The organism is Micromonospora sp. IBSANI012 (assembly GCF_052814045.1).
On sequence record NZ_CP199933.1, the window covers coordinates 4,594,519 to 4,707,332 of the forward strand.

Here is a 112,814-nt window from a genome sequence, read left to right on the forward strand (position 1 = left end):
TTGCAGACCTCGGCGATGCTCTTTCCGGCCAGGGTGACCGCGAGCACCTCGGGCTTGAGCCGGGCGCCGCCGCAGGCCGCGCAGGGCACGTCCCGCATGTAGCCCTCGTACTTGTCCCGCGACCACTCCGACTCGGTGTCGGTGTGCCGGCGCTCGATCCACTGCACCACGCCCTCGAAGCCGGTGTAGTAGGAGCGCTCGCGGCCGTACTTGTTGCGGTAGCGCACGTGCACCTGGTCGTCGGAGCCGTGCAGGATCGTCTTCTGCGCCCGCGACGGCAGCGCCCGCCAGGGCGTGTCGATGTCGAAGTGCTGGCTCTCGCCGAGCGCCTCCAGCAGGCGGAGGAAGTATTCGAGGTTGTGCCCGGTGGCCCAGGGCTGGATCGCGCCCTCGCGCAGGGTGCGCTCCGGGTCGGGGACGACCAGCTCGGGGTCGACCTCCTTCTTGGTGCCCAGGCCGGTGCACTCCGGGCAGGCGCCGTACGGCGCGTTGAAGGAGAAGACCCGGGGCTCCAGGTCCTCGATCGCCAGCGGGTGGTCGTTGGGGCAGGCCAGGTGCTCGGAGTAGCGGCGCTCCCGGTCGGGGTCGTCCTCGGCCAGGTCGACGAAGTCGAGCAGCACCAGGCCGCCGGAGAGGCCCAGGGCGGCCTCGATCGAGTCGGTGAGCCGCTGCTTGGCGCCGGCCTTGACGCTGAGCCGGTCGATCACCACCTCGATGGTGTGCTTCTCCTGCTTCTTGAGCTTGGGCGGCTCGGTCAGCGGGTGCACCACGCCGTCGACCCGGGCCCGGGCGTAGCCCTTGGCCTGGAGCTCGGCGAAGAGGTCGACGTACTCGCCCTTGCGGCCGCGCACCACCGGCGCGAGCACCATGAAGCGGGTGCCCTCGGCCATGCCGAGGACCCGGTCGACGATCTGCTGCGGGGTCTGCCGGGAGATCCGCTCCCCACAGACCGGGCAGTGCGGCTCGCCGATGCGGGCGAAGAGCAGCCGGAGGTAGTCGTAGACCTCGGTGATGGTGCCGACGGTGGAGCGCGGGTTGCGCGAGGTCGACTTCTGGTCGATGGAGACCGCGGGGCTGAGGCCCTCGATGAAGTCGACGTCGGGCTTGTCCATCTGGCCGAGGAACTGCCGGGCGTACGACGACAGCGACTCGACGTACCGGCGCTGGCCCTCGGCGAAGATGGTGTCGAAGGCCAGGCTCGACTTGCCCGAGCCGGAGAGCCCGGTGAAGACGATCAGGGCGTCCCGGGGCAGGTCGAGACTGACGTCACGCAGATTGTGCTCGCGCGCGCCACGGATGATCAGTCGGTCGGCCACTGTCCGTGTACTCCCGGGTGAAGAAAGTGAGGCGAATCTGTCCGCTCGGAGCGTGATCTGAGCGGTTTACGGGCGCAGAAATGACGCCTCGGCAACTCTAGCCCCGAGGTACGACAACTTTCCGCGCCCGCACATTCCGCCAGCTCACCCCGGTCGGGCCGGGGTGGCCCACGCCGGTGCGGGGTTCAGAATCCGCCCGGTGACGCCGGCGGTGCCGGACGCGCCGTCCGCCGGCGGCCACCCCGCCACCCGCCGCGCCGCTCGGCCGCCAGCCGGGTCTCCCGGCGGCGGCTCTCGTACGCCACCTCCCGCTGCAACCGGCTCCAGCTCTCCCAGCGCCGCACGGGCAGCTCCCCGGTCTCCAGCGCCTCCCGCACCGCGCAGGCCGGCTCGGCCTCATGCCCGCAGTCGGCGTACCGGCAGCCGGTGGCCAGCTCGGCGATGTCGGAGAAGGCACGGTCCAGCCCGGCGGAGCCGTCCAGCAGGCCCACCGCCCGTACCCCCGGGGTGTCCAGCACCGCGCCCCCGCCCGGAACCGGCACCAGCGCCCGCCAGGTGGTGGTGTGCCGGCCCTTCCCGTCCACCCGGCGGATCGCCTGGGTCGGCATGACCGCGGCCCCGGCCAACGCGTTGACCAGGCTCGACTTGCCGGCCCCGGACGGACCGAGCAGGCCGAGCGTCAGCCCACGGGCGACGAGCGGACGCAGCGGCTCCAGCCCGGTGCCCCGCTCGGCGCTGACCGGCAGCACCGGAACCCCCGGCGCCACCGCGGCGAGCTGCCGGGCCACGGCCGCCGGATCGGCGGCCAGGTCGACCTTGGTGAGCACGACCACGGGCCGCGCCCCGGACTCGTGGGCCAGGGAGAGCAGCCGCTCGATGCGGGCGACGTCCGGTTCGGGGTGCACCGGCTCGACGACCGCGGCGGCGTCGAGGTTGGCGGCGAGCACCTGCCCGCTGGCGTCCTTGCCGGCGGTCCGGCGCACCAGCGCGGTGCGGCGCGGCAGCACCGTCTCGACGGTGACCGGGCCGTCCGGCCAGGTGGCCAGGAGCACCCAGTCGCCGGCGCAGGGCAGAGCGGTCAGGTCACGGGCCGCGGCGGCGAGCACCGCCGGGCCGAGGCTGGCGCGGACGGGTCCGTCCGCGCAGAGCACGGTGCAGACCCCGCGGTCGACCCGGGCCACCCGGCCCGGTCGGCGGTCGGTGCGCCGTCGTGCGTACGCCGCCCGGTCGGCGTCGAAGCCGAGGGCGGTGAGATCGATGGTCATGGCATCCTCATCGGAGTCGGAACTGGTCGTGGTGGTGCACGCGTGCTGCTACCGGCATGGCCACCACCTCCATCCGATGTCCGGGTGCCGCGTTCGATGCCGACGGTAGGTGCCGCGGCGACGCGCCGAAAGCGATTTCCCCGGCGACGGGCCGGCCCGGTACCGCTAGGGTCGGTGCGTGACCACTGATCCGCTTCTGCTGACCGGTGAGGTGGACGACGCCACGGCCCGGCTCCTGCGCGCCGCGGCCGCTCTCGACGACGCGGACGTCGCGGCGCCCTCGCTGCTGCCCGGCTGGACCCGCGGGCACGTCCTGGCGCACCTCGCCCGCAACGCCGACGGCTTCGTCAACCTGCTGACCGCCGCCCGTACCGGCGAGCCCATCCCGATGTACGCCAGCCCGGAGGCCCGCGCCGCCGACATCGAGGCCGGCGCGTCCCGGCCGCCGGCGGCCCACCTGGACGACCTGCGCCACTCCGCCGAGCGGTTCGCCGAGGCGGTCGCGGCCATGCCCGTCGAGGCGTGGTCGGCCACGGTGCAGACCCGGCGTGGCCCGTGGAAGGCCGCGATGCTGGTCTGGGGGCGGCTGCGCGAGATCGAGGTGCACCACGTGGACCTCGACGTGAGCTACCGGGCGGCCGACTGGCCGGCGGCCTTCGCCCACCACCTGCTGCACGAGGTGGGCGGAGGTCTGGCCGCCCGCACCGACGTCCCGGCGATGGTGCTGCGCTTCGACGGCAGCCGACACGAGCTGGTCGTCGGTGAACGTGAGGGCGCGCCGCTGGTCAGCGGCCCGGTCGCCGAGCTGGCCGCCTGGTTGATCGGGCGCAGCCGCGGCGAGGCGCTGACCGTCACCCCCGACGGACCCCTGCCGACTCCACCGGAATGGATATAGACACGTCATGAGCTACACCGGAGACGTCACCGCCGGCGGCCCGCCCGCCGTCCGGGAGCTGGACCGGCTCACCGTCACGAAGCTGTCGGTGGGCCCGATGGACAACAACGCGTACCTGCTGCGCTGCAAGGGCACGGGCGAGCAGGTGCTCGTCGACGCGGCGAACGAGGCCCCGCGGCTGCTCGACCTGGTCGGCGACGGCGGGTTGGCCGCGGTGGTCACCACGCACCGGCACATGGACCACTGGGTCGCGCTGGAGGAGGTCGTCGCGAAGACCGGCGCCCGCGCCCTGGTGCACGCCGACGACGCCGAGGGTCTGCCGATCGAGGCGGAGCGACTCGCCGACGGCGACACCGTGCCGGTCGGCGACTGCGCCCTGGAGGTGATTCACGTCCGGGGGCACACGCCGGGCTCCATCGCCCTGCTCTACCGCGACCCGGCCGGCACCCCGCACCTGTTCACCGGGGACAGCCTCTTCCCGGGCGGGGTCGGCAACACCGACCAGGACCCGGAGCGCTTCGGCCAGCTCATCGACGACGTGGGACAGAAGCTTTTCGACCGGCTGCCGGACGAGACCTGGTTCTACCCGGGGCACGGCAAGGACAGCACGCTCGGGGCGGAGCGCCCGTCGCTTCCGCAGTGGCGGGCCCGCGGCTGGTGAGGCGTCCGGCGTCGGTCAGGTCGGCTGGCCGGCGCCGGTCAGGGCGCGCAGCCGGCGCCGGGTGCCCAGCAGCACCACGCCGGCCAGCGCCAGGCCGACCGCCATGGTGACCAGCATCGGGCTGCTCTCCCCCGGCAGCAGCCCCGCCAGCGACCGGGACGCGGTGCCCAGCGCCAGGTAGAGGCCGGCCCAGAGCGCGGCGCCCGCCGTCGCGCAGGACACGAACCTCCGGTACGACATCCGCAGCCCGCCCGCGGCCAGCGGCAGCAGCGCGTTGAACACCGGCAGGAAGGGCGCGATGAGCACCATCCGCCCGCCGCCGGAGCGCAGGATCCCCTCGGCCGCGGCCCAGCGGGCCTCGCCGATCCAGCCGCCGACCCGGCTGTGCCGCAGCCGCTCGCCGTACACCCGGCCGGCGAGGAAGCTCAGCGACCAGCCGGCGACGCAGCCCGCCACCACCGCGGCGACGGTGGCCACGCCGGTCGCCGGCCGGCCCACCCCCACCGCCGCGAGAACCGCGACGTCGCCGGGGACCAGCACCCCGAGCAGCGGTACGGCGTCGGCGAGCATGACCAGCCCCAGCGCCCCCATCAGCAGGGTGGTGGGCAGCTCCCCGACCTGGGCCAACGTATCCAGCATGGCCATGACGCTATGGGCCGCGGGCGGCCGGCACATCGGGTTCGGTCCCCCACCCCGCCCTGAACCCCGGCTCGGGGTGACCCCTGAGCCGGCCGTCGGGTCAGCGCGGCCGGAGCACCTGCACCCGGCGTACCGACGAGTCAACGAACGGCTCGGTGGTGGGCACCGGATAACTGGCCACGACCTCCAGGGCCTCGGTCGGCAGGTGCCCCCGGTCGGGGTCGCCGACCAGCACCACCGCCCCGGCGGCGGCGGCCCGGCGCAGGAACGGCAGCACCCGCCCGGCCAGACCCGCGTCGTAGAGCACGTCGCCGGCGAGCAGCAGGTCCACCCCGGTACCGTCGCCGTCGAGCAGGTCGCCCTCGGTGGCCGTGACCGCCACCCCGTTGGCCCGGGCGTTGACCGTCACCGCCGCCACCGCCCACGGGTCGACGTCGTTGGCGACGACCTCGGACGCGCCGGCCAGCGCGGCGGCGATGGCCACCAGACCGGAGCCGGCGGCCAGGTCGAGCACCCGACGTCCGGCGGCCAGTTCGGGGTGGTCGAGCAGGTACCGGGCGAGGCCCTGCCCGCCGGGCCAGGCCGATGCCCAGTACGGCGGCGGGAGGGTACGGCCGGCCGCCGCCTCCATCCGGGCCCACCAGACGATGGCGTCCTCGGCGAGGTACAGCCACACCTCCGGCACGAACGGCGTGGGCACCAGCCGCAGCCGGTCCAGCCCGTCGCCCGGCGCGCCGATTTCGCGCGTCAGGACGCTCAACGCCGCCGTGCTGGGTCCGCCCACCGGTCGAGCATGCCGGAGCCGACCGGGCATCGCGCGGCTTTCGCGCCCGACTCGCGATTTTTCCGTTTGCCGCCTTGCGGCACTTCAGCCAGCGAACGACCGTTCCGCCGGTTACCCTCGGGGGGATACAGGGCGATCATCCGTCGACACGCGGGTGCTCACCCGTCTTGAACAGGGAGAGATGCATGGCAACCGGCACGGTCAAGTGGTTCAACTCGGAAAAGGGCTTCGGCTTCATCGAGCAGGACGGCGGAGGTCCGGACGTCTTCGTCCACTACTCGGCCATCGCCTCCAGCGGCTACCGCGAACTGAACGAGGGCCAGAAGGTCGAGTTCGAGGTGACCCAGGGGCAGAAGGGTCCGCAGGCGGACAACGTCCGTCCGCTCTAGTTCCGTGCCGGTGGCGGCGGTCGGGGTCGGCCGCCGCCACTGCGCGTGCCCGGACCGGTCCGACCGCGGCCGGCCGGTGTCCGGCCTGCTCAAGCGACCAGGCGGCGGGCGAGTTCGTCGGCGACCTGCTTGGCGATGGTCGGCGGGATCGCCGCGGCGATCTTCTCCGGCGTGAGGCCGGCCAGGACACCCTGGACGATCGCCGCCTCGTCGGTGAAGTCCTTGTTCGCGAGCGCGGTCAGCGCCGTCTGCAGCGCGGTCAGTTGCGCGCCGAGCGACTTCAGGGTCGGGTGCTGGACGACGAACGCGGGGTCCGTGTGGTCCTCGCCCAGCGCCATCCGGGTGTAGATCTGGCCGACCGGGTTACGTCCGTCCAGGACGGTCAGGTTGCGGTGGACGGTCTGCAGCCAGTTGTGCTCTTCGGGGGTCATGTCCTCGTCCTTCAGGAGTCCGATGGTCGTGAGATAGCGCCGGAACAGCGGTCGCTGGTCCCGGTTCGCCTTCGTGGAGTCGCGGAAGTAGCTGAAGTGGGTGTGGTACAGGTGCGAGTCGTCGCCGCTGCTGCGCCTGCCCAGCCGGTCCCACCGGCGGACGACGTTCCCGTCCGGTGAGTAGATGATCTCGCGCAGGTCGCGGCTGTCCGGCGTGTTCGCCACGCACTGGGCGACGCACCAGGTGGAGAACGTGTGCAGGTTGTGCGTCCGGCCGCCGGAGCGGACCTCGAAGATGCCGACGTCCAGCGCGGAGGCGTACAGGGTGAGCCCGGTCGAGTCCCGGGTGGACTCCACCACCGAGTAGTCGTTGGTCACCACCCGGTCGGAGCCGCAGTGGTAGCCGCCGCGATGGGCGGGATCGCCGACGATGCCGACCTCACCGGGTTCGAGGTCGTCGTCGCGAACCGTGTCGGGGTCGATGTTGAGGTTGTCGAGCAACAGGCGGCGGGCGGCCAGCAGATTGGCCGGAGCCGTTGTCATGGGATCCCCCTTCCGTAGGGTCAGGGGCCGGGCAACGACAGTGACACCGCGTGGCGGTATACGGATGCGGGAGCGAGCCCGACCAGGAGCGGCACTTCGTCGGGCGTTGGCTGAACGATAACCGGACGAACGGACAAACGCCCAGCTCAAACGGCCTCTCTTCAGATGGGACGAAGCTGTGAGCCGGCTGAGACGGCCAGCCGTAGCACGCCGTGCCACCCGCGCCGCCACCCAGCATGGACTGACGTCCACAACGGAGAGTGACCGGCACGCCGGACCGCGGGTGCGCGGAAGCCTTGGCCGGAAAGGCCTCGCCCGGGCGCCGGGGTCAGCTCGTCGGGCGGCGCGCCGACTCGGCCCGGACGGCGTCCCGGTGCGCCCGCATCGAAGCGACCATCGTCGCCATGAAACGGTGCACGACCTCCAGCTCCTCGTCACTGAAGCGGGCCATCACCTCGTCGGTGCGCCGGCCGAGCGGGCCGAAGAAACTCATCGCCAGCGCGGCGCCCTGGTCGGCGTAGTGCAGGAAGACCTTGCGCCGATCGGCCGTGTCCCGGTCGCGGCGGATGTGCCCGGCCCGCTCCAACCGGTCGATCAGTGCGGTCACCGAGCCCGAGGAGAGGTTGAGCTGCTCCCCCAGCCGCCCGGGGGTGATCGGGTCGCCGGTCAGTTCCGCGTCCATGACGGCGATCAGCGCGTGCAGGTCGGTGGGGTTGAGCCCGTGCAGGCCGGCGAACGCGTGCCCGATGTGCTGCGCGTCCACCGAGTACCGCCGCAGGTCGTTGGTGATGTCGGCGACCAGCTGACTGCGTCGGTCGTCCCGCCGTCGATACATGTCGTGCGCTGCCACGTCTGGTCGTTCCCCCTGTCGGACCGCCGCCCGGGTGCAGCATAGAGCAGCCCTCGACAATCTCGTTTGCCAAGATACTCGACGACTTGCACTAATGCTCTCGCTCGACAAGACTCTTGACAGTCGAGATTTCAAGTCGAGGGACCGTGAGGGCATCCGATGTCTGTGTTCACCCGCGTCGCCCGCGGCCGGCTGGCCGCCTGGCTCACCGTGGTAGCCGCGCTCGTCGTCGGCGCGGCGGTCTTCGGGCTGCCGAAGCCCGCCAATCCCGACCCGGTCTCCACCACCGGCCTGTCGGTCGGGTGGCAGTCGACCCAGGTCGAGCGCCTCCAGGACCAACTGCCCTCCAGCGACACCCAGCCGGCGATCGTGGTGCTCAGCCGCGCCGACGGCGGGGCACTCACCGAGGCCGACCGCGCCGCGCTGACCGCACGCTCGGGCGAACTGGCCCGGTTGGCCGTCGGCGGTCGGATCAGCCCGCCGCAGGTCGCCCCGGACGGCACGGTGGCGCTGGTCGCCGTACCGCTGTCCACCGCCGGTGGTCAGGAGCAGGTCGGGCTGACGGTGGACCAGCTCCGCGCCGCCCTGGACGGCCTGCCCGACGGGCTCGCCGTGCAGGTGACCGGCGGGCCGGCCTTCACCGCCGACCTCACCAAGGTCTTCGAGGGCGCCGACACCACGCTGCTCCTGGTCACCGCCGCCGTGGTCGCGCTGCTGCTGCTGATCACCTACCGCAGCCCGTTCCTGTGGATCGTGCCGCTGGTCGTCGTCGCGGCGACCGAGCAGCTCACCCTGCGCGCCCTCGACACGATCGTCCCGGCGGTCGGCATCAACCTGCCCGGCGGCGCCGTCACCGGCATCGCCAGCGTGCTGGTCTTCGGCGCCGCCACCGACTACGCGCTGCTGATCATCGCGCGCTACCGGGAGGAGCTGCGCCGCGAGGAGGACCGCTTCGTCGCCATGCGGGCCGCCCTGCGCCGCACCGCCGAGCCGATCCTGGCCAGCGGCATCACCGTGGTCCTGGGCGTGCTCACCCTGCTGCTGTCCGAGCAGGAGCTCAACCGGGCCCTCGCGGTGGCCTGCGCCACCGGTGTGGTCTTCGCCATGCTCTCCGCGCTCTTCGTCCTCCCCGCCGCGCTGGTGATCTTCGGCCGGGGGCTGTTCTGGCCGTTCGTCCCCCGGGCCGGCAGCGCGGTGCGGGAGGGCCGGCTGTGGAGCCGGCTCGGCGCCGCCGTCGTCCGTCGGCCGGCACCGGTCGCCGTCCTCGCCACGCTGCTGCTCGCCGGCCTGGCGCTCGGCGGGCTCGGCATCCGCACCGGCCTGTCCGAGACCGAGCAGTTCCGGGTGAAGCCCGAGGCCGTCGCCGGCGCCGAGACGCTGGCGAAGGCGTTCCCGGCCGGAACCACCCAGCCGGTTGCCGTACTCACCACCCCCGCGGCCGCACCGGCCGTCACGGCCGCCGCGGCGGCCGTCCCCGGCGTCGCCTCCGCGCGGCCCGGCGAGGCGGGCGCCGGCATCGCCCAGGTCGACGTCGTACTGGCGGCCGAGCCCGGCACCACCGCCTCCGACCGGGCGATCGAGGCGCTGCGGGACGCGGTCGCCGCGGTCCCCGGCTCCGCCCCGCCCGCGGTCGACGGCGCGGACGGGTTCTCCGGGGCGGTGGTCGGCGGCCCGGTGGCGGCCACCTACGACTCGACCGAGGCCGACGGGAAGGACCTGCGGCTGATCCTGCCGATCATCCTGCTGCTCGTCGGCGCCGTGCTGGTGCTGCTGCTGCGGGGCCTGGTCGCCCCGGTGCTGCTGGTGCTCACCGTCATCGCGTCGTTCTTCGCCAGCCTCGGCGCGGCGTGGCTGCTCTTCGACCACGTCCTCGGGTTCCCGGCGCTGGACAGCGGCGTCCTGCTGATCGCGTTCGTGTTCCTGGTGGCGCTCGGCGTGGACTACAACATCTTCCTGGTCACCAGGGCCCGGGAGGACGCCCGCAGCGCGGGCACCCGGGACGGCATGCTCTCCGCGCTCCGGGTCACCGGCGGGGTCATCACCAGCGCCGGCATCCTGCTCGCCGCGGTCTTCGCCGTCCTCGGCGTCCTGCCGCTGATCACCCTGACCCAGGTCGGGATCATCGTCTGCATCGGTGTGCTGCTCGACACCCTGCTGGTGCGCACGGTCCTCGTCCCGGCGCTGGCCTTCCTGCTGGGCGACCGGTTCTGGGCGCCGGGCCGCATCCACCGCGATCCCGCGCCCGACGCGCCGGTGGAGCCGGAGCCCGTCGCCGCACGGCACTGACCGTTTCCGGGGCCGGGGCGCGCGTCGCGTCCCGGCCCCGCGCGGCACTGACGTGACGCGGTGTCGAGCCGGCGGGAGCGGGGGCGGGGCTATCGGGGCGGTGGGGTGCCGGTGGCGCGTACCGCCCGGTCCCGGGTGGCCCAGGCGACCACGAACACCGCCGTCCAGGCCACCCCGAGCAGCACCGAGGTGACGGTCCCGCTGGCCGTGCTCCAGCCCAGGTAGAGACGGGCCCCGCCGAGCACGGCGATGCCGGCCGCCGCCGCCGTCCAGGCGGCCACCGCCACCGGCCAGCGGGCGTCGCGGGAGACCAGCCAGGCGAGCGTGCAGAGGCTCGCGGCGACCACCGCGTTCTGCGTCGGGAACATGACAGCCGCCCGGGCCGACGGAGTGGCGTCGGCGACCACCGCCAGCACCACCAGCGGCAGGAAGGCTCCCACCGTGCCGAAGACGCTGAGCAGGTCCGCCCGCCAGGGCCGGTGCCGCCAGGCGAGCACCCCGGCCACCACCGCCACCAGCACGATCAGGATCGACCCCCGCAGCACCGAGACCGTGGTCAGGGCGGCCTGCACCGCGCCCGGGGTACGGCGGTGCGCGAACCAGTCCGCGATCGCGCCGTCGACCACGGCCAGCCCGCTGAAGCGCACCACCGCCTCCAGCAGCCAGGCGACGCCAAACCCGGCCGCCGACAGCAGCAGCAGGCCGCCGCCGAGGTTGAGCAGCAGCGCCCAGCCCGGCCCGAGGTGCATGGCGACCAGGAAGAAGAGGATGCCGTAGCGGCCGGTGACCCAGCGCACAGGCGGCAGGGCGGCGGCCCGGGTCAGCAGCGCCCGCGCCGGGTCGGGATGGCGTCCCAGCCACCGCCCGGCCAGCACGATCGCGGCCAGCACGGCCAGCAGCACCAGCACCACCCCGGTGGCCCGGCCCAGCAGCCGGGAGACCGTCTCGTACGACTCACCGGCCAGGTAGCCGAGCAGCACGGAGCCGCCCACCCAGGTCGTCACCCCGGCCAGGTTCCACGGCGCGAACCGCCGGTACGGCAGGCCGGCCGCGCCGGCCAGCCGGGGCACCAGGGTCCGGGCGAAGGCGATCCACCGGGCCGCGAACACCCCCCGCCCGCCCAGCCGGCCCAGCAGCGCGTCGGCCCGGGCCCACCGCTCGGGTCCCACCCGGGTGCCCAGCCCGCTGGCGCGCAGCCGGGGGCCGTACCGGCGGCCGGACCGGAACGCGAGTGTGTCTCCCATCACCGCCGCACCTGTCATGACGAGCAGCGCGGGAACAAGCTGAAGCGTCCCCGCGTAGGCTAAGAAGCCGACCAGCAACAGGGTCGCCTCGCCCGGCACCAGCAGACCGAAGATCACCGCGGTCTCCCCCGCGACGATTGTCGCGGCGATCACATAGATCAGCAGGGACGGCAGGCCCTGCAGCGAGGTCAGCAGGTCATGCATCCGGTCCCCATGAACACGGGGGCCAGCATGCCAGCCGCGCGAACGGTCGGAACAGCAGTTCCGGCACAGATCCGGGCTATCTGGGGGTGACCCCGACACGTGCCCCGGCAACCGTAGACAGGAGTATGGAGGGTATGCAGCTTCGCACCGACCTCCGCAACGTCGCCATCATCGCCCACGTCGACCACGGCAAGACGACCTTGGTCGACGCCATGTTGCGGCAGGCCGGCGCCTACGGCGCCCGCGGCGAGGTAACCGAGCGGGTCATGGACTCGATGGACCTCGAACGGGAAAAGGGCATCACCATCCTCGCCAAGAACACCGGCGTGCGGTACATGCCGGCGGACGGCTCCGACGCGGTCACCATCAACATCATCGACACCCCCGGCCACGCCGACTTCGGCGGCGAGGTGGAGCGCGGCCTCACCATGGTCGACGGGGTCGTCCTGCTGGTCGACGCCAGCGAGGGCCCGCTGCCGCAGACCCGGTTCGTGCTCCGCAAGGCGCTCAAGGCCCGCATGCCGATCATCCTGGTGATCAACAAGGTGGACCGCCCGGACGCCCGGATCAAGGAGGTCGTGGACGACACCTACGAGCTCTTCCTGGACCTGGACGCCGACGAGGAGCAGATCGACTTCCCGATCGTCTACGCCTGCGCCCGCGACGGCATCGCCTCGCTGACCCAGCCGGCCGACGGCTCGGTGCCGGACGACAGCAGCTCCCTGGAGCCGCTGTTCCGCACCCTGCTGGACACCATCCCGGCGCCCGCGTACGAGGAGGGTGCGCCGCTGCAGGCGCACGTCACCAACCTCGACGCCTCTCCGTTCCTCGGCCGGCTGGCGCTGTGCCGCGTCCGGCAGGGCACCATCCGCAAGGGCGAGTCGGTCTCCTGGTGCCGCACCGACGGCAGCACCCAGCGGGTGCGCATCTCGGAGCTCCTGATGACCGAGGGCCTGGAGCGCAAGCCGGCCGACTCGGCCGGCCCGGGCGACATCATCGCGGTCGCCGGCATCCCGGAGATCATGATCGGTGAGACCCTGGCCGACGCGGAGAACCCGACCCCGCTGCCGCTGATCACCGTCGACGAGCCGGCCATCTCGATGACCATCGGCACCAACACCTCGCCGCTGGTCGGCCGGGTCAAGGGCGCCAAGGTCACCGCCCGGATGGTCAAGGACCGGCTCGACAAGGAGCTGGTCGGCAACGTCTCGCTGCGGGTGCTGCCGACCGAGCGGCCGGACGCCTGGGAGGTGCAGGGCCGTGGTGAGCTGGCGCTGGCCATCCTGGTGGAGCAGATGCGCCGGGAGAACTACGAGCTGACCGTCGGCAAGCCGCAGGTCGTCACCAAGGAGATCGACGGCAAAATCTGCGAGCCGGTCGAGCGGCTGACCATCGACGCCCCGGAGGAGTACCTGGGTGCGATCACCCAGCTGCTGGCCACCCGTAAGGGTCGGATGGAGCAGCTGGTCAACCACGGCACCGGCTGGATCCGGATGGAGTGGCTGGTCCCGGCGCGCGGCCTGATCGGCTTCCGCACCGAGTTCCTCACCGACACCCGGGGCACCGGCATCCTGCACCACGTGTTCGAGTCGTACGAGCCGTGGTTCGGCGAGCTGCGGACCCGGCAGAACGGTTCGCTGGTCGCGGACCGGGCCGGCGCCGTCACCTCGTTCGCCATGATCAACCTTCAGGAGCGCGGACAGCTCTTCGTCGAGCCGACCACCGAGGTGTACGAGGGCATGATCGTCGGGGAGAACTCCCGCTCCGACGACATGGACGTCAACATCACCAAGGAGAAGAAGCTCACCAACATGCGGGCGTCGACCTCCGACGAGACCGAGAAGCTGATCCCGCCGCGCAAGCTCTCCCTGGAGCAGGCGCTGGAGTTCTGCCGCGAGGACGAGTGCGTCGAGGTCACTCCGAGCGCGGTCCGGATCCGCAAGGTGGTGCTGGACCAGACGGCGCGCGGCCGGGCCGCCGCCCGTCGCAAGCACGCCGGCTGACCCACCGCCCGGCACACCACCGGAGCCCGGACCGCCTCTGCGGTCCGGGCTCCGCCCGTTCCCGCTCCTCACCGGCCGTCGGTCACGACCGGACCGGTTTGACGGCGAGCAGGGCGAAGAGGTCCGGCACCGGGCCGGACCCGGACTCGGTGGTCCGGGTCAGCGTGAGGCCGGCGGCGGTGACCGCGTTGAGCAGGTCGGCCAGGGGTACGTGCCAGGCGCCGACCCGGGCCCGCACCCCGTGCGTCGACCAGACCCGGAAGCTGCGTTCCCGCTCGGCGTAGCCGCCGTCGACGACGATCCGCCCGGGGTCGGACCGGTCGGCGAACGGGCCGATGAAGCACGGGTGCACGCCGACGTGGACGAAGCGCCCGCCGGGCGCCAGCACCCGGGCCGCCTCGGCGATCACCGCCGGGTAGTCGGGCACGTCGGTGTGGGCGAGCACGCAGGCCACCGCCGGCAGCGCCGAGTCGGCGACCGGCAGCGCGGCGGCGTCGCCCCGGGCCACCGGCAGCCGGGCGAGGGCGTGCCGGAGCTGCCCGCCGGAGAGGTCGACGCCGACCGGCTCCCAGCCCAGCCGGCGCAGCTCGGCGGCCTGCGCGCCGGTGCCGCAGCACAGGTCGAGGCAGCGGCCCGGGCCGGGACCGAGCAGCTCGGCGAGCTGCCGGCGGACCCGGGTCATGTAGTCGGCGGCGGTGTCGGAGGCGAACTGTTCGTACCAGTCGGCGTGGGCGTCGTACGCGGCAACCGTCATGTCGGCACGGTAGGCGCCCGGACCGGGGTCGCGCTGTCCCGCGCCGGGGATGATCGGCTACGGTCACCGGCATGGTCTGGGATGATCTCGACGCGCGGCTGGAGCGGGTGCCCGGCAGCGTCTCGGCGTACGTGGGGCGGCTGGGCGCGGCACCGACCTGGACCCGCCGGCCCGACGCCACCCACTACGCGGCCAGCACGATGAAGGTGGCGGTGCTGCTCGCGCTGCACCGGGCCGCCGAGGCGGGCGAGCTGGACCTGGACGCGCCGATCCCGGTGGTCAACGGGTTCGACTCGGCGCAGCCGGGCACGCCGCGTTTCGCCTGCGCCCAGCACTACGACAACGACGACGCGGTGTGGGCGCGGGTGGGCGGGAGCGCCCCGCTGCGCTGGCTCGCCGACCGGATGATCACCCGGTCCAGCAACCTGGCCACGAACATCGTGCTCGGCCGGGTGGGCCTGCCGGCGGTGGCACGCGCCTGGGCGCTGGCCGGGGCCCGGCACAGCGTCACCGGCCGGGGCATCGAGGACTTCGCCGCCCGGGACGCGGGCATCACCAACCTGGTCACCGCCGCCGACCTCGCGGCGCTGCTCGGCGGGCTGGTCACCGGGGCCGCCCGCCCGGGGCCGCTGGCCTCCCCGGCCGCCTGCACGGCGATGACGGACGTGCTGCTGGCCCAGGAACACCGCGAGGACCTGGCCGCCGGGCTGCCCGAGGGCACCCGGATCGCGCACAAGAACGGCTGGGTACGGGGAGTCCGGCACGGCGCCGGCGTGGTCCTGCCGGACGACGCCCCGCCGTACGTGATCGTGGTCTGCACCACCACCGACCTCGCCGACGGCGGCGCGACCGGCGAGGAGGTCGAGGACGACGCCTGCCGGCTGATCGCGGAGATCTCGGCAACGGTCTGGGCGGCCCGGCACGACCTGGCCGGCTGACCCCGGGCGCGTCACTCCAGCAGGTTGTCCCGCAGCGCGTCGCGCACCTCGTCGGTGACGCCCAGCCCGTCGCGCAGGTACGCGTCGAACGAGCCGTGCACCCGGCGCACCTCGTCGTAGGCGGCGTCCAGGTACTCCGGGCGCACCTCCAGCACCGGGCGCACCGTCTCCGGGTCCAGCGCCGGTTGCCGGCCCACCATCGCCTCCAGCAGCACCTCGCGCAGGCTCACGGTCAGCTCGTTGTGGCACAGGTAGTCGGCGCGGATCGCCGCGGGGTCCACGTCCAACGCGGTGAGCAGCAGCACCGCCAGCCAGCCGGTGCGGTCCTTGCCGGCCGAGCAGTGGAAGAGCAGCGGCAGGTTGTCCGCCTCCGCCGCCAGCCGCAGCGCCGTGCCGAACCCCGCCCGGGCCGCCTCCCCGGTGACGAACCAGCGGTAGATCGCCGCCATCGCCGCCGGGGTGCCCTCCCGGGCCAGCTCGTCGTACGCCTCCAGGTCGTGGCCGAGCAGCAGTGCCGAGACGTACGTGAAGACCGGGTGCGCCGGGTCGAGGACCGGCAGGTGCACCACCCGGGGCTCCCCCACCAGCCGGTCCGCCGGGGCGACCACCATCTCGGAGGCGTCCCGCAGGTCCACCACGCAGGCCGGGGCGAGCTTGCCCAGCACCGGCAGGTCGGCGTCGGTGAGCCGGCCCAGCGCCGGGGTGCGGATCAGCCGTCCGGCGCGTACCCGGCGCCCGTCGGCGGTGGGCAGCCCGCCCAGATCACGCGCGTTCGGCGCGCCCACCAGCTCCCAGTCCCGCCTGCCCATTCGGCCTCCCCCTGCGCTGCCCGTCTCCGTATAGGGTGCCGCACATGACGATCGCCGCGGTACGCACCCACCGGCTATCCGCACCCCTGCACACCCCGTTCGTCACCGCGCTGCGCCGCACCACCACCGTGGACACCCTGGTGGTCGAGGTGATCGACTCCGACGGGCGGTCCGGCTTCGGCGAGGCGCCCCAGGTCTGGAAGGTGACGGGCGCCTCGGTCGCCGGCGCCGAGGCGTGCGTACGCGACATGCTGGCCCCCGCGGTCGCCGGCCGGGACGCCGACGACCTGGTGGCCCGCTGCGCCGAGGTGCGCACGGCGGTGACCGGGAACGAGTCGGCCAAGGCGGCGCTCGACGTCGCGCTGCACGACCTGGCGGCCCGGCGGCTCGGCGTACCCCTGGCGCGGCTGCTCGGCGGCACGACGCTGCGCGTCCCGACGGACGTCACGCTGGCCGCCGGCGACGCGGTGGAGCTGGCGGCGGCGGCCAAGCAGCGCCGCGGCGAGGGCTTCGACGTGCTCAAGCTCAAGGTCGGCACGGACGCGGCGACCGACCTGGACCGGGTCCGCGCGGTGCGGGCGGCGGTCGGCCCCGGGATGCGGATCCGGCTGGACGCCAACCAGGGCTGGACCCCGCGCGAGGCGGTGCGGGTGATCCGGGGCATCGTCGACGCCGGGCTCGACGTCGAGCTGGTCGAGCAGCCCGTGTCCCGGTGGGACCTGGACGGCCTGGCCTGGGTCAGCGACCGGGTGGAGGTGCCGATCCTGGCCGACGAGTCGGTCTTCGGCGTCCGCGACCTGGTCGAGGTGATCCGCCGCCGGGCGGCCGACATGGTCAACGTCAAGCTGGCCAAGTGCGGCGGCCTGCACACCGCCCGCACCCTGCTCGACCTGGCCCGCGCCCACGACATGGGCACCATCGTCGGTTCCATGATGGAGAGCGCGGTCGGCATCGGGGCGGCCGCCAGCCTGGTTGCCGCCTACCGCACCACGGCCGTGTCGGACCTGGACGCCGCCTGGTGGCTGGCCTGGTCGCCGGTGCGCGGCGGGATCCGGTACGACGGCGCCACCGTCGTGCTGCCGGACGCGCCCGGGCTGGGCATCTCCTCCGTCACTGAAGCAAAAGTGCAGCCCCGCAGTTGATGATCGTTGGTTTTTTTCATAAGGTCCGGATAGGCGCCCGCCCGAACCGGAGGTCGACGTGAAGCTGCAACCGGGCCGCGAGGCCGTCGTCCGGGTCGCCGTCGCGACGCTCTGGGCCACCCCCGAGGCGGTACGCCCCGTCGACCGCCCCGCCCTCGCCCCGCGCACCGACATTCCGGCCTGGGTCGCCGGGATGGACACCGACCAGCGGGTCGGCGAGTGCGTGCTGAGCCAGCTGCTGCTCGGCGAGCGGGTGCTGGTCACCGAGCTGCGCCCGGACGGCTGGGCCCGCGTGGTCGCCGTCGAGCAGCCCGCGGCGGAACTCGACCCGCGCGGCTACCCCGGCTGGCTGCCCACCGCCCACCTGGCCCCCGACGAGCCGGTCACCCCCGGCGGTGAGCCGCTGGTGGTCGACGCCGGCGTCACCGGCCTGCACGCCGCGCCGGACGGCCCGGTGGTGGTGCCCGGCGTCGTCCTCGGCACCCGACTGACCCCGGCCGGCGGCCCGGTCGACGGGTGGCGTCCGGTGCACGCCCCCGGCCACCCGGGGCCGCTGTGGATCCCCGAGGCGGACGTGGTGCCGCTGCCCACCGGCCGGCCGGAGCCCGGCGAGGTGCTGGCCGTCGCGGAGCGCCTGCGCGACGTGGTCTACATCTGGGGCGGCGTCTCCAGCCACGGCATCGACTGCTCCGGCCTGGTGCACCTGGCCTGGCGCCGGTTCGGGGTGACCCTGCCCCGCGACGCCGACGACCAGGCCGAGGCCACCGCGCCGGTGCCGCTGGGCGAGGAGCACCCCGGCGACCTGTACTTCTTCGCCCGCCCCGGGCGCCCGATCCACCACGTCGGCATCGTCACCGCCGAGCCCGGCGGCGACCGTCGGATGCTGCACGCCTGCTACCGGCAACGGCGGGTGCTGGAGGAGCAGCTCCCCGCCGACCGGACCGCCACCCTGGTCGCCGTCCGCCGGGTCTGACTCGTACGCGAAAGGGGCACCCCGGCGAACGGGGTGCCCCTCTTCCGCGTACGCGGGTGAGGCTCAGCGCCGGGCGTCGGCCAGCTCGCGGCGCCGGTCCCGGGACGACTTGACCAGGCTGGCGGCGGTGGCCACGGCGAGGGTGCCGAGGATGACCGTCAGGGAGAGCCAGATCGGGATGTGCGGGGCCCACCCGACGTGCTCCCCGCCGTTGATGAACGGCAGGGTGTTGTCGGCCAGGGCCTCCAGCACCAGCTTGACGCCGATGAAGCCGAGCACCACCGCCAGGCCGTAGCTGAGGTAGATCAGCCGGTCCAGCAGGCCGCCGAGGAGGAAGTAGAGCTGCCGCAGCCCCATCAGCGCGAAGACGTTCGCGGTGAAGACCAGGTACGGCTCCTGGGTGATGCCGAAGATCGCCGGGATCGAGTCCAGCGCGAAGATCAGGTCGGTGGTGCCGATGGCGATCATCACGATCAGCATCGGGGTGAACAGTCGCCGACCGGCCTGGTGCGTGGTCAGCTTCGCGCCGTCGTAGTCCTTGGAGATCGGCAACGCCTTGCGGCTCCACCGGATCAGCAGGTTCTCGCTGAACTCGCCCTCGTCGGGCTCGCCCTGCCGGGCGAGGTTCACCGCGGTGTAGATCAGGAACGCGCCGAAGATGTAGAAGACCCAGGAGAACTGGGAGATCAGCGCCGCGCCGGCGGCGATGAACCCGCCCCGCATGACCAGAGCCAGCACGATGCCGATGAGCAGCACCTTCTGCTGGTACGGCCGGGGCACCCCGAACCGGGCCATGATGATCACGAAGACGAAGAGGTTGTCCACCGAGAGGCTGTACTCGGTGAGCCAGCCGGTGTAGAACTGGCCGGCCGCGCTCGCGCCGGAGGTGAGCCAGAGCCCGCCGCCGAAGATCAGGGCCAGGGCCACGTAGAAGCCGACCCACAGGCTCGACTCGCGGACGCTGGGTTCGTGCGGCCGTCGACCGACGATGAAGAGGTCGACGAGCAGGACCGCCGTCATCACGACGAGGGTTCCGGCCCACACCAATCCGGACACGTTCAAATCATTCCTCCGGCAGACACGCGGCGTCGGGCACACCGTACGCCGAGTGACGGCGGGGGTGGGCGGCGACGCCGACTCTGGTGACTGTCGGAGGTCTCTTCCGTCAGCGACCCGCGGGCGGGGCGATGACCGACGGCGCCGGGTCGGGCCGCCGGGTTCGGCGGTCGACCGTGCTGACGACTCCGTCGCGGGGGAATACTCCCCTCCTTGTCGGCCATTGTTCACCATCCCGGCCGGGCACCGCATCTCCAGGTACCTGGATTGCCGGCAGTATCACCTTCCGACACGATCCGTGGCACATCCCCTACGCCGTCCTAGGAGGCTAGGTGTCATCCGGGGTTCGGCGCGGCCGGGTGGTGGACGCGCTGCTCAGCCGGGTGGCAGCAGCGGATCGGCGAGCGACCAGCCGGCGGCCAGCAGGGCGTCGCAGGCCGCCACCGCCCGGGCCAGCCGCTCCGGGTGCGGCCCGGTGAGCTCGATCACCGGCACCCCGCAGCCGGCCAGCTCGGCCCGGAACCGCTCGGTCATCCAGGCCCGCAGGTGCGCGCCGTCGCGCAGCCCGTCGTCCTCGAACGGCACCCCGACGTGGTCGGTCAGCAGGTAGAGCGCGGGCCGGCGGGCCGCCGCCCGGACCGGCTCCGACGCCGAGCCCAGGTACCGCTCCTCCCACACCGCGGTCGCCCGGGCGTCGGTGTCGCAGACCAGCAGCGGGCCGCTGGACCGGGCGGCGGCGTCCTCCGCCGCCTGCTGGGCGCGGACCACCTCGACGAAGTCGTCCCGGTCCCAGGTGACGTCGAAGACCGTCGCCGCCGGCCGCCCGGCGCGCAGCCGGGCCAACTTGCGGGCGGTCAGCTCCCGGCCGTACTCCGGCACCCAGGCCGTGCCGTAGTGCGCGGCGAGGGCGGCGGCCATCGTGGTGGTGCCGGTGGACTCCGCCCCGACCACCACCACCCGCCGGACGAACCAGGCCCGCACCGCCGGGCTCAGCCGGTCCCAGTGCCCCGCCGGGTCCGCCCGCACCGCCGTGCCGGAGACCGGCACGACCCGCCGGTCCGGGTCCACGCAGACCGCCGTGGCGTCGAACCGCCGGGCCAGCTCCCCGCCGTACGCCTCGGAGGAGAACACCGCGTCCACCGGGCGCCCGCCGAGCGCGGCGGAGAAGACCGCACAGTGCGCGTCCCAGACCGCCGGGTCGGCGTAGTCCACCGGGTGGTCGTCGTAACGGCCGACGAACCGGACCCAGGGGGTGTGCGCGTGCGCCTCGCGCAGCCAGTCCAGCCGCAGCTCGAGCGGGATGGACTCCCGGCGCGACGGCGCCACCACCACGGTCACCGCCGCGCAGCGGGCGGCGGCGGCCTCGATCAGGGCGTGGTGCCCGGCGTGCGGCGGGTAGAACTTGCCGACCACCATGCCGTGCCGGAACTCCGGCCGGGCTGGTCCGGCGGGCGACCCGCTCACGCGGTCGCCCTCCAGCCGGGCCGGTCCGGCGGGCGACCCGCTCACGCCGCCGCTCTCCGTTCGCGACTGCGGGGCTCGCAAACCCGGCTCACTCCTCGCGCTCACAATGTCGCCGGAGCCGGACCGGGCGGCACCACGGTCGGGGCGCCGGCCGCGCGCAGGTCGGCCCGCCAGGCCCGCAACCCGAGTACGCAGAGCGCCAGGAAGACCAGGTAGAGCGCGCCGGTGAGCCAGAGACCCTTGTACGCGTAGAGCGGGATGTAGACCAGGTCGGCCACGATCCAGAGCCACCAGCTCTCCACCAGCTTGCGGGTCTGCCCATAGGTGGCCAGCAGCGACAGCGCGGTGGTGAACGCGTCGGCCAGCGGCACGGTGGAGTCGGTGGCCCGGTCCAGCAGCGCCCACAGCCCGCCGGTGAGCAGCACCCCGGCGACCGCCAGCCCGGCCCACTCCCGGCCGCTCGTCCGGCTGACCGTGAGCCGGCTGCGCAGCTCGCCGCCGAAGAGCCAGTGGTACCAGCCGTAGAGACCGAGCAGCACGTAGACGACCTGGAGGCCGGCGTCGGCGTACAGGCCGGCGGTCCAGAACAGCACCATCAGCAGCAGCACGTTGGCGATGCCCACCGGCCAGTTCACGATGTGCTGCCGGGCGACCAGCCAGACGTTGAGCACGCCGGTGGCGAAGCCGAGCAGCTCCGCCCAGGTCGTCCCGACGCCCCCGGCGGTGAACGCCACCGTGGTCAACCAGTCCAGCATGATCCGCCCCTCCCCTGGCCCGAGCGATCACCCTAGGGCCGGGGCGGCCGACGGAGAAGACCCCTCCCCGCCGGTCCCACCGGCGGGCATGCGAGGCTTCGGTCATGGTGCTTGAGGTCGCGCTCATCGACGTACTGCCCGGACACGAGGACGAGTTCGCCGCCGCCTACGCGCAGGCGCAGGCGCAGGGGATCCTCGCGGGCGTCGAGGGCTGCCGGTCGGTCCGGATGACCCGGGGCATCGAGACCCCGACCCGGTTCGTGCTGCTGGTCGAGTGGGACTCGGTCGAGGCGCACGAGCAGAACTTCCGGGGCACCGAGGCGTTCGACAAGTGGCGGGCGCTGATCGGCCCGCACTTCGCCGGCCCGCCCCGGGTCGAGCACTTCGTCGACGTCCCGGCCTGATCCGGCGGATCCACGCCCGTCGTTGTCGTACCCCCCGGTTACCGTGCGACGCACGCGCGGCACACCGGCCCCGACGCGTTCGGGGGCGCCGGGTCCGGTGGCCGCGCGGCGGCAATCCGCTGGCGCCGACCGGGGCGCGGCGGGTTGACTGTCGATCATGAGTGATCGGGTCTTCCTGGTGACCGGCGTGAGCCGCCGGATCGGCATCGGCGCGGCGGTGGCCCGGCTGCTCGCCGCCGACGGGCACCGGTTGCTGCTCAGCGGGCTGCCGGCCTACGACGACGCCCAGCCCTACGGCGGCGACCCCGACGGCGTGCCCGCGCTGCTCGCCGAGCTCGGCGCCGCCGCCGGGTACGTCCCGGCCGACCTGCTCGACCCGACCGCGCCCGGTGCACTGGTCGCCGAGGCGGTTCGCCGGCACGGCCGGCTCGACGCGGTGGTGGCCGTGCACGCGTACTCCACCCACACCCCGCTCGGCGCGCTCGACGCCACCGAGATCGACCGGCACCTGCTGGTCAACGTCCGGGCGACGCTGCTGCTCGCCGAGGCGTTCGCCGCCGCGTTCACCGCCGGCTCGGGCGGCCGGCTGGTGCTCTTCTCCAGCGGGCAGCGGCTCGGCCCGATGCCCGGTGAGCTGGCGTACGCCGCCAGCAAGGCCGGCGTGGAGAACCTGACCGCCCAGCTCGCCCCGCTGCTGATGCCGCGCGGCATCACGGTCAACTGCGTCAACCCCGGGCCCACCGACACCGGCTACGCCCCGCCGGACGTGCACGCCGCGGTGGCCGGGCTCTTCCCCGGCGGGCGGTGGGGCACCCCGGCCGACGCCGCCCGGCTGGTCCGCTTCCTCTGCTCGCCCGAGGCCGACTGGATCACCGGACAGGTGATCGACTCGGAGGGCGGCTTCCAGCGGCACCGCTGAGCGGCGCTCACCCGCCGGCCGAGCGACCCGCCTCCCCCTCGGCACCGCCGGGGCGCGCGCCGTTGGCGACCTCGCCGGCCCGGTCGCGCAGCAGCGCGGCGGTCTCCTCCGCGCTCAACGCCACCGCCGACAGCCACCCGGTCATCCGCTCGTAGCGGGCGACGTCCGCGTCGGTCACCAGCCGCACGTCGTTGGTGAGCGCCTCCAGCATCACGGTGCGCGGGTCGGCCGGGTCGGGGAAGGAGTAGCAGGAGTAGGCGGTCAGCGCGTGCACCGCCCCGGGCGGGGCGGCCGTGCGGGGCACCACCCGGATCGTCACGTTCGGCAGGTCGGCCAGGGCGAGCAGGTGCGCCAACTGCTCCTGCCAGATCTCGACCGGGACGCCGGCCGGGTCGCAGACCCGTTCGTCCAGCAGGCCGGTGTAGTGCGGCGGGTCGGGGCGGCGCAGCACCTCCTGGCGGGCCAGTCGCGCCCGCACGTCGGCCTCCACGTCGACGTCCGGGTGCAGCAGCCGGCCGGCGAGGACCCGCAGGCGGGCGTACCCGGGGGCCTGGAGCAGACCGGGTACGACGGCCGGCTGGTACTCCACGATGGCCGCCGCCCCCGCCTCCAGCTCGGCGTACGTGCGCTGCCGCTCGTGCATCTCGCCGAGCGCCTTCCACCAGCCACGGCTGGTCGCGGCGTCCCGGGCGATGACGATCAGCGCCTCCCGCTGCGGCGACGGCACCTGGTAGACGTCCAGCAGGTCCAGCACGTCGGCGAGGTCGGGCCGGCTCTGCCCCAGCTCGATGCGGGACAGCTTCGACGTGGAGGCCCAGCCCAGCAGCCCACACACCTGTTCCAGGGTGAGCGCCTCCCGCCTGCGCAGCTGGCGCAACTCGGCGCCGAGGCGCGCACGGCGAATGACAGGACTCGATGACAACGGCATCCCGGCCTCCCCACGACGGAGGGTACGCAGGACCGTCACCCAGGGCAATACCTTGCTTGCGCACCGCAACCGCCCGGTGACGCCCCCGTCGGGTGCGACCCCCGCGCCGCCGGGCGGAGCGCACCGGTCAGGGCCGGTACGTGCCGAACGACCAGACGTTGCCGGCGAGGTCGCGGGCGGTGTAGTCGCGGGAGCCGTAGTCGGTGTCGAAGGGCTCCCGGACGATCTCCGCGCCGGCCGCCCTCGCCCGGCCGTGATGGGCGTCGACGTCGTCGACCGCCACGTAGACGACGTAGTCGTCGTCGGCCGGCCGGACCCGGGGACCGCTCCCGGTGGCCAGCATGATCAGATCGCCGCCGTAGCCGAGTTGGGCGTGCGCGACGGACCCGTCGGGCCCGTCGTGCACCTCGTGGACCTGGAAGTCGAACGCCGCGCAGAGCCAGTCGATCGCGGCACGGGCGTCGGGATACCGGAAGACCGGGTAGATGCTTCGCATGGCCCGAGTCTGCCGCCGGCCCGGTCAGCCGGGATTGGACGAAAGCGATCCGGGGCGCGCCAGCGCGGCCGGCGTCGTACCGGCGAACTCGCGGAAGTCCCGGATCAGGTGAGACTGGTCGTAGTAGCCGCAGCGGGCGGCCAGCTCCGCCCAGCCGCCCGGACCGTCGGGGGTATCGGCGCCCGGCCGGGGGATGAGGTCGCGGGCCAGCGTCGCGTACGCCCGCTGGAAGCGCAGCAGCCGGCCGGTCGACTTGGGCGTCAGCCCCAGCTCCGCGCGGAACCGGACGGCGAGGTGCCGGCTGCTCCAGCCCAGCTCGTCGGCGAGCGCACCGACGCCGATCCGGCCGCCGGTGCCGGCGAGCCGGCGCCACGCCCGGCCCAGCGTCGGATCGAGCGGGGCGGAGCCGGCCAGCCGCGCGCCGAGCGCCGCGTCGAGCAGGGCGAACCGGCGCGTCCAGTCCGGCGCGTCGGCCAGCCGGCAGCGCAGCCTGTCCAGCCACCGGTCCGGCAGGTCGCCGACCGGCACGGCCCGGTTGGCCAGCTCGCTCAGCGGCAGGCCGAGGACCCGGCGGGCCGCCGGTGGGGTGAGCACCAACTGCACGCCGAGCCCCACGCCCAGGGTCGAGGTGGTGCAGTGGCCGTCGAAGGGCCCGGCGACGAACGAGTCCACCCCGTACGCCCCGCGCCCGGCCGCCCGCGGGTCGACCACGTCGAGCGGGGCGCCCCAGCCGAGCACCAGCACCACGAAGGCGCCGGCCACCTCGCGGCGGACCAGCGGCAGCGGGGCGGGCTCGCGGTAGCCGAGGTACCGGTCGACGAACGGGCGCAGGCGGGGATCGGGCAGACCGACGACGGCCTCGATCCCGCCCATCCCCCGCTCCCCCTACTTCACGCCCGCGGCGTCCATCCCGCGCAGTTCCTTCTTGAGGTCGGCGACCTCGTCCCGGATCCGGGCGGCCAGCTCGAACTGCAGCTCCCGGGCGGCGGCCAGCATCTGGTCGTTGAGCTCCTGGATGAGCTGCGCCAGATCGGCGCGGGCCATCCCCTCCCGGGACGGACCGGCCGCGCCAGCCCGACTGCGGCTGCGGGTCTCCTTGACCGGGGCCTTGCCCCGGGAGAGCTGGCGCACCGCCCCGCCGACCCGGCTGTTCTCGGTGTCCTCCGCCTCGCGGTAGATGTCGTCGAGGATGTCGTGGATCTTCTTGCGCAGCGGCTCCGGGCTGATGCCGTGTGCCTCGTTGTGCGCGATCTGCTTGGCCCGGCGCCGGTCGGTCTCGTCGATCGCGTCCGCCATCGACGGAGTGATCTTGTCGGCGTACATGTGCACCTGGCCGGAGACGTTACGGGCGGCGCGGCCGATGGTCTGGATCAGCGACCGGCCGCTGCGCAGGAAGCCCTCCTTGTCGGCGTCGAGGATCGCGACCAGGGACACCTCGGGCAGGTCGAGGCCCTCCCGGAGCAGGTTGATGCCGACCAGCACGTCGTACTCGCCCTTGCGCAGCTCGCGCAGCAGCTCGACCCGGCGCAGCGTGTCGACCTCGGAGTGCAGGTAGCGCACCCGGATGCCGTTCTCCAGCAGGTAGTCGGAGAGATCCTCGGCCATCTTCTTGGTCAGCGTGGTGACCAGCACCCGCTCGTCGCGCTCGGTGCGCAGCTTGATCTCGTGCATCAGGTCGTCGATCTGGCCCTTGGTCGGCTTGATCACGACCTCCGGGTCGACCAGCCCGGTCGGGCGGATCACCTGCTCGACGAACTCACCCTGCGCCTGCTCCAGCTCCCACGGACCGGGGGTGGCGGAGAGGTAGACCATCTGGCCGACCCGCTCCAGGAACTCGTCGAAGCGCAGCGGCCGGTTGTCGGCGGCGCTCGGCAGCCGGAAGCCGTGGTCGATCAGCATCCGCTTGCGGGACGCGTCGCCCTCGTACATGCCGCCGATCTGCGGGATGGTCACGTGCGACTCGTCGACGACCGTGAGGAAGTCGTCGGGGAAGTAGTCGAGCAGGCAGTGCGGCGGGCTGCCGGGCAGCCGCCCGTCCATGTGCATGGAGTAGTTCTCGATGCCGGAGCAGAAGCCGACCTGGCGCATCATCTCGATGTCGTAGGTGGTGCGCATCCGCAGCCGCTGCGCCTCCAGCAGCTTGCCCTGCCGCTCCAGCTCGGCCAGCCGCTCGCCCAGCTCGGTCTCGATGTCGCGGATCGCCCGCTCCATCCGCTCCGGGCCGGCCGCGTAGTGGGTGGCCGGGAAGATGACCAGCTGGTCGACCTCGCGGACCACGTCGCCGGTGAGCGGGTTGAGGTAGTAGAGCTTCTCCACCTCGTCACCGAACAGCTCGATCCGGACCGCCAGCTCCTCGTACGCCGGGATGATCTCCAGGGTGTCGCCGCGGACGCGGAAGGTGCCCCGCTGGAAGGCCATGTCGTTGCGGGTGTACTGGATGTCGACCAGGCGACGCAGCAGCTTGTCCCGGTCGAGCTCCTGCCCCACGGCGACCCGGACCGCGCGGTCCAGGTATTCCTCCGGGGTGCCCAGGCCGTAGATGGCGGAGACCGTGGCGACCACGATCACGTCCCGGCGGGTGAGCAGCGACATGGTGGCCGAGTGGCGCAACCGCTCGACCTCCTCGTTGATCGAGGAGTCCTTCTCGATGTAGGTGTCGGTCTGCGGGATGTACGCCTCGGGCTGGTAGTAGTCGTAGTAGGAGACGAAGTACTCCACCGCGTTGTGCGGGAGCAGCTCGCTGAACTCCTTGGCCAGCTGGGCGCAGAGCGTCTTGTTGGGCGCGAGCACCAGGGTGGGGCGTTGCAGCCGCTCGACGAGCCACGCCGTGGTGGCGCTCTTGCCGGTGCCGGTCGCGCCGAGCAGCACGGTGTTGCGGTCGCCGCGCCGGACCCGACGCTCAAGCTCGTCGATGGCAGCCGGCTGGTCGCCGGCCGGCTGGAACTCGCTGACGACCTGGAAGCGGCCGTCGAGCCGGGGAATGTCGAGCGCCATGACACCAACCGTACGCCGAGGGTCCGACACTCCGTCGCGACTACGGGCGGTCCGTGATCGGCTTCGATATTCCCATTGTGGGCCACATCCCACCGCGCTAGCCTGAACACCGTAGGCCGCTCGCGGCGGCCGACCGGGCAGGTGGCCGGGCCCTCACCGGGCTCCCGCCCCCGGCACAGGAGGGTCGCAGCACCCGGACATCGCCGGCGTGCGCGCCCGACGTGGTCGCGCCCATGGCGCAGACCGGCCGCCGCGAGCGCCCCTGCCTCGGCACCGTCTCCCTCGTCACCCACGCCGCCGCCGGGCGTTCAACCACTCGTGGAGACCTCCCCCGACCGGCCGCCGCCCCCGTCCACCCCGACGGGTCCGCCCCCCGACATCCCCGTCGCCGCGCGGCCGCCCACCCGTACCCCCGTCGGCAACGGCGGACGCGGCTCGACCGGCCACGGTGCCGGACGTCGCCAGGGCCGGCGCCGGCGCGACACCGCCCGGCACGCGCGACGCACCCCGCCGGTCCTGGCCGCCGTCGCCGGCTCCCCGGAGGAGCCCGCCCGCCGGCGCACCACCCTGGCCGCCCTCGGCGTGGTCGCCGCCGCCTCGGCCGCGGCGCTGGTCGCCGGCCTGCTGAGCTGGGCGCCCGCCCCCGGGGAGCCGGCCCGGGCGCTCACCGCGGCCGAGGCCGAGCGGCTGGCCGCGACCCGGGTCACCAACTTCCGCGACGTGCGTGCCGGGGTCCGGGTGACGATCGGGACCGGCGCCGCCCGCACCGACCTGGTCGGCTGGATCGACTGGGCGCGGCCGCTGGCCTACCTCGACGTGGGCGGCCCGGGCGCGGGCGCCGACCGGGGGCTGGTGCAGGCGACGCCCTCGGTCGTCGTGCTCCGCCCCGACCCCGCCGCGGTCCCCACGCCGGCGTCCCCTCCGCTGGTACCGCCGACGGACCGCTGGCGACTGCGCGACCTGCCCGCCGGCCGGCCACTCGCCGGGGCGCTCGACGTGCTGTTCGGGCTGAGCACGGACCGGGCGGAGCCGGCCGACCCGCTGCGCCACGGCGCGGGGCGCTGGGTGGGACGAGAAACCCTCGCCGGCGAGCCGGTGGACGTCCTCCAGGCCCCGCTGCCCAGGCCCACCGCCCCCGCCGACCCGACCGCCCGTCCGCCCGCCCCGCCGGCGGCCGGCGACGGCGACCCCCGCTGGTGGGTCGACGGGGACTCCCGACTGCACCGGTGGGAGGGACGGCTGCCCGGCGGACAGCCGGCCGCCGTCGAGCTGGAACGCAAGGACCGGCCCACCATCTGGCCGGTCGACGCGCTGGGTGGCCGACCCGGGCTGCCCCGCGCGCTCACCGACACCGAGGCCGAGCGGCTGGCCCGGATGCCCGCCCGGCTGCGGGCCCAGCCCGGTGCCGAGGTCAGCGTCGCCGTCCCGCTCGGCACCGCCGCCAACCTGCGCGGCTCGGGGTGGCTGAGCTGGTCCGGCGGGGTGGCGTACCTGTCGGTGGCCGAGCTGGACACCCTCGGCCGGCGCACCCTGCTGCGGCGCGACCGGGGTGGCTTCGCCCGCGCCGAGGTGCCGGTCGAACCGGGCGCCGGCGCCACCGGGGCCGCCAACGGCCCGCCGCTGCCACCACCGGCCGGGGCCGGCTGGCGGACCGGCTCCCGCCCGTTGGACGACCTCGACCTGCTCATCGACGCTGCGCTGCGGGCGGACACCGCGCCCGCCCGGCCCGCGGCCGCCGTGCGGCTGCGCACCGACCGGGTCGCCGGCCGGGTGGTGGACGTGGTCGAGCTGCGCGTCCAGGGCCTGCGGCTGCGCTACTGGCTGGACCGCACCGGCCTGCCACGCCGGCTGGAGCTGCGCACCCGGGCGGGCGCCTGGGCCCAACTCGACCTCACCCCGGCGCCGGTGCCGGCCGGGATCGTGCCGCCCCGGCCCGGACCGCCCACCGCGAAGGCGCCGGCGACGCGGGCCGGCACGGCGGGCCGCCGCTGACCGGTCAGGGCCGCCAGCCGGTCTGCGCGGACCACTCCTCGGCCCGCAGGTGCTCCTCGTCGAACCACGGGTCCTTGGCCGTCGCGTACGCGCCGCTGTCCGGCGCCGAGGCCGCCAACTCCCGCTTCAGCAGCAGGTAGGCGGCCCGCTGGTCCGGGTCGGCGCGCAGGTGGTCCCGCATCAGCAGGGCGTACCGCCAGCCGGGCGAGTCGGCCACCCGCAGGTGCAGATAGGCCGGGCGCCCGGGGTCGGCGCTGCCGTGGAACCGCTTGGCCCACCGCCCGCTGCCGGCCGGGCGGGGGCTGTCCCACCAGTCGCCGGGCAGCCGCGGGAAGCCGGCCCGGGCGAGCCGCTCGGCGAGCGGCCCGTCCGCCTCGACGAGCGACGACACGGTCACCTGGACGTCGATCACGTCCTTGGCGGCCAGGCCGGGCACGGCGGTCGAGCCGATGTGGTCCACCCGCAGGTCCGCCGGGGCGACGGCGTGCCGGATCCGGGCGGCCAGCCGGGCGTACTGCTGGGGCCAGGTCGGGTCCGGCTCGGTCAGCACGACCCGCTCCGGGCGGGCCACCCGGCCCTCTCGGACGTTGCGCTCGTAGGGCAGCAACCGGTCCCGCCAGAGGGCGTCCACGGCGGCGTGCAGCTCATCGAGGGTGCCGTCGTTGCTGAGCACCACGTCCGCCGCCGCGCGTCGGCGGGCGTCGTCGGCCTGCGCGGCGATCCGCCGCTCCGCCTCCGCGCGGGGCATCCCCCGGTCGCGGTCCAGTCGCTCCAGCCGGGTGGCGACGGCCGCCTGCACCACGACCACCAGGTGGTACGTCGGCGCGAGCCCCACCTCGACCAGCAGCGGCACGTCGTTGACCACCACCGCGTCCGAGGGCGCGGCAGCGGCCAGTTCGGCGGTACGCGCCCGCACTCGGGGATGGGTGATCGCCTCCAGCCGGCGGCGGGCCACCTCGTCGCCGAAGACCACCGCGCCCAGCGCCGCCCGGTCCAGCGCGCCGTCGGCGTCGAGCACCCGGTCGCCGAAGGCGGCGACGATCTCCGCCAGCCCTTCGGAGCCGGGGGCGACCACCTCACGGGCGATCCGGTCCGCGTCGATGACCACCGCACCCCGCTCGGCCAGCCGGGCCGACACGGCGCTCTTGCCGGAGCCGATCCCTCCGGTCAGTCCCACCATCAGCACCGGGTCAGTCAACCGGATCACCGCCCCCACCACAAAACCGCGGGGGCGGGGGCGGCGATGTCCGCCGTTTGCGGCGTGTGGCGGTGTCCGGGACCCGGGACACCACAACACGCCGCAAACGGAGTGGATCAATTCGCTCCTGGGCGGCAGCAGCCGGCCACGGCGTGGCCGGGAGCGGCCGAGCTTCGCCGCGGACGGCCAGCGCGGCCAGGCGCGTGGCCAGGCGTGGCTCCGCGTGAGCGGCGAGGAGGAACAGTCCAGAGACGCGCGAGGGCCCCGCCCCCGACGATCCGGTGGTTACCGGATCGCGGGAACGGGGCCCGTCGTCGTCAGCGGGTCACTTGCCGCCGGCGAGCTTCTCCCGCAGAGCGGCGAGCGCCTCGTCGGTGGCCAGGGTGCCGGCCGGCTCCTCGGCCTGACGGCTCGGGGCCGTGGTGGTCGTGGTGGTGGTGCCACCGGTGACGGCCGGAGCCGGGTTGGCAGCGGCCTCGGCGTCGGCCGCCCGAGAGGTCTGCACCTGCTTGGTGTGGGCCTCCCAACGCTGACGCGCCTCGGCGTACTGGTTCTCCCAGGTCTCGCGCTGCTTGTCGTACCCCTCGAGCCACTCGCCCGTCTCCGGGTCGAAGCCCTCCGGGTAGATGTAGTTGCCCTCGGCGTCGTACGTCGCGGCCATGCCGTAGAGGGTCGGGTCGAAGTGCTCCTCGCCCTCGACGAAGCCCTCGTTGGCCTGCTTGAGCGACAGCGAGATGCGGCGGCGCTCCAGGTCGATGTCGATGACCTTGACCATGACCTCGGAGCCGACCTGCACGACCTGCTCCGGGATCTCCACGTGGCGCTCGGCCAGCTCGGAGATGTGGACCAGGCCCTCGATGCCGTCGTCCACCCGGACGAAGGCGCCGAACGGCACCAGCTTGGTGACCTTACCCGGCACGATCTGCTGGATCGCGTGGGTGCGGGCGAACTGCCGCCACGGGTCCTCCTGGGTCGCCTTCAGCGACAGCGAGACCCGCTCGCGGTCCAGGTCGACGTCCAGGACCTCGACCTCGACCTCCTGGCCCACCTCGACGACCTCGGACGGGTGGTCGATGTGCTTCCAGGACAGCTCGGAGACGTGCACCAGGCCGTCCACGCCGCCCAGGTCGACGAACGCGCCGAAGTTGACGATCGAAGAGACGACGCCCTTGCGGACCTGGCCCTTCTGCAGCTTGTTGAGGAACTCGGTGCGCACCTCGGACTGCGTCTGCTCCAGCCAGGCACGGCGGGACAGGACCACGTTGTTGCGGTTCTTGTCCAGCTCGATGATCTTGGCCTCGAGCTCGCGGCCGACGTACGGCTGCAGGTCGCGCACCCGCCGCATCTCGACCAGGGAGGCGGGCAGGAAGCCGCGCAGCCCGATGTCGAGGATGAGGCCACCCTTGACCACCTCGATGACAGAGCCGCGGACGACGCCGTCCTCGTCCTTGATCTTCTCGATCGTGCCCCAGGCCCGCTCGTACTGCGCCCGCTTCTTGGAGAGGATCAGACGACCCTCCTTGTCCTCCTTCTGGAGGACCAGGGCCTCGATGTGGTCACCGACCGAGACGACCTCGGCGGGGTCCACGTCGTGCTTGATCGACAACTCCCGAGAGGGAATGACGCCCTCGGTCTTGTAGCCGATGTCGAGCAGGACCTCGTCCCGATCGACCTTGACGACGGTGCCTTCGACAATGTCGCCGTCGTTGAAGTACTTGATGGTCTCGTCGATCGCGGCGAGGAAAGCCTCCTCGGAACCGAGATCGTCGTGGGTGACCCGGGTGGCGCTCGAGGGGGCCTCGATGCTGCTCGTCATGTGGGCGGTTGCTCCGGTCGGATGGGTTGTCACAGCAGGCGTGGTGTCGCAGTGACCATTTCGCGCCAGCGGATCCGCCTCCGGGGCACACCGAACGATCGCCAAGTGAAGATCATTAGTGGCTCCGGTGACCGCGCACCTGCTCCCTGCCGAGGCACACGATCCGCGAGCGCATCGTCTAGCCTACCCGCTGCATTACCACAGCGTGCAAGGCCTCCCATGTCCTCGCGACCTCGTCAGCTGCGAAAGCGGTGATTTCGGTGGAAAAGCGTCTCGACTGTCTCCTGCGTCACAGGCGTCCCACCGCAGAGAAGGTAGCGCACCGCCGCGGCGCCCGCAGACCGCCCTCACCCGCCACCGCCTGCCGTACCGATCGGGGGTCGAATCCGCCGGCCGGTCGCCGTCGGCGTCGACCGGGCCAGGGCCTAGCGTGAGCGGGTGGACGACGACAGGGTGACCCGACGGCGGGTCGGCGACGCGGAGACCCGCCGGGCCAACCGGGGCTGGTGGGACACCGACGCCGACGACTACCAGGCCGAGCACGGCGCCTTCCTCGGCGACACGGACTTCGTCTGGTGCCCGGAGGGCCTGCGCGAGGCCGACGCCCGGCTCCTCGGTGACGTCGCCGGACGCCGGGTGCTGGAGGTGGGCTGCGGCGCCGCGGCCTGCGCCCGCTGGCTGGCCACCCAGGGCGCCCGGCCGGTCGCCTTCGACCTCTCCGCCGGCATGTTGCGGCACGCCGCGCAGGCGGCCGACCGCACCGGGGTACGCGTGCCGCTGGTGCAGGCCGACGCGTTGGGGCTGCCGTTCGCCGACGGGGCGTTCGACATCGCCTGCACCGCCTTCGGCGCGATCCCCTTCGTCGACGACTCGGCCGCGCTGATGGCCGAGGTGCACCGGGTGCTGCGTCCGGGCGGCCGGTGGGTGTTCTCGGTGACCCACCCGATGCGCTGGATCTTCCTGGACGACCCGGGCGAGGGCGGGCTCACCGCCGTGCACTCGTACTTCGACCGCTCCCCCTACGTCGAGCAGGATGACTCGGGCGTGGCCACCTACGTCGAGCAGCACCGCACCCTCGGCGATCGGATCCGCGAGCTGGTCGGCGCGGGGTTCCGGCTGCTGGATCTGGTGGAGCCGGAGTGGCCGGCGGGGCACGAGGGGATCTGGGGGCAGTGGAGCCCCCTGCGCGGGCGGCTCTTCCCCGGCACCGCCATCTTCGTCACCGACAAGCCCGCCGGCTGACCACGCCGCACGCCAGGGGGCGTCGTTTCGGGGCATCGACGGCGGGTACCCGCCCGGCATGGCCGAGCAGAGGGAATTCCGCGAGGGTGACCACGTCTCCTGGGCCAGTCACAGCGGCCGGGCGTACGGCGTGGTCAAGGAGAAGCTGATCGATCGGACGCACGTACGCGGGCACGCTGTCAACGCGACGGAGGACGAGCCGCAGTACCGGATCCGCAACGACGACTCGGGCCGCGACGTGGCCCACCGACCGGAGGCGTTGCGTCATGAGCAGAGGTGACGACGGCCGGGAGACGTACCAGGAGTTCGCCGAGGCGGTGAACATGAAGCCCGGCGAGATCTCCTCCTGGCTGGAGACCGACGAGTCGAAGCGGGTCGGCTGGCACAAGGGCGGCCGCTCCGGGGGCGGCGAGTCGGTGGGGCACGAATCCGGCCGGAAGATCATCGACCTGTTGCGGCGCAAGCGCGGCGACCTGTCCGAGGGCGACTACAAGCACATGCGCAAGGTGGTCGGCTACGTCCGCCGGCACATGGCCCAGCGCCCCTCCGGCGAGGTGCGCGACACCAAGTGGCGCTGGTCCCTGATGAACTGGGGCCACGACCCCCTCAAGGGTCCGCTGCCGCCCCCGGGCGGCCCGTCCCGGCGGGCCCTCGAGCGGCACGGCACCCCGCCGAAGGAGCGCCGGGGACCCGGACGCTGACCCGCGCCCTTCCGCCGGACCCGGTGCCCGGAGCGGGGTTCCCGAGGCCGCGAGGCGCCGCCTCGCGGCCCGACGGACCCGGCCCGGCCGAGGCCCGGTCAGTGGTCGGCGCTGTTCCAGTCCCGTCCCTCGCCGACCGACACCTCCAGCGGCACCGACAGCGGGTACGCCGCACCCATCTCCCGGCGCACCAGCGCCTCCAGCTCCTCCCGCTCGCCCGGGGCCACCTCGAAGACCAGCTCGTCGTGCACCTGGAGCAGCATCCGCGAGCGCAGCCCGGCGTCGCGCAGTGCGGTGTCGACGTGCAGCATGGCGACCTTGATGATGTCGGCCGCGGAGCCCTGGATCGGGGCGTTGAGCGCCATCCGCTCGGCCATGTCCCGGCGCTGCCGGTTGTCGCTGACCAGGTCGGGGAGGTAACGCCGGCGACCGAGGATGGTGGAGGTGTAGCCGTCCTGCCGGGCCCGGGCCACCACCTCGTGCAGGTAGTCCCGGACCCCGCCGAACCCGGCGAAGTAGTTCTCCATCAGCCCGCGCGCCTCCTCGGCGCTGATGCCGAGCTGCTGGGAGAGACCGAACGCGCTCAACCCGTACGCCAGGCCGTAGTTCATGGCCTTGATCTTGCGGCGCTGGTCGGGGCTGACCTCGCCGACCGGCACGTCGAAGACCGACGAGGCGGTGGCGGCGTGGAAGTCGTGGCCGGAGTTGAACGCCTCGATCAACGCGTCGTCCGACGACAGGTGCGCCATGATCCGCATCTCGATCTGGCTGTAGTCGGCGGTGAGCAGGCACTCGTAGCCCTCCCCCACCACGAAGGCCCGGCGGATCCGCCGTCCCTCCTCGGTGCGGATGGGGATGTTCTGCAGGTTGGGCTCGGTGGACGAGAGCCGACCGGTCGCCGCCACCGTCTGGTTGAAGGTGGTGTGGATGCGCCCGTCGTCGGAGACGGACTTGAGCAGGCCGTCCACGGTCGACTTGAGCTTGGCGACGTCCCGGTGGCGCAGCAGGTGCTCCAGCACCGGGTGCGGGTTCTGCGCGTAGAGCCACTGGAGGGCGTCGGCGTCCGTGGTGTAGCCGGTCTTGATCTTCTTGGTCTTGGGCAGGCCCAGCTCGCCGAAGAGGATCTCCTGCAACTGCTTGGGCGAGCCGAGGTTGAACTCCCGGCCCACCGCCTCGTACGCGCCCTGCGCCGCGGCCTTCACCTCGGCGGCGAAGTGCGCCTCCAGTTCCGACAGGTACTGCGTGTCGGCGGCGATGCCGATCCGCTCCATGCCGGCGAGCACCCGCATCAGCGGCAGCTCCACCCCGGACATCAGCCGGTTGGGCTGCTCCCCGTCGCGGGACAGCTCCGCGTCGATCGCGTCGGCCAGGTCGAGGGTGGCCCGGGCCTGGAGCATGAGGTTCTGCTCGACGACGCCTTCGTCGCCCAGCCCGTCGAGGGTGAGCTGGCCGGTCTCCGGGACGTCGACCCGCAGCTCGCGGTGCAGATAGCGCAGGGCCAGGTCGGTCAGGTCGTAGGAACGCTGGTCGGGGCGGGCCAGGTAGGCGGCGATCTGGGTGTCTCGCGCGATGCCCTCCAGCGACCAGCCGTGCGCGGCCAGCGCCAGCACCGCCGGCTTGCTGTCGTGCAGCACCTTGGGGCGCTGCGGGTCGGCCAGCCAGCCGGCCAGCGCCGACTCGTCGCCCGGCGCCAGCCCGGCCGGGTCGAACCAGGCCGCCGCGCCGCCGGCGGTGGCGAGCGCCATGCCGGTGACCGGGGCGGTGTGCCGGCGGTTCGGGCCGGTGTCGAGCTTCACCGCCAGCCCCACCGGGGTGCCGGCCGAGGCGTGCGTCTCCAGCCAGCCGGTCAGCGCGCCCGGCTCGGTCAGCACCTCGCCGGCCAGGTCGAACCCGGCCTCGGCCTCCGGCTCGACGGCCTCCAGGTACTGGTAGAGGCGGTCGCGCAGGATGCGGAACTGGAGGGTGTCGAAGACCTGGTGCACGGCCTCCCGGTCCCAGCCGGTCCAGCGGGCGTCCTCGGGGCGCAGCGGCAGGTCGAGATCGGAGACCAGGCAGTTGATCTCGTAGTTGCGGATCACCCGGGACAGCTGGGCCCGCAGGTTGTCGCCGGCCTTGCCCTTGATCGCGTCGGCGCTGGCGACCACCCCGTCGACGCCGCCGTACAGGTTGATCCACTTGGCGGCGGTCTTCGGGCCGACGCCGTCGACGCCGGTGAGGTTGTCGCTGTCCTCGCCGACCAACGCGGCCAGGTCGCGGTAGCGCTCGGGGCCGACGCCGTACTTCTCCTCGACGGCGGCCGGGTCCATCCGGGCCAGGTCGGAGACGCCCTTGCGCGGGTAGAGCAGGGTGACCCGCTCACCGACGAGCTGGAGGGCGTCCCGGTCGCCGCTGCTGATCAGCACCTCCATGCCCTGGTCGCGGGCCTGGCAGGCGAGGGTGGCGATGACGTCGTCGGCCTCGTAGCCCTCCTTCTCCACCACCGGGACGCGCAGCGCGTCGAGGACCTCCTTGATCAGGCTGACCTGGCCCTTGAAGTCGGTCGGGGTCTCCTTGCGGCCGGCCTTGTACTCGGCGTACTTCTCGGTGCGGAAGGAGCGGCGGGAGACGTCGAAGGCGACGACGATGTGCGTCGGCTGCTCATCGCGGAGCACGTTGATCAGCATCGAGGTGAAGCCGTAGACCGCGTTGGTCGGCTGCCCGGTCGTGGTGGAGAAGTTCTCCACCGGCAGGGCGTGGAAAGCCCGGTATGCCATCGAGTGTCCGTCGACGAGGAGCAGGCGCGGGGTCGTAGCTGTCACGGCAGCGACTCTAGTCGCAACGCCCGACATCTCCGGCCGGCGGCACCGCGCCCGCAGGAGGGAAACCGACATCCGGGCAGACGCCGGACGGCCGCCCGCCCCCTGGGGGACGGACGGCCGCCGACGCTACGACGCGGCTCAGGCCACGCCGAGGTACGCCTCCTTGACCGCCGGGTCGGTGAGCAGGTCCTGACCGGACCCCTCCTTCACGATCCGACCGGTCTCCAGCACGTAGCCCCGGTGCGCCCGGGAGAGCGCCTGCTGGGCGTTCTGCTCCACCAGCAGGATCGTGGTGCCCTGCTGGTTGATCTCCGTGATGATGTCGAAGATCTGCCGGATGACCATCGGGGCCAGACCCATCGACGGCTCGTCGAGCAGCAGCAGCTTCGGGCGGCTCATCAGCGCCCGGCCGACGGCGAGCATCTGCTGCTCACCGCCGGAGAGCGTGCCGCCGGCCTGCTTGCGGCGCTCGGCCAGCCGCGGGAAGAGGGTCAGCACCCGGTCCAGGTCGGCGGCGATGCCGGCGGAGTCCCGCCGGGTGTACGCCCCCATGTCCAGGTTCTCCATCACCGTCATGCCGGGGAAGATCTGCCGACCCTCGGGCGACTGGCACAGCCCCCGGACGACCCGCAGGTCGGCCCGGAGCTTACTGATGTCCTCGCCGTTGAAGGTGATCCGGCCACCGGACAGCGCCCGGGTCCCGGAGATGGCCCGCATGGTGGTGGTCTTGCCGGCGCCGTTCGCGCCGATCAGGGCCACCACCTCGCCCTCGTTGACGGTCAGGCTGATGCCGTGCAGGGCCTCGATGCGGCCGTACGCGACGCTAATGTTCTCCAGCTCAAGCAGCGTCATCGGCGGACTCCCCCAGGTATGCGGCGATCACCTTCGGGTCCCGACTGACCTCGGCGGGCGCCCCTTCGGCGATCTTGCGGCCGAACTCCAGCACCACGATCCGGTCGGTGACCCCCATGACCAGGCGCATGTCGTGCTCGATGAGCAGCACGGTCAGCCCCATGTCGCGGATCTTCCGAATCAGGGTGAGTAGTTCCTCCTTCTCCGCCGGGTTGAAGCCGGCGGCCGGCTCGTCCAGGCAGATCAGCTTCGGCTCGGTGGCCAGCGCCCGGGCGATCTCCAGCCGACGCTGGTAGCCGTAGGGCAGGTTGCGGGCCTCGTCGTTGGCCCGGTCGGCGATCCCGACGAAGCGCAGCAGCTCCAGCGCCTTGGCCTCGGCGGCCCGCTCCTCCAGGATGTGCCGCGACAACCCGAAGGTCTGCGCGCACGACCGGCGCACCTGCTGCCAGGTCCGCTTGATGCCGTCCGGAGCGGTGACCTGCGGGACCTCGTGCGGCTTCGGCTTGAACCGGGGCAGCCGGAACAGCGCCCCGGGCACGCTGGTCTTGTGCCGGGAGTCGGTCCCGACCATGACGTTCTCCAGCGCGGTCATCTCCGGGAACAGGCGGATGTTCTGGAACGTCCGCGAGATGCCCATCCGGCTGATCTGGTGCGGCTTGCGCCCGGTGACCCGCTCGCCGCGGAACCGGACCGCGCCCGAGGTGGGCTTGTAGACGCCGGTCATCACGTTGAAGCTGGTGGTCTTGCCGGCGCCGTTCGGCCCGATCAGGCCGAGGATCTCGCCCTCGTAGATCTGAAAATCGATCTTGTCGAGGGCGACCACGCCGCCGAAGCGGAGCGTGACGTCGTCGACTTCGAGCAGCACCGTCCGGGGACCCGGCTGGGCCGGGATCTTCGGCGTGGCGGTGCTGGTGGTCTCGTCAGACATGAGCGGGCGCCTCCTCTGCCTCCGCCGCGCGGTCCTTCAGCTCACGGGCCCGCCGCCGGCTGGGCACGAGGCCCTGCGGACGCAGGATCATCACCAGCACCATGGCCAGGCCGAAGGCCAGCCACCGGTAGTCGGCGATCTCCCGGAACCGCTCCGGGAGGTAGGCCAGCAGCACCGCACCGAGCGAGACCCCGACCATGTTCCCCGAGCCGCCGACCACGACCATGGCGACGAAGAGGATGGAGAGGTTCGCGTTGAACTGGGTCGGGTCGATGAACGCGTTCCGGCTGGCGAAGAGGAACCCGGACAGGCCGCCGAGCGCCGCGCCGATGGCGAACGCCCACAGCTTGAACTTGAACGGGTAGACCCCCATCACCGCCGCGGCGTCCTCGTCCTCGCGGACGGCCAGCCAGGCGCGGCCGACCCGGCTGCGCTCCAGCCGGCGCACCGCGAAGACCATCAGCAGCACCACGGTGATCGCCAGCCAGTACCACGGCTTCGCGTCGATCAGGCCGAACCACTCGTTCTCCGCCGCCGGCGGACCCTCCGGGCCCGGGATCGCGGAGATGCCCTGCGGGCCGTTGGTCACCCCGTTGGCGTTGCGGGCCACGATGCGGATGATCTCGCCGAAGCCCAGCGTGACGATCGCCAGGTAGTCACCGCGCAGCCGCAGCGTCGGCCAGCCCAGCAGCACCCCGAAGACCATGGTCAGCACGATCGCGATGAGCAGACAGATCGCCCACGTCACCGCCCAGGTCGGCGGCAGGTCGAACTTGTTCTGGATCGCCTTCACCACCGGCGAGTTCACCGAGCCGAACAGCGCCACGCTGTACGCGCCGACGGCGAAGAAGCCGATGTAGCCGAGGTCGAGCAGGCCGGCCAGGCCGACCACCACGTTCAGACCGATCGCGACCAGCACGTAGATGGCGCAGACGAAGAGCACGCCGGCCCAGTTGTTGCCACCGGCGATCGAGTCGGTGCGCAGCCAGGTCAGGCCGGGGATGCCGAGCAACGGCAGGTAGTAGAGGAACGCCACCATGGCGACCAGCGCCGCGACCTGCTGCCACTTCGGCAGCGCCCTGAATCGGTCACCGACGGAGGTCAGCATGGTGACCCGACGGCGGTCTGCGTTCCGGATCTTGTCGATCATGCGCGGGCCCTCCCGAGCGACTCACCCAACAGGCCGGTCGGGCGGAACATCAGCACCACGATGAGGACGATGAATGCGATGACGTCCTCCCAGTTGGAGGCGAAGAGCGTGGCGCCGTAGACCTCGACGATGCCGAGGAACAGGCCACCCACCAGCGCGCCCCGCAGGTTGCCGATACCGCCCAGCACCGCGGCCGTGAACGCCTTGAGGCCGAGCACGAAACCGATGCTGTTCTGGGTGAAGCCGAAGCGCATGCTCCACAGCAGCGCGGCCGCGCCGGCCATGATCCCGCCCAGCACGAAGATCAGCATGATCACGCGCTCCTGGTTGACGCCCATCAGCGCGGCCGTCTCCGGGTTCTGCGCCACCGCCCGCACGCCCCGGCCGTAGCGGGTGCGGTTGATGAACCAGTCGAGCAGGGCCATCATCACCACGGCGGAGACGAAGACGATCACCTGGATGTTGGTGATGGCGGTGTTGCCGATCTCGAACAGGGTCTCCTGCTTGATGATCGTCGGCATGCCGACGATCTGCCGGGCCCGGCCGAACAGCGACGGCAGCGCGCCGCCCGCCACGTCGGGCAGGAGCAGACCGAAGACCTCGACCAGCACCAGGGAGAGGCCGATCGCGGTGATCAGGAAGATCAGCGGCGGCGCGTTCTTGCGCCGCAGCGGGCGGTACGCGATCCGCTCGATCGCCAGGGCCGTGCCGCCTGAGGCGACCGCCGCGGCGATCAGACCGAGCACCAGGAAGAGGATGGCCTGGCCGGCCGGCGGGTTATTTTCCACCCCGAAGGCGGTCCACACGCCCAGCACCGCGAAGGTGCCGACCATGAAGACCTCGGAGTGGGCGAAGTTGATCAGTCGCAGTACGCCGTAGACGAGGGTGTAGCCCAGGGCGATCAGGGCGTAGATCGCCCCCTTGGACAACCCGTCGACGGTGTGCTGGCCGAGGTGGCCGAAGAGTTCGTCGAAATTCACCGGGGTCTCCTTGCATCGAGTGCGGCCGGGGACGACACCCCGGCCGCACTCCAGTGCCATGACGTCAGCTGAGCTTGAGCTCCTGCAGAGCAGTGATCTCCGTGCCCTTGATCTGGTACGCCCAGATGACGACCTTCGACGGGTCGACATCGCCCTTGTCGTCGAACTTGATGTACTTCGAGACGCCCTGCTTGTCGTAGGACTTCACGTAGGCGAGGATGTCGGCCCGGCTCTTCTTGCCGTCCTTGAACGCGTCCAGGTAGATCTGGGCCGCGTCGAAGCCCTCAGCGCCGTAGGAACCCGGCGCCTGGCCGAACTCCTTCTGGTAGTCGGCGGAGAAGGTGCCGCCAGCCTTGTCGGCCGGGAGGCAGGGGCAGGTGATGATGGCGCCCTCGGCGCCACCCGACGCGCCCTGCGGGAACGCCGGGTCGTACAGACCGTCCGGGCCGACGAACTTGGCCTGGACACCGGCCGCGCGCATCTGCTTGACCAGCGGGGCCGCCTCACGGGTGTAACCGCCGTAGAAGACGAAGTCCGCCTGGGCCGCCTTGATCTTGGAGATCGTCGCGTCGAACTGCGACTGCTTCTCCTGGATCTTGTCGGTGCCGGCGAGCTGCAGGTTCTTGCCCAGCTCGGCGGTGATGCCCGCGCCGTAGGCGCTGCCGTCGTCGATGGCGAAGACCTTCGCCGCGTTCTGCGACTTGAGGTAGGTCGCCACGGCGCCCGCCTGGGTGCCGTCGTTGCCGACCACCCGGTAGAAGGACTTGTTGCCCTTCTGGGTCAGGTCGGTCCGGGTCGCCGACGGGCTCACCATGGCCAGGCCGGCGGCCTGGTAGATCGGCATGGTGGCGTCGGACTCGCCGGAGAAGTGCCCACCGATGACGCCGAGGAACGAGTTGTCACCGGCGATCTGGTTCGCGAACGGGGTCGCCACCGCAGGGTCACCCTGGGTGTCGAACTCCTGCATGGTGACCTTGCAGTCCTTGTTCTTCTCGTTGAACTGCTTGACGGCGAGCTTCGCGCCGTTCAGCGACGGGATCACCAGGCCCGCGTTGTCACCGGTGAACGCACCGAAGATAGCGATCTTGCCACCGCAGTCGCCGGACGCGGTGCCGCTGCCACCGCCAGAGTCCTGGCAACCCGCGGCGCCGACCATCGCCGCGGCGATTGCGGCGGCCCCCAGCACCCGTACATAGCTACGCCTCACGGCTTCCTGACCTCCTCCAGAAGCAAGAGGCGACTATCCCGAGAAGGCGGCGACAGCACAGCCCGCACCACCACCCACCCGGCAGGGACGCCCCCTGCGTTACGGCTCGTGATGGCGGAGCGTACCCACACTCATACGGCACGGGAAGGGCTTGGGCCGTGGTCTGCAAAACCGTTACGAAGACGTGCGCCATCGCCCCGGAGCCCGTAACAGGCCGATCCCTGACCGGTCCTTAAGCAGGCCGGCTGTCGTCAGCGGGCCACGACGGGCACCACCGCGGACCACGCCGCCGCCCGGGTGCCGTCATCGGTGAAGATCCACAGCCGCTTCCCCACCGCCGCCAGCGCCACGTCCCGATCCGCCCCGGCCGGCACCGGACCGGGCAGCTCCACCCGCCGCCACGACCCACCCCGGTCGACGGACGTCCAGACCGAACGGGACTTCCCGTCGGAAACCGCCGCCACCAGCCGCCCACCCGCCGCGACCAGGCCGTCCACCGACGGCACCTGCGACGGCGCCGCCCCGCCGAAGCCGCCGACCGCCGCCCACCGGTCACCGTCGCGCCGCCAGGCGCCGAACGCCCCGCCCCGCAGCCCGACCGCCACCGCCGCGCCGTCGACCAGGACGACCCGCTGCAACTCCTCGTAACGGTCGGTACCGGGCAGCGCCGTCCGCCGCCAGGTGCGGCCGTCCGCCGACGACCAGGCGACCGGGTCGCGGTCGATCCGGCCCGCCGGCAGCACGCCGCCCACCGCCAGCCACCCCCCGGGTACGCCCACCGCGTCGAACGCCCAGCTGACCCCGCGCCCGTCGCTGGCCAGCTCCGGCACCCCCTCCACCAGGGCGAAGTCCGCCGCGTCCGGCGACACCCAGGCCGCCGCGCCGCTGGACCGGTTGCCGACGATCAGCCAGCCGGCCGGGCCGCCCGTCAGGCGGGACACGTTCACCGCCTTCGGCCCGCCGTACGTCTCGAACGAGGCGGACACCTCGACCAGCCCACCGTCGGGACGCTGCCGCCAGGTGCTCACCCGGGGATAGCCGTGCGCGCCGCCGACCTTCGCGCCGATCACCGCCAGCACACCGTCGCGGCAACCGGCCGAATAGAGCACGTTCTGCTTGCCGTAGAAGGAATCCGCGGCGATCGGCACGACCGTCCAGTTCGTACCGTCCCGGCTCGACCAGGCGGCCGGCCGGGTGCCGCCGGCGGCGTCCGCGACGCCGCCCACCGCGTACCAGCGGCCCGCGCAGGCGGTCGCGTCGCGCAGCAGCGCGCGGCCCGGCGGCCCCGGCGGCGCCGGCAGGGTCAGCGCCTGCCACGCCGGGCGGACCGGCTCCTCGGCACGGCGTGGCGCGGGCGCCGGGTCACAGGCGCCCAGCAGCACGGCGAGGACGCCGAGCACCGCGAGTACGCGCCGAGTGGACACGCGTCGATGCTAACCACCAACGGTGGTTTCCGGGACCCGGTGGGCCGACCGGTGTCAGGCGGTCGGCTGGGCGACCTCGCCGCCGGCGGTCTCCGCGAGGATCCGCTCGGCGACCTCCTTCATGGTCATCCGGTGGTCCATCGCGGTGCGCTGGATCCACTTGAACGCCTGCGGCTCGGTCATCCCGTACGTGGTCATCAGCGCGCCCTTGGCCCGCTCGACGGTCTTGCGGATCTCCAGCCGGTCGGTGAGGCCGGCGACCTCCGACTCCAGGGCGGCGATCTCCGAGTAGCGCGACAGCGCGATCTCCACCGCCGGCACCAGGTCGCTCTTCTGGAAGGGCTTCACCAGGTACGCCATCGCGCCCGCCGCCCGGGCCCGCTCCACCAGGTCGCGCTGGCTGAACGCGGTCAGGATGATCACCGGGGCGATGCGGGCGCCGGCGATCCGCTCGGCGGCGGCCAGCCCGTCCATGATCGGCATCTTGATGTCGAGGATGACCAGGTCCGGCTTGAGCTCCTCGGCCAGCCGGACGGCGGTCTCGCCGTCGCCGGCCTCGCCGACGACCTCGTAGCCCTCCTCGACCAGCATCTCGGCCAGGTCCAGCCGGATGAGCGCCTCGTCCTCGGCGATCAGTACGCGCCTGCGCTCGGCGTCCGTCTGCGTCTCGGCCACGAGCCACTCCCACCAGTCTGTGCTCGACACCCGCCGTGCCGGGTGTCGCCGCCCTTAGCGTAATGGGTAACCTGTGCAGGCCGAGAAACCGAAGGCCCCTGTAGTCCAACGGCAGAGACGATGGATTCAAAATCCATAAAGTGTGGGTTCGAATCCCACCGGGGGCACCGATAGTGTCGTACGGGCGTTCGAAAATGCCCGTATGCACCCACCCGAGTTGCGCGCACGCGCGCGAGAGCTCTACCTCTCCGGCGCAACCATCGCTGATACCGCCCGGGGTGTCGGGCTCTCGTATCCGACCGTGTGGCACTGGTGCCGAGACCGGCCCCAGCCTGTCGTCCACGGGACGGCTCTGCGCTGCTTCCGCTGCCAGCCCGGCGTCGACAATCCGACAGATCCTGCCGCCTACAGCTACCTCCTGGGCCTGTACCTCGGTGACGGTCACCTGGTCACCTCGGCTCGAGTACCGGTGCTGAGGATCTCGTGCAGCAACGCCTGGCCCGACCTGATCAGTGCCTGCGACGCGGCCATGCGATCGGTGCTGGCAACCAAGGTTCAGCGCGTCCGGCAGCAGGGTTGTGTCAACGTGCAGAGCTACGGCAAGCACTGGCCGTGCCTGCTGCCCCAGCACGGGCCGGGCAAGAAGCACGAGCGGCCGATCGTCCTGGCCGACTGGCAACGCGGGATCATCGAGGGGCAGGCCGGCGCCTTTCTCCGCGGCCTCTTCCACTCCGACGGCTCACGCTTCTCGAACCGGCTCACCGTCCGCGGCAAGGCCTACGTCTACCCGCGCTACATGTTCACCAACGAGTCCGCCGACATCATGGGCCTCTGCCAGTGGTCCCTCGACCTGCTCGGCATCGCCTGGAGGATGAACCGCCGCAACTCCCTGTCCGTCGCCCGACGAGAGGCGGTCGCGGCCCTCGACCGGCACGTCGGCCCGAAGTCATGAGCCCGACATAACGAACCCCAGGCGAAGTAGGGGTCGAACAGGGCAGGCGCGACGAGCGCGACAGGCACGGCGAGCGCCGGTCAGATCACCCCGAGCGCCCGCTCCAGGTCGGCCCGCAGGTCCTCCGGGTCCTCCAGCCCGACGGAGATCCGCAGCAGCCCGCCGCCCGGCTTGGCCTCCCCCGCCACCGGCCGGTGGGTGAGCGAGGCCGGGTGCTGGATCAGGGTGTCCACCCCGCCGAGCGACACCGCGTGGGTGATCAGTTCGCAGGCGCCGGCGACGGCCGCGGCGGCGGGCGCGCCACCGCGTACCTCGAAGGCGAGCAGGCTGCCGGTGCCGGACATCTGGCGGCCGACCAGGCCGGCCGGGTCGTGGACCGAGGGGTGGTGCACCCGGACGACGGCCGGGTGGCCGGTGAGCCAGCTGGCGAGCTTCTCCGCGCCGGCCTGCTGGGCGCGGACCCGCAGCGGCAGCGTCTGCAGGCCCCGGTGCAGCAGGTACGCGCCGAGCGGGTGCAGCACGGCCCCGGTGACGGCGCGTACCTGGCGCAGTCGGGCGGCCCAGTCGGCGTCGCAGGCGACGACGCCGGCGAGCACGTCGCCGTGGCCGCCGATGCTCTTGGTGGCGCTGTGCAGGACGAGCGCGGCGCCGTGCCGGGCGGGCTGCTGGAGCACGGGCGTGGCGACGGTGTTGTCGACGAGCAGCGGGACGTCGCCGGCGGCGGTGGCGAGCGCGGCGATGTCGACCAGGTCGAGGGTGGGGTTGGCGGGCGTCTCGACGATCACCAGGGCGGTGTCGGGGCGGATGGCGGCGGCGATCTCGTCGGGGCGGGCCCAGGTGACCTCGGTGCCGAGCAGTCCGGTGGCGAGCACGTGGTCGGTGCCGCCGTAGAGGGGGCGGACGGCGACGATGTGCCGCTTGCCGTCCCGGGTGGCGGCGAGCAGCGCGGCGGTGAGGGCGGCCATGCCGCTGGCGAAGGCGACGGCCGCGGCGGTGCCTTCCAGCTCGGCCAGGGCGGTCTCGAAGCGGGCCACGGTGGGGTTCCAGAGCCGCTGGTAGACGGCGCTGGCGCCGGCCGGGAGGGTGCCGCCGGTGGCGAGCAGCTCGTACGCGTCGCCGCCGCCCTCTACCGAGGGCAGCGGGTTGGTGGTGGAGAGGTCGATCGGCGGCACGTGGACGCCGAGGCCTGCGAGATCGTCGCGGCCGGCGTGCACGGCCCGGGTGTCCACCGTCGTCATGCCGGAAGCGTCGAACAATAGGCCGTCTCTGGGCAATAGGATCGAAGATGATTCTGTAGAAGTCGCTTTCGTTGTCGCAGCGTTCGCGGAAGGATGTTCACATGCCCCCTGCGCCGAATGATGTGCGGCCGTTCGCCGCGCTGGACGACGTCGACCGAGCGATCCTGACCGAGCTGGCGGCCGACGGTCGGCTGCCGAACAACGCCCTCGCCGAGCGGGTGGGGGTGGCGCCCTCGACCTGCCTCACCCGGACCCGCGCGCTGCGCGACTGCGGGGCGATCCGCGGTTTCCACGCGGAGGTGGACCCGGCCGCGGTGGGGTTGCCGTTGCAGGCGCTGGTGTCGGTCCGGCTGACCGCGCACGAGCGGGCCGCGGTGGACGCCTTCCGGGCCCGGTCGGTCCGACTCCCGGGGGTGGTGTCGGTGTTCCACGTGGCCGGCGCGGAGGACTACGTGCTGCACGTGCGGGCGGCGTCCGGGGACGCGCTGCGCGACTTCGTGCTCGACCACCTGGCGGTGGACCCGGCGGTGCAGCACACCCAGACCAGTCTGATCTTCGAGCAGGCACGCGGCATGGGCTGACCGGCGGGTGCCCACGGAATGGACCGGGTCACCCGTATCCGACGAGGGGAACAAATCCGGCGCGCGGCGAGTTGGCCACAGCCGTGATCAACGTACCGATGTCTGTTCTTGATCTTGCGCCCGTCGCCCGTGGGGCGTCCGCCGGGGAGGCCCTGCGGGCCACCACCGAGCTGGCCCGCCGCACCGAGGAGCTGGGCTACCAGCGGTTCTGGGTGGCCGAGCACCACAACATGCCGGCGATCGCCAGCTCCGCGCCGGCGGTGCTGCTGGCGCACCTGGCGGCGCACACCTCGACGATCCGGCTGGGCTCCGGCGGGGTGATGCTGCCCAACCACGCGCCGCTGGTGGTCGCCGAACAGTTCGGCACCCTGGAGGCCCTGCACCCGGGCCGGATCGACCTGGGCATCGGCCGCGCGCCGGGCACCGACCAGGTGACCGCGCTGGCGCTGCGCCGGACGATGGAAGGGCTGTCGGCGGAGGGCTTCCCCCGCGAGCTGGCGGACCTGATGAACTACTTCAGCGGCGACGAGCCGGGGCAGATCACCGCCACCCCGGGGCTCGGCCAGTCCCCCGCGGTCTGGCTGCTCGGGTCCAGCGGCTTCAGCGCCCAGCTGGCCGGGCTGCTCGGGTTGCCGTTCTCGTTCGCGCACCACTTCAGCGCGCAGAACACCCTGCCCGCGTTGCAGCTCTACCGGCAGAACTTCCGCCCGTCGCGCTGGCTGGAGCAGCCGTACGCGATGGTGGCGGTCAACGTGGTGTGCGCCGAGACCGACGAGCGAGCCGAGTGGCTGGCCGGGCCGAGCGCGCTGTCGTTTCTGAAGCTGCGCTCGGGGCGGCCGGAGCCCCTCGCCACGCCCGAGGAGGCGGCGGCGTACCCGTACAACGAGTTCGAGCGGGATTTCGTGCGGCAGCGCCGGGACGGGCAGGCGATGGGTTCGCCGGAGACGGTCCGCCGGCAGCTCGGCGACCTGCTGGCGCGCACCGGCGCGGACGAGCTGATGATCACCACGATGGTGTACGACGTGGCCGACCGGGTGCGTTCCTTCGAGCTGGTCGCCGGCGAGGTGGCCGGCGGACTCACGCGGAATGCCTGAAACACGCTCTTCATACCCACGTCACCCCACCGTCGCGTGCCGCGCCTAACTTGGTGATCGGTGGTGGTACGGCACTCCCGGTCGGGACGGGTCGGGGGTGCTGCGGTGTGGAGCACCGGGTCGCCAGTTGTGCGGATTCCGCGGCTGGCGACCCGGTGCCTACCAGATCAAGGCGACGGCCTCAGCGCAGGTAGATGTCCGGCGTGGGCGGGGTGCCCATGCCGTCGCCGATGGCTTTCCCGCCTGCAACGGCCGCCGCTCGCCCCTTGCCCGCGCCGGATCGGTTTGGTCGACTCGTCGGATGGCTGAGCACATGGACCCGGACGAGTTCCGCCGCGCCGGGTACGCGGTGGTGGACTGGATCGCCGACTACTGGACGACGCTCGGGAAGCGTCCGGTCACCTCGCAGGACCCGCCCGGCGCGGTGGCGGCGGCGCTGCCCGCGAGCCCGCCCGAGCACGGCGAGCCGGTCGAGGCCCTGCTCGCCGACCTGGACACCCTGATCACTCCCCGGCTGACCCACTGGCAGCACCCCGGGTTCTTCGGCTACTTCCCGGCCAACACCTCCGGCCCCAGCGTGCTCGGCGACCTGGTCAGCTCCGGGCTCGGCGTGCAGGGCATGCTCTGGGCCACCGGCCCGGCCTGCACCGAGCTGGAGACGGTGATGCTGGACTGGCTCGCCGGGATCATGGACCTGCCGGAACGGTTCCGCTCCACCGGCCCGGGCGGCGGCGTGATCCAGGACTCGGCCTCCTCGGCCACGCTGGTCGCCACCCTCGGGGCGCTGCACCGGGCCAGCGGCGGCCGGTGGCGCGCGGTGGGCATCGACCGCCGGTACCGGGCGTACACCTCCACGCAGGGGCACTCCTCCATCGAGAAGGCGGCGCGGATCGCCGGGCTGGGCGAGGACGGGGTCCGCCCGATCGAGGTGGATCCGGAGACGCTGGCGATGCGCCCGACGGCGCTGCGGGCGGCGATCGAGGCCGACCGGGCCGCCGGGGACGTACCGGCGATCGTGGTGGCCACCATCGGGACGACCTCCACCACCGCCGTGGACCCGCTGGCCGAGATCGGCGCGATCTGCGCCGAGTACGGCGTCTGGCTGCACGTCGACGCCGCGTACGCGGGGGCGGCAGCGGTCTGCCCGGAGCTGCGCTGGTCGCACGCCGGGCTGGAGCACGCCGATTCGTACTGCTTCGACCCGCACAAGTGGCTGCTCACCGGCTTCGACTGCGACGCGTTCTGGGTGGCCGACCGGGGCGAGCTGATCGAGGCGTTGACGGTGATGCCGGAGTTCCTGCGCAACGCCGCCACGGAGTCCGGCGCGGTGATCGACTACCGGGACTGGCAGGTGCCGCTGGGACGGCGCTTCCGGGCGCTGAAGCTCTGGTTCGTGCTGCGCTGGTACGGCGTCGAGGGGCTGCGGGCGCACATCCGCACGGGCGTCGCGCTGGCCGACCGGTTCGCCCGCCGGGTGGCGGCCGACGACCGGTTCGACCTCGCCGCGCCGCACCCGTTCTCGCTGGTCTGCTTCCGGCTGCGGGCCGGCGACGAGGCGAGCGCCGCGCTGCTGGAGCGGGTCAACGGCACCGGGCGGGTGCACCTGACGCACACCCGGGTCGGCGGGCGGTACACGCTGCGCCTGGCGGTCGGCTCGCCATTGACCGCCGAGGAGCACGTCGACGAGGCGTGGGAGCTGCTGGCGTCCGCGGCGAGCGACGTGCTCGCCGGCTGACTCCGCCGGCCCGCCGGCACCCCCCGTCGTCGCCCGCCGTCGCCGGGGCCGGATCACCGCGCGAGCGTGATACCTCGGAGGTATTTCGATACCTCTGAGGTATCACGCTCATCGTCGTGTCGCCCCTCCCGACCTCACACCGCGTCACCGCCCCGGGCAGGCAACGGGGTGTGGGCTTACGGCGTACCCGTGGGTGGTCAGCGGTCGGCGGCGGCGAGCCGGGGCACGGCCTCGACCGGCGCGACGGCCGCCTTCTCCCCGGCCTTGGCCGGCGCGGTCACCGCCCGGGCGGTCGGCCCGGTCGCGGGTTGGGCGGTCGCGGACAGCGCGGCGTCGACGGTGGTCCGGGCCCGGCGGGTACGGCGCAGCGCGCGCACCGCCAGCGCCAGCGCGACCGCCCAGCCGACGGCGAGCAGCGCGTATACCGCCGGGCGGGCGGCGCCGCCCAGCTCGCCGGCGCGCATCAGGGTGCGGGCGTTGGTCAGCACGATCACGCCGCCGATGGTCGCGCCGAGCAGTTGGGCCGGGGCGATGCGCACCAGCCAGGCGGCGACCGGCGCGGCGATCAGGCCGCCGACCAGCAACGCGCCCACAGTGGGCAGCAGGAAGCCCTGGCTGCCCAGGCCGATCAGGAAGCCGATGCTGGCCGCGCCGGCGACCACGAACTCGGCGGTGTCGACGGAGCCGATCACCTTGCGTGGCTCCAGCCGGCCGGAGACCAGCAGCGCGGGCGTGGCCACCGGGCCCCATCCCCCGCCGCCGGTGGCGTCGACGAAGCCGGCGACCAGGCCGAGCGGGCCGAGGAACCGGCCGCGCAGCCCACCGGCGCCGGCCCGCGGACGCAGCGGCCGGGAGAAGCGGACCAGCAGGTACGCGCCGAGCACGAAGAGGATGCCCGCCATCCACGGCGCGGCCGACTCGGTGGAGATGGCGCTGAGGACGGTGGCCCCGGCGAAGGCGCCGAGTGCGCCGGGGACGGCGATCCGGGCGACCACCCGCCAGTCGACGTTGCCGAAACGCCAGTGCGCGACACCGGCGGCGAGCGTGGTACCGATCTCGGCCAGGTGCACCGAGGCGGAGGCGGCGGCCGGGGCGACGCCGGCGAAGAGCAGCAGGGTGGACGAGGTCAACCCGTACGCCATGCCGAGCGCCCCGTCGACGAGCTGGGCGGCCAGCCCGACCAGGGCGAGGACCAGAAGCTTGCGCACGCGCGCCCCTCCGAACTTTTCGGCATCTCCTATCGACTTGGTCGACAATGCGGCACGACGGGGGCTTGGTCAAGCCCCCTATCGGTGGGTGGGACGGCCTCGGACGGTGCGGCCGGCTCAGCTCCAGGCGCGGGGGTCGGCGGCCAGCTCGGTGATCCGGCCCGGCAGCTCCCCGGCGGCCACGTCGGCGATGCTCACCTGTTCCAGGATCTCCCGCTCGCTGGCCCGCAGCGCGATCCAGACCTCCTGCAACGCCCGGGCCGCGCCGTGGTAGCCCAAGTCCTCGGGGCGCTGCCCGCGCACGTGGGCCAGCGGCCCGTCGATGACCCGGATCACCTCGGCCAGGGAGATCTCCGCGGCCGGTCGGGCCAGCCAGTAGCCGCCCTCGGGCCCGCGCTGGGCGTGCACGATGCCGCCCCGGCGCAGCTGGAGCAGGATGCTCTCCAGGAACTTCGGTGGGATCTCCTGGGCCCGGGCGATCTGCTCGGCGGTGACCGGCCGGGACCGCCCCACATTCGCGCCGTCGGCGACCGAGGCCAGCTCGGCGGCGGCACGGAGGGCATAGTCGACCCGGGCGGAGAGGCGCATGACCGCAAGGTTAGTCGGCAGGTCAGCCGCCCGGCCTGCCGCCCCTCACCTTTTTGATCACTCGCCGACGCGGCGGAGCAGGCCCTCCTGCACGGCGCTGGCGATGTGCCGGCCGTCGGTGGTGAACATCCGGCCGGTGGCCAGCCCACGGGCGCCGGAGGCCGACGGGCTCCAGCAGTCGTAGAGGAACCACTCGTCGGCCCGGAACGACCGGTGGAACCACAGCGCGTGGTCGAGGCTCGCTCCGACCACGCCGCCCGGGCCCCAGACCTCGCCGTGCACCGAGAGCACCGAGTCCAGCAGGGTCAGGTCGGAGGCGTACGTCAGGGCGCACGCGTGCAGCAGCGGGTCGTCCGGCAGCTTGCCGTCGATGCGCATCCAGACCCGCTGGTACGGGTCGGCGGGGCGGTCGCCGGGGCGTACCCAGCCGGGCTCGCCGACGTAGCGGACGTCTATCGGGCGCGGGATCTGCCCCCAGATGCCGAGCCGCTCGGGATAGCGGGAGAGCCGGTCGGTCATGGTGGGCACGTCTTCCGGCCCGGGCACGTCCGGCGGGGTGGGGGCCTGGTGGTCCAGGCCCTCCTCCTGCCGCTGGAAGGAGGCCGACATGAAGAAGATCGGCTTGCCGTGCTGGAGGGCGACCGAGCGGCGCACCGAGAAGGAGCGGCCGTCTCGGACGTTCTCCACCTGGTACTCGATCGGCTCCACCGGGTCGCCCGGGCGCACGAAGTAGCCGTGCAGCGAGTGCACGAAGCGTTCCGGGTCGACGGTACGACCGGCGGCCACCAGGGCCTGGCCGGCGACCTGCCCGCCGTACACCCGCTGCGGGCCGACCGGCGGGCTCATCCCCCGGAAGGTCATCTCGCCGGTGTTGTCGAGGTCGAGGACCTCCAGCAACTGGTCGACCGCGGCCTGTCCGGCCACCTGGCGCTCGGTCACTGCAGGGCCCGCGCGGAGGCCGCGTCGACCAGCGAGCCGAGCTGGTGCACCCGCAGGGTGTTGGTGGAGCCGGGGGTGCCGGGCGGGCTGCCCGCCACGATCACCACGTAGTCGCCGGGGTTGGCCCGGTTGAGGCCGAGCAGCGCCTGGTCGACCTGGCGGAACATGTCGTCGGTGTGCTCGACGAACGGCATCAGGAAGGTCTCCACGCCCCAGCAGAGCGCGAGCTGGTTGCGCACCTCGGGCACCGGGGTGAAGGCCAGCAGCGGCAGGTCGCAGTGCAGCCGGGAGAGCCGCTTGACGGTGTCGCCGGTCTGCGAGAAGGCGACCAGCGCCTTGGCGCCGATGGCCCGGGCGATCGAGGAGGCCGCGACGGTGAGCGCGCCGCCGTGGGTACGCGGGTCGTGCTGGAGTCGGGGCACCCCGATCGAGCCGGACTCGGTGGTGGTGATGATCTTCGCCATGGTGCTGACGGTGAGCACCGGGTACTTGCCGACGCTGGTCTCGCCGGAGAGCATCACCGCGTCCGCGCCGTCGAGCACCGCGTTGGCGACGTCGGAGGCCTCGGCGCGGGTCGGGCGGGAATTTTCGATCATGGAGTCGAGCATCTGGGTGGCCACGATGACCGGCTTGGCGTTCTCCCGGCAGAGCTGCACGGCGCGCTTCTGCACCAGCGGCACCTGGTCCAGCGGGAGCTCGACGCCCAGGTCGCCGCGGGCGACCATGACGCCGTCGAAGGCCAGCACGATCGCCTCGAGATGGTCCACCGCCTCGGGCTTCTCGACCTTGGCCAGCACCGGGCGGTGCACGCCCTCCTCGGCCATGATCCCGTGCACGAGCTTGATGTCGTCGGCCGAGCGGACGAAGGAGAGCGCGATCAGGTCGACCCCCAGGCCGAGGGCGAAGCGCAGGTCCTCCGCGTCCTTCTCGGACATGGCCGGGACGCTGACCGCCACGTTGGGCAGCGAGACGCCCTTGTTGTTGGAGACCGGGCCGCCCTCGGTGACCAGGACGCGGATGTCGTTGCCGGTGACGTCGCTGACCTCGACGGCGACCCGGCCGTCGTCGATCAGCAGCCGGTCGCCCGGCTTCACCTCCTGCGGCAGCTTGCGGTAGGTGCAGGAGACCCGCTCCTTGGTGCCCACCATGTCGTCGCCGGTGATCACGACGGAGTCGCCGGTGCGCCACTCGTGCGGGCCGTCGGCGAACCGGCCGAGGCGGATCTTGGGGCCCTGGAGGTCGGCCAGGATGGCGACCGGGTGCCCGGCGGCGTCGGCCGCCTCCCGCACCAGCCGGTACACCGACTCGTGGTCGGCGTGACTGCCGTGGCTGAAGTTCAGCCTTGCCACGTTCATGCCCGCCTCGACGAGCCCCCGGATCCGCTCCGGTGACGAGGTGGCAGGGCCAAGAGTGCAGACGATCTTCGCGCGGCGTGTCACGCCCATCAGGCTAGTCTCTCCTCCGGGTCGGCCGGCGGGCCGACCCCTTTCGGACTGCGGAACAGTTGTCCACCGACGCGACCGCGCAGGGCGCGTGGCCGGCGGGCGCGCAGCCGCACCGGGGGACGTCGTTAGTGGCGGGCATCGGCGACCGCGCGCCGGGAATCGTACCGCCCGCCCGCATCCGTCGCCGGAGGCGCTCCCACGCCCGCGACGGCCGCCCGCCGCGCCACCGCTCACCCACCGCCGGTGGTCGCCGGCAGCGTGGGTACGGCGGAGAAGACCGCCGTCGGGTCGTACCGGTGCCGGGCTCGGCGCAGCCGGGCCCAGTTGTCGCCGTACGCCAGCCGGACCCGGTCGGTCTCCTCGGGCGCGAGCAGGTTCGGGTAGCCGCCGGGCAGGGCAAGCGGGGCGAGCGCGGCGCTGGTGCGCTCGCCCCAGTCGCGGTGCGCTCCGGGCTCGTCGCCCGGTCGGCGGCGGCGCGGGAGAGGTCGGGGGTGGCGGCGGAGGTCATCGGGGCTCCTCGGCCCGGTCCGGCGGCGCCCGGCGCGCCCGCCCCGGCCAGGGCCCTCCCAGTGGACACCCGCGCGGCGGCCCGCGCCGTCACCCCGGCGACAGTCGGTCAGCCCTGCGTCTTGACCAGCGGGAACTCCAGCGAGCCGGCCGGGCAGAGGAAGGTCAGCACGTCCACCTGGTAGAGCCCGGCCTGCACGGCCGGGTCGGCCTCCATCACGCTGCGCACGTCGTCGACCGAGCCCGTGCGGGCCAGGCCGATGCCGATCGGCGGGGCCGGCTCCCGGGCGGGGCCGTCGATCGACCCGGAGACCAGCACGATCCCCCGGCGCTGCAACGCCTGCATGTGCTCGAAGTGCTCGGCCTGCAACCGCTGCACGGTCTCGCTGGGCAGGGCCCGACCGGCCGGCCCCGGATAGATCACGATGCACTCGTACGTGTCGAGCGCGAAGTCCAGCTGCGGCATACCCGTCATGGCGCCCCCTCCCGCGCTGCCGGCGTCGACACCGCGCCGGCCTCCCCGACTCGGCACAGCGTCGCACGCTGCGGCGGGCCGCAGCGGCCGCTCGGGCCAACTGCCCCGTGGGAGCATCCAGTTGCCGACCGGCTGGGTCGTTCGTCCGCGGTCTTCGCTCCGACGACGACCAGGCGCTGGTGGTGATCCGGCACGTCGGTTGAGGCACCGGGTCACCGCGCCGGCCGCCACTCGCGCCGGCGAGCGATCGCGGGCGAGCCACGGGATCCCTGGCTAAATTTGCCGGTGACGACGACGCACAGGAGGACGACCGATGCCGACCAGCGCCAGCACTCAGCCCGCGAAGGCCTCGGGCACCTACCGGATCGGGGGCGACCTCCAGGTCGACCGACTCGGTTACGGGGCCATGCAGCTCACCGGCCCCGGTGTCTGGGGTGACCCGAAGGACCCGGCGGAGGCGGTCCGGGTGCTGCGGCGGGCGTACGAGCTCGGGGTGACGTTCATCGACACCGCCGACTCGTATGGGCCGTTCGTCTCCGAGCTGCTGATCCGGGAGGCGCTGCACCCGTACGCCGACGACCTGGTCATCGCGACCAAGGCCGGGCTGACCCGCTCCGGACCGGGCGACTGGCGCCCGGTGGGCCGCCCGGAGTACCTGCGCCAGCAGTGCGAGCTGAGTCTGCGCCACCTCGGCCTGGACTGCATTCCGCTCTACCAGCTGCACCGGATCGACCCACAGGTGCCGCTGGCCGACCAGCTCGGCGAGCTGGCGCTGCTCAAGCAGGAGGGCAAGATCCGCCATATCGGCCTGTCCGAGGTGACCGTCGAGCAGATCGAGGCGGCGCGCCAGATCACACCGATCGTCTCGGTGCAGAACCTCTACAACCTGGCGGACCGCAGCGCCGAGGACGTCCTCGACCACTGCGAAGGCAACGACCTGGCGTTCATCCCGTGGTTCCCGATCGCCACCGGCAACCTGGCGAAGCCGGGCGGTCCGCTGGACGCGATCTCCACCGAGCACGGCGCGACGCTCGCGCAGCTCGCGCTCGCCTGGCTGTTGCGCCGGTCGCCGGTCATGGTTCCCATTCCGGGTACGTCGTCGGTGGACCATCTGGTGGAGAACGTGGCCGCCGCCGAGGTCCAGCTCACCGACGACGAGTACGAGGCGCTGGCGAAGGCGGCCTGACCGCACCCGGGCGGACGGGGTGCTCCCGTCCGCCCGTGGCGTCTTCACAGGGCGAAGCAGTTGGGCCGGACGGCCGCGTCGGTGAGCACCTGCCGGACCACGGTGTAGGTGGTCCCGTCCAGGATCAGGCTGAGGTGACCGACCAGCCGCAGCGGGCACCAGCTCTGGATCAGCACGTTGTTCGCGCCGTCCGACAGCGCGGCGTTGCCGATCGGCCAGACCAGCTCGTCCTGCCAGGTCCGCACGGTCGCCCAGCGGATGGCGCCCGGGGTGTCGTCCCCGCCGTTGAGGGCGGTGAGCAGGTCGGAGCCGATGGACATCTGCTGGCAGGCGACGATGCCGGCGCAGCTGCCGAGGCCGATGAACTTGAGGATGTTGGCGGCATAGGTGCCCTGCTGGGGGCTGCCCAGGCTCACGTACCGGCCGACGACGTCGGCGCCGCCGAGGAACTTGACGTACCAGCGGGAGACCAGGCCACCCTCGGAGTGGGCGACCAGGTCCACCTTGGTCGCGCCGGTGCTGGCGCGGACCTGGTCGACGTACGTCTTGAAGGCGCGGGCGGACTCGCGGATGTCGCCGAAGCCCAGCCCGGGAATCTGGAAGATGGAGACCCGGAAGCCGTCGGCGCGCAACCGGGCGGCGATCGGCTCGTACGCAATGGAGACGCCGATCAGGCCGCCGACCACGATGACCGGGTTGGCGTTCGCGTTCACGGCGGCGGCGGTGGACGTGGTTGCGGCGCCGGCGGCGGTGGCGCTGGCGGTGGGGGTGGTGCGTTCGGGGGCGGCCGCGGCGGCGGTGGCGGGGACGAGCAGTGCGGCGACGGCGGTGGTGGCGGCGAGGATCGTTCGGAGCAGCATGGCTGCACCTCCGGTGGGAGGTTCCCGGGGAGCCGGGACGGCGGGTGGGGGGATCCGATCGATCGGTGGGACGATGATGCGGGTCACAATTCACACACGTCAATGGCAAGTTACGCGCCGGTAACCTGATGTCGCACGGGAGGTGTCTTCCGGCAAAGCGGGCGAACCACGACGGGGCCGACCGCGAACGCGGTCGGCCCCGGTCGGGTCCCTGGTCAGGCGGTCGGGCCGGTCTCCCCGTCCGCCGCCTCGCGCAGCGCCCGGGTGGCCTGGTCGAGCAGCTTGGTGGGATCGGTCCGGCCGTTCACCTGGATCTCCGCCTCGGCGTCGCCGACCTGGATGCGGATGCTCACCTCGGTGCGCTGCTGGTCCACCCAGGACTGCACCAGGTTGAACAGGCCGGGCAGCAGTCCCTGGGCCACCACCGCGATGATCACCGCGTCGCTGAAGCCGGGCCGGCCGCCCTGGCCGGCGGCGTCGCGCACCGCGGCGCGGAACTCCGGCCGGCGGTGGATCCAGGCCAGCAGCGGCACCCGGGGCGGCCGGGCGGTACGCGGGGTCAGCACCATCCGCACGGGTCGCCCCGGCCGGGTGGACGGCTCGGTCATGTCGGGCTCTCCCTCAGTTGCCGCCGGGCCGGAACGTCAGCTTGCCGTCCACCACGGACAGCAGGCCGACCACCTGGATCTCCTCGTCCTCGGTGAACGGCGTGGTGCCGAAGAAGCCGGTGGTAGTGCCGGTCGCCTGGGCCGACCCGCGGCCCTCGAACGGCGTCGACACCTGCGCCGAGGTCGGGCCGGTCAGGGTCAGCTCGACCGTCGGGTACCGGGTGATCTTCCAGGCGATCTTCTTCACCGTCTCCCCGGTGTAGTACCGGAACGGGCACCCCGGCGGCGCGGCCACCGTCTGCGCCGCGCAGGCGTCCAGGTACGCCTTGACGCTCTCCTCCGCCGTGGCCTGGGCCGCCGGCGCCAGCGTCGGCGTCAGGTCCGGGCTCGCCGCGCTCTCCTGACCGGGCAGGACGTAGACGACCTGCGACGGGGTCTCGCTGAGGGCGTTGCGCTGGCCGCCGACGGTGTACGCCCCGGGCAGCAGCGCCAGCGCGACGCCCTCGGGAGCCGCCGGCGCGGGTTGGCCGTTGACGGTCAGGCCCGCCGCGCCGGGCAGGCTGAGCCGCGCGGGTGGCGCGGCGATCTGCCACCGGTGGAACAGCCCGAGGGTCGCCGACTCGTCCCGGCGCAGCGGCAGCTCGGCGCTCAGCTTCTGCCCGGCCAGGGTGTAGGCGACCTTGGCGACCGCCTCGTCGCCGTCGCGCTCGACCGACGTGACGTCCACATCGGTCGGCGGCTGGTAGCCCTCCCCGCCGACGATCCGGGCCAGCTGCTCGCCGTCGCCCGCCGCCGCCCTGGCGTCCGGGGTCAGCGCCGCCAGGGCGGCCCGGCCGTCCCCGTCGTCCAGCGCCGAGAAGTAGGCGTCCACCGCCGCCTGCGGGCGGAACAGCAGCCACTGCGCCGTGGTGAGCGCGCCGCCGCCGAGGCAGCCGATCAGCGCCAGCGCGCCGACCAGCACCCAGGCGCGCCGGGAGCCGACCGGCCCCGGCCGTCCGAACAGCTCCTCGGTGCCCACCCGGGCGGGGCTCCCGTCGGCGGCCGTCGCCTCGTCGGCGGTGGCCGGCGTGAGCCGCTCGAGCCGGTCGAGCCGCAGCTCGGACGGCGGGTGGGTGGCGCAGACCGCCTCGTCCCACCCGCTGCGGCCGGTCTCGAAGGACCGACGCCGTTCCAGCATCGACCGCATGCCGGCCGCGTGGCCGGCGAGGACCGCCCCGGCGTCGGCCCGGTACTCGGCGGCCCGGACGTCGCGGCGGTGAGACGGCAGCACCACGAACCGCATGGTCAGCAGCACCGGCCAGAAGACGATGAAGACCAGCAGGTCGGTGGCCGGGTGCGGGAACCGGCGCATCAGCCAGGTCGGCACGGCATGGACCAGCACCAGCGGCAGCCCGACGCCCCGGACGAACGCGCTGGTCACCTCGTCACCGGTACGCCAGTGCACCAGCTCGTGGCTGAGCAGCGCCGCGACGTCCTCGTCCGGCTCGTCGAGCAGGCTGGTGGTCACCACGATGTGCCGGGCGTAGGCCCGGGCGTTGGTGAGCACCGGGTCGTCCTCGATCAGCAGCCGGGACACGCTCGGCAGGCCGAGCCGGGCGGCGCACCCGGACAGGATCGGTCGCAGTCGCTCCGCCTCCCGCCGGCTGAGCTGACGCGCGCCGGAGACGCCCAGCAGCCACGGCTCCAGCAGCACCCGGCCGAGGGTGTAGACCAGGCCGACCAGGGCGGCGGCCACCACCATCCCGACCAGGCCGGTGAACAGGTTCGCCGGCTCGTCGAAGGCGTCCCGCCAGGGCAGCACCAGCACGACCAGGAAGCCGGCCAGGAAGCCGACCGCGGCGCCGGCGAAGCCGCCGACCACGCCGCCGGACCGGTTGAGGAAGGCGTCGAGCAGGGGGCCGACCAGGGGCGCGTCGCGCACCACCGACGGCAGGGCGTCGCCGGACTGGGTGCCCCCGGCGGCCAGCCCGAGCACGCCCAGCGCGAGCCCGCCCCACACCGCGGCCAGCAGCGCCAGCGGTACGTAGAACCAGGTGGCCAGGAAGCTGCCGAGCACGCCCCGCCAGTCGCGCAGGATGCCGGCGCGCAGCCACACCAGCGCGTTCGGGTACCCCGGCGGCCGGTCGGCGAGGCGCCGGTCGAGTCCGCCCGGTCCGGCCGGGCGCGGCTCGGTCGGCTGCTCGACCGCGGGTCTCACCTGCGGGTCAACGTCCGGGTCGCTCACGGGAGACTCCTCGACGACAGACGCCACCACCCGGGACGGCGAAGGGGCGCACGTTCCACGGGCACGGCGCATCGGACGGCGGCCGGGCCGACCGTCGACGGTATGTGCGCGGGCAGGAATGCGGTGCCGAATCGATCAGTGGATTTCGACGTCGGAGGACATTACCCGTCGCGAATGGACATCGCCACCACTGAACCCAACCCGGCCCGCTCGCGACAGCACGCCGTGGTGGCCCGATCCCCCGCCCCACCAGGGCGTTCGCCGCTCCCCGCCCGAGTCGGGGCGACGTCGACCGATGCGGGAATAGGGGTTGGCGGCGGCCGTCGGCGAATTGGCCGGGAAACCACGGCTGATTGGTCGCGAACCCACCAGGATATGCAAAGGAGCGCGGGCGGCACCGCCCCTGTTCCGGATCAGTTATCCGACACCGGGGCGCGCCATTGCGCCGCCGGGCGGGGCCGGGTCAGCTGCCCAGCGCGCGTACCTTGGCGATCGTCTCCTGGACCTGCTGGGTGGCCGGGCCGGCACCCTGGGCCGCCTGGGTCAGCGCCTGCCGGTAGGCGTCCAGCATCCCGATCAGCGGTCCGGCCGCGACCCCTTCCAGGGCACCGGCGACCAGTTCCCGCGCCTCGGCGGCGTCCTGCGCCGCGGCGGCGGTCTTGGCCTTCGCCTCGTCCAGCTTCTGCGCCGCCGCCGCCAGCCTGGCGATGACCTGTGCTGCGCTCACGCGCCCTCCCCTGGTCGTTCCGCGTCGATCGGCGCGGCCACCGGCGTCGACCACAATGGAGGGTACGAGATGCCACGCCCTCCAGCGGTCACGCGACGACGTGGCGGTCGTCGGCTACCGCTCGGCGACGAACACGCCGAGTCCGTGCACACCCTGCACCCAGCCCTGCGTCTGCAGCACGAGGATCGCCTGTCGGACCACGGTGGTCGACACGCCGTGCTGCGCCGTGAGCTGCGCGGTCGAGGGCAGGCGATCGCCTGGCGACAACTCCCCTGACTCGATCTGGCTCCGAATGTGGTCCGCGAGCTGTTCCCACTTGGGTTTGACGGGCATCTGTTCTCCCAGGTCTGCACCGCCATTCGATCACGCTCCACTTGATGTGACAAGTAACGTGATGTCGTCCTTGCTTTCCGTGACTAGTTGTGTAAGGTTCGAACCGACCGGCTCCCAGGTCTGCAAACCGGAGTTGGTCCTTCCCCACCGCGCAGAGCGCCCGGCCGGCCGATCCCCCTGGACGGCCGGGCGTGCCGCGGCCTGCCCGCCGGCAGCGCCCAGGCTGAAGCGAACCCCACCAAGGAGACGCCACCGGACGGGAGTACTCGATGCACGACCAACCCGAAGAGAACCGCTCGACGAACGGGGACGAGGACGGGGCGGGTGGAACACCATGGGTGTCAAACGGCTCCGGTGACACCCATGGTGTTCCGCCGACCGGCCGCGCCCGTCCTGCACCCGTGGACCGGGACGACCGGGCGGGGCGACCGGGCGACGAGCAGCCAGCCGGGCGGCTCGGCCGTCCGGAGCCGCTGGTGTCGGCGCAGGACGTCGAGGACGCCGACGACATCCTCTTCGCCCATCCCCCACGGGTGGTCACCCGGTGGCTCTGCGGCTGCGGCGAGGACTACCCCTGTCCCGACGTCCGCTTCGCCCGGCTGGTCAGGGCCGCCCGAGCCACCGACACCGGCGTCGACGACAGCCGGTGAATGCCAGCGACCTGCGCAGGTACGCGGCCGAGCAGGCTGTCGACGCGCGGCGGACCATCTCCGCGCACCGCACGGAGGCGTACACCGGGGTGTGCCGGAGTTGCGGGCGGCCCGGGCCGTGCGACGAGCAGCGGGCGGCGCGGACCCGGCTGGCGCACCACGACGGCACGCTGAACGCCCTGCGCGCGCGGGCCGGGCGACGTCAGCGCAGGAAACGGACCAGCAGCAGGCTGGCGCAGTACGCGGTCGGCACCAGCGCGACGCAGATGACGAACCCGAGCGGGACGAACCGCGGCGGCTCCACGGTGGCCAGGGCGGGCCGCCCCCAGCGGCCGAGGATCAGCCAGCCAGCGGCGAAGGAGAGCACCGGCAGCCCGGCGCAGATCCAGGCGCCCAGGGTGAAGCCGCTGACCAGCCCCACGCCGGAGGCGACCACCAGGACCAGCATGAGCAGCACGCCCGCGGCAGCGCAGGCGACGTAGACGGCCACCGCCCGGGCCGCCGGGGACCAGGTCGGCAGCAGCTCCGGCCGGGCGGCGAGGGCCTCGGCCTCCCGGGTCCGCAGGTCGGCCTCGTCGACCAGCCGGCGGGCCTCCTCCAGCACGAGGCCCGGGTCGGCGTCGGGGTCGACAGCGGCGGTGGCGACCGGGGGGTCGGTGACGGCGTCCGGCCCGTCCGGAGCGGCCACGGTGGCCGGCGGGAGACCGATCGCCGCGCCGAGCTGGTCCAGCCGCTGGCCCTGGGCGGCGAGCCGCTGGCCGACCTGGGCCACCCCGGCGTGCAGCCGCCGCCGGCGTTCCGCCTCGGCGGCGGCGCCCCGCTCGCCCTCGCGCACCTGCACGGAGAGCTGGCGCACCGCGGCGGCGTACTCGTCAAAGGTGGACACTCAGCGCTCCTCGTCCTCGGGCCGGTACCCGGGGCGGACGAACGGCACGATCAGTGCGGTCCGCTGCGCGTGCCGGTCCACCAGCAGCGCCCGGTCGGCCCGTGGGGTGTACGCCAGGTCGGTGACGCCGAGGTGCAGGCCGAGGTCGGCGCCGGGCACGTTGAGCGCCACCAGGCAGGCCACGTCGTCGCGGTTCTGCGAGCCGCCGAGGTCGTCGGCGAGCCGGCGCAACCCGCGCCACCAGCCGAGCAGGTGCACCCCGTGGCCGGGGCCCTGGCGCAGCAGCACCCGCAGGTCGTCGTGGCCGGAGCGGAAGGTCTCCGGGTCGGTCCGGGCGAGGGTGGCGCCGGCCGCGTCCACCCCGAAGACCACCAGGTACGTCCGGCCCCGCTGCCCCGCATCGGCGGCCAGCTCGCCGATCCGCCCGCGCAGCCCCGCCGCGTCGACCACGGTGACCGGGTGCCCGGCCGCCTTGATCCCGGCGGCGGTCTCGTCGGCCAGTTCGTCGGCGGCCTCGACCAGCGGCGCGAGCACGAACTCCGCCTCGCCCGGGGCGTGCTGGCGGGCCAGGCTCAGCGCGGCGGCCCGCAGCACGTGCGCCCCGGTCGCCGCGGTGCCCACCACGGCCAGGTGCCGCCCGGGGCCGGCGTCCAGGGCGAACCGGGCGGGGCTGCCCGCCACGTCGACCGTCCGGCCGACCAGCGCCGACGGGCGGCGCGCGCCGGGCCGCAGCGCGGCGGCGGCCGGCTCGTCCTCCAGGTGCGCCGGCTCGTAGCCGCGGAAGACCGCGGGCGGTGGCCAGCCCTCCGGCCGGTCGTCCCAGAGTTCGTAGCGCAGCCGGGCGACCTGCCGGGCGTCGGCGTGCGCGTCGGGGAAGCGGACCAGCAGGTCCGCCCCGGGCGCGCCGGCGGCGGTGTTGACCACGGCAGTGCCGACCGTGCCGGCGGTGACGGTCGCGGCGCGGGGACCGAGCACGGCCTCGCCGCCGGGCAGCGCCACCCGCAGCGCGAACTGCCCGAAGAGCGTCTCGGCGCGGCCGTAGAGGGCCTCGACGCCGGTGGTGCTCTGGCTGGCCAGCACCAGGTGCACGCCGTACGAGCGACCCTTGCGGGCCAGTTCCTCCAGCAGGTCGACGGCCTCCCGGGCCAGCCGGTCGTTGCCGGCGAGCAGCACGTGGAACTCGTCCACCACGGTCACGATCCGGGGCACCGCCGCGTCCGCCGGCAGGTCGGCGAGCTTGGTGATCCCGTGCCGCTTGAACTCCTCGGCCCGGCGGCCCAACTCCCGGCGCAGCTCGCGGAGCACGGCGAGGCCGTACTCGCGGTCGGACTCGACCCCGACGGTGCGGGCGTGCGGCAGGAACGACGGGTCCCGTTCGGTGGGCACGAACTCGGTGAAGCTGACGCCCTCCTTGAAGTCGAGCAGCCAGAGCTGAAGGTCGGCCGGGGAGTAGCGGGCGGCCAGTCCATAGAGGACGTCGACGAGGAAGACGGTCTTGCCGGCGCCGGTGCGCCCGCCGACCAGCCAGTGCGGGGTGGCGTCGTCGAAGGCGAGGGTGACCGGCTCCCGCCCGGCCCGGCCCACCACCGTGCGCAGCCCGGCCCGCGCGGACTCCGTCCAGCGCCGCTCGGGCAGCAGGTCCGCGATGTGCAGCGCCGCGTCGCGCCGCACGGCCGCGGCCAGCCGCCCGGCGAGCGAGCGTACGGCCTCCTGCGGCGGGTCGCCGTCGAGCAGCACGGGTACGGCCAGTCCGTTGCCGTCGTCGCCGAACGGGTACCCGGGCGGGTCGCCGACCCAGGCGTACCGCTCGTCGAGCCGCAGCGTGGTGGTGGCGCCCAGCGGTGGGGCCTGCCCGGGCGGCGCCACCGGGTGGCCGGCGAGCAGCACGCAGACCGCGGCGGCGGGTCCGGCGTGGGTGAGCGCGGCGAGCCGGGCCAGCTCGCGCGGGGCCGGCGCCGAGGCGGCCACCACCAGCAGCAGCTCGTGGTCGTCGCGGTCGGCCTGCTGGGCGGCGCGGGCGTGTGCCTCGGCGGCGTCGAGCAGCGCGCCGATCTCGGCCTCGGTGGTGGCGGTCGCGCCGAGCACGCCGGCGTCGCGCAGCGACCGCAGCGGCAGGAAGGTGGCGCCCAGCGCGGCCGGGTCGATGCCGACCACCCGGACGGCGCCGGGCGGGGCGGTGGCGAGCAGCCGCAGCACCAGCACCCGCAGCAGCACCGCCACCCGGGGGTCGCGGGCGTCGGCGCTGACCGCCAGGTGCCGGCCGGCGCCCAGCGGCAGCAGCAGCGGGAACCGGCCGTCGGCGGTGGTGGCGTCGCCGACGCGTACCGGCGCGGGTTCGCCGGCCGGGCGGGTCGCCGGTGCGGTGGGGGCGGTCAGCGCGGCGGCGAGGCGGCCGAGTCGGGCGACGAGGTCGACGGTGCGTTCCGGCACGGGCTGCCCGGCCAGCCGGTCGAGCAGCGCCCGGGCCCGGGTCCACCGGTCACGGGCCCGCCGGTGGGCGGTGACCGCCTGGCCGTACGCCGACGCGAGCCTGCCCACCGTCTGCTCCCCCACCACGTCCGTCCGGTCGAGGGAACCCTAACGGAGCCGGGCCGGGGACGCACCAGGCGTCGCGTCCGAGCCGTTGGTCCACTGTTCACCTGCCGGTCCGCCGCCGCGCCGCCCGGTGTTCCGCCGGTCCGGATTGCCTGCTGGCGGACGACATGGTGAAAGAACTGGAAGGTGACGACGTGACCTCCTCCCCCATCTCCCGCCGCAACCTGCTGCGCAGCGGCGCGGCCGGCGGCCTCGGCATCGTGGTGGCCGGCAGCCTGGAGGCGATCGCCGGACCGGCCGCCGCTCAGGCCGCCTGCCGCCCGGCCGTCGGCTACGGCGAGCTGGTCCCGGACCCGGCCGGCCTGCTGGCGCTGCCGCCCGGCTTCTCGTACACGATCGTGGCGCAGGCCGGCAGCACGCTGCTGGAGAGCGGCCACTTGACGCCCAGCGACGCCGACGGCACCGGCTGCTTCCGGTCCCCCACCGGGTCGGTGCTGGTGAACAACCACGAGATCGGCGGCAGCGAGCCGTACCCGGTGCCGGCGCTGCCCGGCCTCACCTACGACCCGGGCGCCCGGGGCGGCACCACCACCATCGAGGTGGACGCCGCGGGCCGGCGGCTGCGCGAGTACGTCAGCGTGGCCGGCACCCACAACAACTGCGCCGGCGGGATCACCCCGTGGGGCACCTGGCTGACCTGCGAGGAGACCGAGCAGCGGGCCGGTGGGAAGTTCCTCAAGGACCACGGGTACGTCTTCGAGGTGGACCCGCACGACCGGGAGCAGAACCTCGACCCGGTGCCGCTGACGTTCCTCGGCCGCTACTCGCACGAGGCGGTGGCGGTCGACCCGTACACCCACTCGATCTTCCTCACCGAGGACGCGGGCGGGCCGAACGGCCTGTACTTCCGGTGGACGCCGCCGTCGGGCTTCCGGGGCGGCAAGGGTGCGCTGCGCGCCCTGGCCCTGCGCCCGGACGGCGGCACCGCCGGCGAGCTGCAGGCGATGAACTGCTTCCAGGGCGACCGGCACATCGCCGACCTGTCCGAGGCGACCACCCCGGGCACGCGGTACAAGGTGCAGTGGGTGGACGTGCCGGACCGGGACGCGAAGACCGTCTCGGTGCGCAAGCAGTTCACCGACGAGCAGGTGACCCGCAGCCGCAAGCTGGAGGGCGCCTGGTGGGCCGACGGCGGCGCCTACTTCGTCGCCAGCTTCGCCCGGCTCGACGACGGCAGCGTCAACGAGCACGACGGCCAGGTCTGGTTCTACGACCCGCGCTCGGAGACGGTCACCCTGAAGACCATCTTCGGGGTCAACCCGGACCCGTCGGTCGAGGGCGGCTACGACGGCCCGGACAACATCACCGTCTCGCCCTACGGCGGGGTGATCCTGGCCGAGGACGGCGAGGGGCTCTCCCACCTGGTCGGGGTGACGGCGCAGGGCAAGGCGTACCCGCTGGCCCGCAACGAGCTCAACGACAGCGAGTTCACCGGCCCGACGTTCAGCCCGGACGGCACGCTGCTCTTCGCCAACATCCAGTCCCCCGGCTACGTCTTCGCCATCACCGGGCCGTGGGGGCGGCCGAGCAACGCCGCCCCGGCCTGATCCCGGCGGCGGGTGCGGCCGGCGTCCCCGACCGGGACGCCGGCCGCTCGGGCGCGTCGGTCAGTTGAGCACCGCGTTCAGCGCCGGCAGGTAGCCGTACCGGTAGCCGGCGGCGTTCGGGTGGTACGCCTCGATGACCCCGGAGACGTCCCGGATCCACGGGTCGGCGGCGCAGACCCCGTGACCGGCGAAGAAGGGACGGGTGTCGGCGAAGGTGGCGCCGGCCGCGCGGGCCCGGTCGGCGATGACCGTGGCGAGCAGGTCGGCGGCCTCGTTGAGGATGGTGCGCTTGTACGTGCTCATGGCCAGCAGCCCGCAGTAGTTGGTCTCGAACAGCCGCGGGTAGCCGAGGACGACGAGCCGGGCGTTGGAGGCCCGGTTGCGGATGGCGGCGTAGGTGGCGTCGAGCCGGCCGGGCAGCGTCGAGGTCGCGAAGCTCTTGGATTCGTTGACCGCGTTCACGCAACTGGTGGTGCTGCCGAACCGGCAGCTGGTGATCACGTCGGCGAAGCCGGCGTCGTTGCCGCCGATGGTGACGGTGACCAGCGTGGTGCTGGTGCTCAGCGAGTTGACCTGGCTGTTGATCACGTCGGCGGTGACCGCGCCGCCGCAGGCCGGGAACCGGAAGCTGGTCACCGCGTTGGCGGCGGCCCAGAGCGGGGCGTACGACTTCTCGCTGCGCAGGCAGGTGGAGAGGTCGTACGGGCCGGCGCCGACCCCGGAGGAGTAGGAGTCGCCGAGGGCGACGTAGTTGACGGTGGCCGCCTGGGCGGTGCCGGGGACGAGCACGACGCCGAGGACGGTGGCGAGCAGGGCGACCAGCGCGGTGACGGCGCGGGCCAGGGCGCGGTGGGGCATCACGGACCTCCACTGAGCAGGGGTGGTGGGATCCTCGTGACCGCGCGCTGGTCAGGGGTCTGGGCCTTGTTACTAGTCGGTAATGCTATCGAAACATTTAGATCAAGTGAACAGCTGATCTCACCGCGCGGGGCGGACACGTTCACAAACGTCGATTAGGTTGATCCTGCGAACACCCCGACGGAGGGAGTCCACCTCGTGCGACGTGTTTTCACGGCGGCCATCGCCGCCCTGACCGTCACCACCGCCGGCACCCTGGTGACCGGCACCCCCGGCCAGGCCGCCCTACCGGGTTGGGGCCGGCCGGTCCCGGTCGCCGCCGCACCGGCGCCCGGCAGCCCGGGCCTGGGCGACAGCTACTTCCCCGACTACGGCAACGGCGGGTACGACGTCAGCCACTACGACGTCCGCCTGCGCTACGAGCCGGCCACCGACCGGCTCACCGGCACCACCACCATCCTGGCGACGGCCACCCAGGACCTGTCCCGCTTCAACCTCGACTTCCTGCTCGACGTGGAGTCCGTCCGGGTCAACGGCTGGTCCGCCGCCTACACCCGCGAGGGCACCCATGAGCTGGTGGTCACCGCGCCGCGCGCCATCGTGAAGGGCCAACTGCTCACCATCGTGGTCAAGTACTCCGGCGTGCCGTCGGAGACCCTGGTCAGCGGCTACACCGGTTGGACCCGGACCGACGACGGCGCGCTGGCGGTCAACGAGCCCGAGTCGGCCTGGTGGTGGTTCCCGGCCAACGACCACCCGCTGGACAAGGCGACCTTCGACATCTCGGTGTCGGTGCCCGCCGGGGTCGAGGTGGTCAGCAACGGCGTGCAGCCGCGTCCCCCGCTGGCCGAGCCCGGCAACCGGATGCGGTGGGGCTGGCGCAGCACCAAGCCCGCCGCCACCTACCTGGCGTTCCTGGCGATCGGCCAGTACGACATCGTCACCGACACCGCGCCGAACGGGCAGCCGGTGATCAACGCGTACAGCACCACGCTGGGCGAGCGCGGGCCGGCCGCGCGGGCCAGCATCGAGCGGACCGCCGAGATCGTCGACTGGGAGAGCGGCATCTTCGGGCCGTACCCGTTCGAGGCCCAGGGCGGCGTCGCCGGGCCGACCGACGGCATCGGCTTCGCACTGGAGACCCAGACCCGCCCGGTGTACGGGCCGGGCTTCTGGCGCCGCGGCGCGAACACCTACGTGGTGGTGCACGAGAACGCTCACCAGTGGTTCGGCGACTCGGTCTCCGTCGCGCAGTGGCGGGACATCTGGCTCAACGAGGGCTTCGCCTCGTACGCCGAGTGGCTCTGGTCGGAGGAGCAGGGCGAGGGCACCGCGCAGGAGCTCTTCGACTTCACCTACGCCGCCTACCCAGAGGACTCCGGGTTCTGGCAGGTGCTGCCGGGCGACCCGGGTGCCGACCGGGTCTTCGACGACGCGGTCTACGACCGGGGCGCGATGGCGCTGCACCAGCTCCGGCTGGCCGTCGGCGACGAGGCGTTCTTCGAGATCCTGCCGGCCTGGACCGCCGAGCACCGGTACGGCAACGGCTCCGTGGCCCAGTTCCAGGCCCTCGCGGAGCGGATCTCCGGACTGGATCTGGACGAGGTCTTCACCACCTGGCTGTTCACCGCCGGCCGTCCGGAACTGGCCACGGCCGCCCGCGCGACGGCTGCGGCCGCCCCGGCACAGCCGAAGTCGTGGACAAAGATCCGCGAGGCGCACCAGCTCCTGCGGCGCTGAGCCCGGCCCGGCCGGGTGCCCGCTCCCCTTCCGGGGGCCGGGTACCCGGCCGGTGCGCGGTCCCGGCGGCGACGCCTTCCGAGGCGGGCGCAGTTTCCGCGAACGCCCGGGGCGCAGACGTCCGCGGGACGCTACCGACCTGACGACGTAGACGACTCACACCGCTAGGCGCAGACCGCCCACGCGAAGCTACCGACCTGATGACGTAGACGACTCACACCCGCCCGGGCGGGGTCAGGCCGCCGGCGTCGACACCGGCGGCGCGGTCGGCGCGTCGGTGCCGGCCTCGATCGCCCGGATGTGCCGGTAGGCGAACCAGAGCGGTGGGAAGGCGCCGACCGCGAAGGAGAGGTCGACCAGCGTCCAGAACCACGGGATGTCCCGGATCGGCCCGCAGATCAGCGCCAGCGGCACGATCCCGGCGCAGGCGATCATGCCGAGCTGCACCACCCAGACGTTGCGCACCGGATCCCGCAGCGGTCCCCAGAAGGCCACCGCCAGCACCAGGTGGGCGAAGGCGAGCCAGTCGGTGCCGTAGAGCATGAACGGGTAGCGGTCGCCGGTTTCCACCAGCCCGGTGTGCACCCGCTCGATCCAGCCGACCAGCGCCGGCAGGTCGCCGGCGAGCGGGTCGAGCGCGCGCAGCAGCCAGCGCACCTCGATCTCCAGCGGGAACGCGGTCGCTCCACTGAGGACGAGACCCACCAGCACGATCCACAGCCACCGGCGGATCCGCCGCAGCCGCTCCTCGGTATCCATGGCCGGAGCGTAACGATGATCTTCGCGCCGCTCGGTCCCGTGGACGCCTGATCCACCGACGAACCTCATGACCTCGCTCACCCGCAACCGGTCCCGGCCACGCCCCGGAGGCCGGCGGCGCTCCCGCCCATGCCCTGCCCCGGCGTCGAGCCGCCTCAGGGCAGGCAGTCGGCCGGGGGCACCTCGATCAGGGCCGCGCCGCCGGCCGACCCGGGGCGACGGCGGGACCGGGCCGGCGCCCCGCCGGCGCAGTCGGCTGCGGCCCGGACCAGTCGGCTGGACGGCAGCCGCCCCGCCCCCGGCCGGCGCACCGTTGCCGGGTACCAGCCGGGCGGCGGGCTCCCCGCCGGGCGGGGCGTCGTGGCCGGGCGGGCGGTCGCCACGGGCCGGGTCGCGGGCCGGGCGACGCGGGTGGCGATGGCGGCGACCCGGCGGGCCGGGCGGCGCACCACGGGCGCGGCCAGCACCAGGGTGACCCGGCGACGCAGCCGGCGGTCGCGCAGCCCGTCGAGGGCGACGCCCGCGGCGGCCGTGGCGACGGCGGTCACCGCGCCGGCCAGCACCAGGGTCTGCCGGGGGCCGGCGTGCTCGGAGAGCCAACCGAGCAGGGGCGCGCCGACCGCCGCGGAGACCGAGCCGGTGACCGCCAGGGCGGCCAGCACCCGACCGCGCATGGCGTAGTCGGTGTCGAGCTGGGCGCGGGCGCCGACCGTGGTGTCGATGACCACCGCCGCCGCGGCCACCGGGAGGATCACCGCGGCGAAGCTGACCGTGCCGGGAGCCAGCCCGGCGGCGATCTGCAACACGCTGGCCAGCAGGCCGGCGCAGATCAGCAGCCCGTAGCTCAGCTCGCGGCGGCGGGCCGCCACCAGCGCGCCCAGCACCGTGCCGACCGCGAAGACGGTGGAGAGCACGCCGTAGCCCGACGCCCCGGCGGCCAGCGGGCCGTCACTCATCGCCGCCATGGTCACCTGGTAGTTGCGGCCCAGGCTGCCCAGCACGAACGACAGCGCCAACGCGACCAGCACCACCGGCTGGCGCAGCAGGTAGCGGAAGCCGGCCCGGATGCCGCCGTCCGCCGGCGCCGCATCGGCCGCCGCCGGCTCGCCGCTGTGCCGCTCCCCCTCGCGTACGGCGAACAGGGCGCCGACCACCGCGACGAAGCTGGCCGCGTTGACGGCGAAGAGCAGTGCGGGACCGACGGCGGCGACCACGACGGCGCCGGCGCTCATGCCGAGGATGCGGCCGGCGGAGTTGGTCAGCGAGCCGAGCGCGAGGGCGTTGCCGAGGCCCTCCCGGTCGACCAGCGTCGAGGACCAGCGGCCCGACACCGGCCCCTCGATCGCCGACACCGCCCCGGTCGCCAGCGCGATCGCGTAGATCGCCGGGAGGCCGCCGGCGCCGGTGACGGCGACCACCGCCAGTCCCGCGGCGAGCAGAGCGTGTACCGCCTGGGCGGCGATCAGCAACGGCTTCGCCCGCAGCCGGTCGGCCAGCGCCCCGCCCCAGACGCTGAGCAACAGCGTCGGCAGGGCCTGGAGCAGGACGGTCAGCCCCATCGAGGTCGCCGAGCGGGTCTGCTCGAGCACGTACCAGTTGACGCCGAGCACCTGCATCCAGGTCCCGATCACCGACACGAAGCCGGCACCGGCCCAGATCCGGTAGTTGCGGTGACGCAGTGCGGCGAACGTGCTCCCGAGGGCCACGAGGGCCTCCCCGTCCAGACGACGACATGACGAAGCCGAACCCACGGCGGGTTCGGCAGCGGACAAGTCTGCCGCGCGCTAAACCGATTTGCGGATTTCGTGAGCGGACTCACCGGGTCGACGGAGCCGGGCCTGGGACACGCCCCGCCAGCCCGGCAGGCCCCGGGACGGACCGGACGCCGACGACGGACACCCCGGTCGGGACGGGCACGTCCGGACCGGGGTGTCGGTGAGGCGGGGTCGCCGCCGGGGTCGTCAGCGGGCGGCGAGCGGCTGCCGGGCCGGGTCCACCGGCGCCGGCAGCTCGCCGACCCCACCGAGGTACGCGTGGATCGCCGCGGCGGCGGCCCGCCCCTCGGCGATGGCCCAGACGATCAGCGAGGCGCCCCGGTGCATGTCACCGGCGACGAAGACGCCCTCGGCGTCGGTCTGCCAGTCGGGTCGGGCGTCGACCGCGCCCCGGGCGTTGCAGCGCACCCCGAACTGCTCCAGCAGCGGCTGCTGCTCGGTGCCCTCGAAGCCGATGGCGAGCAGCACCAGGTCGGCCGGGAGTTCGCGCTCGGAGCCGGGCAGCGGGGTGACGATCCGCCGGCCGTCCCGCTTCTCGACGCTGACCTCGGCGATCCGTACGCCCTTGACCTGGCCGGTGCCGTCGTCGACGAACTCCTGCACCGCGACGGCGAAGACCCGCTCACCGCCCTCCTCGTGCGCCGGGTAGTTGCGCAGCACCCACGGCCAGGTCGGCCACGGGTCCCGCTCGGCGTCCCGGGTCTCCGGAGGCTCCGGGTAGAGGTCGAGCTGGTGCACCCCGGCGGCGCCCTGCCGGTGGGCCACCCCGAGGCAGTCCGCGGCGGTGTCCCCGCCGCCGATGATCACGACGTGCTTTCCGGCGGCGTCGATCGGGGTGCCGTCGGGCAGCACCGCGAGGGCCGGTCGCCCGTCACCGGCCGCCGCGACCACGCGGTTGGCGGCGACCAGGTGCGTCATCGCCTGGTGTACGCCGCGCAGCTGCCGCCCGGGGGTCTCCGGGGTGTCCCGGCCCTGGAGCGCGCCGCAGGCCAGCAGCACCGCGTCGTGCTCGGCGCGCAGCTGCTCGGCGGTGACGTCCACGCCGACGTCCACCCCGGTGCGGAACCGGACGCCCTCGGCGGAGAGCTGGGCCAGCCGCCGGTCGATGTGCTCCTTCTCCAGCTTGAAGTCGGGGATGCCGTACCGGAGCAGGCCGCCGATCGCGTCGTCGCGCTCGTACACCGTCACCGCGTGACCGGCGCGGGCGAGCTGCTGCGCGGCGGCGAGGCCGGCGGGGCCGGAGCCGACCACGGCGACCGACCGGCCGGTCGGCGCCGGCACCGGGCGGGGACGCAGCCCGCCCCGGGCCACCGCCGCGTCGGCAATCTCCACCTCGACCTGCTTGATGGTGACCGGCTGTCCGCCGCCGATGCCGAGCACGCAGGCGGCCTCGCAGGGCGCCGGGCAGAGCCGGCCGGTGAACTCCGGGAAGTTGTTGGTGGCGTGCAGCGACTCCACCGCCGCGTCCCAGTTGCCCGTGCGGACCAGGTCGTTCCAGTCCGGGATGCGATTACCCAGCGGGCAGCCGTCGTGGCAGAACGGGATGCCGCAGTCCATGCACCGGGTGGCCTGCTCGCGGATCAGCTCCTCGCCGGCCGGCGGGTAGACCTCGCGCCAGTCGCTGATCCGCACCGGCACCGGGCGGCGCGCCGGCAGCCGCCGGTCGTAGCGCAGGAAACCGTTCGGGTCAGGCACGAGCCACCTCCTGGGCCGCCACCCGCGGGGCGGGCGGCACCGGCGCGGTCAGCGCAGACATGACCGCGTCGTCGACGTCACGGCCGGCGGCTTCGGCGGCCCGCATGATCTCCATCACCCGGCGGTAGTCCCGGGGCACCACCGCGGTGAACTCCTCCACCGCCTCCGGCCAGCGCTTGAGCAGCTCCGCGCCGAGGACCGAGTCGGTCTCCGCGACGTGCCGCTGCACCAGCTCGTGCAGCAGGTCGCGCTCGGCGTCGCGCAGCGGTGTCAGGTCGACCAGTTCGGCGTTGACCCGGTCGGAGTCCAGCCGGTGCACGTACGCGGTCCCGCCGGACATGCCGGCGGCGAAGTTGCGGCCCGTCTCGCCGAGCACCACCACCGTGCCGCCGGTCATGTACTCGCAGCCGTGGTCGCCGACGCCCTCGACGACGGCCACCGCGCCGGAGTTGCGCACCGCGAACCGCTCCCCCACCCGGCCGCGCAGGAACAGCTCGCCGCCGGTGGCCCCGTACAGGATGGTGTTGCCGGCGATGATCTGGTCCTCGGCCCGGGCGCCGGCGGCGGCGTCCGGGTCGGCGAACGGCGCGGCGGCGTCCGGCCGGACGACGATCCGCCCGCCGGAGAGTCCCTTGCCGACGTAGTCGTTGGCGTCGCCGTGCAGCCGCAGGGTGACCCCGCGCGGCAGGAACGCGCCGAAGGACTGCCCGGCGGTGCCGCGCAGCACGAACTCGATCGTGTCGTCGGGCAGGCCGGCGCCGCCGAAGCGGCGGGTGACCTCGCCGCCGAGCATCGCGCCGACGCTGCGGTGCTCGTTGCGCACCGCCACCTCGACCCGGACCGGGCTGCCGTCGCGCAGCGCCGGCTGCGCCAGGGCGATCAGCTCGTTGTCCAGGGCCAGTTCCAGGCCGTGGTCCTGGGCCCGCACGCCGCGCCGCGCGGCGTCCGCCGGCAGCTCCGGCAGGTGCAGTACGCGCCCCAGGTCCAGCCCGTGCGCCTTCCAGTGGTCCACCGCCGGGGCGACGTCGAGCAGCTCGGCGTGCCCGATCGCCTCGTCGATGCTGCGGAAGCCCAGCTCGGCGAGGTAGCCGCGGACCTCCTCGGCGAGGAAGAGGAAGAAGTTCTCCACGAACTCCGGCTTGCCGGTGAACCGCTCGCGCAGCACCGGGTTCTGGGTGGCGATGCCGACCGGACAGGTGTCCAGGTGGCAGACCCGCATCATCACGCAGCCCTCGACGATCAGCGGGGCGGTGGCGAAGCCGAACTCCTCGGCGCCGAGCAGCGCCGCGACCAGCACGTCCCGGCCGGTCTTGAGCTGGCCGTCGACCTGCACGGTGACCCGGTCGCGGAGCTTGTTGAGCAGCAGCGTCTGCTGCGCCTCGGCCAGGCCCAGCTCCCACGGGGTGCCGGCGTGCTTGAGCGAGTTCAGCGGGGACGCGCCGGTGCCGCCGTCGTGCCCGGAGATCAGGATGACGTCGGCCTTGAGCTTGGCGACGCCAGCCGCGACGGTGCCCACGCCGACCTCGCTGACCAGCTTGACGTGCACCCGGGCGGCCGGGTTAACGCACTTCAGGTCGTGCACCAGCTGGGCCAGGTCCTCGATGGAGTAGATGTCGTGGTGCGGCGGCGGGGAGATCAGCCCGACGCCCGGGGTGGCGTGCCGGGTACGGGCGATCCACGGCCAGACCTTGTTGCCGGGCAGCTGCCCGCCCTCGCCGGGCTTGGCGCCCTGGGCCATCTTGATCTGGAGATCGTCGGCGTTGACCAGGTATTCGCTGGTCACGCCGAAGCGACCGCTGGCGATCTGCTTGACCGCGGAGCGGCGGGCCGGGTCGTACAGCCGCTCGACGTCCTCGCCGCCCTCGCCGGTGTTGGACTTGCCACCGAGCCGGTTCATCGCGATCGCCAGGGTCTCGTGCGCCTCCGCCGAGATCGACCCGTACGACATGGCGCCGGTGGCGAACCGCTTGACGATCTCGGTGGCCGGCTCGACCTCGTCGATCGGCACCGCCGGGCGCACCCCGGTACGCAGGGTGAACAGCCCGCGCAGCGAGCCGGCCCGCGCGGCCAGCTCGTCGACCTTGGCGGTGTACTGCCGGAACACGTCGTACTGGCGGCTGCGGGTGGCGTGCTGGAGCAGGAAGACCGTCTCCGGGTTGAACAGGTGCAGCTCACCCTCGCGGCGCCACTGGTACTCGCCGCCGACCTCCAACCGGTCGGAGGTCTCCGCGCCCGGCGCAGGCCAGGCCAGCCCGTGCCGGGCGGCCACCTCGGCGTGGATCTCGTCCAGCCCGATGCCGCTGATGGTGCTGGGGGTGCCGCGGAAGTAGCGCTCCACCAGCCGGGTGTGCAGCCCGACCGCCTCGAAGACCTGCGCCCCGCAGTACGACGACACCGTCGAGATGCCCATCTTCGACATAATCTTCAGGACGCCCTTGCCGAGCGCCTTGACGTAGTTGCGCACCGCCCTCGCCGCCATCTCCGATGGCGGCTCATCGGGCCTGGTCGGGGCGACTCCGGTCAGTACCCCGGTGGAGATCATGTCCTCGACCGACTCGAAAGCCAGGTACGGGTTGACCGCCGCCGCGCCGTACCCGATCAGCACGGCCGCGTGGTGCACCTCGCGGCAGTCGCCGGACTCGACGATCAGCGCCACCTGGGTACGGGTCTGCTCGCGGACCAGGTGCTGGTGCACCGCCGCGGTGAGCAGCAGCGACGGAATCGGCGCCAGGTCGGCGTTGGAATCCCGGTCGGACAGGACCAGGATCCGCACCCCGTCCTCGATGGCCTCCGAGACGTGCCGGCAGATCTCGGTGAGCCGCGCCTTGATGCCGGCGCCGCCGTCGCGCACCCGGTAGAGCCCGGAGACCCGGACCGCCTTGAAGCCGGGCAGGTCGCCGTCCTCGTCGATCGAGAGGATCTTGGCCAGCTCGTCGTTGTCGATCACCGGGTACGGCAGCACGATCTGCCGGCAGCTCGCCGGGCCCGGGTCGAGCAGGTTGCCCTCCGGGCCGATGGTCGACGACAGACTGGTCACCAGCTCCTCCCGGATGGCGTCCAGCGGCGGGTTGGTGACCTGGGCGAAGAGCTGGTGGAAGTAGTCGTAGAGCAGCCGCGGCCGGGTCGACAGCGGGGAGATCGGGGTGTCGGTGCCCATCGAGCCGAGCGGCTCCGCGCCGAGCCGGGCCATCGGCGCGAGCAGGATCTTCAGCTCCTCCTCGGTGTAGCCGAAGGTCTGCTGGCGGCGACGTACCGAGTCGTGGGTGTAGACGATGTGCTCGCGCGGTGGCAGGTCGGTCAGGTCGATCAGCCCGGCGTGCAGCCACTCGGCGTACGGCCGGGCGGCGGCCAGCTCGGCCTTGATCTCGTCGTCCTGCACGATCCGCCCGTTGACGGTGTCGACCAGGAACATCCGGCCCGGCTGGAGCCGCCCCTTGGCGACCACGGTGGCCGGGTCGAGATCGAGCACGCCCGCCTCGCTGCCGAGCACGACGAGGCCGTCGGAGGTCCGCCACCAGCGGCCCGGGCGCAGCCCGTTGCGGTCCAGCACCGCGCCGACGATCTCACCGTCGGTGAAGGCGACCGAGGCGGGGCCGTCCCAGGGCTCGATCAGGCTGGCGTGGAACCGGTAGAAGGCCCGCTTGTCCGCCCGCATGCCCGGGTCGTTCTCCCAGGCCTCCGGGATCATCATCAGCACCGCGTGCGGCAGGCTCCGCCCGGCCAGGTGCAGCAGTTCGAGGACCTCGTCGAAGTTCGCCGAGTCGGAGGCGCCCGGGGTGCAGACCGGGAAGATCCGCCGGATGTTGCCGGGGATCTCGGGGCTGCGCAGCAGCGCCTCCCGGGCCTGCATCCAGTTCCGGTTGCCGCGGATGGTGTTGATCTCACCGTTGTGCGCGATGAACCGGTACGGGTGGGCCAGCGGCCAGGACGGGAAGGTGTTGGTGGAGAACCGGGAGTGCACCAGCGCGATCGCGCTCTCCACCCGCTCGTCGGTCAGCTCCGGGAAGTACGCCGGCAGCTGGTCCGGGGTGAGCATGCCCTTCCAGGTCATGGTCCGGGAGGACAGCGACGGGAAGTACGCCGGCACGCCCCGCTCGGCGCTCTCCCGCTCGGCCTGCTTGCGCACGCAGAACGCCACCCGGTCCAGCTCGAGGCCGGTCAGCGGCGAGCCGGCCGGGCCGGCCGGGGTGTCGGTGAGCCGGTGCGCGGCCAGGAAGAGCTGACGGATCCGGGGCATCGCCGCGAGCGCCGTCTCGCCCAGCCCGCTCGGGTCGACCGGCACGTCCCGCCAGCCGAGCAGGTCGGCCCCCTCCACCAGGGCGTACTTCTCCACCACCCGCCGGGCGCGGGCCTCCGCCGCGTCGTCGTCGGGCAGGAAGACCAGGCCGGTGGCGTACTGGCCGACCGGCGGCAGCGGGAAGTCGACCACCGCGCGCAGGAAGGCGTCCGGGACCTGGATCATGATCCCGGCGCCGTCACCGGTGTTGTGTTCCGCGCCCCGGGCGCCCCGATGGTCCAGGCGGCAGAGCGCGCCGAGGCCGCCCGCCACCACCGCGTGGGAGCGCCGGCCGTGCAGGTCCGCGACGAAGGCCACGCCGCACGCGTCGTGCTCGTTGGCGGGGTCGTAGAGACCGGCCGGGGGCGGGGCCGACTGCGGGCTGTGAGGGTACGGAAAGGCCACCGGGCCTCCTGTCGTCACTCAGGTTGGATCATGGTCGGGACGACATCGGCCCTTGGCGGTTTATTGAGTCTACGTTAGGGAGACCGGCGCAAGGCCAGTGCAGATTGATCACACCTTCCAGACTCTGGGACATGTAGTCTCGCGCGGTGGATCCCCTGCGCAGCGACCTCCTCGCCCGGCTGGAACGCTTCTACGACGCGGTGCCCCGCGACGTCGCACGCGGGGAGGAGTACGGCTCGCTCGTGCTCTTCGTGCGGGAAGGGGTCGGCTGGCCGTTCTACGCCCGGCCCCGCCTCGACGCCACCGCGCCCCCGTCGCTGGCCGACGTGACCGCCGTCCGCGAGCGGCAGCGCGAGCTGGGCCTGCCCGAGGCCCTGGAGTGGGTGCACGAGACCACGCCCGACCTGCTCGCGGTGGCCCGGGCGGCGGGGCTGAGCGTGCTGGAGGCGCCGCTGATGGTGCTCGACCCGGCCGCCCTGCCCGACCCGGCGACGCTCACCGACGTACCGGTGCGGGTGCTGGACCCGGACGCGCCCGGCTTCGCCGCCGAGGTGGCCGCCCGCCGCGCGGTCGCCGCGGTCGGATTCGCCGCCGCCGGCACGGCCCGCGGCGACGCGGGCCCGGCGGAGCGGGACGCCGCGATCACCGAACTGGACGTGGCGGCGCTGGACGAGGAGCGGACCCGCCTCGCCGACGGCCGCCGGCTGTCGGTGCTGGCCGGCACGCCCGAGGAGGGGGCGCTGGCCAGCGGGATGGCGATGCGGGTCGACGACGTGGCCGAGATCGCCGGGGTGGCCACCCTGCCGATCGCCCGCCGCCGGGGCCTCGGCGCCGCGGTCACCGCCACCCTCGCCCACGAACTGCTGGCCGCCGGCACCGACCTGGTCTTCCTCTCCGCCGGCAGCGAGGAGATCGCCCGGGTCTACCTCCGGGTCGGCTTCCGCCGCGTCGGCACCGCCTGCATCGCCGAACCCACCGCCCTCATCTGACCCCCAGCCCCCGGGGGGGGTGGGTCAGGGGGTTGGGGGGCGCCACTGGTCGGCCGACGAGGCGGCGCTGGAGAGCAGGCGGGGGCTTATCGTGCCGAGGGCGGCGTCGCGGGCGCGCAGGGCCAGCCGGCCCCGGGCCTGCAGGACCGCCGACATCCGGCGGGTCTGCCGGACCACCGTCGCCGCGCGGGGACGGCGCAACCGGTCGTACGCCTGCACGGCGTCGGGCAGTCGGGATTCGCGCAGCAGCGAGGAGAGGGTGGCCGCGTCCTCGAAGGCGAGGCAGGCGCCCTGCCCCAGGTGCGGTGGCATCGCGTGCGCCGCGTCGCCGAGCAGCACCACGCCGCCCGGGCCGGCCGGGAAGCCGTACGCCCGGGGCAGCGGGCGCAGCTCGCGGACCTCCTGCTGCACCAGGTCGGCCGGGTCGGTGGCGTCGAGCAGCTCGCCGATCGGCGCGGGCCAGCCGGCGTACCAGCGCTTGAGCAGGGCCAGCTGGGTCTCCGGCGGCTCGGGCCGGGGCGCGCCGGCGGCGGTGGCGACCCAGTAGATGCCGCCCCGGCGGGAGGCGCCGGAGGAGCCGCGCTCGCCCAGCGAGGCGGCCACGAAGCGGTAGCCCGCCCCGAGCACCTCCCCGCCGAGCGGCTGGTCGGCCGGCAGCCGGGGCGCCCGGTACCAGGGGATCACCGCGCGCCAGGCCGCGCAGCCGGAGCTGATCACGGCCGAGGAGGGGGCGAGCTGGCGGCGTACCGCGCTGTCGGTGCCGTCGGCCGCGACCACCAGGTCGGCCTCGACCAGGTGCCCGGCGGTGCCGACCGCGGGTCGCTGGCCGGGACGGACCCGGACGGTGTCCACGGCCACGCCGGTGCGCAGCTCCACCCGGTCGCCGAGCCCGGCGATCAGCGCGTCGTGCAGGTCCTCCCGGTGCACCACCACCGGCATCCGGTCGGCCGGCGTCGGGCGCGGCTGCACCAGCCAGTGCCCGTCCGGGCGACGCACGCCGGCGTCGGGCAGCGGGGTGGCGATCGCGTCCAGGCCCGCGCCGAGGCCGAGCGCGTGCAGCGCGCGTACCCCGTTGGGCCAGAGCACCACGGCCGTGGCTTCCGGACGGACCCGGTCCGCCCGTTCCAGCAGGGTGACCTGCCAGCCGGAGCGGGCCAGCGTGCCGGCCACCGCCAGCCCGCCGAGCCCGGCGCCGACCACCACCGCGGTGCGCATCCCCGCCCCGCTCAGCTGTCCCGGTCGGCGGGCCGGACGCCGGCGGCGCCCGCCCGGTCGTCCCGCTCCGGGACGTCACCCTCGCCCACGGGCGCGGCCTCGTCGTCGGCGGGCTCGGCCTCGTCGTCGGCGTCGGCCGGGGGTTCGTCGTCGGTCGCCGTGGTCGTCTCGGCGGCGGGTTCGTCGGGGACCTCGCCGGTCTCCCGGTACGCCTGGAACTGCTCCTCGCTGACCGTCCGGTAGCCCTCCGGCGCGACCGCCCGGGGCCCGTTCTCAGTGCGGGAGAGGTCGACCTGGGAGATGTCCCCACCGGCCGGCGGCACCGGAGTGGCCGGCACGCCCACCGGGATCAGGTACTCGCGGGGGCCGCGGACCCGGAGGAAGTAGATCAGCGCGCCGAGGAAGACCAGGGCGGCGGTCCAGACGTTGAGCCGGACGCCGAGGATCTCGTTCGCCTCGTCGGTGCGCATCAGCTCGATCCAGAACCGACCGGCGGTGTAGCCCATCACGTAGAGCGCGAAGGCCCGGCCCTTGCCCAGCTTGAACCGGCGGTCGAGGGCGAACACCAGGGCGGCGACGCCGACGTTCCACAGCGCCTCGTAGAGGAACGTCGGGTGGTAGAGCCCGGGCAACAGCACCGGCTGGCCGGCGGGGTCGCGCAACGCCTGACCCGGGTCGGCCGGGTCCATCTTGTGGATCTCCAGCCCCCAGGGCAGCGTGGTGCGGCCGCCGTAGAGCTCGTTGTTGAACCAGTTGCCGAACCGGCCGACCGCCTGGGCCAGCGGCAGGCCGGGCGCGAGCGCGTCGGCCACCACCGCGAACGGGATGCCGAGCTGCCGGGCGGCGATCCAGGCGCCGACCGCGCCGCCGGCCACCGCGCCCCAGATGCCCAGGCCACCCTCCCAGACGGCGAACACCTTCAGCCACTCGCCACCGGCACCGAAGTACTTCTCCGGCGAGGTGATCACGTGGTAGATCCGGGCGCCGACGATGCCGGCCGGCACCGCCCAGACCGCGATGTCGAGCACCGCGCCCGGGGCCACGCCGCGCTGGCGCAGCCGGCGCTCGGTGACCCAGCAGGCCAGCACGATGCCGAGGATGATGCAGAGCGCGTAGGCCCGGATGGGCGCCGGCCCGAGCTGCCAGACCGCGGTGGTCGGGCTCGGCAGGGCAGCCTGGGGGCTCAACGAGGCGAGGGTCACGGCTGCAAAGGCTACCGCTGCGCACCGCATCCGCGGCACCCCGGTCCGGCGAGGTTCGCGCGCCGGCTGACTTCCGGTTTGCCGGCCCGTACGCTCTTTGTCCATGAGCACGCTCACCTGGGCGGTCGCCGCGGTCCTGACCGACGAGGCCGGTCGGGTGCTGCTGTGCCGGCGCGACCGGGGCGGGCGGTGGGCGTTGCCCGGTGGGCGGCTGCACCGGCCGGGCTGCCCGACCGCGGCGGTGGCGGGCGAGGTCCGCCGGGAGACCGGGTGCCCGGTCGAAATCGTCGATCTGGTCGGCCTCTACCACCTCAGCGGCTCGCCCTGCGGCGGGCCGCCGACGCCGGACCCGCTGCCCGACGTGCTGGTGCACGTGTTCCGGGCGCGTACCCAGCCGGAGGAGGCCGAGACGACGCCGGCCGGGTGCACGCTCTCCTGGCATTCGCCGGACCGGCTGCCCGCGGAGGTCACCCCGGTCACCCGGGCCGCCGTCGCCGACGCCCGGGCCGGGCGCTCAGGGGTGCTGCGCGACCTGCGCCCCGACCCGGCGACGCGGACCTCGGCGGGCGGCGGTCCGCAGTCCCGGGCGGGGGGATTCCGTGCCGCCCGCGCCGCGCGCCGGGTCGGCCGTCCGGCCCACTCCCTGACCGGGGCTCCCACCCCGCGCCCGAGGGACGCCCTCGACGTGCGGCGTGTCGCGGTGTCGCGGCTCCGGGATACCGCGACACACCGCAAACGGAGTCGATCACGCCGGGACAGGCGGCGGCGACGGGCCGGGTGGGTCAGCGGACGGGGTGGCGGACGCCCTCGGCGAGTTCCGCGCTGAGCGTGCGCAGGGCGGTCAGCCCGGCGGCCGGGTCCGGGGCGTCGAGCACGCAGCGGACCAGGGCGCTGCCCACGATCACGCCGTCGGCGTACCCGGCGACCGTGGCGGCCTGGGCGCCGGTGCCCACGCCGAGGCCGACGCCGACCGGCAGGTCGGTGACCTCGCGGAGCCGGGAGACCAGGACCGGCGCGGCCTCCGAGGTCTGCGCCCGGGCGCCGGTGACCCCCATGATCGCGGTGGCGTAGACGAAGCCCCGGCAGTGCTCGACGGTCATCGCCAGCCGAGCGTCGGTGGACGACGGCGAGACCAGGAACGTGCGGTCCAGGCCGTGGGCGTCCGAGGCGGCCAGCCACTCGCCGGCCTCGTCGGGGATCAGGTCCGGGGTGATCAGGCCGGTGCCGCCGGCGGCGGCGAGGTCGCGGGCGAACGCGTCGACGCCGTACTGCTCGATCGGGTTCCAGTAGGTCATCGTCACCACCGGGGCGCCGGTGGCGGCGACCGCCTCGACGATCCGCAGGGTGTCCGCGGTGCGGACCCCGCCGGCCAGGGCGATGTCACTGGCCTTCTGGATCACCGGCCCGTCCATCACCGGGTCGGAGTACGGGATCTCCACCTCGATGACGTCGACGCCCGCCTCGACCATGGCGGTCATCGCGGCGATGCTGCCCTCGACGGTCGGGAAGCCGGCCGGCATGCAGCCGACCAGCAGGGCCCGCCCGTCGGCGCGGGCCTTGTCGAAGGCCACCCCGATCCGACTCACGCTGTCACTCCTTGTCGAGGATGCCGAAGTACTCGCCGGCGGTGTGCACGTCCTTGTCACCCCGACCGGACAGGTTGACCACGATGACCGGCTCCCGGCCGAGTTCGGCGGTGAGCCGGGGAGCGATTTTCAGCGCGCCGGCCAGCGCGTGCGAGCTCTCGATCGCCGGGATGATCCCCTCGGTCCGGCAGAGCAGCTCGAACGCGGCCATCGCCTCGGCGTCGGTCACCGGCTCGTACGTGGCCCGGCCGCTGTCGTGCAGCCAGGCGTGCTCCGGCCCGACGCCCGGGTAGTCCAGCCCGGCGGAGATCGAGTGCGACTCGATGGTCTGGCCGTCGGCGTCCTGGAGCACGTACGTGCGGGTGCCGTGCAGCACGCCCGAGCTGCCGCCGGTGATGCTGGCCGCGTGCCGGCCGGTCTCCACCCCGTCGCCACCGGCCTCGAAGCCGTACAGCCGCACGTCGGTGTCACCGACGAAGGCGTGGAAGATGCCCAGCGCGTTCGAGCCGCCGCCGACGCAGGCGGCGACCGCGTCCGGCAGCGCGCCGGTCAGGTCGAGGCACTGCTGGCGGGCCTCCTCGCCGATGCCCCGGACGAAATCCCGGACCATCTCCGGGAACGGGTGCGGGCCGGCGGCGGTGCCGATCAGGTAGTGGGTGTCGTCGACGTTGGCCACCCAGTCCCGCATGGCCTCGTTCATCGCGTCCTTGAGGGTGCGCGAGCCGGTGGTGACCGGGACGACGGTGGCGCCGAGCATCCGCATCCGGGCCACGTTGAGCGCCTGCCGCTGGGTGTCCACCTCGCCCATGTAGACCACGCATTCGAGGTCGAACAGGGCGGCGGCGGTGGCGGTGGCCACGCCGTGCTGGCCGGCGCCGGTCTCGGCGATCACCCGCTTCTTGCCCATCCGCCTGGTGAGCAGCGCCTGACCCAGCACGTTGCGCACCTTGTGCGCCCCGGTGTGGTTGAGGTCCTCCCGCTTGAGCAGCACCCGGGCGCCCACCTTGGCGGAGAACCGCTCGGCGGAGTAGAGCAGCGACGGGGTGCCGGCGTAGTCGCGCAGCAGGGCGTCGAACTCGGCGAGGAACGCCTCGTCGGTCATCGCCTTGCGGTACGCGGCGTCCAGCTCGTCCAGCGCCGCGACCAGCGCCTCCGGCACGAACCGGCCGCCGAAGCGACCGAAGTGACCGGCGGCGTCGGGAAGCTGACCGGCCGGGGCCGAGGCGTTGGCGCTCATCGCGATGTCCTCTCGCTGCTGACGTCTCCCGGGCGCGGGCTCAGCGCACCGGGCGGGGCGTGGCCGGGTGGTTGCCGGCGTTGACCAGCTCGGCGACCGCCTCGCGGGGGCTCTTCTGGGTGACCAGGCCCTCGCCCACCAGCACGGCGTCGGCGCCGGCCGAGGCGTACCGGATGAGGTCGTGCGGGCCACGCACGCCGGATTCCGCGATCTTGACGACGCTGCTGGGCAGGCCGGGCGCGATCCGCTCGAACACCGACCGGTCGACCTCCAGGGTACGCAGGTCACGGGCGTTGACCCCGATCACCTGCGCGCCGGCCTCCAGGGCGCGGTCGGCCTCCTCCTCGTCGTGCACCTCGACCAGGGCGGTCATGCCGAGCGACTCGATCCGCTCCAGCAGGCCGACCAGCACGTTCTGTTCGAGGGCGGCGACGATCAACAGCACCAGGTCGGCGCCGTGCGCGCGCGCCTCGTGCACCTGGTAGCTGGAGACCACGAAGTCCTTGCGCAGGACCGGGACCCGGACGGCGGCCCGGACGGCGGCCAGGTCGTCCAGCGAGCCGCCGAACCAGCGCCCCTCGGTCAGCACGCTGATCGCCCGCGCGCCGCCGGAGGCGTACTGCCCGGCCAGGTCGGCCGGGTCGGCGATCTCGGCCAGCCGGCCCTTGGACGGCGAGGAACGCTTGACCTCGGCGATCACGGCCACCCCGGGCCGGCGCAGGGCCGCGTACGCGTCCAGCGGCGGCGGGGCGGCGGCGGCCAGCTCGCGGATCCGCTCGAGCGGAACCTGCTCCTGCCGCCGCGCCACGTCCTCCCGGACGCCGGCCAGGATCTCGTCGAGCACGCTTCCGGACGCCGCCGAACCGGCCTCGTCCCCCTCCGCGTGCGCATGCTCAGCAGTCACCAACGGACTCCCCTCTCCGGGTGTCATGGGCCGATGCTAGGGGGCGCCAGGTGATGACGGGTGCCGGGGGTATGGCGCTCCTCACGAAATGGGCTGTGGCATGATGGCCGACTTCTGGTGAACGCGATGTCACGCAGCGCCACGATGTCCGTCGACCGGCCCTCACGCCCCGCTCCGGGTCGTCGCGCGAGCATCCACCGTGGCCCATGGACCATGAGAGCACGGCCGCCCGATCCCCGCATCACGGCGACGCCCGTCGATGCTGTGACGAAGGTCAAGGAAGAACGGCCCTACCCTGGTCGTTCGCTCCGACGGACAGTTGATCCGCCCGTCACCACGGTGAAACGTGAGCCGGGCAGCGTGTCCACCGGGCAGACTCGATGACGCGCCTGCCGAGACGTCGGACTCCTCCTGCGGGGTGACCTCATGAGCACGACCGGGCCGAACTCCACCGCCATCGGACTGACCACCCTTTCCCGCACCGTCGCCTCGTTGGCCGTCGGGGTGGTGCACACCCTGGAACGCGCCGTGGTCGGCGAGGGTCGGGTGCGTACCGCGCGCGGCAACGCCTGGGAGGCGGTCTGCGCCGACCGGGCCCGCGCCGACCAGCGGGCCGAGCTGGACCGCCTGGTGGCCGAGCTGGCCGCCGCCCGGGCCGCGGCCCGGGACCGCCGCGAGGTCCGCGAGCGCCAGCCGGTCAGCTGACCGTCGGGTCCTCGCCCCGGTCCAGCGCGTCCCACGCCTCGCGGGTGCCCCGCTCGGTGGCCGGGCGCCCGTCGGCCCCCGCCGGCGCCTCGGCGCCCGAGTGGCGCTCGTACCGGGCGCCCATCGCCGGCCAGCGCTGACCGCGCGCCGCGGTGAGCGCGCCGCCGAGCGCCGCCAGCACCCCGCCGAGCAGGCAGAGCGCCGGCCACTGCCGGCTCACCTCGCCGTCGAACGCGGCGACCAGCCCGTACCCGCCGCCCGCCGCCACCGCCGCGCCGAGCAGGGCCAGCAGCCCGCCCAGCAGGCGCCGGACCCGGCCCCTGGTGGCCAGCACCGCGCCGCCCCCGGCCAGCCCGACCAGCGCCAGCGCCGACAGCCACGGCAGCAGGTCCGCGCCGGTGCGGCCCTGCCGCGCCGACGGCAGCGACCCGCGCGGGGTCACCTCCACCGACCAGGTCCGGGTCGCCGCCCAGCAGGCGAGGCCCGCGCCGGCCAGGCTGAGCAGCACCGCGTACGTCAACTCGCGCCGGCCCGACGCGGCCGGCGTACCCGCCTCGGCGGGGGTGTCCCGCCCGCTCATCGGGCCGGCCGGAGGGTTTCGGCGGCGGCGATGGCGGCGAGCACCGCGGCGGCCTTGTTCCGGGTCTCCTGGTCCTCGCCGGCGGGATCGGAATCGGCCACCACCCCGGCCCCGGCCTGCACGTACGCCCGCCCGTCGCGGATCAGCGCGGTGCGGATGGCGATCGCCATGTCCAGGTCGCCGCCGAAGCCGAAGTAGCCCACGGTGCCGCCGTAGATGCCGCGCCGGACCGGCTCCAGCTCCTCGATGATCTCCATGGCGCGCACCTTCGGGGCACCGGAGAGGGTGCCGGCCGGGAAGGTCGCGGCGAGCGCGTCGAAGGCCGTCCGGTCGTCGCGCAGCGTGCCCACCACGGTCGAGACGATGTGCATCACGTGGCTGTACCGCTCGATGGTGGCGAACTCCGGCACCTCCACCGTGCCCGGACGGCACACCCGGCCCAGGTCGTTGCGGCCCAGGTCGACCAGCATCACGTGCTCGGCCCGCTCCTTGGGGTCGGCGAGCAGCTCCGCGGCGAGCCGGGTGTCGGCGTCCGCGGTGGCGCCGCGCGGCCGGGTGCCGGCGATCGGGTGCAGCAGCGCCCGTCGCTGCCCGTCCGGACCGGCGTTGACCTTCAGGTGCGCCTCCGGGGACGAGCCGACGATGTCGAAGCCGTCGAAGCGCAGCAGGTACATGTACGGGCTGGGGTTGGTGGTGCGCAGCACCCGGTAGACGTCCAGCGGGTCGGCGCGGGTGTCCCGCTCGAAGCGCTGGGCGAGCACGATCTGGAAGCACTCGCCGGCGCGGATCGCCTCCTTGGCCGCCTCGACCGCCTTCGGGTAGCCGCCGTCCGGGGTACGGCTGACCACCTCGCCCGCCGGCGGCCGGCCGACGGTGGAGATCATGGGCGGAATCGGTCGGGACAGCGCGGTGGTCATCGCGTCGAGCCGCCCCACCGCGTGGTGGTACGCCGCCGCGACCAGCGGCTCCCGGTCCGGCGCGTCCAGCGGCGGCAGCACCGCGTTGGCGACCAGGATCGCCGAGCCGTCGTAGTGGTCGAGCACCACCAGGTCGGTCGCGAGCATCATGCCCAGCTCCGGCACCCCGAGGTCGTCCTCGGTCAGCTCCGGCAGCCGCTCGAAGCGCCGGATCAGGTCGTAGCCCAGGTAGCCGACCATGCCGCCGGTCAGCGGCGGCATGTCGCTGGCCGGGTCCCAGACCGGGCCGGCCAGGGCCTCGACGGTCTCGCGCAGCACCTCGACCGGGTCGCCGGAGGACGGCACGCCGGCCGGGGGCTCGCCGGTCCAGACCGCGACGCCGTCCCGCTCGACCAGGGTCGCTCCGCTGCGCACGCCGATGAACGAGTACCGCGACCAGGACATGCCGGCCGAGCCGACGCCCTGCTCGGCGGACTCCAGCAGGAAGGTGCCCGGGCCGCCGGCGAGCTTGCGGTAGACCCCGACCGGGGTCTCCGCGTCGGCCAGCAGCCGCCGGGTCACCGGCACCACCCGCCAGCGGGCGGCCAGCTCGGTGAAACTGCCCAGGTCGGGGCTCAGGGTGCCGTCGGTCATCGCCGGGCCTGCCTCTCGTCCGCGCCGGCGCGGTCCGGCCGCGCCCCGCTGTCCGCGCTCACCGCTGGGTCCCCGCGCCGCTGACCGGCAGCTCGGTGAAGAAGCAGGTGCGGTGCCCGGTGTGACAGGCCGCCCCCACCTGGTCGACGCTGACCAGCAGCGCGTCACCGTCGCAGTCCAGTGCGACCGAGCGGACGTACTGGTGGTGACCGGAGGTGGCCCCCTTGACCCAGTACTCCTGCCGGCTGCGTGACCAGTAGGTGGCCCGGCCGGTGGTCAGCGTGCGGTGCAGCGCCTCGTCGTCCATCCAGGCGACCATCAGCACCTCGCCGGTGTCGTGCTGGCGTACCACCGCGGCGACCAGGCCGTCGGGGGTGCGGCGCAGCCGGGCGGCGATGGCCGGATCGAGGCGCGACGCGCGCACCGCGCCGGCGTCGGCGTCGCTCGGGGAAGAGTCAGTCACGGGCACAGTGACCCATTGTCCCGCACGCGGTGCGGGGACCTGCGGGGCGTACCCGCCCCGGCGGGCGGCCCGGGCGAGCTGAGCGACGTAGCGGTCCAGCCGCCCGTCGGCGAGCGCCGCGGCCAGGTCGGGCCCGGCCACCTCCGCGACCCGGTCGGCGTACGGGCGGACCAGCGGGACGACCCCGGCGACCAGGCGCGCCGCGGCGGCCCCGAGCTGGCCGGTGGAGGCGGGGCGCAGCCCGAGGCAGAGCAGCATGTCGTCGCGGTAGCCGGGCGGGGCGACCGGCAGCGCGAGCGCGGCGGCGAAGGCGGCCCGCCGGGACACCACCCGGACGCTCGGGTTGGCCAGCCGCAGCACCGAGGGGCAGAGCCGGGCCAGGTCGGCGGCGGCCAGGCGTACCCCGAGCTGGTCGTCGGCGGCGCGGGCGCCGGCCACCTTGCCCAGGGTGGCGACCAGCTCCTCCAACCGGGGCTCGTCGGCGGGCTGGCAGAGCACCGGCAGGTCGATCCGGGGGCGCCAGCCCTCCTCCGCCCAGAGCAGCCGGACCGGCGCGGTGACCGGCAGGCCGAACGCCCAGTCGGCCGGCTCGCCGAGCCGGTCCACCCAGGAGCGGACGTCGCGGGCGGCCACCGACACGTGCACCAGCCGGCCGTCCACCTCGACCAGGTACGCCTGCCGCGCGGCGTACGGGGTGCGGCCGGTGGACCGGCCCGTCGTGCCCGGGGTGGGCGGGGCGGGCCGGTCGTCGTCGGCGACGAGCACGTCGAAGTCCACGTCGCTGTGCGCGGTGGCGGCCTGTCGGGCGTGGCTGCCGCGCAGCAGGATCCCGACGACGGGGCGTTCGGCGCCCTCGCGCAGCCGGGTCGCCCAGTCGTCGAAGAAGGTGCCCGCCAACAACGGAGCGTGATCCACCGCGCCATCGTGCCGTGCGCCCGATCGGGCCGCAATGCCCGATGACGGACACGGTGTCCGATGACGGACACCGTGTCCGATCAGGGGGCTAGTGCCCCACCGTCCGCATTGATGCCTCGGGATACCTTTCGCCGGCCACCGCGCCGGCGGGAACCGCCGCGCCCAGCCGGTCCCGCTGCTCCGGGGTGAGCCGGATGTCTGCTGCGGCGGCGTTCTCCTCCAGGTAGCGGACCCGCTTGGTGCCGGGGATCGGCAGGATGTCCTCGCCCTGGGCCAGCAGCCAGGCCAGCGCGGCCTGGGCCGGGGTGCAGCCGATCTCCTCGGCCACCGCGCGCACCGCCGCGACCAGCCGCAGGTTGGCGTCGAGGTTGCCCTCGGCGAAGCGCGGCACGCCGGCCCGCCAGTCGTCGGCGGCGAGCTGATCGCGGCCGCTGATCGCCCCGGTGAGCAGCCCCCGCCCGACCGGGGAGTACGCCACCAGCGCCACCCCCAGCTCCCGGCAGGTGTCCAGCATCTCCCCCTCGACGTCCCGGGTGAACAGGGAGTACTCCATCTGGACCGCGGTGACCGGGTGCACGGCGTGCGCCGCCCGCAGCGTCGCCGGGCTGACCTCGCTGAGCCCGATCAGGCGGACCTTGCCGGCCGCGACCAGCTCGGCCAGCGCGCCGACGGTCTCCTCGATCGGGGTGTGCGGGTCGCGCCGGTGCAGGTAGTACAGGTCGATGGTGTCGATCCCGAGCCGGCCCAGCGAGGCGTCGCAGGCCTCCCGGGCCCAGGCGGCGCTGCTGTCGACGTACGCGCCGGGGGTTCCGGTGCCGCCGAAGCTGTCGCCGCTGGTGCGGTTGCCGAACTTGGTGGCCAGGAAGACCTCGTCGCGGCGGGCCCGCACCACCGGGGAGAGCAGCCGCTCGTTCGCGCCGGCGCCGTACATGTCGGCGGTGTCCAGGTGGTTGACGCCCAGGTCCAGGGCCCGGTGCAGGGTACGCGTGGACTCCGCGTCGTCGCGACCGCCGTAGGCGAAGCTCATCCCCATGCAGCCCAGCCCGATGGCCGAGACCTCGGGGCCGGTGGTCCCCATCCGGCGGCGGATCATCGACCCTCCTCGGCCCTGCGGTAGAGGTCGATCTTGTAGTTGAGCACCTTCAGGTCCTCCTCCAGTTCGGTCATCCGGGCCAGCACCCGGGCCCGGTGCGCCTCGAACAGGGCCCGCCGGGCGCCGAGCGTGCGTTCGCCCTGCCGGGCCAGTTCGGCGTACCGGCGCATGTCGCGGACCGGCATCCCGGTGCGGCGCAGCCGGGTGAGCAGGAGCAGCCAGTCCAGGTCGGACTCGGTGTAGCGGCGGCGCCCCGCCGAGTCCCGGCCGACCGGGGCGACCAGCCCCTCCTGCTCGTACCAGCGCAGCGTGTAGGTGGTCAGGCCGACCCGGGCCGCCGCCTCGCCCACGGAGAGGGCCGGTTCCTGCGTGCTGATGTCCACGCCACCCAGGCTTCCAGTTCGAGAGCACTCGAAGTCAACCGTTGCGCCGGTACGGGTATCTCATCTAGCGTTGAGTTCAACAACTGATGAGTTTTGGAGGTGGACGGTGGAGGACGCGATCACGGTCCGCGACCTGGTCGTCGACCGGGGCCGGCGGAGGGTGCTGCACGGCATCGACTGCACCGTCCCCCGGGGCTCGGTGACCGGGCTGCTCGGGCCCAGCGGCAGCGGCAAGACCACCCTGATGCGGGCGGTGGTGGGGGTCCAGGTGATCGACTCGGGCACGGTCACCGTGCTGGGCCGGCCGGCCGGCTCGGCCGACCTGCGCCGCCGGGTCGGCTACCTGACCCAGGCGCCCAGCGTCTACGCCGACCTGACGGTCCGGGAGAACGCCCGCTACTTCGCGGCGCTGCAGGGCCGGCACGCGGCCGACGCCGACCGGGCGGTCGCCGACGTCGGGCTGGCCGACGCGGCCACCCAGCTGGTCGGCACCCTCTCCGGCGGGCAGCGCAGCCGGGCCTCGCTGGCCTGCGCCCTGGTCGGCGACCCCGAGCTGGTCATCCTCGACGAGCCGACGGTCGGCCAGGACCCGGTGCTGCGGGCCGACCTGTGGGCCCAGTTCCACGAGATGGCGGCGGCCGGCACGACACTGCTGGTGTCCAGCCACGTGATGGACGAGGCGGCCCGCTGCGACCGGCTGCTGCTGATCCGGGAGGGCCGGCTGGTCGCCGACGACACTCCCGACGCGGTCCGGGAGCGCACCGGGGTCGACGACCTGGAGGAGGCGTTCCTGCGGTTGATCCGGTCGAGCGAGGCGGGCCAACGGCCCGTCGGCAAGGAGGCGTGATGAGTGCGAGGATTCTGGCGGTCACCGTCGGGCGCATCCTGCGCCAGCTGCGGCACGACAAGCGCACGGTGGCGCTGCTGGTGGTGGTGCCGACGGTGCTGCTGACCCTGGTCTACTACATGTACGCCGACCAGCCCACCGCCCCCGGGCAGCCGTCGACCTTCGACCGGATCGCCCTGATCATGCTGGGCTTCTTCCCGTTCATCGTGATGTTCCTGGTGACCAGCATCGCGATGCTGCGCGAGCGCACCACCGGCACGCTGGAACGGCTGCTCACCACGCCGCTGCACAAGCTCGACCTGCTCTTCGGCTACGGCATCGCGTTCGGGCTGGCCGGGGCGGTGCAGGCGGCCATCGCCGCGGGCGTGGCGTACTGGCTGCTCGGGATGGAGACCGCCGGCAGCGCCGGGCTGGTCATCCTGGTCGCGGCGCTGAACGCCGTGCTGGCCGTGGCGCTCGGGCTGTTCTGCAGCGCCTTCGCCCGCACCGAGTTCCAGGCGGTCCAGTTCATGCCGGTCGTGGTCGCCCCGCAACTGCTGCTCTGCGGGCTCTTCGTGCCACGCGGCCAGATGGCCGGCTGGCTCCAGGCGGTCAGCGACGCGCTCCCCCTGTCGTACGCGGTCGAGGCCCTGCAGGAGGTCGGCGCGCACGCCGAGCCGACCGGCACCATGTGGCGGGACGTGGCGATCGTCGCCGGCGCGGCGGTGGCGGCTCTGGTGCTCGCGGCGGCGACCCTGCGGCGGCGCAGCGGATGACGCCGCGCCGCACCGGCCGGCGCCCCGGCAACCCGGACACCCGGCAGGCCATCCTCGCGGCGGCCCGGACGACCTTCGCCGAGCGCGGCTTCGACGCGGCCTCGATCCGGGTCATCGCCGCCGCCGCGGGGGTCGATCCGGCCCTGGTGCACCACTACTTCGGCAGCAAGGAGGAGCTTTTCCGGGCCACCGTCGAGATCCCGCTGGACCCGGCGGAGCTGCTCCCCGTCGTGCTGGCCGGCGGGGTGGACGGTGTCGGCGAGCGGCTGGTCCAGACGTTCCTCGGGGTGTGGGACTCGCCGGCCGGCAAGGCGGCGGTGGCCCTGCTCCGCTCGGCGGTGAACAACGACTGGACGGCCCGGCTGCTGCGCGAGTTCCTGGTCACCCAGGTGCTGCGCCGGGTGCTCGACCACCTCGACGTCCCGCCGGCGGAGCTGCCGCTGCGCGGCTCGCTGGTGGCCACCCAGATGGCCGGCCTGGCCATGATGCGGTACGTCATCCGGCTGGAGCCGGTGGCCTCCGCGGACCCGGAGACCCTGGTCGCGGCGGTCGGCCCGACGGTGCAGCGCTACCTCACCGGCGACCTGGCCTGACCGTCAGCGCCCGTCGGCCGCCGGTCGGGCGCTGGCCGCGCGCGGGCAGAGCATCGGGTGCAGCAGCCGGGACAGCTCCGCCGGGTCGGCCACCGGGTGCGGGAAGGCCAGCCGGGCCCGCCGCCGGTCGCCGGGCCCGCCGTACGCGACCACCAGGCCGTACCGGTCCAGCCGCACCACCCGGGGCCGGCCGCCGGTCAGGTCGAGGTGGCCGCGCAGGTACGCGGTGACCTGCGCCTCGTGATGGTCGGTGAGGTCGGCCAGCAGCTCGGGCTCGAGCGCGTGCAGCGGGTCCGGCTCGGCGGCGGCGTACTCCCCGGGATCGACGCGGCGCACGGAGTCGGCGCCCTCCAGGCGGGCCTCGACCACCTCGAACCGGTGCAGCCGGAACCGGGTGCCGACGTCGAGCAGGTCGCCGGTCGGGTCAACGGCCGCGAAGTCGGCCGCGCCGCGCCGGGCCTCCGCGCCGCGCAGCGGCGCCGCCCAGCCGGAGACCCAGGCCCGGCCGAGCGACGGCGCGCCCGGCGCCGGGGGCAGGTCCAGCACGTCGAGCACCACGGCGACGTCGTCGTCGGCCCCGGGGTCCAGCTCGGCGGCGAGGTCGCTGACCACCGGCACGAGCATCAGCACCCGTCCCTCCGGGTCGGTGGCGTGCCGGACGTGGAACGGGCCCGGGCGGTGCGCGAGGTGCATCAGACCGGGGAGCCGACCGGCGACCAGGGTGCGGATGATCTCGGCGGGGCTCGGTCCCATCGGGGCACCTCCTACATAGGTTAGGCTTACCTAAGTAGCACCCTAGAACACCCGAGCGGAGACGTCCACGTGAACCACCCCCGCCCCAAGGCCCGCCTCTCCCGGGCCCTCGGCATCCCGCTGACCCGCAAGTGCGTCCAGTACCTCGAACGCCGCCCCTACCCGCCGGGCGTGCACGGCCGGGCCCGCCGGCGCACCTCCGACTACCAGGTGCGGCTGCTGGAGAAGCAGCGGCTGCGGCACCAGTACAACGTCAGCGAGGTACAGCTGCGCCGCGCCTTCGACGAGGCGGCGCGGGGCGCCGGCAAGACCGGCGAAACGCTGGTCGCGCTGCTGGAACGGCGGCTGGACGCGGTGGTGCACCGCGCCGGCCTGGCCCGCAGCATCTACCAGGCCCGGCAACTGGTCGCCCACGGGCACCTCACCGTCGACGGGCGCAAGGTCGACCGGCCGTCGTACCGGCTGCGGCCCGGTCAGGTGATCACCGTCCGCGAGCGCAGCCGGCAGCTGCCGCCCTTCCAGCTCGCCGCCACCGGGGCGAACGCGGACGAGGGGCCCGGCCGGCCGTACCTGTCGGTCGACCTGACCGGCCTGCGGGCCACCCTGCTGCGCGAGCCGGCCCGGCACGAGGTGCCGGTGGTCTGCGACGAGCAGCTGGTGGTCGAGCACTACTCCCGGTGAGCCGACCGGATCCGGCGCGCGACGCGCCGGATCCGGCTCAACGGGTCAGCGGGTCTGCTCCAGCCAGGAGGCGTAGAGCAGGGCGTAGACCGACTCCGGGTCGCGGACCAGCTCGTCGTGCGGGCCGCGCTGCACGATCCGGCCCCGGTCCACCACGATCACCTCGTCGGCCGCCTGCGCGGTCGAGAGCCGGTGCGCGATGGCGAGGGTGGTCCGGCCGCGGGTCACCGCGTCCAGGGTGCGCTGCAGGCGTACCTCGGTGGCCGGGTCGACGGCGCTGGTGGCCTCGTCGAGGACCAGCAGGTCCGGGTCGGCCACGTACGCCCGGGCGAGCGCCACCAGCTGCCGCTCCCCCACGCTCAGCGACTCGCCCCGCTCGCCGACCGCGGTGGCCAGCCCCGACGGCAGGCCGTCCAGCCAGTCGGCCAGCCCCAGCTCGGTGAAGGCCGCGGTGAGTTCCGCGTCGGTCAGCTCGGGACGGGCGAAGCGGACGTTGTCGCCCACCGTGGCGTCGAAGAGGAAACCGTCCTGCGGCACCATCACCACCCGGGCGCGCAGCGAGTCGAACCGCACCCGGTCCAGCGGCACCCCGGAGAGCAGCACCTGCCCGTCGGTCGGGTCCATCAGCCGGGTGAGCAGCTTGGCGAAGGTGGTCTTGCCGCTGCCGGTCTCGCCGACCACCGCCACCCGGCTCTTCGCCGGGATGTCCAGGGTGACGTCGTGCAGCACCGGCGGCCCGCCCGGGTACGCGAACGTCACCCCGGCGAAGCGGATGTCCAGCGGACCCGGCGGCAGCTCCCGTCCCTGCTCGCCCGGGTCGGCCACGTCCGGCGCGACGTCGAGCACGTCCAGCACCCGACGCCAGCCGGCGATGGCGTTCTGCGCCTCGTTGAGCACCTCGGTGGCGATCTGCACCGGCTGGATGAAGAGCGTGACCAGGAACAGGAACGCGGTGAGCTGGCCGATGGAGAGCGAGCCGTCCACGCCGAGCAGCACCCCGAGGACCACCACGCCGGCCAGCGCCACGCCGGCGGCCAGCTCCCCCACCGAGCTGCCCAGGATGCTGATCCGGATCGCCCGCTGCTGGGCGTGCTGCTGCCCCTCGATCGCGGTGTCGAGCCGCCGGGCGGTGCGCCCCGCGATGCCGTACGCCCGGATCACCGGCGCGCCGACCACGCTCTCGGCGATGGTGCCGAGCAGGGTGCCCATCCGCTGCCGGACCACCCCGTAGGCGGCGCCGAGCCGGCGCTGGAGCAGCCGGATCACCAGCACCGCCGGCGCGAAGGCGGCGAGCACCACCAGGGTCAACTGCCAGGAGTACGCCAGCATCACGGCCGTGGTGACCAGGAGCTGACCGAGGTTGACGATCAGGATCACGCCGCCCCACTGGAGGAACTGGGTGATCTGGTCGACGTCGCTGGTCACCCGGGAGACCAGCGACCCGCGCCGCTCGGACTGCTGGTGCAGCATCGACAGGTCGTGCACGTGCCGGAACGCCCGGGTCCGGACGTTGGCCAGCGCGGTCTCGCTGACCGTGAACAGCCGGCGCATCATCAGGTAGCCGCAGGTGGTGGTGACCACCAGCACGGCCGCGGTGATCGCGACCACCCGCCACACCACGGCCAGGTCCAGGCCGCCGACGATGCCGCCGTCGATGCCCCGCTGCACGGCGACCGGCACGGCCACCCGGCCGACCATGTACACCAGGGCCAGCGCCAGGGTGCCGGCCAGCCCGGTCCGCAGCTCCGGGGAGAGCGCCAGCCCGCGTCGCAGCGTCCGCCAGGTCGTCTCGGGGCGCTCCTGCGGCTCCTCGCGCCGCTCCGGCTCCACGGTCGTCGCGCTCACCGGGCCGACCTTTCGTTCGCGACTGCGGGGCTCCGCTCCGCTGCACTCCTCGCGCTCACCGGTCCACCTCGATCTCCAGGCCCGAGGTCAGCGGCGCGACCTCGTCGTACGTGCGGTTCTGCTCGCGTTCGTGCTCGGCCTGCTCGTACGCGGTCACCAGATCGGCGTAGCCGGGCACGGTGGCGAGCAGCTCGGTGTGCGTGCCCCGGGCCACCACCCGCCCCTGCTCCACGTAGATCACCTCGTCGGCGAGGGCGATGGTCGCCCGCCGGTACGCGACCACCAGGATCGACGCGGCGGCGCCCTGCCCCCCGGTCGGGGCGCGCAGCCCGGCCAGGATGGCCGCCTCCACCCTCGGGTCGACGGCGCTGGTCGCGTCGTCGAGCACCAGCAGCCGGGGCCGGCCAGCGAGCGCCCGGGCCAGGGTGAGGCGCTGCCGCTGCCCGCCGGAGAGCGAGGTGCCCCGCTCGCCGACCATGGTGTCCAGCCCCTCGGGGAGCGCGGCGACGAAGCCGTCCGCCTCGGCCAGCCGCAGCGCGGCCCACACGTCCTCGTCGCCGATGCCCGGCCGGTCCAGGGTGATGTTGGCCCGCACGGTGTCGTCGAAGACGAACGGCACCTGGGCGACCAGGGCGACCGTCGCCGCCAGCGAGTCCGCGGCCAGCTCACGCACGTCGACGCCATCCAGGGCCACCGTGCCGGCGCGCGGGTCGACCAGGCGCACGGCCAGCGAGGCGATGGTGGACTTGCCGGCGCCGGTCGGGCCGACCAGGGCGACCGTCTTCCCGGCCGGCACGGTGAAGGTGACGTCGCCGAGCACCTCCGTGCCGGGCAGGTGCGCCTCGGCCGGCTCGTACCCGAAGCAGACGTCGGCGAAGGCCAGCGTGGCGGGTGTCGGCTCGGCCGGGTCGAGCCGACGCTCGCCGTACGGCATCTCGCCGGTGGCGTCCAGGACCCGGCGGACCCGGTCCCAGCCGGCGACGCTGCGCGGCAGCTCGGCGAGGACCCAGCCGATGGCGCGCACCGGGAAGGCCAGCACGGTGAAGAGGAAGGCGACGCTGACCAGCTCGGTGACGCTGATCGCGCCCGCCCCCAGCCGGAACGCCCCGACCACCAGCACGGCGAGGGTGCCGAGGCTGGGCAGGGTCTCCAGCAACGGGTCGAAGACGCCGCGCAGCCGGCCGACGGAGATCAGCGCGTCGCGCAGCTCGCCGGCGCGGGCCGAGAACCGGGCGGTCTCCTCGGCCTCGCGGCCCATCGTCTTGACCACCAGGGCGCCGTCGAAGCTCTCGTGGGCGATGCCGCTGACCTCGGCGCGCAGCCGTTGGGCGCGGGCCTGCCGGGGCGCCATCCGCCGGGAGTAGACCACGTTGAGCGCGAAGAGCGCGGGGAAGACGGCCAGCCCGACCAGGGCCAGCGCCCAGTCGGTGAGGAAGAGCGAGACGACCGCCCCGACCAGCATGACCAGGGTGCCGACCGCGAAGGGCAGCGGGGCGATCGGGTACCAGGCCGCCTCCACGTCCGAGTTGGCGTTGGACAGCAGGGTGCCGGTGGCGTTGCGCTGGTGCCAGGCCAGCGGCAGGTCGAGGTAGCGCCGGGTGACCCGGCGCCGGTAGGCGGCCTGGAGGCGGAACTGCATGTAGCCGGCGCCGAGCCGGCGGCCGAAGATGCCCACCACCCGCAGCACGCTGATGCCGAACAGCGCCGCCGCGGCCAGGGCCAGCGCGCCCGTCCCGACGGAGCCGCGGGCGATGGCCGGCACCACCACGTCGCCGACCACCGCGCCCACCACGTACGCGCTGGCGATGACCATGAGGCCGAAGAGCACGCTGCCGCTCACCGCTACCGCGAAGATCCGCGGTTGTTCCCGGATCGCTCGGCCGAGGACCGACAGCCCCCTGCCGAGCACGTCCCGACTTGTCCCGCTCGCCACACTGTCCCCCGCCGTAAGCCGCCCTGTTCCCCCTCATCCTTACCGCTCCCAGCCACCTCCGCCGACCCGGACCCGGTATGTCCGCCGTCACGTGCGCTCTGGCACACTCCGGCGCGCCCCGGTCATAGCGGCCCGCGCTCCGGCGCGCCGACACCGGCCGGCGCGCCTACGATCACCCTCATGCCGCGGTACGCCCGATCGGAGCGCGAGGCGCTCGCCGATCTCATGCTGGAGCTGGGACCGGACGCACCGACCGTCAACGAGGGGTGGACGACCCGCGACCTCGCCGCCCACCTGGTGGTGCGCGAGCGTCGCCCGGACGCCGCCGGCGGCATCGTGCTGCCGCCGCTGCGCGGGTACGCCGAGCGGGTGCGCCGGCGGGTCGCCGCCCGCCCCTGGGCGGAGCTGGTCGGCCTGGTGCGCCGCCCGCCGTTGTGGAGCCCGGTGAGCAACCCGCTCACCGACGAGCTGGCCAACACCCTGGAGTTCTTCATCCACCACGAGGACGTCCGGCGGGCCGCGGCGGGATGGCAGCCGCGTGACCTGCCGGCCGGCCTGCGGGCGCGGCTGTGGAAGCCGGCCTCCCTGATGGCCCGGGCGGCGCTGCGCCGGTTCCCGGCCGACCTGCTGGTGCAGGCGCCCGGTCACGGCGAGCTGTCGGTGGGTCGGGGCGGCGAACGGCTCCGGCTGGTCGGGTCGCCGGGCGAGCTGGCGCTCTTCCTCTCGGGCCGGCAGCGGGTGGCCCGGGTCCAGGTCGACGGCTCCGCTTCCCTCGCCGACCGGCTCCGCCACGCCTCGCTCGGTCTCTGACCTCCCGGGGTCGCGGAACCGGTCGGGAGCGGTTCTCCCACCCTGCGCGCCCAGCGATTCCCGCCGATGTGAGGTGTCGTACTCTTCTGCGCGCCGATCCCGTTCCGGGCGGCGGACAGGGGGCACCATGCGCGGCATCGCCGGGTCCGGACTGCACGAGCCCCCCTTCCTCGCCCGGCGGCATTCCGCCACCGGCCGGGTCGCCGCGGAGAGCCTGACCTGGGCCCGGAGCCTCGGGCTGGTGGAGGACGAACCGCGCTGGCACCGGCTGCGGGCCGCCGACGCCGCCGAACTCGCCGGCCGGGCCTGCCCAGGGGCGCCGGTGGACCGGCTGCGGCTGCTCACCGACCTGATCACCTGGCTGTTCGTCATGGACGACAGCTGCGACGAGGACGACCTCGGGGCCGAGCCGGGCCGGCTCGCGCCGACCGTCGGCGCGCTGCTGGACGTCCTCGACCGGCACGGCGCCGACGGCGGGGCGGCGCCCGCCGTCGGGCCGCTGGGCGTCGCGCTGGCCGACATCTGCCGGCGGGTACGCGAGCACCGCCGCCCGGCGCTGCTGCTGCGGCTGGTGGCCCAGTTGCGGGAGTACCTGCTGGCCCTGCTCTGGGAGGCGGCCAACCGGCAGCACCGGCGGGTGCCGGAGCTGACCGAGTATCTCCAGCTGCGCCGGCACACCGGCGGCGTACGCCCCAGCCTCACCCTGACCGACCTGGCGTACGACGTCCGGCCGGGCCCGGGAGGACGCACCGACCCGGCGGTGCTCGCCCTCGACGACCTCACCACCGACCTGGTCTGCTGGTGCAACGACCTCTTCTCGCACCGCAAGGAGCTGCGCGGCGCGCCCGACCCGCACAACCTGGTCACCGTCATCGCGGCCCGTACCGGGCAGGACGTCGACACCGCCGTCCGCACCGCGGCCGGACTGTTCAACGACCGGCTGGACCGCTATCTCGTCGGCGAGGCGGCGCTGGCGGGTGATCCGGACCTGGCACCCTTCCTGGAGGTCCGCCGGTCCTGGATCCGGGCCACCTACGACTGGTCGCTGCGGGCCGTCCGGTACGCCTGAGCGTTCCACCTCGCGAGACACAGTCGGCTCACAGCTTTCGGGGCTAGCCGATGCCCCGGTGCAGGCAATACTCTTCGGTAACCGCAGAACGGCGTGACCCCCGTCACGCCCATCCACCCCCTGAAGGCGGCTACAGCGATGGCTCTCGATGTACCGTACCGTTCCATTCCCGACATGTTCCTCAAGCGCGTGGCCGCCACCCCCGACCGGCACGCGTTCGCCCACCCGGGCCCGGACGACTCCGGCCCCGTCTGGCTGACGTGGGAGCAGGTCGGACAGCAGGCCAAGGCGGTCGCCGCCGGCCTGCACGTACTGGGCGTCGGCCAGGAGGATCCGGTGGCGATCCTGGCCAACACCCGGCTGGACTGGGTGATCGCCGACTTCGGCATCATGTGCGCCGGCGGCGCGACCACCACGGTCTACCCCACCACCGAGCCCGAGGACGCGGTCTACATCATCGCCGACTCCGGCTCCCGGGTGCTCTTCGCCGAGAACCCGGCCCAGGCTGCCAAGATCGCCGGCGCGGAGCTGCCCGCGCTCACCCACGTGGTGCTCTTCGACGGTGCCGTCGACCCGGCCGCGGCCGTACCCCAGCTCACCCTCGCGGAGCTGGAGGAGCAGGGCGCGGCGGCGCTGGCGGCCGAGCCGGACCTGATCGAGCGGCTCGTCGCCCCGATCGGCCCGGAGCACCTGGCCACCCTGATCTACACCTCGGGCACCACCGGCCGGCCCAAGGGCGTCGAGCTGCTGCACGGTGGCTGGTGCTGGGAGGGCGTGGCGCAGGCCGAGATGGGGCTGCTGCGCGACGACGACCTGCAGTACCTCTGGCTTCCGCTGTCGCACTCGTTCGGCAAGACGCTGCTCTGCGGCGCCACCCACGTCGGCCTGCCGACGTACGTGGACGGGCGGATCGACAAGCTGGTCGACCTGCTCAGCGTGGTCCGGCCGACGCTGATGTGCGGCGCGCCCCGGGTCTTCGAGAAGGTCTACAACAAGGCGGTCACCACGGCCCAGAGCGCCGGCGGCGCGAAGGCGAAGATCTTTGCCTGGGGGGTCCGCGTCGGCAAGGAGAAGGTCGCGCTGGAGCAGGCCGGCCAGCCGGTCCCGGCCGGGCTGAAGCTGAAGTACGCGCTGGCCGAGAAGCTGGTCTTCAGCAAGCTCCAGGCCCGCCTCGGCGGCCAGATGCGGGTGCTGGTCTCCGGCGCGGCGCCGCTGAGCAAGGAGATCGCCACCTTCTTCGCCGCCGCGAACCTGCCCATCTCCGAGGGGTACGGCCTGACCGAGACCAGCGCCGGCAACTTCGTCAACCCGCCGGAGGGGCTGCGCATCGGCACCGTCGGCAGGGCGATGGGCGACCTGGAGTGCCGGATCGACACCGACGGCGAGATCCTGGTCAAGGGCACGCCGGTGATGCGCGGCTACCACAACCTGCCCGAGGAGACGAAGGCCGCGTTCACCGAGGACGGCTTCTTCCGCACCGGCGACATCGGCAGCCTCGACGACGACGGCTACCTGCGGATCACCGACCGCAAGAAGGACCTGGTCAAGACCTCCGGCGGCAAGTACATCGCCCCGTCGCACATCGAGGGCATGTTCAAGGCGATCTGCCCGTACACCTCGCAGGCCATCGTGATCGGCCAGGCCCGCAACTACTGCACCATGCTGGTCACCCTGGATCCGGACGCGATCAAGGGCTGGACGGCCGGCGGCCCGCTGGAGGGCCGGGACTACGCCGAGGTCGTGGCCTCCCCCGAGGCGAAGGCCATGGTCGAGGAGTACGTCGCGCAGCTCAACGCGAAGCTCAACCGGTGGGAGACGATCAAGAAGGTCACCATCCTGCGGCGCGACCTGACCATCGAGCACGGCGAGATCACCCCGTCTCTCAAGATCAAGCGACGCGGCGTGGAGACCAACTTCGCCACCGAGATCGACAAGATGTACGAGGGCACGCTGGCCGAGCTCTGACCGCCTCGGGTGGCCGTGGCCGGTTCCTCGCCGGGCACGGCCACCCGGGCCGTCCGCTCACAGGTGCTCGCCCCGCCACCTGCTCTGCTCGGCCTCCGACGCCTCCTGCTCCGCCAGCGCCACCTGCCGGGTCCGGCGCCGGCGCGGGCCGTCGACCATCGTCTGCGCCCCGGTGGAGGCGACGCAGACGAGTGCCAGCAGCCCCAGCTCGACCAGTTCCGGCACCCGGCTGGACAGCGGCCCGAGCGCCGCGAGCAGCACCACCGTCGCCAGCGGCACCCACCGCACCTCGTCCCACGCCCGCCACCCCAGCCCGAACAGGCCGAGCAGGTAGACGGCCACCCCGCCGTGCAGCACCAGCACCCAGAACCCGCCCAGCGGCTCACCCCAGGGCGGTGTGCTCGGGTCCGCCGCCTCGGCCAGCATGTCCTTGAGCCCGAGGGCAACGAAGATGATCCCGGCGATCAGCGGCAGGTGCAGGTAGGTGTACGCGTCCCGGGCGAGGCGCGCCCGGGCGGCGGGTTCCCGGGTGCCGTGCAGCGCCTGCTCCATCGCCAGGGCCAGGGTGTCGAAGTAGGCCCACCACAGCGCCGAGACGACCGCGATGCCGAGCACCGCGGCCACCATCACCGGCCAGGTCAGCGGCAACTCGGTGACGAACCGCGGGCCGAAGCCCAGCGCGATGACCGACTCGCCGAGCGCGACCAGCACGATCAGCGCGTGCCGTTCCGCCCAGTGCCCGGCCGACAGCACCGCCCAGTAGGCGCCACCCAGCAGCACGCCCACCCCGTACTCGACCAGGAGCGCCGACGACCACAGCAGCAGCCGCAGCCACCCCTCGGCGGGGTCGTCGGCGACCCGGTGCGGCACCAGAGCGGCGGTCACCAGCAGCGCGGTCGCGATCACCGGCGGGCTGGCCAGCAGCAGCCACCGCCGGCGACGGGCCGGGTCGGGCCACTCCACCCAGCCGAGGACCGACAGCTGCGACATCCGGACCAGGAAGTAGCAACCGGCGAAGACGAGCGGGCCGTTCAACCCGCCCGGCCGGTCCACGAACGCCGTGGGCATGCTCAGCGCGAGCAGGAAGGTGGCGGCCAGGGTGACGAAGCCGATCAGCGGCAGCACCCCCTGGTCGGTGCGGACCGCGTTGCCGACCGTGGCGAACCCGGTCCAGCACCACCAGAGCAGCGACAGCACCAGCAGGCAGCCGATCAGGTTGGGCCCCGACGGCCGGCTCGACGTCACCGTGGTGACGGTGAGGAAGGCGAACACGAAGACGACGTCGTAGTAGAGCTCCAGCCGGGTGGTCCGGGACCCGGGTGCGCCGGGACGGACCGCGCGCGTCCACCGTTGGCGTCCGCCCGCCGCACCCGGCCGCCGGTCCGCTGCCCCCACCCCCGCAGTGTCCCAGCGGGCCCGGCGCGGCCGGGGTGGATCGGCCCAACCCCACCCGGGTGGGCGGCCGGTCTAGTGGTCGGGCGCCGCAGCGGACCCGTGCTCGGCGAGGAAGGCGTCACGCAGCTTGCGCCGGGCGTCGCCGAAGAGCACCACCTCGACCGCGATCATCCCGACGCAGACCACGGCGAGCAGCCCGAGGGCGGCCAGCGCCGGCAGCCGGTCGGCGACCGGGATCAGCAGCACCAGCAGCACGGTGGTCACCGCCCGCGGCCGGTTGACCGAACGCATGTTGCGCAGCCGGAAGCCCAGATGGCCGAGGAGGTAGAGGATCACCCCGCCGTAGAGGGCGTACAGGCCGATGCCGTGCAGCGGGTCGGTCAGCTCGTGTTCGGTGCCGTCGCCCACGTACGACAGGACCTTCTTGAAACCGAGGGCGAGCAGGATGATGCCGGCCACCATCGGCAGGTGCAGGTACGTGTAGGAGTCGCGGGCCAGCGCGGCCCGCTCGGCGCCCTCGGCCCGGGCCAGCACCCGCTCCGCGGCGATCGACACCACGTCGAAGTACGCCCACCAGAGCGCGGCGGCCACCGCGATGGCGAGGAACGACGCGACGATGATGGGCCAGGAGATCGGCAGCGCGGTCACCCCGACGCCGATCGCCACCAGCGACTCGCCGAGCGCGACGATGATGATCAGCCCGTGCCGCTCGGTCCAGTGGGCGGCCGAGTAGACCCGCCAGCCGCTCGCGCCGATGGCCATGATGCCGCCGTAGTCGAGGGCGAGGGCGAGCGCCCAGAGCGCCGTCCGGATGACGTCCTCCTGGTGCGGGGAGTCGGCGAGCTGCTGGGGCAGCAGGGCGGCGGTGAACAGCAGGGTGGCCCCGGCCAGCATCGGCAGGGCCGCCCGCAGCAGTTGCCGGCGCAGCGCGGCGTCGTCCCGGGCCCGGGCGGCGTGCCAGTAGATCACCAGGTGCAGCACCCGGACCACCAGGTAGCCGGCTGCGAAGACGGCCGGGCCGGAGAGCCCGCCGGGCAGGTCGGTGAACGCCTCGGGAATGGTCACCGCGACGACGAACATGGTGCCCATCACCGCGAACAGCGCCACCCGGACCACACCCTCGTCGGCGCGCACCGTGTTGCCCAGCCAGGCGTAGCAGCACCAGCACCACCAGAGCAGGGCCAGCAGGAGCAGCCCGTGCAGCATGCCCCACCAGCTCAGGTCCCCCGCCATCAGCGCGGTCACCTGGGTGAGCGCGTAGACGAAGACCAGGTCGAAGAAGAGCTCCAGCGGGGTGACCGAGGCGCCCTCGGTCACGGCCCGCATCCGCGGCGCGCGCCGCGTCGTACCGCCGTTCGTCACGGCGCACAGTCTGGCAGCCGGGACCGCGGCGTGGCGTCCCCGGTGGGTCCACCGCGCCGGGCTCAGGCGATGACCGTCGCCTCCCGCCACTGCGGACGCCCGGCCCGGTCCAGGTCGTAGCGGACCGCGGCGAGCCGGCCCACCGCCTCGACCAGGTCGGCGGCGGGCAGGGTGAAGGGCAGCCGCAGGAAGCGTTCCAGCGTCCCGTCCAGGCCGAACCGGGGGCCGGGCGCCAGCCGTACGCCGACCTCCTCGGCGGCCCGGGCCAGCGCGCTGGAGATCGGCCCGTCCAGCTCCGCCCAGAGGGTGACCCCGCCGTGCGGCGCGGTGACCCGCCAGTCGGGCAGACGCTGCGCGAGCGCGTCGAGCAGGGCGTCGCGCTGCGCGGCGAGCTGGGCCCGGCGGGCGGCGACGATGGTCGGTGCGTCGGCGAGCAGGTGCACCGCGACCAGCTGGTCCAGTACCGGGCTGGCCATGTCGACGCCGACCCGGGCCGCGGCCAGCCGCTGCACCTGCGGCGCGGAGGCGCGCACCCAGCCGATCCGCAGCCCACCCCAGTACGGCTTGCTCATTCCGCCGATGCTGATCACCCGACTGTGCCGGTCGAAGGTGGCCGCCGGCGGGGGCAGCTCGGTGCCGTCCAGCGGGAGGTCCACGAACGACTCGTCGACGACCAGGTCGGTGCCGGCGGTGTGGGCGGCGGCGACCACCCGTTCGCGCAGCTCGGCCGACATCAGGTGACCGGTCGGGTTCTGGAAGTCGGGGATCAGGTAGGCCAGCTTGGGCCGGACCTGGCGGATGCTGCCCAGCAGCAGGTCGGCGTCCCAGCCGGTTCCGTCGACGGCCAGCCCGTGGGTGGTGATCCGGGCCCGCCGGGCGGACAGCGCGGCCAGCGCGTTCGGATAGGTCGGGGACTCCACCAGCACGCTGCCGCCGGGCGCCAGCGCCAGCCGGAGCACCAGGTCCAGCGCGTGCTGGGTACCGCTGGTCACCATGATCTGCTCGGCGCTGGTGGGCAGCCCCCGCGCGGTGTACGACCGGGCGACCGCCTCGCGCAGCTCGATGATCCCGGTCGGGTGGTAGCCGGCGCCGCCGAGATAGCGGGGCAGGTCCTCGGCGGCGGCGCGGGCGGCCGGCACCAGCTGCGGCGGGGCGGCCAGCGCGGCAACGCCCAGGTCGATCATGTCGCGGTCGTCCAGCGGGGTCCACAGCCCGGTGCTGGCCACCCGGTGGGTGCCGGGCAGCATCGTCCAGCTGCCCGCCCCGCGTCGGCTGGCCAGGTGCCCGGTCTCGCGCAGTTGCCGGTACGCGGCGGTGACCGTGGTCCGGCTGATCCGCAGCGCCTCGGCCAGCTCCCGCTCGGCCGGCAGGCGCACCCCGAGGGGGAGCCGGCCGTCGGCGAGCAGGCCGCGGACCGCGGCGGCGAGCGCGGCGTAGTCCGGGCTGCGACGGCGGCCCGGAAGGGCGTGCCACTGCCCCAGCAGCCGAGCCAATTGGGCTCCCCGCACCTGGCTGGTCACGGCCACCCCTCCCAAATTGGCTCTTCCCTCGCCACGATTGGCACCTAGGGTGGCATGCATGGCAGCGATTGGCAATCTGCGGCACCGGCCGGTCCGGCGGCTCACCCAGCTCTACGTCGGGCTGGTTCTCTACGGCGTCAGCATGGCCCTGATGATCCGCTCCGGCCTCGGGCTGAACCCGTGGGACGTCTTCCACCAGGGCCTGTCCCGACAGACCGGCATCTCGGTCGGCACGGCGAGCATCCTGGTCGGCGCGGTGGTGCTGCTGCTCTGGATCCCGCTGCGGCAGCGGCCCGGGCTCGGCACGGTCAGCAACGTGGTGGTGATCGGCCTGTCCGTCGACGCCACCGTGGCACTGCTCCCGGAGGGCCTGCCGCTGCCGGCGCGGATCGGCCTGCTGATCACCGGCATCGTCGCCAACGGCGTCGCGACCGGCCTCTACCTCGGCGCCGACCTCGGCCCCGGCCCGCGCGACGGCCTGATGACCGGGCTGGTCGCCCGGCGCCCGGGCAGCTCGGTCCGGCTGGTCCGCACCGGCATCGAGGTGACCGTGCTGGCCCTGGGCTGGCTGCTCGGCGGCACGGCGGGCATCGGCACCGTCGCGTACGCCCTCGCCATCGGCCCGCTGGCCCAGTTGTTCACCCCGCTGTTCACCGTCCCGCCCCGGTCCACCCCCGACACCCCGGCGGTCACCCTCGCTGAGCTGCGCTGACGTCACGGCGGGAAAGTAGGTGTTTCCTCCACCGACCCCGCCGGGCATCATTCGTGCATGGGGGAGAGCGGATGGCGCTGGAATGATGCCTGGATCTTCGTGTCACTGGTGATCGCGAGCGGCGCCGGACGGCACCGCCGCGCGGCGGACACCCGACGCCCGGAGGGCGTCCGGCTGACCGACGTCCTCTCCACCGCGGAGCACCTCAACCAGGCGATCCCGGAGCGGGAGGACGTCGAAGCGGCGGTCCGCCGGCTGGCCGGCGCCGGCCTGGTCAGCGTCTCCGACGGCTGGTTCCGGATCACCCCCGACGGCGAGCGGCTCTGGCGCACCCGGCCGAGCGCGGGCGTGGGGACCACGGTGGACACCGTGCAGGGCGTACTGGTCCGGCGGCACACCCCCGGTAGCGCCGAGTGGCACCTGCCCGAGGAGGACCACGCCGCCGCCGTCCAGGAGTACATCGTCCGGTCCATCCCGGCGCCGCGCCGCTCGCCCGAGGGGCGGACCGGCCGCTGAGCCGCGGAGGCGCGGAGGCGCCGGCGGCGGGGCCGGCGGCGCCGGCGGGCTGGCCGGTTGGGCGACGCGGAGGCCGTGATCGCCGACCGCCGACCGGAGGTCGCGTAGCAGAGCCGGCGGACGGCACCACGATGGTGAGGGTGATACCTCAGAGTCATATTGATACCTGAGAGGTATCACGCTCACACCGGAACTTGTCCCTTGACCGCGAGCCTCAGCGGATGGGGTGACCGGCGGCCTTCAGCGCGTCCTTGACCTCGCCGACGGTCAGCTCGCCGAAGTGGAAGACGCTCGCCGCGAGCACCGCGTCGGCGCCCGCGTCGATGGCCGGCGGGAAGTGCGCCACCTCGCCGGCGCCGCCGCTGGCCACCACCGGCACGTCCACCACCGCGCGGACCGCCTGGATCAGCGCCAGGTCGAAGCCGGCCTTGGTGCCGTCGGCGTCCATCGAGTTGAGCAGGATCTCCCCCGCCCCCAGCTCGGCGCCGCGCCGCGCCCACTCGACCGCGTCCAGGCCGGTGCCCCGGCGGCCGCCGTGGGTGGTCACCTCGAACCCGCTGGGCGTGGTGCCCGCCGGTGCCCGGCGCACGTCCAGGGAGAGCACCAGCACCTGCCGGCCGAACCGGTCGGCGATCTCGGCGATCAGCTCCGGGCGGGCGATCGCGGCGGTGTTCACCCCGACCTTGTCCGCGCCGGCCCGCAGCAGCGTGTCGACGTCGGCGGCCTGCCGTACGCCGCCGCCCACGGTCAGCGGGATGAAGACCGACTCCGCGGTGCGCCGGACCACGTCGAGCATGGTCCCCCGGTCGCTGGAGGAGGCGGTGACGTCGAGGAAGGTCAACTCGTCCGCGCCGGCCCGGTCGTACGCCGCGGCCAGCTCCACCGGGTCGCCGGCGTCGCGCAGGTCGAGGAAGTTGACCCCCTTGACCACCCGCCCGGCGTCCACGTCCAGACACGGAATCACCCGTACCGCCACCGTCATGTGGCGAGCCTATCCAACGGACACGGGGCGGCGACCGGCCTGTGAGGCCGGCCACCGCCCCGCGTCGGATCGGGACTCACACCCGGACGAGCATCTTGCCCAGGTTCTCGCCGCGCAGCAGGCCGAGGAACGCCGCGGGGGCGTTCTCGATGCCGTCGACGACCGTCTCGTCGTACGAGAGCTTGCCGTCGCGCAGCCAGCCGGAGACGTCCCGCACGAACTGCTCGCGCAGGTTGCCGTGGTCACTGACGAGGAAGCCGCGCAGCGTGAGCCGCTTGCCGATGACCATCGCCAGGTTGCGCGGGGCGGCCGGCGGCTCGGTGTCGTTGTACTGCGCGATCATGCCGCAGATGGCGGCCCGGCCGTGCAGGTTCATCGCCGAGATCGCCGCCTCCAGGTGGTCACCGCCCACGTTGTCGAAGTAGACGTCGATGCCGTTGGGGGCGGCCGCCTTGAGCGAGTCGCGTACCGGGCCGTCGTGGTAGTCAAAGGCGGCGTCGAAGCCGAGCGCCTTGAGCCGCTCGACCTTGGCCGCCGAGCCGGCGCTGCCGACCACGTGCCCGGCGCCCTTGAGCTTGGCGATCTGGCCGACCAGGCTGCCGACCGAGCCGGCGGCGGCGGAGACGAAGACGCTCTCCCCCGGCTTCATGCCGGCCACGTCGAGCAGCCCGGCGTACGCGGTCAGACCGGTCATGCCGAGCACGCTCAGGTACGCGCTCACCGGCGCGATGGTCGGGTCGACCGGGCGGGCGGCCTCGGCGTCGAGCAGCGCGTACTCCCGCCAGCCGAGGCCGTGCAGCACGGTGTCGCCGACCTTGACGCCGTCGGCCTCGCTGGCCACGACCTCGCCGACCGCGCCGCCGTCGAGCGGCGCCCCGAGCTGGAACGGCGGGACGTACGACTTCACGTCGTTCATCCGCCCCCGCATGTACGGGTCGACCGACATGAACTGGTTGCGGACCACGATCTGGCCCGGGCCGGGCGTCGGCACCTCGGTCTCGACGAGGCGGAAGTTGTCGGCGGTCGGCCAGCCCTGGGGGCGGGAGGCCAGGTGGATCTCACGGTTGGTGCTCACGGGGGTCGTCCTTTCGTACGCGGGGATCAGGGCCGGGCGGCGCTCAGGCCGCGGCGGCCTCGCGGACGGTGAGGGCGACCTCGATGTTGCCGCGGGTCGCGTTGGAGTACGGGCAGACCTGGTGGGCCTGCGCGACCAGCTGCTCGGCGGCGGTGCGCTCGACGGCGGGCAGGTCGACCAGGAGGGCGACGGTCAGGCCGAAGCCGCCGCTGCCGTTCGGGCCGATGCCGACCTCGGCCTCGACCACCGAGCCGGAGACGTCGGCCTTGGCCCGGCGGGCGACCAGGCGCAGCGCCGAGTGGAAGCAGGCCGCGTAGCCGGCGGCGAAGAGCTGCTCGGGGTTGGCCGCGCCACCGGCGCCGCCCATCTCCTTCGGGATCGCCAGGTCCAGCTCGACGCTGCCGTCGGAGGTGCGGACGTGGCCGTCGCGGCCGTCGCCGCTGGCGAGGGCGGACGCGGTGTAGAGCACCTGCATGGTCACTGCTCCTTCTGTCGGTGGATCGTCTCGGTGACCCGGGTGAGGGTGTCGCGCAGGGCGATCAGCTCGGCCTCGGTGAGGCCGGTGGCGCGGGCGACCTGCAGCGGCACCTCGTCCATCCGCTGCCGCAGGGCCCGACCGTCGGCGGTGAGCCCCACCTCCACCCGTCGCTCGTCGCGCGCCGACCGGGACCGGACCACCAGGCCCGCCGCCTCCAACCGCTTGAGCAGCGGGGAGAGCGTGCCGGAGTCCAGCCGCAGCGCGGCGCCGAGGTCGGAGACCGTGGGGGCGTCCTCGCGCTCCCAGAGCACCAGCAGCACCAGGTACTGCGGGTAGGTCAGGCCGACCTCGTCGAGGATGGGCCGGTAGACGTCGGTGAGGGCGCGCGACGCGGCGTAGAGCGCGAAGCACACCTGTCGACGTAGCACCAGATCATCGGTCACCGGGAAACCGTAGCCCACGATTGAATTGTGCACAACCGATCTGGCCAGGATGTGGCCCCGACCACCCGGCCGCCCGGGCGGGACGGCCGGGGTCAGCGGTCGCCGAGCCAGGCCTCCAGCTCCACCTCGACCAGCTGGTCGGGGTCGAGCAGGCCGGCCACCACCACCATCGTCGCCGCCGGACGGACGGCCCCGAACACCGCGTTGTGCGCCCGGCCCACCTCGTCGGCGTAGCTCCGGTCGGTCACGTACAGCCGGGTCCGGACCACGTCGCCCGGCCCGGCGCCCACCTCGGCGAGGGCGTCCAGCCCGATCCGCAGCGCCTGCGCGGTCTGCGCCGCGGCGTCGCCGACGTGCGTCACCCGACCGTCCACGGTCGACGTGCACCCCGCCGTCCAGGCCAGGTCGCCCGCCCGGACCACCCGGGCGTAGCCGTAGACGGCCTCCCACGGGCCGCCCGAGCCCAATCGGGTGACGGTCACGCGGCGGCCAGCGTTTCCAGCGCCTGGGCCACGGTGAACGCGCCGGCGTAGAGCGCCTTGCCGGCGATCACGCCCTCCACCCCGATCGGCTCCAGGGTGGCCAGCGCCCGGAGGTCGTCCAGGGTGGACACGCCGCCGGAGGCGATCACCGGGGCGTCGGTGCGCGCGCAGACCTCGCGCAGCAGGTCCAGGTTCGGCCCGCGCATGGTGCCGTCCTTGGTGATGTCGGTCACCACGTACCGGGCGGCGCCCGCCTTGTCCAGCCGCTCCAGCACCTCCCACAGGTCACCGCCGTCGCGGGTCCAGCCCCGGGCGGAGAGGGTACGACCGCGCACGTCCAGCCCGATCGCGACGCGGTCGCCGTACTCGCCGCAGACCCGGTCGCACCACTGCGGGTCCTCCAGCGCGGCGGTGCCGATGTTCACCCGGGCCGCCCCGGTGCCCAGCGCGGCCTGCAACGACTCGTCGTCCCGGATGCCGCCGGAGAGCTCCACCTTCACGTCGAGCTGCCGCACCACCTCGGCGAGCAGGTGCGCGTTGGAGCCCCGACCGAACGCCGCGTCCAGGTCGACCAGGTGGATCCACTCGGCGCCGTCGGCCTGCCAGGCCAGCGCGGCCTCCAGCGGGTCGCCGTACGCGGTCTCGCTGCCGGCGGCGCCCTGCACGAGCCGGACGGCCTGGCCGTCGGCGACGTCCACGGCGGGCAGAAGGGTGAGGCTCAACTTCTCTCTCCTCGCATCAGATCCGACGGTCCAGCGCGATCACGACGATCGCCGGCAGGACCAGCAGCAGCAGGACGACCAGCACCAGGCGCAACGCCAGATCGTCGACGAACGTCCAGATCCCGAACAGCGCGGCCAGGCTCAGGCCGGCGATCGCGGCCCGCTCCCCCCGGCTGCGGCGGCCCAGCCGGCCGGTGCGACCCCGCCGCCACTGCGGCGTCAGCCGGCGTACCAGCGTGCGGGTGCGCTGCCGGCGGGCCAGCCGGCGCTGGCGCACGACGCGTTCCCGGGCGGCCTCGGCCTCCCGGACGGCGCGGCGGCGGGCCCGCTCCTTGCTCACGCCGTGCCCCGCGGCGCCCCGGCGACCGCAGTGCCCCGCCCCGGGCCGACCGGCTCCGCCAACTCAGCCAACCGTGGCCAGCCAGTTGCGCAGGAGGGCGGCACCGGTGTCGGCCGACTTCTCCGGGTGGAACTGGGCGGCCGACAGCGCGCCCCGCTCCACCGCAGCGACGAAGTCGGTGCCGTGGTGGGCGGTGGTGACCATAGCACCGGCGGCGGCCAGCCCGGCGACGTCGTTCACCCCGTACGAGTGGACGAAGTAGAACCGGCTGTCGGCGGGCAGCCCGGCGAAGAGCACCGAGCCGGCCGGCGCGTCGACCGTGTTCCAGCCCATGTGCGGCAGCCGCTCGGCGGGCAGTTTCGTCACCCCGCCGGGCAGCAGCCCGAGCCCCTTGGTGACCACGCCGTGCTCGTCGCCGTGCTCGAAGAGCACCTGCATGCCGACGCAGATGCCCAGCACCGGCCGGCCGGCGGCGACCCGCTCGGCGATCACCGGGCCGGCGCCGAGCGCCTCGATCCCGGCCATGCAGGCGGCGAAGGCGCCCACGCCCGGCACCACCAGGCCGTCCGCGTCGGCGGCGGCGGCCAGGTCGTCGGTGACGGTCACCTCGGCGCCGGCGCGCTCCAGCGCGCGCTCGGCCGAGCGCAGGTTGCCCGAGCCGTAGTCCAGCACCACGATCCGCCTGGTCATCAGCCCTCCCCGGGAAGCAGCCAGAGCACCCCG

Annotated in this window: 104 protein-coding genes, 1 tRNA gene and 1 pseudogene (2 of these 106 only partly in view); 35 read left to right on the forward strand and 71 right to left on the reverse strand. The window is 73.8% G+C overall.

From position 1 onward, the window contains the following. Positions 1-1,316: the start of an excinuclease ABC subunit UvrA gene (gene uvrA, locus ACTWM8_RS21130; RefSeq protein WP_446210551.1), read on the reverse strand. Its footprint begins 1,630 nt before the window's first position; 1,316 of the gene's 2,946 nt are visible here — the first part of the coding sequence; the start codon lies at positions 1,314-1,316; the stop codon falls past the left edge of the window. A 185-nt stretch (positions 1,317-1,501) separates the two neighbouring features. Next, positions 1,502-2,581, reverse strand: a complete 1,080-nt coding sequence (rsgA, locus tag ACTWM8_RS21135; RefSeq protein ID WP_446210552.1) for a ribosome small subunit-dependent GTPase A — start codon at positions 2,579-2,581, stop codon at positions 1,502-1,504. A gap of 178 nt (positions 2,582-2,759) precedes the next feature. Between rsgA and ACTWM8_RS21140 the strand changes: the two genes are divergently transcribed. Beyond that, positions 2,760-3,476 (forward strand): maleylpyruvate isomerase family mycothiol-dependent enzyme, encoded by a 717-nt coding sequence (locus ACTWM8_RS21140; protein WP_446210553.1) that lies wholly within the window; start codon positions 2,760-2,762, stop codon positions 3,474-3,476. 7 nt (positions 3,477-3,483) lie between these two features. Further along, positions 3,484-4,137: an MBL fold metallo-hydrolase gene (locus ACTWM8_RS21145; RefSeq protein ID WP_446210554.1), complete on the forward strand. Its 654-nt coding sequence runs from the start codon at positions 3,484-3,486 to the stop codon at positions 4,135-4,137. 15 nt (positions 4,138-4,152) lie between these two features. On the opposite strand, the gene ACTWM8_RS21150 is transcribed toward ACTWM8_RS21145, so the two are convergent. Together ACTWM8_RS21150 and ACTWM8_RS21155 are read right to left on the reverse strand one after the other, a co-directional pair. Beyond that, complete coding sequence (locus ACTWM8_RS21150) at positions 4,153-4,776, reverse strand: DedA family protein (RefSeq protein ID WP_446210555.1); 624 nt, start codon at positions 4,774-4,776, stop codon at positions 4,153-4,155. Positions 4,777-4,876: 100 nt separating this feature from the next. After that, the gene (locus tag ACTWM8_RS21155) at positions 4,877-5,590 is read right to left on the reverse strand and encodes a class I SAM-dependent methyltransferase (protein ID WP_446210556.1); all 714 of its coding nucleotides are present in this window, start codon (positions 5,588-5,590) and stop codon (positions 4,877-4,879) included. 155 nt (positions 5,591-5,745) lie between these two features. Here ACTWM8_RS21155 and ACTWM8_RS21160 point away from each other — a divergent pair, with 155 nt between their 5' ends. Further along, positions 5,746-5,949: a cold-shock protein gene (locus ACTWM8_RS21160; RefSeq protein WP_088961229.1), complete on the forward strand. Its 204-nt coding sequence runs from the start codon at positions 5,746-5,748 to the stop codon at positions 5,947-5,949. An 89-nt stretch (positions 5,950-6,038) separates the two neighbouring features. On the opposite strand, the gene ACTWM8_RS21165 is transcribed toward ACTWM8_RS21160, so the two are convergent. Then, positions 6,039-6,923, reverse strand: coding sequence for a hypothetical protein (locus ACTWM8_RS21165; protein ID WP_446210557.1), 885 nt, complete (start codon positions 6,921-6,923; stop codon positions 6,039-6,041). Positions 6,924-7,251: 328 nt separating this feature from the next. After that, positions 7,252-7,758: a MarR family winged helix-turn-helix transcriptional regulator gene (locus tag ACTWM8_RS21170; RefSeq protein ID WP_446214620.1), complete on the reverse strand. Its 507-nt coding sequence runs from the start codon at positions 7,756-7,758 to the stop codon at positions 7,252-7,254. 174 nt (positions 7,759-7,932) lie between these two features. On the opposite strand from ACTWM8_RS21170, the gene ACTWM8_RS21175 reads away from it, so the two are divergent. Next, the gene (locus tag ACTWM8_RS21175) at positions 7,933-10,059 is read left to right on the forward strand and encodes an MMPL family transporter (RefSeq protein ID WP_446210558.1); all 2,127 of its coding nucleotides are present in this window, start codon (positions 7,933-7,935) and stop codon (positions 10,057-10,059) included. Between the two features lie 89 nt (positions 10,060-10,148). Here ACTWM8_RS21175 and ACTWM8_RS21180 read toward each other — a convergent pair whose 3' ends face one another. After that, positions 10,149-11,507: a DedA family protein gene (locus ACTWM8_RS21180; protein ID WP_446210559.1), complete on the reverse strand. Its 1,359-nt coding sequence runs from the start codon at positions 11,505-11,507 to the stop codon at positions 10,149-10,151. A 134-nt stretch (positions 11,508-11,641) separates the two neighbouring features. Here ACTWM8_RS21180 and typA point away from each other — a divergent pair, with 134 nt between their 5' ends. Beyond that, positions 11,642-13,510, forward strand: coding sequence for a translational GTPase TypA (gene typA, locus ACTWM8_RS21185; RefSeq protein ID WP_446210560.1), 1,869 nt, complete (start codon positions 11,642-11,644; stop codon positions 13,508-13,510). A gap of 82 nt (positions 13,511-13,592) precedes the next feature. On the opposite strand, the gene ACTWM8_RS21190 is transcribed toward typA, so the two are convergent. Continuing rightward, positions 13,593-14,264, reverse strand: a complete 672-nt coding sequence (locus ACTWM8_RS21190) for a class I SAM-dependent methyltransferase (protein ID WP_446210561.1) — start codon at positions 14,262-14,264, stop codon at positions 13,593-13,595. A 71-nt stretch (positions 14,265-14,335) separates the two neighbouring features. Here ACTWM8_RS21190 and ACTWM8_RS21195 point away from each other — a divergent pair, with 71 nt between their 5' ends. Further along, positions 14,336-15,202 (forward strand): serine hydrolase, encoded by an 867-nt coding sequence (locus ACTWM8_RS21195; protein ID WP_446210562.1) that lies wholly within the window; start codon positions 14,336-14,338, stop codon positions 15,200-15,202. An 11-nt stretch (positions 15,203-15,213) separates the two neighbouring features. Here the strand turns inward: ACTWM8_RS21195 and ACTWM8_RS21200 are convergent, their stop codons facing one another. Continuing rightward, the gene (locus tag ACTWM8_RS21200; protein ID WP_446210563.1) at positions 15,214-16,011 is read right to left on the reverse strand and encodes a tyrosine-protein phosphatase; all 798 of its coding nucleotides are present in this window, start codon (positions 16,009-16,011) and stop codon (positions 15,214-15,216) included. Between the two features lie 44 nt (positions 16,012-16,055). Here ACTWM8_RS21200 and ACTWM8_RS21205 point away from each other — a divergent pair, with 44 nt between their 5' ends. Together ACTWM8_RS21205 and ACTWM8_RS21210 are read left to right on the forward strand one after the other, a co-directional pair. Further along, positions 16,056-17,153: a mandelate racemase/muconate lactonizing enzyme family protein gene (locus tag ACTWM8_RS21205; protein WP_446210564.1), complete on the forward strand. Its 1,098-nt coding sequence runs from the start codon at positions 16,056-16,058 to the stop codon at positions 17,151-17,153. Between the two features lie 58 nt (positions 17,154-17,211). Then, positions 17,212-18,126: a C40 family peptidase gene (locus ACTWM8_RS21210; protein ID WP_446210565.1), complete on the forward strand. Its 915-nt coding sequence runs from the start codon at positions 17,212-17,214 to the stop codon at positions 18,124-18,126. 63 nt (positions 18,127-18,189) lie between these two features. Here ACTWM8_RS21210 and ACTWM8_RS21215 read toward each other — a convergent pair whose 3' ends face one another. The 3 genes from ACTWM8_RS21215 to pnuC form a co-directional block, all read right to left on the reverse strand. Then, positions 18,190-19,188, reverse strand: a complete 999-nt coding sequence (locus ACTWM8_RS21215) for a TerC family protein (protein WP_446210566.1) — start codon at positions 19,186-19,188, stop codon at positions 18,190-18,192. 369 nt (positions 19,189-19,557) lie between these two features. Continuing rightward, the gene (locus ACTWM8_RS21220) at positions 19,558-20,691 is read right to left on the reverse strand and encodes an AAA family ATPase (RefSeq protein WP_446210567.1); all 1,134 of its coding nucleotides are present in this window, start codon (positions 20,689-20,691) and stop codon (positions 19,558-19,560) included. Between the two features lie 56 nt (positions 20,692-20,747). Then, positions 20,748-21,401 (reverse strand): nicotinamide riboside transporter PnuC, encoded by a 654-nt coding sequence (gene pnuC / locus ACTWM8_RS21225; protein WP_446210568.1) that lies wholly within the window; start codon positions 21,399-21,401, stop codon positions 20,748-20,750. A 104-nt stretch (positions 21,402-21,505) separates the two neighbouring features. On the opposite strand from pnuC, the gene ACTWM8_RS21230 reads away from it, so the two are divergent. Together ACTWM8_RS21230 and ACTWM8_RS21235 are read left to right on the forward strand one after the other, a co-directional pair. Beyond that, positions 21,506-21,805 (forward strand): antibiotic biosynthesis monooxygenase family protein, encoded by a 300-nt coding sequence (locus tag ACTWM8_RS21230; protein ID WP_446210569.1) that lies wholly within the window; start codon positions 21,506-21,508, stop codon positions 21,803-21,805. Between the two features lie 157 nt (positions 21,806-21,962). Further along, a complete protein-coding gene (locus tag ACTWM8_RS21235; RefSeq protein ID WP_446210570.1) occupies positions 21,963-22,724 on the forward strand; it encodes an SDR family oxidoreductase in 762 nt (253 codons plus the stop codon). Between the two features lie 7 nt (positions 22,725-22,731). On the opposite strand, the gene ACTWM8_RS21240 is transcribed toward ACTWM8_RS21235, so the two are convergent. From ACTWM8_RS21240 to uvrB, 4 genes are all read right to left on the reverse strand, one after another. Then, positions 22,732-23,652 carry a helix-turn-helix domain-containing protein gene (locus ACTWM8_RS21240; protein ID WP_446210571.1) on the reverse strand — a complete coding sequence of 307 codons (921 nt, stop codon included), beginning with the start codon at positions 23,650-23,652 and terminating at the stop codon, positions 22,732-22,734. Positions 23,653-23,779: 127 nt separating this feature from the next. Beyond that, positions 23,780-24,148 (reverse strand): VOC family protein, encoded by a 369-nt coding sequence (locus tag ACTWM8_RS21245; RefSeq protein WP_446210572.1) that lies wholly within the window; start codon positions 24,146-24,148, stop codon positions 23,780-23,782. A gap of 24 nt (positions 24,149-24,172) precedes the next feature. Continuing rightward, positions 24,173-25,021, reverse strand: a complete 849-nt coding sequence (locus ACTWM8_RS21250; RefSeq protein WP_446210573.1) for a helix-turn-helix domain-containing protein — start codon at positions 25,019-25,021, stop codon at positions 24,173-24,175. A 12-nt stretch (positions 25,022-25,033) separates the two neighbouring features. After that, the gene (gene uvrB, locus ACTWM8_RS21255) at positions 25,034-27,142 is read right to left on the reverse strand and encodes an excinuclease ABC subunit UvrB (RefSeq protein WP_446210574.1); all 2,109 of its coding nucleotides are present in this window, start codon (positions 27,140-27,142) and stop codon (positions 25,034-25,036) included. A gap of 318 nt (positions 27,143-27,460) precedes the next feature. Between uvrB and ACTWM8_RS21260 the strand changes: the two genes are divergently transcribed. After that, on the forward strand, positions 27,461-29,134 hold the full coding sequence (locus ACTWM8_RS21260; RefSeq protein ID WP_446210575.1) for a hypothetical protein: 1,674 nt from the start codon (positions 27,461-27,463) through the stop codon (positions 29,132-29,134). A 4-nt stretch (positions 29,135-29,138) separates the two neighbouring features. Here ACTWM8_RS21260 and coaE read toward each other — a convergent pair whose 3' ends face one another. Together coaE and rpsA are read right to left on the reverse strand one after the other, a co-directional pair. Further along, on the reverse strand, positions 29,139-30,320 hold the full coding sequence (coaE, locus tag ACTWM8_RS21265) for a dephospho-CoA kinase (protein WP_446214621.1): 1,182 nt from the start codon (positions 30,318-30,320) through the stop codon (positions 29,139-29,141). 337 nt (positions 30,321-30,657) lie between these two features. Further along, the gene (rpsA, locus tag ACTWM8_RS21270) at positions 30,658-32,148 is read right to left on the reverse strand and encodes a 30S ribosomal protein S1 (RefSeq protein WP_088961211.1); all 1,491 of its coding nucleotides are present in this window, start codon (positions 32,146-32,148) and stop codon (positions 30,658-30,660) included. 438 nt (positions 32,149-32,586) lie between these two features. Here rpsA and ACTWM8_RS21275 point away from each other — a divergent pair, with 438 nt between their 5' ends. Genes ACTWM8_RS21275 through ACTWM8_RS21285 form a run of 3 tightly spaced genes read left to right on the forward strand, consistent with a single transcriptional unit; the run spans position 32,587 to position 34,091 of the window. Continuing rightward, positions 32,587-33,390 carry a class I SAM-dependent methyltransferase gene (locus ACTWM8_RS21275; RefSeq protein ID WP_446210576.1) on the forward strand — a complete coding sequence of 268 codons (804 nt, stop codon included), beginning with the start codon at positions 32,587-32,589 and terminating at the stop codon, positions 33,388-33,390. Between the two features lie 58 nt (positions 33,391-33,448). Further along, positions 33,449-33,670, forward strand: coding sequence for a DUF2945 domain-containing protein (locus ACTWM8_RS21280; protein WP_238448352.1), 222 nt, complete (start codon positions 33,449-33,451; stop codon positions 33,668-33,670). Further along, the gene (locus ACTWM8_RS21285; protein ID WP_446210577.1) at positions 33,657-34,091 is read left to right on the forward strand and encodes a DUF3140 domain-containing protein; all 435 of its coding nucleotides are present in this window, start codon (positions 33,657-33,659) and stop codon (positions 34,089-34,091) included. Before ACTWM8_RS21280 ends, ACTWM8_RS21285 begins: the two co-directional genes overlap by 14 nt. 98 nt (positions 34,092-34,189) lie before the next feature. Here the strand turns inward: ACTWM8_RS21285 and polA are convergent, their stop codons facing one another. From polA to ACTWM8_RS21325, 8 genes are all read right to left on the reverse strand, one after another. Then, complete coding sequence (gene polA, locus ACTWM8_RS21290) at positions 34,190-36,889, reverse strand: DNA polymerase I (protein ID WP_446210578.1); 2,700 nt, start codon at positions 36,887-36,889, stop codon at positions 34,190-34,192. A 138-nt stretch (positions 36,890-37,027) separates the two neighbouring features. Then, a complete protein-coding gene (locus ACTWM8_RS21295) occupies positions 37,028-37,741 on the reverse strand; it encodes an ABC transporter ATP-binding protein (RefSeq protein WP_154943723.1) in 714 nt (237 codons plus the stop codon). Further along, positions 37,728-38,669: an ABC transporter ATP-binding protein gene (locus tag ACTWM8_RS21300; RefSeq protein ID WP_446210579.1), complete on the reverse strand. Its 942-nt coding sequence runs from the start codon at positions 38,667-38,669 to the stop codon at positions 37,728-37,730. The genes ACTWM8_RS21295 and ACTWM8_RS21300 overlap by 14 nt, the downstream gene beginning before the upstream one ends. Next, positions 38,662-39,819, reverse strand: coding sequence for a branched-chain amino acid ABC transporter permease (locus ACTWM8_RS21305; RefSeq protein WP_446210580.1), 1,158 nt, complete (start codon positions 39,817-39,819; stop codon positions 38,662-38,664). The genes ACTWM8_RS21300 and ACTWM8_RS21305 overlap by 8 nt, the downstream gene beginning before the upstream one ends. Beyond that, positions 39,816-40,799 (reverse strand): branched-chain amino acid ABC transporter permease, encoded by a 984-nt coding sequence (locus ACTWM8_RS21310; protein ID WP_446210581.1) that lies wholly within the window; start codon positions 40,797-40,799, stop codon positions 39,816-39,818. The genes ACTWM8_RS21305 and ACTWM8_RS21310 overlap by 4 nt, the downstream gene beginning before the upstream one ends. A 64-nt stretch (positions 40,800-40,863) precedes the next feature. Then, positions 40,864-42,006 carry a branched-chain amino acid ABC transporter substrate-binding protein gene (locus ACTWM8_RS21315; RefSeq protein WP_446210582.1) on the reverse strand — a complete coding sequence of 381 codons (1,143 nt, stop codon included), beginning with the start codon at positions 42,004-42,006 and terminating at the stop codon, positions 40,864-40,866. Between the two features lie 251 nt (positions 42,007-42,257). After that, positions 42,258-43,430 (reverse strand): hypothetical protein, encoded by a 1,173-nt coding sequence (locus tag ACTWM8_RS21320; RefSeq protein WP_446210583.1) that lies wholly within the window; start codon positions 43,428-43,430, stop codon positions 42,258-42,260. A 54-nt stretch (positions 43,431-43,484) separates the two neighbouring features. Continuing rightward, entirely contained in the window at positions 43,485-44,105 is a 621-nt protein-coding gene (locus tag ACTWM8_RS21325) for an ANTAR domain-containing response regulator (RefSeq protein ID WP_154943735.1), read from the reverse strand. Positions 44,106-44,199: 94 nt separating this feature from the next. On the opposite strand from ACTWM8_RS21325, the gene ACTWM8_RS21330 reads away from it, so the two are divergent. Both ACTWM8_RS21330 and ACTWM8_RS21335 read left to right on the forward strand, forming a co-directional pair. Next, a tRNA-Leu gene (locus ACTWM8_RS21330) sits at positions 44,200-44,272 on the forward strand. A 35-nt stretch (positions 44,273-44,307) separates the two neighbouring features. Beyond that, on the forward strand, positions 44,308-45,057 hold the full coding sequence (locus ACTWM8_RS21335) for a transcriptional regulator (protein ID WP_446210584.1): 750 nt from the start codon (positions 44,308-44,310) through the stop codon (positions 45,055-45,057). Positions 45,058-45,137: 80 nt separating this feature from the next. Here the strand turns inward: ACTWM8_RS21335 and ACTWM8_RS21340 are convergent, their stop codons facing one another. Then, positions 45,138-46,313: a trans-sulfuration enzyme family protein gene (locus ACTWM8_RS21340; RefSeq protein WP_446210585.1), complete on the reverse strand. Its 1,176-nt coding sequence runs from the start codon at positions 46,311-46,313 to the stop codon at positions 45,138-45,140. A gap of 83 nt (positions 46,314-46,396) precedes the next feature. On the opposite strand from ACTWM8_RS21340, the gene ACTWM8_RS21345 reads away from it, so the two are divergent. The 3 genes from ACTWM8_RS21345 (at position 46,397) to ACTWM8_RS21355 (ending at position 49,705) form a co-directional block, all read left to right on the forward strand. Then, entirely contained in the window at positions 46,397-46,876 is a 480-nt protein-coding gene (locus ACTWM8_RS21345; RefSeq protein ID WP_088961197.1) for an Lrp/AsnC family transcriptional regulator, read from the forward strand. A gap of 98 nt (positions 46,877-46,974) precedes the next feature. Next, on the forward strand, positions 46,975-47,970 hold the full coding sequence (locus ACTWM8_RS21350) for an LLM class flavin-dependent oxidoreductase (protein ID WP_446210586.1): 996 nt from the start codon (positions 46,975-46,977) through the stop codon (positions 47,968-47,970). A 301-nt stretch (positions 47,971-48,271) separates the two neighbouring features. Beyond that, the gene (locus ACTWM8_RS21355; RefSeq protein ID WP_446210587.1) at positions 48,272-49,705 is read left to right on the forward strand and encodes a pyridoxal-dependent decarboxylase; all 1,434 of its coding nucleotides are present in this window, start codon (positions 48,272-48,274) and stop codon (positions 49,703-49,705) included. A gap of 197 nt (positions 49,706-49,902) precedes the next feature. Here ACTWM8_RS21355 and ACTWM8_RS21360 read toward each other — a convergent pair whose 3' ends face one another. The 6 genes from ACTWM8_RS21360 to ACTWM8_RS21385 all read right to left on the reverse strand — a co-directional run bounded on the left by ACTWM8_RS21360 (position 49,903) and on the right by ACTWM8_RS21385 (position 54,867). Beyond that, complete coding sequence (locus ACTWM8_RS21360) at positions 49,903-50,913, reverse strand: sulfite exporter TauE/SafE family protein (protein ID WP_446210588.1); 1,011 nt, start codon at positions 50,911-50,913, stop codon at positions 49,903-49,905. Between the two features lie 117 nt (positions 50,914-51,030). Next, positions 51,031-51,501, reverse strand: a complete 471-nt coding sequence (locus tag ACTWM8_RS21365) for an RrF2 family transcriptional regulator (protein ID WP_446210589.1) — start codon at positions 51,499-51,501, stop codon at positions 51,031-51,033. A gap of 57 nt (positions 51,502-51,558) precedes the next feature. After that, a complete protein-coding gene (locus ACTWM8_RS21370; protein ID WP_446210590.1) occupies positions 51,559-52,440 on the reverse strand; it encodes an acyl-CoA thioesterase in 882 nt (293 codons plus the stop codon). Next, complete coding sequence (gene pyk, locus ACTWM8_RS21375) at positions 52,437-53,885, reverse strand: pyruvate kinase (RefSeq protein ID WP_446210591.1); 1,449 nt, start codon at positions 53,883-53,885, stop codon at positions 52,437-52,439. Before pyk ends, ACTWM8_RS21370 begins: the two co-directional genes overlap by 4 nt. A 230-nt stretch (positions 53,886-54,115) precedes the next feature. Beyond that, a complete protein-coding gene (locus ACTWM8_RS21380) occupies positions 54,116-54,550 on the reverse strand; it encodes a BBE domain-containing protein (RefSeq protein WP_446214622.1) in 435 nt (144 codons plus the stop codon). Beyond that, complete coding sequence (locus tag ACTWM8_RS21385; RefSeq protein WP_446210592.1) at positions 54,502-54,867, reverse strand: YciI family protein; 366 nt, start codon at positions 54,865-54,867, stop codon at positions 54,502-54,504. The genes ACTWM8_RS21380 and ACTWM8_RS21385 overlap by 49 nt, the downstream gene beginning before the upstream one ends. Positions 54,868-55,180: 313 nt before the next feature. On the opposite strand from ACTWM8_RS21385, the gene ACTWM8_RS21390 reads away from it, so the two are divergent. Beyond that, the gene (locus ACTWM8_RS21390) at positions 55,181-56,053 is read left to right on the forward strand and encodes an aldo/keto reductase (protein WP_446210593.1); all 873 of its coding nucleotides are present in this window, start codon (positions 55,181-55,183) and stop codon (positions 56,051-56,053) included. A gap of 44 nt (positions 56,054-56,097) precedes the next feature. Here ACTWM8_RS21390 and ACTWM8_RS21395 read toward each other — a convergent pair whose 3' ends face one another. The 5 genes from ACTWM8_RS21395 to ACTWM8_RS21415 all read right to left on the reverse strand — a co-directional run bounded on the left by ACTWM8_RS21395 (position 56,098) and on the right by ACTWM8_RS21415 (position 60,805). Next, positions 56,098-56,913, reverse strand: coding sequence for a lipase family alpha/beta hydrolase (locus ACTWM8_RS21395; RefSeq protein ID WP_446210594.1), 816 nt, complete (start codon positions 56,911-56,913; stop codon positions 56,098-56,100). 215 nt (positions 56,914-57,128) lie between these two features. Next, positions 57,129-57,521, reverse strand: a complete 393-nt coding sequence (locus tag ACTWM8_RS21400; protein ID WP_446210595.1) for an effector-associated constant component EACC1 — start codon at positions 57,519-57,521, stop codon at positions 57,129-57,131. A gap of 13 nt (positions 57,522-57,534) precedes the next feature. Next, complete coding sequence (locus tag ACTWM8_RS21405) at positions 57,535-59,745, reverse strand: M48 family metalloprotease (protein ID WP_446210596.1); 2,211 nt, start codon at positions 59,743-59,745, stop codon at positions 57,535-57,537. Between the two features lie 463 nt (positions 59,746-60,208). Next, positions 60,209-60,472: a DUF6244 family protein gene (locus ACTWM8_RS21410; protein WP_154943759.1), complete on the reverse strand. Its 264-nt coding sequence runs from the start codon at positions 60,470-60,472 to the stop codon at positions 60,209-60,211. Between the two features lie 114 nt (positions 60,473-60,586). After that, positions 60,587-60,805: a winged helix-turn-helix domain-containing protein gene (locus ACTWM8_RS21415; RefSeq protein WP_446210597.1), complete on the reverse strand. Its 219-nt coding sequence runs from the start codon at positions 60,803-60,805 to the stop codon at positions 60,587-60,589. A 401-nt stretch (positions 60,806-61,206) separates the two neighbouring features. Here ACTWM8_RS21415 and ACTWM8_RS21420 point away from each other — a divergent pair, with 401 nt between their 5' ends. Next, entirely contained in the window at positions 61,207-61,455 is a 249-nt protein-coding gene (locus ACTWM8_RS21420) for a hypothetical protein (protein WP_446210598.1), read from the forward strand. 202 nt (positions 61,456-61,657) lie between these two features. Here the strand turns inward: ACTWM8_RS21420 and ACTWM8_RS21425 are convergent, their stop codons facing one another. Next, complete coding sequence (locus ACTWM8_RS21425) at positions 61,658-62,341, reverse strand: hypothetical protein (RefSeq protein ID WP_446210599.1); 684 nt, start codon at positions 62,339-62,341, stop codon at positions 61,658-61,660. Then, entirely contained in the window at positions 62,342-64,879 is a 2,538-nt protein-coding gene (locus ACTWM8_RS21430) for an FtsK/SpoIIIE domain-containing protein (protein ID WP_446210600.1), read from the reverse strand. Positions 64,880-65,070: 191 nt separating this feature from the next. Here ACTWM8_RS21430 and ACTWM8_RS21435 point away from each other — a divergent pair, with 191 nt between their 5' ends. Further along, positions 65,071-66,483 carry an alkaline phosphatase PhoX gene (locus tag ACTWM8_RS21435; protein WP_446210601.1) on the forward strand — a complete coding sequence of 471 codons (1,413 nt, stop codon included), beginning with the start codon at positions 65,071-65,073 and terminating at the stop codon, positions 66,481-66,483. A 60-nt stretch (positions 66,484-66,543) separates the two neighbouring features. Here the strand turns inward: ACTWM8_RS21435 and ACTWM8_RS21440 are convergent, their stop codons facing one another. Next, complete coding sequence (locus ACTWM8_RS21440; protein WP_446210602.1) at positions 66,544-67,341, reverse strand: SGNH/GDSL hydrolase family protein; 798 nt, start codon at positions 67,339-67,341, stop codon at positions 66,544-66,546. Positions 67,342-67,539: 198 nt separating this feature from the next. Between ACTWM8_RS21440 and ACTWM8_RS21445 the strand changes: the two genes are divergently transcribed. Then, positions 67,540-69,081: a M1 family metallopeptidase gene (locus ACTWM8_RS21445; protein WP_446210603.1), complete on the forward strand. Its 1,542-nt coding sequence runs from the start codon at positions 67,540-67,542 to the stop codon at positions 69,079-69,081. A gap of 234 nt (positions 69,082-69,315) precedes the next feature. Here the strand turns inward: ACTWM8_RS21445 and ACTWM8_RS21450 are convergent, their stop codons facing one another. The 4 genes from ACTWM8_RS21450 to gltB all read right to left on the reverse strand — a co-directional run bounded on the left by ACTWM8_RS21450 (position 69,316) and on the right by gltB (position 77,991). Next, the gene (locus tag ACTWM8_RS21450; RefSeq protein ID WP_446210604.1) at positions 69,316-69,840 is read right to left on the reverse strand and encodes a hypothetical protein; all 525 of its coding nucleotides are present in this window, start codon (positions 69,838-69,840) and stop codon (positions 69,316-69,318) included. A 155-nt stretch (positions 69,841-69,995) separates the two neighbouring features. After that, complete coding sequence (locus tag ACTWM8_RS21455; RefSeq protein WP_446210605.1) at positions 69,996-71,546, reverse strand: MFS transporter; 1,551 nt, start codon at positions 71,544-71,546, stop codon at positions 69,996-69,998. A gap of 255 nt (positions 71,547-71,801) precedes the next feature. Beyond that, positions 71,802-73,310, reverse strand: a complete 1,509-nt coding sequence (locus tag ACTWM8_RS21460) for a glutamate synthase subunit beta (protein WP_446210606.1) — start codon at positions 73,308-73,310, stop codon at positions 71,802-71,804. Beyond that, positions 73,303-77,991 (reverse strand): glutamate synthase large subunit, encoded by a 4,689-nt coding sequence (gene gltB, locus ACTWM8_RS21465; protein WP_446210607.1) that lies wholly within the window; start codon positions 77,989-77,991, stop codon positions 73,303-73,305. Before gltB ends, ACTWM8_RS21460 begins: the two co-directional genes overlap by 8 nt. Before the next feature lie 146 nt (positions 77,992-78,137). On the opposite strand from gltB, the gene ACTWM8_RS21470 reads away from it, so the two are divergent. Beyond that, positions 78,138-78,980 (forward strand): GNAT family N-acetyltransferase, encoded by an 843-nt coding sequence (locus ACTWM8_RS21470; protein ID WP_446210608.1) that lies wholly within the window; start codon positions 78,138-78,140, stop codon positions 78,978-78,980. Between the two features lie 24 nt (positions 78,981-79,004). Here the strand turns inward: ACTWM8_RS21470 and ACTWM8_RS21475 are convergent, their stop codons facing one another. Further along, complete coding sequence (locus tag ACTWM8_RS21475; protein WP_446210609.1) at positions 79,005-80,195, reverse strand: FAD-dependent oxidoreductase; 1,191 nt, start codon at positions 80,193-80,195, stop codon at positions 79,005-79,007. A gap of 11 nt (positions 80,196-80,206) precedes the next feature. After that, positions 80,207-81,397 (reverse strand): prolipoprotein diacylglyceryl transferase, encoded by a 1,191-nt coding sequence (gene lgt, locus ACTWM8_RS21480; protein ID WP_446210610.1) that lies wholly within the window; start codon positions 81,395-81,397, stop codon positions 80,207-80,209. A 103-nt stretch (positions 81,398-81,500) separates the two neighbouring features. Between lgt and ACTWM8_RS21485 the strand changes: the two genes are divergently transcribed. Beyond that, positions 81,501-82,223: an NUDIX hydrolase gene (locus ACTWM8_RS21485; protein ID WP_446210611.1), complete on the forward strand. Its 723-nt coding sequence runs from the start codon at positions 81,501-81,503 to the stop codon at positions 82,221-82,223. On the opposite strand, the gene trpA is transcribed toward ACTWM8_RS21485, so the two are convergent. Genes trpA through trpC form a run of 3 tightly spaced genes read right to left on the reverse strand, consistent with a single transcriptional unit; the run spans position 82,180 to position 85,064 of the window. Next, positions 82,180-82,983 (reverse strand): tryptophan synthase subunit alpha, encoded by an 804-nt coding sequence (trpA, locus tag ACTWM8_RS21490; RefSeq protein WP_446210612.1) that lies wholly within the window; start codon positions 82,981-82,983, stop codon positions 82,180-82,182. The two genes, ACTWM8_RS21485 and trpA, sit on opposite strands and share 44 nt — an antisense overlap. A 4-nt stretch (positions 82,984-82,987) precedes the next feature. Beyond that, positions 82,988-84,220, reverse strand: coding sequence for a tryptophan synthase subunit beta (gene trpB, locus ACTWM8_RS21495; RefSeq protein ID WP_446210613.1), 1,233 nt, complete (start codon positions 84,218-84,220; stop codon positions 82,988-82,990). 40 nt (positions 84,221-84,260) lie between these two features. After that, on the reverse strand, positions 84,261-85,064 hold the full coding sequence (gene trpC / locus ACTWM8_RS21500; RefSeq protein WP_211364642.1) for an indole-3-glycerol phosphate synthase TrpC: 804 nt from the start codon (positions 85,062-85,064) through the stop codon (positions 84,261-84,263). 486 nt (positions 85,065-85,550) lie between these two features. Between trpC and ACTWM8_RS21505 the strand changes: the two genes are divergently transcribed. Continuing rightward, positions 85,551-85,829 carry a hypothetical protein gene (locus ACTWM8_RS21505; RefSeq protein WP_088961166.1) on the forward strand — a complete coding sequence of 93 codons (279 nt, stop codon included), beginning with the start codon at positions 85,551-85,553 and terminating at the stop codon, positions 85,827-85,829. On the opposite strand, the gene ACTWM8_RS21510 is transcribed toward ACTWM8_RS21505, so the two are convergent. The 6 genes and pseudogenes from ACTWM8_RS21510 to ACTWM8_RS21535 form a co-directional block, all read right to left on the reverse strand. Beyond that, positions 85,822-86,409: a Trp biosynthesis-associated membrane protein gene (locus ACTWM8_RS21510; protein ID WP_446210614.1), complete on the reverse strand. Its 588-nt coding sequence runs from the start codon at positions 86,407-86,409 to the stop codon at positions 85,822-85,824. The genes ACTWM8_RS21505 and ACTWM8_RS21510 overlap by 8 nt on opposite strands. Beyond that, positions 86,406-87,959, reverse strand: coding sequence for an anthranilate synthase component I (locus ACTWM8_RS21515; RefSeq protein WP_446210615.1), 1,554 nt, complete (start codon positions 87,957-87,959; stop codon positions 86,406-86,408). Before ACTWM8_RS21515 ends, ACTWM8_RS21510 begins: the two co-directional genes overlap by 4 nt. A gap of 58 nt (positions 87,960-88,017) precedes the next feature. Then, on the reverse strand, positions 88,018-88,428 hold the full coding sequence (gene hisI, locus ACTWM8_RS21520) for a phosphoribosyl-AMP cyclohydrolase (protein ID WP_373367499.1): 411 nt from the start codon (positions 88,426-88,428) through the stop codon (positions 88,018-88,020). Between the two features lie 216 nt (positions 88,429-88,644). Continuing rightward, positions 88,645-89,337, reverse strand: a pseudogene (locus ACTWM8_RS21525) (phosphoribosyl-AMP cyclohydrolase); the annotation flags it as partial. 88 nt (positions 89,338-89,425) lie between these two features. After that, positions 89,426-90,430 (reverse strand): aldo/keto reductase, encoded by a 1,005-nt coding sequence (locus ACTWM8_RS21530; protein WP_446210616.1) that lies wholly within the window; start codon positions 90,428-90,430, stop codon positions 89,426-89,428. After that, complete coding sequence (locus tag ACTWM8_RS21535) at positions 90,427-90,813, reverse strand: MerR family transcriptional regulator (RefSeq protein ID WP_446210617.1); 387 nt, start codon at positions 90,811-90,813, stop codon at positions 90,427-90,429. Before ACTWM8_RS21535 ends, ACTWM8_RS21530 begins: the two co-directional genes overlap by 4 nt. A 106-nt stretch (positions 90,814-90,919) precedes the next feature. Between ACTWM8_RS21535 and ACTWM8_RS21540 the strand changes: the two genes are divergently transcribed. From ACTWM8_RS21540 to ACTWM8_RS21550, 3 genes are read left to right on the forward strand one after another with little or no spacing between them, the layout of a single operon-like run. Further along, a complete protein-coding gene (locus tag ACTWM8_RS21540) occupies positions 90,920-91,660 on the forward strand; it encodes an ABC transporter ATP-binding protein (protein WP_446210618.1) in 741 nt (246 codons plus the stop codon). After that, positions 91,660-92,415 carry an ABC transporter permease gene (locus ACTWM8_RS21545; protein WP_446210619.1) on the forward strand — a complete coding sequence of 252 codons (756 nt, stop codon included), beginning with the start codon at positions 91,660-91,662 and terminating at the stop codon, positions 92,413-92,415. Before ACTWM8_RS21540 ends, ACTWM8_RS21545 begins: the two co-directional genes overlap by 1 nt. Beyond that, positions 92,412-93,008 carry a TetR/AcrR family transcriptional regulator gene (locus ACTWM8_RS21550; RefSeq protein WP_446210620.1) on the forward strand — a complete coding sequence of 199 codons (597 nt, stop codon included), beginning with the start codon at positions 92,412-92,414 and terminating at the stop codon, positions 93,006-93,008. Before ACTWM8_RS21545 ends, ACTWM8_RS21550 begins: the two co-directional genes overlap by 4 nt. A 3-nt stretch (positions 93,009-93,011) precedes the next feature. On the opposite strand, the gene ACTWM8_RS21555 is transcribed toward ACTWM8_RS21550, so the two are convergent. Continuing rightward, positions 93,012-93,761 (reverse strand): DUF2470 domain-containing protein, encoded by a 750-nt coding sequence (locus ACTWM8_RS21555; RefSeq protein ID WP_446210621.1) that lies wholly within the window; start codon positions 93,759-93,761, stop codon positions 93,012-93,014. A 69-nt stretch (positions 93,762-93,830) separates the two neighbouring features. On the opposite strand from ACTWM8_RS21555, the gene rpsD reads away from it, so the two are divergent. Next, positions 93,831-94,442 (forward strand): 30S ribosomal protein S4, encoded by a 612-nt coding sequence (gene rpsD, locus ACTWM8_RS21560; protein WP_446210622.1) that lies wholly within the window; start codon positions 93,831-93,833, stop codon positions 94,440-94,442. 45 nt (positions 94,443-94,487) lie between these two features. On the opposite strand, the gene ACTWM8_RS21565 is transcribed toward rpsD, so the two are convergent. Then, positions 94,488-96,287, reverse strand: coding sequence for an ABC transporter ATP-binding protein (locus ACTWM8_RS21565; RefSeq protein ID WP_446210623.1), 1,800 nt, complete (start codon positions 96,285-96,287; stop codon positions 94,488-94,490). 55 nt (positions 96,288-96,342) lie between these two features. Continuing rightward, positions 96,343-98,220, reverse strand: a complete 1,878-nt coding sequence (locus ACTWM8_RS21570) for an ABC transporter ATP-binding protein (protein WP_446210624.1) — start codon at positions 98,218-98,220, stop codon at positions 96,343-96,345. A gap of 180 nt (positions 98,221-98,400) precedes the next feature. Here ACTWM8_RS21570 and ACTWM8_RS21575 point away from each other — a divergent pair, with 180 nt between their 5' ends. The 3 genes from ACTWM8_RS21575 to ACTWM8_RS21585 all read left to right on the forward strand — a co-directional run bounded on the left by ACTWM8_RS21575 (position 98,401) and on the right by ACTWM8_RS21585 (position 102,064). Next, the gene (locus ACTWM8_RS21575; RefSeq protein WP_446210625.1) at positions 98,401-99,030 is read left to right on the forward strand and encodes a TIGR03085 family metal-binding protein; all 630 of its coding nucleotides are present in this window, start codon (positions 98,401-98,403) and stop codon (positions 99,028-99,030) included. A gap of 127 nt (positions 99,031-99,157) precedes the next feature. After that, entirely contained in the window at positions 99,158-100,099 is a 942-nt protein-coding gene (locus ACTWM8_RS21580) for a terpene synthase family protein (RefSeq protein ID WP_446210626.1), read from the forward strand. Between the two features lie 138 nt (positions 100,100-100,237). After that, positions 100,238-102,064, forward strand: coding sequence for an AMP-dependent synthetase/ligase (locus tag ACTWM8_RS21585; protein ID WP_446210627.1), 1,827 nt, complete (start codon positions 100,238-100,240; stop codon positions 102,062-102,064). A gap of 57 nt (positions 102,065-102,121) precedes the next feature. On the opposite strand, the gene ACTWM8_RS21590 is transcribed toward ACTWM8_RS21585, so the two are convergent. The 3 genes from ACTWM8_RS21590 to yczR form a co-directional block, all read right to left on the reverse strand. Continuing rightward, entirely contained in the window at positions 102,122-103,459 is a 1,338-nt protein-coding gene (locus ACTWM8_RS21590) for a low temperature requirement protein A (protein ID WP_446210628.1), read from the reverse strand. A gap of 72 nt (positions 103,460-103,531) precedes the next feature. After that, complete coding sequence (locus tag ACTWM8_RS21595) at positions 103,532-104,821, reverse strand: low temperature requirement protein A (RefSeq protein ID WP_446210629.1); 1,290 nt, start codon at positions 104,819-104,821, stop codon at positions 103,532-103,534. Between the two features lie 62 nt (positions 104,822-104,883). Beyond that, on the reverse strand, positions 104,884-106,341 hold the full coding sequence (gene yczR / locus ACTWM8_RS21600) for a MocR-like transcription factor YczR (RefSeq protein WP_446210630.1): 1,458 nt from the start codon (positions 106,339-106,341) through the stop codon (positions 104,884-104,886). 58 nt (positions 106,342-106,399) lie between these two features. On the opposite strand from yczR, the gene yczE reads away from it, so the two are divergent. Beyond that, positions 106,400-107,053: a membrane protein YczE gene (yczE, locus tag ACTWM8_RS21605; protein ID WP_446210631.1), complete on the forward strand. Its 654-nt coding sequence runs from the start codon at positions 106,400-106,402 to the stop codon at positions 107,051-107,053. Between the two features lie 57 nt (positions 107,054-107,110). Continuing rightward, positions 107,111-107,569: a hypothetical protein gene (locus ACTWM8_RS21610; protein WP_154943830.1), complete on the forward strand. Its 459-nt coding sequence runs from the start codon at positions 107,111-107,113 to the stop codon at positions 107,567-107,569. 214 nt (positions 107,570-107,783) lie between these two features. Here ACTWM8_RS21610 and hisF read toward each other — a convergent pair whose 3' ends face one another. The 9 genes from hisF to ACTWM8_RS21655 all read right to left on the reverse strand — a co-directional run. Then, positions 107,784-108,551 carry an imidazole glycerol phosphate synthase subunit HisF gene (hisF, locus tag ACTWM8_RS21615; RefSeq protein WP_446210632.1) on the reverse strand — a complete coding sequence of 256 codons (768 nt, stop codon included), beginning with the start codon at positions 108,549-108,551 and terminating at the stop codon, positions 107,784-107,786. Between the two features lie 76 nt (positions 108,552-108,627). Then, positions 108,628-109,626, reverse strand: a complete 999-nt coding sequence (locus ACTWM8_RS21620; protein ID WP_446210633.1) for an NADP-dependent oxidoreductase — start codon at positions 109,624-109,626, stop codon at positions 108,628-108,630. Positions 109,627-109,669: 43 nt separating this feature from the next. Further along, positions 109,670-110,101, reverse strand: coding sequence for an organic hydroperoxide resistance protein (locus ACTWM8_RS21625; RefSeq protein WP_446214623.1), 432 nt, complete (start codon positions 110,099-110,101; stop codon positions 109,670-109,672). A 2-nt stretch (positions 110,102-110,103) separates the two neighbouring features. Beyond that, complete coding sequence (locus ACTWM8_RS21630; protein ID WP_446210634.1) at positions 110,104-110,547, reverse strand: MarR family winged helix-turn-helix transcriptional regulator; 444 nt, start codon at positions 110,545-110,547, stop codon at positions 110,104-110,106. 92 nt (positions 110,548-110,639) lie between these two features. Further along, complete coding sequence (locus ACTWM8_RS21635) at positions 110,640-111,029, reverse strand: RidA family protein (RefSeq protein ID WP_446210635.1); 390 nt, start codon at positions 111,027-111,029, stop codon at positions 110,640-110,642. Further along, the gene (gene priA / locus ACTWM8_RS21640) at positions 111,026-111,751 is read right to left on the reverse strand and encodes a bifunctional 1-(5-phosphoribosyl)-5-((5-phosphoribosylamino)methylideneamino)imidazole-4-carboxamide isomerase/phosphoribosylanthranilate isomerase PriA (RefSeq protein WP_238449452.1); all 726 of its coding nucleotides are present in this window, start codon (positions 111,749-111,751) and stop codon (positions 111,026-111,028) included. Before priA ends, ACTWM8_RS21635 begins: the two co-directional genes overlap by 4 nt. A 16-nt stretch (positions 111,752-111,767) precedes the next feature. After that, positions 111,768-112,091 (reverse strand): hypothetical protein, encoded by a 324-nt coding sequence (locus ACTWM8_RS21645; protein WP_346539313.1) that lies wholly within the window; start codon positions 112,089-112,091, stop codon positions 111,768-111,770. Between the two features lie 63 nt (positions 112,092-112,154). Beyond that, positions 112,155-112,781, reverse strand: a complete 627-nt coding sequence (gene hisH, locus ACTWM8_RS21650; RefSeq protein ID WP_446210636.1) for an imidazole glycerol phosphate synthase subunit HisH — start codon at positions 112,779-112,781, stop codon at positions 112,155-112,157. After that, positions 112,781-112,814, reverse strand: the 3' portion of a protein-coding gene (locus tag ACTWM8_RS21655; RefSeq protein WP_172894262.1) for a hypothetical protein. Its footprint extends 137 nt past the window's final position; 34 of the gene's 171 nt are visible here — the last part of the coding sequence; its start codon lies off the right edge, out of view — the gene reads right to left on this strand; its stop codon occupies positions 112,781-112,783. Before ACTWM8_RS21655 ends, hisH begins: the two co-directional genes overlap by 1 nt.

Excerpts from the sequence above, each read along its gene's own strand:
- ACTWM8_RS21200 (WP_446210563.1), bottom strand. The coding sequence starts at position 16,011 with ATGGGCAGGCGGGACTGGGAGCTGGTGGGCGCGCCGAACGCGCGTGAT.
- ACTWM8_RS21240 (WP_446210571.1), bottom strand. The coding sequence starts at position 23,652 with ATGCCGTTGTCATCGAGTCCTGTCATTCGCCGTGCGCGCCTCGGCGCC.
- ACTWM8_RS21305 (WP_446210580.1), bottom strand. The coding sequence starts at position 39,819 with ATGATCGACAAGATCCGGAACGCAGACCGCCGTCGGGTCACCATGCTG.
- ACTWM8_RS21515 (WP_446210615.1), bottom strand. The coding sequence starts at position 87,959 with ATGACCGACGGCACCCTGAGCCCCGACCTGGGCAGTTTCACCGAGCTG.
- ACTWM8_RS21165 (WP_446210557.1), bottom strand. The coding sequence starts at position 6,923 with ATGACAACGGCTCCGGCCAATCTGCTGGCCGCCCGCCGCCTGTTGCTC.
- ACTWM8_RS21415 (WP_446210597.1), bottom strand. The coding sequence starts at position 60,805 with ATGCCCGTCAAACCCAAGTGGGAACAGCTCGCGGACCACATTCGGAGC.
- ACTWM8_RS21205 (WP_446210564.1), top strand. The coding sequence starts at position 16,056 with ATGACGATCGCCGCGGTACGCACCCACCGGCTATCCGCACCCCTGCAC.
- ACTWM8_RS21195 (WP_446210562.1), top strand. The coding sequence starts at position 14,336 with ATGGTCTGGGATGATCTCGACGCGCGGCTGGAGCGGGTGCCCGGCAGC.
- hisH (WP_446210636.1), bottom strand. The coding sequence starts at position 112,781 with ATGACCAGGCGGATCGTGGTGCTGGACTACGGCTCGGGCAACCTGCGC.
- ACTWM8_RS21170 (WP_446214620.1), bottom strand. The coding sequence starts at position 7,758 with ATGTATCGACGGCGGGACGACCGACGCAGTCAGCTGGTCGCCGACATC.
- ACTWM8_RS21345 (WP_088961197.1), top strand. The coding sequence starts at position 46,397 with ATGCCCCCTGCGCCGAATGATGTGCGGCCGTTCGCCGCGCTGGACGAC.
- ACTWM8_RS21335 (WP_446210584.1), top strand. The coding sequence starts at position 44,308 with ATGCACCCACCCGAGTTGCGCGCACGCGCGCGAGAGCTCTACCTCTCC.
- ACTWM8_RS21365 (WP_446210589.1), bottom strand. The coding sequence starts at position 51,501 with ATGCGCCTCTCCGCCCGGGTCGACTATGCCCTCCGTGCCGCCGCCGAG.
- ACTWM8_RS21235 (WP_446210570.1), top strand. The coding sequence starts at position 21,963 with ATGAGTGATCGGGTCTTCCTGGTGACCGGCGTGAGCCGCCGGATCGGC.
- ACTWM8_RS21395 (WP_446210594.1), bottom strand. The coding sequence starts at position 56,913 with ATGCTGCTCCGAACGATCCTCGCCGCCACCACCGCCGTCGCCGCACTG.
- trpB (WP_446210613.1), bottom strand. The coding sequence starts at position 84,220 with ATGAGCGCCAACGCCTCGGCCCCGGCCGGTCAGCTTCCCGACGCCGCC.
- ACTWM8_RS21450 (WP_446210604.1), bottom strand. The coding sequence starts at position 69,840 with ATGGATACCGAGGAGCGGCTGCGGCGGATCCGCCGGTGGCTGTGGATC.
- ACTWM8_RS21355 (WP_446210587.1), top strand. The coding sequence starts at position 48,272 with ATGGCTGAGCACATGGACCCGGACGAGTTCCGCCGCGCCGGGTACGCG.
- uvrB (WP_446210574.1), bottom strand. The coding sequence starts at position 27,142 with ATGGCGCTCGACATTCCCCGGCTCGACGGCCGCTTCCAGGTCGTCAGC.
- ACTWM8_RS21505 (WP_088961166.1), top strand. The coding sequence starts at position 85,551 with ATGAGCACGACCGGGCCGAACTCCACCGCCATCGGACTGACCACCCTT.
- ACTWM8_RS21585 (WP_446210627.1), top strand. The coding sequence starts at position 100,238 with ATGGCTCTCGATGTACCGTACCGTTCCATTCCCGACATGTTCCTCAAG.
- ACTWM8_RS21145 (WP_446210554.1), top strand. The coding sequence starts at position 3,484 with ATGAGCTACACCGGAGACGTCACCGCCGGCGGCCCGCCCGCCGTCCGG.
- ACTWM8_RS21280 (WP_238448352.1), top strand. The coding sequence starts at position 33,449 with ATGGCCGAGCAGAGGGAATTCCGCGAGGGTGACCACGTCTCCTGGGCC.
- ACTWM8_RS21350 (WP_446210586.1), top strand. The coding sequence starts at position 46,975 with ATGTCTGTTCTTGATCTTGCGCCCGTCGCCCGTGGGGCGTCCGCCGGG.
- ACTWM8_RS21245 (WP_446210572.1), bottom strand. The coding sequence starts at position 24,148 with ATGCGAAGCATCTACCCGGTCTTCCGGTATCCCGACGCCCGTGCCGCG.
- typA (WP_446210560.1), top strand. The coding sequence starts at position 11,642 with ATGCAGCTTCGCACCGACCTCCGCAACGTCGCCATCATCGCCCACGTC.
- yczE (WP_446210631.1), top strand. The coding sequence starts at position 106,400 with ATGGCAGCGATTGGCAATCTGCGGCACCGGCCGGTCCGGCGGCTCACC.
- rsgA (WP_446210552.1), bottom strand. The coding sequence starts at position 2,581 with ATGACCATCGATCTCACCGCCCTCGGCTTCGACGCCGACCGGGCGGCG.
- ACTWM8_RS21475 (WP_446210609.1), bottom strand. The coding sequence starts at position 80,195 with ATGCGCACCGCGGTGGTGGTCGGCGCCGGGCTCGGCGGGCTGGCGGTG.
- ACTWM8_RS21575 (WP_446210625.1), top strand. The coding sequence starts at position 98,401 with ATGCCGCGGTACGCCCGATCGGAGCGCGAGGCGCTCGCCGATCTCATG.
- ACTWM8_RS21295 (WP_154943723.1), bottom strand. The coding sequence starts at position 37,741 with ATGACGCTGCTTGAGCTGGAGAACATTAGCGTCGCGTACGGCCGCATC.
- hisF (WP_446210632.1), bottom strand. The coding sequence starts at position 108,551 with ATGACGGTGGCGGTACGGGTGATTCCGTGTCTGGACGTGGACGCCGGG.
- ACTWM8_RS21625 (WP_446214623.1), bottom strand. The coding sequence starts at position 110,101 with ATGCAGGTGCTCTACACCGCGTCCGCCCTCGCCAGCGGCGACGGCCGC.
- ACTWM8_RS21555 (WP_446210621.1), bottom strand. The coding sequence starts at position 93,761 with ATGGGACCGAGCCCCGCCGAGATCATCCGCACCCTGGTCGCCGGTCGG.
- ACTWM8_RS21400 (WP_446210595.1), bottom strand. The coding sequence starts at position 57,521 with ATGACCGAGCCGTCCACCCGGCCGGGGCGACCCGTGCGGATGGTGCTG.
- pnuC (WP_446210568.1), bottom strand. The coding sequence starts at position 21,401 with ATGCTGGACTGGTTGACCACGGTGGCGTTCACCGCCGGGGGCGTCGGG.
- ACTWM8_RS21530 (WP_446210616.1), bottom strand. The coding sequence starts at position 90,430 with ATGATCCGCCGCCGGATGGGGACCACCGGCCCCGAGGTCTCGGCCATC.
- ACTWM8_RS21160 (WP_088961229.1), top strand. The coding sequence starts at position 5,746 with ATGGCAACCGGCACGGTCAAGTGGTTCAACTCGGAAAAGGGCTTCGGC.
- ACTWM8_RS21175 (WP_446210558.1), top strand. The coding sequence starts at position 7,933 with ATGTCTGTGTTCACCCGCGTCGCCCGCGGCCGGCTGGCCGCCTGGCTC.
- ACTWM8_RS21155 (WP_446210556.1), bottom strand. The coding sequence starts at position 5,590 with ATGCCCGGTCGGCTCCGGCATGCTCGACCGGTGGGCGGACCCAGCACG.
- ACTWM8_RS21190 (WP_446210561.1), bottom strand. The coding sequence starts at position 14,264 with ATGACGGTTGCCGCGTACGACGCCCACGCCGACTGGTACGAACAGTTC.
- ACTWM8_RS21230 (WP_446210569.1), top strand. The coding sequence starts at position 21,506 with ATGGTGCTTGAGGTCGCGCTCATCGACGTACTGCCCGGACACGAGGAC.
- ACTWM8_RS21180 (WP_446210559.1), bottom strand. The coding sequence starts at position 11,507 with ATGCATGACCTGCTGACCTCGCTGCAGGGCCTGCCGTCCCTGCTGATC.
- ACTWM8_RS21385 (WP_446210592.1), bottom strand. The coding sequence starts at position 54,867 with ATGACGGGTATGCCGCAGCTGGACTTCGCGCTCGACACGTACGAGTGC.
- ACTWM8_RS21545 (WP_446210619.1), top strand. The coding sequence starts at position 91,660 with ATGAGTGCGAGGATTCTGGCGGTCACCGTCGGGCGCATCCTGCGCCAG.
- ACTWM8_RS21610 (WP_154943830.1), top strand. The coding sequence starts at position 107,111 with ATGGGGGAGAGCGGATGGCGCTGGAATGATGCCTGGATCTTCGTGTCA.
- ACTWM8_RS21440 (WP_446210602.1), bottom strand. The coding sequence starts at position 67,341 with ATGCCCCACCGCGCCCTGGCCCGCGCCGTCACCGCGCTGGTCGCCCTG.
- ACTWM8_RS21550 (WP_446210620.1), top strand. The coding sequence starts at position 92,412 with ATGACGCCGCGCCGCACCGGCCGGCGCCCCGGCAACCCGGACACCCGG.
- ACTWM8_RS21300 (WP_446210579.1), bottom strand. The coding sequence starts at position 38,669 with ATGTCTGACGAGACCACCAGCACCGCCACGCCGAAGATCCCGGCCCAG.
- ACTWM8_RS21285 (WP_446210577.1), top strand. The coding sequence starts at position 33,657 with ATGAGCAGAGGTGACGACGGCCGGGAGACGTACCAGGAGTTCGCCGAG.
- ACTWM8_RS21390 (WP_446210593.1), top strand. The coding sequence starts at position 55,181 with ATGCCGACCAGCGCCAGCACTCAGCCCGCGAAGGCCTCGGGCACCTAC.
- pyk (WP_446210591.1), bottom strand. The coding sequence starts at position 53,885 with ATGGGCGTGACACGCCGCGCGAAGATCGTCTGCACTCTTGGCCCTGCC.
- rpsA (WP_088961211.1), bottom strand. The coding sequence starts at position 32,148 with ATGACGAGCAGCATCGAGGCCCCCTCGAGCGCCACCCGGGTCACCCAC.
- ACTWM8_RS21510 (WP_446210614.1), bottom strand. The coding sequence starts at position 86,409 with ATGAGCGGGCGGGACACCCCCGCCGAGGCGGGTACGCCGGCCGCGTCG.
- ACTWM8_RS21580 (WP_446210626.1), top strand. The coding sequence starts at position 99,158 with ATGCGCGGCATCGCCGGGTCCGGACTGCACGAGCCCCCCTTCCTCGCC.
- ACTWM8_RS21485 (WP_446210611.1), top strand. The coding sequence starts at position 81,501 with ATGAGCACGCTCACCTGGGCGGTCGCCGCGGTCCTGACCGACGAGGCC.
- ACTWM8_RS21250 (WP_446210573.1), bottom strand. The coding sequence starts at position 25,021 with ATGGGCGGGATCGAGGCCGTCGTCGGTCTGCCCGATCCCCGCCTGCGC.
- ACTWM8_RS21150 (WP_446210555.1), bottom strand. The coding sequence starts at position 4,776 with ATGCTGGATACGTTGGCCCAGGTCGGGGAGCTGCCCACCACCCTGCTG.